Genomic DNA, 94,828 nt, shown 5'->3' on the forward strand with positions numbered 1-94,828 from the left:
CGGCTGCCCGCGGCCCGCCGGCCCACCCGGCCCAGCTCGGGGTCCGCTCCTTCCCACGCGGGTACGCCGACGCGGTCGGCGGGCGCCTCGGCGTAGGGGTAGCGGTCGAGTTCGCCCGGGCCGGCCAGGCCGGAGTCTGCGGAGCGGGCGGCGGTCATCATGGTGTGCGCAAGGGTACTCACGGATTCCTTTCTCGGCGCTGTCCCCAACTCCCTTGAGGGCTTTGGTGAAAAGCACACGAAAGGGTGATCGCTCACCGCGTCGCAATTGACGCCTTATCGGAAAGAAATGGGCTTCCCCCGAGGGAGTTGCGCACACCCCGCGCACGGACGCGCACACATGGTCGTCATCGCACCCGGCTGCGCAGGTTGGTGAGCAGATATGCGCAGAGCAGAGCCGTGAGGGACAACGTCAGCGCGCCTCCGACAGGTTGGACGATCATGCGCACGGCCGCGAGCAAATAGCGCTCTCCGCCGAAGGGCCACTGCATCAGGAACACCTCGCGCAGCCGCGCGGACAGCCCGGCCACCGCTCGCACTGACGCGCCCGCGACGGCCTGGTGTACGAGCGGTACGACCACGACCGGAACGGCGACCACGGCCGCCAGCCCGGCCGTCGTGGACCGGAACACACCGGCGGCCAGCACCCCCGCCCACGCACACCCCACGACGAGCCCGGTCCAACTAGCCGTCAGCACAAGCCAGTCCCCGGGAACTTTGGTCAGCTCCCGTCCGTAGAACAGGTACAGCACCTCGGCATCGCAGCCCACCGTGAGGAAGGCCAGCATCAGCGCCGTGGCCGCAGAGACGAGGAGCTTGGCCGTGAGCAGCCCCAGCCGGCGGGGCACGGTGCCGCGGTCCGCCGCCAGAGCGGGGTGGCGGAACTCGTCGCCGAAGGCGAGCGCGCCCAGCAACCCGGCACCGAGCGCCGCCGGCGGCAACGGCAGCTCCCGCGGCCACGCGGCGAGCAATCGCTGCTGCGGAGTGTGCCCGAGGCGAGCCAGCAGTACGGCGGTGAGAGCGGAGGTGATCAGTACGACGGCGCAGGTGACGAAACCTGTACTGATCCCCGCGGCGCGCCTCAGCTCGTAGCGCAGCGGACGCAGGGGGCTGGGGGCGGGGCGGACGGAGATGGGGGGCGGGAGGGAGGGGAGGGGGGCCCGAACCCCCGGGTCACCGTGGCGGTCACGGTTCCCGTTTTCCCCTTCGTCGCCGGCGTCGGGTCCGCCATCGCCGTTCCGATCGTCGGGAGCGTCTCGCCCGTCGCGTCCGTCGTGGCCGCTGCGGTCGTCGTGACCGTCGTGCGGGCTCGGCCCGTCCGGCACATCGGACTCGTCGTGGCTCTCGGGCTGGCCGGCGGGGTGGGGCTGCGTTTCGGTGACCGGGGCCAGCTCTCGCTCGTCCATGACTGTCACTGCCGTGACATATGCGGCCCGGGGTGCTTCGGTCAACTGCTGGGGTTCGTGAGACGCCTGCGAAGGAACTTCACCCAGAATCGCCTCGCCGACCTCATCCCAGGGCTTCTCCCCCGCGCCCGGCCCCATGTCGCCGATCTCGTCGGCGAGTTGGTGGACGAGGATGCCGTGCCGGAAGGCGATCTCCCCGACCTCGGCGCAGGTGCTGCCGTACACGGAGAGCCGGTTGCCCGCCTCGGGGACGACCTCGACCGAGCGCCGGGTGGTGCGGGCCTCTTTGGCGAGCAGGGCCGCGAAGCGCGGGGCGTGGGGACTGCGGACGGCCACACGGGGCCGCAGCCGGGTGCGGGCGAACACCGAGGCGTCCTGGTCGGCCACGACCTTGCCCTGTTCCAGGGTGACGACCCGGTCGGCGGTGCGTGCGGCTTCCTTGGGGTCGGTGGTGGTGAGCAGGACCGTGCCGCCCTGGGCGGTGTGCGCCCGGAGCATGCCGTGCAGCCAGCGGCTCTCCCGTGCGGAGAGTCCGTCGGTGGGGTCGTCGAGAATGAGGGTGTGCGGGTCGGCGAGCAGAAGGCAGGCCAGGCCGAGGCGGCGGTCCATGCCGCGGGAGAGGGTGCCGAGGCGTTCGTCCCGCAGGCTGACGATGCCGACGGCTTCGAGGACTTCGTCGGCCCGGCGCACCGGCACGCCCGCCGCGGCGCACAGCATGCGCAGGTGGCCGCGGACCGTGCGGGAGGGGTGCCCGGGTACGTCGCCCAGCAGCACGCCGACCTCGCGGGAGGGATGGGCGATGCGGTGCAGGGGCCGACCCCTGAAGTAGGTGATGCCGCGGCCCTGTTGGAGCTCGAGCATCAGTCTCAGCACCGTGGTCTTGCCCGCGCCGGCTGTCCCCAGCAGCGTGGTGACGCGGCCCGCGTGGGCTTCGAAGGACACGTCGTCGACGGCGGGAGGAAGGTCCTTGCGCGGATTGCTGGTCAGTCCGAAGGCCTGGATCACCCGCAGCAAGATAGCGCGCCATTTCGGATTTTTCGGGCATCATGGGGCGAGTTCGGACAGCTCTCACCACCACTCGGCGCCCGCCGAATGGCCGTGGAGGGATCCACCCGGGGGGTCGGGCGGGGCCGGTCAGACCTCGGGGCGCAGCATCGGCGGGTTGAGCAGCGTGGCACCGCCGGCACGGAAGAGCTGGGCCGGACGGCCGCCCTGCCGGGTGGTGGTACCGCCGGTGGGCACGAGGAAGCCGGGGGTGCCCGTCACCTTGCGGTGGAAGTTGCGCGGGTCCAGCGCCACGCCCCATACCGCCTCGTAGACCCGGCGCAGCTCGCCGACGGTGAACTCGGGCGGGCAGAACGCCGTGGCCAGGGACGAGTACTCGATCTTCGAGCGGGCCCGTTCGACGCCGTCCGCGAGGATCTGGGCGTGGTCGAAGGCGAGGGGGGCCACCGTCTCGCCGTCCCGGCCGTATCCGCCCTGCTGCAGCAGTTCCTCCACCGGGGCCCAGCGCGCGTTGCTGGCGTCGCCGCCCGCCCGGGGCGCCGGCAGGTCGGGCGCGAGCGCGAGGTGCGCGACGCTGACGACGCGCATCCGCGGGTCGCGCTTGGGGTCGCCGTAGGTGGCGAGCTGTTCGAGGTGGGCACCGTTGTCCTGGGCCGGGACCGAGGGGTCGTGGACGCGCAGGCCCGTCTCCTCGGCCAGTTCCCGTGCGGCGGCCTGCGACAGGTCCTCGTCGGCCCGTACGAAACCGCCGGGGAGCGCCCAGCGTCCCTGGAACGGCGCCTCGCCCCTGCGTACCGCCAGCGCGCACAGCGAATGGCGGCGCACGGTCAGCACGACCAGGTCCACGGTGACAGCGAAGGGCGGAAAGGCTGACGGGTCGTAGGGCATGCCGCGATCATAGTCGTCTGCCTGACGATAAACACGCCCTCCGTCGGCCGCTTCCCTGGCTGATCCACTTCGCTGAGCCGTGCGGTGCACCGTGCGTCGGTCTCCCTTCCGTCCCGAGTCCCTGCGGGCGCGGGTTCTGTCACGTATGCCAAGGTCAGGGTGTCAGAGCGGGGAGGCAGGCAGTACCCCCTGGCGGCCGTCGGCGACGCCTGCGGCCGGAGGTCCAGCAGCGGCCCGGCGGATTCCGGATCACGCTCCGACGCGCGCGCCCTGCTCACACAACAGGGTGATCACGAGCGCAGCTGCAGCCCGTCGGCCGCCTCCTCGACCATGGCGAGGCCGAGGCGGCTCACTCGTACGGAGAAGGGTGCGCCGGCGACTCTGAGCCCCCGCAGTACGAGCTCGCCCAGCGGCGCGCTGGACATCGGGCGGAGGGTCACCGTGCCGGCCGCGGCGTCGGGCCGGATGCCGGCGAGCGTGGTCAGCAGGAACACCCCGGCGGCAGCAGCCGTCGCGGCCGGGCGGCAGGCGGCCGGGTGCGGGATCGGAAGCCGCCCTTCGGCGCGCTGTTCGCCGCCGTACATCTCGGGCAACCGGTGCCCGAAGGCCTCCGACGCCGCGAGCGTGCCGCGCAGCAGGGAGGACGCCTCCTTCTCGTAACCGGCTGCGGTCAGTCCGGCGACGGCCACCGCCGTCTCGTGGACCCGCACGGCGCCACTGCGGTGGCCGAACGGGTTGTGGCCGGCCTCCTTCGCGGACAGTGCGCGCAGGCCCCAGCCCGAGTCGAGTGCGGGGCTGCCGAGCAGGCGGGCGAGCTGTTCGGTACGGACGCGGTCCAGGAGTCCGGGCGCCTGCTCTCCCCCGCCGAGCAGGCCGGTGTCGAGGAGGTGGGCCGCGCCCGCCCCCAGGTGCGTCAGGAGACGTCCGTCGGGTGCGCGGGCGGCCGCCGGACGTCCGCCGCTCGGATCGTCCGCCCAGAACTCGTCCCGGAACGCGCCGCGCAGCTCCGCCGCCCACTGCCGCAGTTCGTGCGCGCCGGGTCTGCCGTGGGCGTCGAGCAGGTCGGCACCCAGCAGCGCGGCACGGTGGGCGTGAGCCTGCGTCTCGCAGCGGGCCGGTCCTCCCGGCTGGGGATCACGCAGGTAGACGCCGTCGCCGACCGCGGCTCGCAGCCAGGCCAGGCAGCGTTCGGCTGCCGGCAGCAGCTCCCGCGTGTGCTGGTCCGGCAACCCCCAGCGGCGGGCCTCCGCCAGGACGACAGGGAAGAGCAGCGTGGCTTCGGTGGCCGTGCAGCTCGGTGGGAGATGGGGACCCGCGTCCCGCAGCGGGCCCGGGATCATCCCGTACCGCGGTCCCGGTGCGGTGATCTGGGTACGGGCGAGGACGCGCAGGGTGCCCGCGGCGAGCCGGGTCCCCAGCGGCAGGGCCAACCGCGCCGCGGCGAGCGCGTCGGCCGGGGCGAGACCGCAGCGCCAGGGAACGCCGGCCGCGAGGTAGGTGTCGCCCGGGTGCTCCGGATCGCGCAGCAACAGCGCCTGAAGATCGTCGACGCTGGTGCGCAGGAGCGCCTGCACCCGTGCGTCGTCGCCGTCGGCGTCGGCTGGCGCGAACGGACTGGCCGCGGTCCGCCCCGCGGCTCGGACCGGTCCGGCGCCGTCCGGCCGGACCCGTAGTTCCACCGTCGTGGTGGCGCCGGGGTGGAGTTCGAGGTCCCACCGCAGGAGCCCGGCCGAGGCGAGCGCGTCGGAGGGCGGTGGTTCGGCCGTGACGGAGCACGTGCCGGAGGGTGAGGTCCAGCGCAGGCCGGAATCCCGGACGGTGGCGGGCAGTTCGGGACCGGCGTCGCCGGAGGCGATGGCCGCGAGATCCGCCAGATCCGTGCCGAGGGCCACCTCGAGAGGCAACCGCAGCGGACGCGGGGCGGTGCTGTGCAGGGTGATCCGTTCGGTGCCGTCCGCGCGGCGGGTCCGTTCCACGACGATGTCGGGGTCGGGGCCGCTGTGCGGGGAGGCGCGCAGGGTCGCCACGAAGCGGGCACTGTCGGCGGAGGTCATCTGGGCCTGCACGGTGAGCGGCTCCCGGCCGGCGACGCGGATCCGGCAGCGGGACAGGAGCCGTCGGCCGGCGCGGTAGATGCCGTCCAGCCCTCGGCCGGTGAGCTGGGCGTCCTGGGAGATCGCCAGACCGGGAAGGGCCACGCAGATCAGGCTGGTGTGAGCGGCCGGGAGATCGGTCGGCCGCCGGGGACCGGCCGGGGGCCGGGCGGGTGGCGACCCGCCGACCGACCACCGCGCTCCGGCGCCGGGGGTCGCGTCGGACTGGCGAGAGGAGGGTGGCGCTGTGGGGTCTGTGGCGGAGCTGGTTGTGCCGGGGTCGGTGGCGAGTCGGGTGAGGATTCGGCCGGCCGCGGGCGGGGTGGTCGGCTCGCCCTTGGGCCGGGTGAGCGACGGGCTCTCGGGCCGGGTGAGGGGCGGGCTCTCGGGTGCGGGGGCGGTCGTCGGGTCAGCTGGGCCGCCGGGTGCCCTGAGCGGTGGGGCCGCGGGCTTGGGCGGCGATGACGAGGTGGGCTGCTGCATGCGGTGGCTCTTCTGCGCGCGGTGCGCCTCGGGCGTGGTCGGCGCCGGACGGAGGGCTGCGGCGGGACGGGCTCGGTGCGGTCGCGCACCTGGCCCTGCCTTTCCGCCACTCAGGTGAACGGAGCGGGGATCGCCGGGGTCACGCCCGCAACGGGGTGGCGCCGGCGCGTGGCGGAGGTGATCCGTCGTATCCGCTGCCCTGCGCAGGCCACGTAACGCCGTGCGCCATCCCGCCGTCGTCCTGCTCGCCCCGGCTCCGGCCCCCGTCCGGCAGCGTCCATGGCGGCCCGGGTATCCCCTGCGGACGTCCAGGAGCCGGCTCACGCCTCCTCCTCGGCCTCAGCGCCGGTGGGCAGGATGCCGTCCGAGCCGGTGCTCCGTCGCCGGCTGGGCAGCTTGCCCGCGGTGCGCGGGCGTGCGCCGGCCGGGCGTGAGGGACGGGGGCCGGTTCCGGCGCGCCCGTGCCCCGGGCCGGTACGGCGTCGCCGCTCGGTGGTGCGGAGGCCCGAGGCGAGGACCGGTGCGGCATCGGCGAGCGGCCGATCCGCGTCGGCCGCCGCAGATCCGCCGGAGCGCTCTACCACGGAGGGGTCGTCGGCGCCCTGGACGTCCAAGCCGTTCCGGTGCTCTTGCCCCACGGTGGCGCGCTGGGCGTCGGCGCCCTGCCGGCGACCTTCGCCCGCATCGGCGTGCTGGGTGCTCATGTCCCCCTGCCGCAGTCCACCCGCGTCGGCCCGCTCGACGTCCATGCCCACCTGACACCCTCCAGCCGTGGCGAAGCACTCGGCGTCCACTTGGCGTTCTCCATCCGGATCGGCGTGCTGGATGTCGCTGCCGTCCCGCCGCCCTTCGCCCGCGTCGGTGCGCCCGCCCTGCGTCGTGGCACGCGTGCGTCCCTCTCGCTCCGCGCGCAGGCAGCGCCGGACCGACTCGGGGTCGAGCCCTTCGTTGATGGCCTGATGCAGGAGACGGGCGAAGAGGTATCCGGGGTCGGCGCCGAGTGCCATGGCGAGCGCTTCGCGGGCTTCGACCTCGTCGCCGATCGACCAGGCGACCCAGCCGACGAGAGTGAGGGGCGCTGCGGCATGCTCGCCGTAGGGGCCGACGCAGCGGCGGGCGAGTGCCCGCCACAGGCGGAGCGCGGGCTCGGCTTCGTCGCCCTCCGTCCACTCGGCCAGCCGGTCGCGGGTGGTGCGGTCCTGCAGCCCGAGGATGAGGGCCGCGGCCTCTTCGTGGCTGAGCAGTTCGTCGTCGCGCCGGTCGGCGTCGAGCATGCCGGACACCGCGGGGGCTTCGGCGAAACGCCGCACGACCTGCCCGGCCAGCCCGACCGTCTCCTCGGCGACCTGCACGCGGCCGGTGCCGTCGACGATCCTGGGGACCAGCGCCATGCTCGTGGTGTCCAGTGCCACCTCCTGCTGGAGGGCGGCGGACGTCTCCCAGGGCAGCAGGCGCGCCCGCAGTTCGCGCAGCGTGCCGCGGATCCGCACGCCCGCATAGGCGGCCGCGGCGGCGAGGACGGACGTGCCGGGCAGCCCCATCGGGGCACCCTCGGAGGGGCAGCAGGCCTCGCGCTCGCAGATGTACGACCAGTAGCGGCCGTCCGAGATGCACAGCGCCTCGACGACGGGCACGTCGAGCTCACCGCTTCGGAGCCGCAGAGCGTGCGCGAGGGGCTGCAGCCGCTCCATGACCTGTCGTCCTGTCTGGCCCGGCGCGGGCTCCTGGCAGAGGTAGGCGACCATCTGCTCCGGTGGTGCGCCCCGCCGGCGGCTGCCGATGATCAGCCCGTCGACCATCTGACGGGCCACCGAGGACCAGTCCTCGGGGTTGCGCGGAATGCCGATCCGGGCCCGTCCGCCGAAGCGGCCGCGTCCGCCGTGGTCGTACAGGGCGACCAGGACGATGCTGTCCTCGGGGCGGTAGCCGAGCAGGTACGGCAGGGCGTCGGCCAGTTCGGCGGGCGTGCGGAGCGTCACCTGGTGTGCGGGGCGGTCGTCCGGTCCGAAGGGACCGAAAAGGTGCGGGTAGGAGTCGTTTTCGAAGGATCCGGTGGTTTCGCTGTGGTTCGTCATGCCCAGACGATCTCGCGGATTTCGATGTTCCGGTTGGGGCTGTGGATAACTTCGACCAGGGACACGCCAAAGCTGCCTGGCGCCCGGTGGCGTCAGGGCCCAGATGCCGGGCCGAACGCCCACCGACGTCCCCGCAAGCCGTCGCCGCAAGCCACCACCGAAAGCTGTCGCAACGGCGTCGACATCACGCCGCCCGTCCCCACCGTGCCCGGATTGTCAGTGGCGTCCTGTTGGATGGACCCATGGAGCACACGAGCAACGCGGATCTGCGGACGGCCGCCGACGCGGTCCTCGCCCGCCTGGTCGGGGACCCGACCGGCGCGGCCCGGCTGCGCGAGGACCAGTGGCGGGCGATCGAGGCGCTCGTCGCGGACAGACGCCGGGCGCTCGTCGTGCAGCGCACGGGATGGGGCAAGTCCGCGGTCTACTTCGTGGCGACGTCCCTGCTGCGGGCCCGGGGCAGCGGGCCCACTGTCATCGTCTCCCCCTTGCTCGCGCTGATGCGCAACCAGGTGGAGGCGGCGGCCCGGGCCGGCATCCACGCCCGGACGATCAATTCCGCCAACACCGAGGAGTGGGAGACCGTCCAGGCCGAGATCGCCGCGGGGAAGGTCGACGTTCTGCTGGTCAGCCCCGAGCGGCTGAACAACCCGGACTTCCGTGACAGCGTGCTGCCCGAGCTGGCGGCGGCCACCGGGCTCCTCGTCGTGGACGAGGCCCACTGCATCTCCGACTGGGGGCATGATTTCCGGCCGGACTACCGGCGTCTGCGGACCATGCTCGCGGACCTGCCGGCCGGTGTGCCGGTCCTCGCGACCACGGCCACCGCCAACGCCCGGGTGACCGCCGACGTCGCGGAACAGCTCGGCACGGGTGACGCCTCCGACGCCCTGGTGCTGCGCGGTCCGCTGGACCGGGAGAGCCTGACGCTGGGCGTGCTGCGCCTGCCGGACGCCGCGCACCGCATGGCCTGGCTGGCCGACCACCTGGACGAGCTGCCGGGTTCCGGCATCATCTACACGCTCACCGTGGCCGCCGCGGAGGAGGTCACCGCGTTCCTGCGGCAACGCGGCCACACCGTCGCCTCGTACACGGGACGGACCGAGAACGCCGAACGTCAGCAGGCCGAGGACGACCTGCTCGGCAACAAGGTGAAGGCCCTGGTCGCGACGTCCGCGCTCGGCATGGGGTTCGACAAGCCGGATCTGGGTTTCGTCGTCCACCTCGGTTCCCCCTCCTCCCCCATCGCCTACTACCAGCAGGTCGGCCGCGCCGGGCGCGGTGTGGAGCACGCCGAGGTGCTGCTCCTGCCGGGGAAGGAGGACGAGGCGATCTGGGAGTACTTCGCCTCGCTCGCCTTCCCGTCGGAGGACCTGGTGCGCCGCACGCTCGACGTCCTCGCGCGCGCGGACGGCCCGATGTCCCTGCCCGCGCTGGAGCCGCTGGTCGAGCTGCGACGGTCACGACTGGAGACCATGCTCAAGGTCCTCGACGTGGACGGGGCGGTGAAGCGGGTCAAGGGCGGCTGGATCGCGACCGGCCGGCCGTGGACCTACGACGCCGAGCGCTACGCCTGGGTTGCGCGGCAGCGCGCGGCGGAACAGCAGGCGATGCGGGCCTACGCGTCGACGACAGGCTGCCGCATGGAGTTCCTGCAGCGGCAACTGGACGACGAGGGGGCCAAGCCGTGCGGCCGCTGCGACAACTGCGCGGGTCCGCGCTTCACGCCCGACACCTCGGTGACCGCGGTGGACGCGGCCCGTGTCGACCTCGGCCGGGCCGGAATCGAGGTCGAACCGCGGCGCATGTGGCCGACCGGCCTGCCGGCGATCGGCATCGACCTCAAGGGGCGCATCCCGGCCGGGGAGCAGGCCTCGCCCGGGCGGGCGTTGGGGCGGCTTTCGGACATCGGCTGGGGCAACCGGCTGCGCCCGCTGCTGGCGCCGCAGACGCCCGACGGACCGGTCCCGGACGACGTCGCGCAAGCCGTGATCGGCGTGCTGGCCGACTGGGCCAAGGGGCCCGGCGGGTGGGCCACCGGGGCGCCGGACGCGCCGGCCCGCCCGGTCGGCGTGGTCACGCTCGCCTCCCGCACCCGGCCGCAGCTGATCGGTTCCCTCGGCGCGCGGATCGCGGAGGTCGGGCGGCTGCCGCTGCTCGGGTCGGTCGAGTACGCGCCCGACACCGCCCCGGTCGCCCGCAGCAACAGCGCCCAGCGGCTCAAGGCCCTCACCGGCACGCTCACCGTCCCGGCGGAGCTGGCCGCCGTTCTCGGTCAGGCCGAGGGTCCGGTGCTCCTCGTCGACGACTTCACGGAGACAGGCTGGACGCTGGCGGTCGCCGCGCGCTTGCTGCGCCGGGCGGGCGCACCCGGGGTGCTGCCGCTCGTCCTGGCGGTGCAGGGCTGATCCCGCCCACGAGCCGCGCCCCACGAGCCTCGCCCCGCGGCCGCGACCTCGTACGGCTGCGGCGGCCGCGCGGGCGTGAGACCACGACGGACGCGTGGGCCGCGTCGGCGTGAGATCACAACAGCCGCGTCGGCCGCGTCGGCGTGAGGCCACGACGGCGCGGTCACGTCGGTGCGCGACCGCGCCCCCGTCCGGCCGTCCGGGACCGCCTTCCGGCCCCCGAACCGGGAATTCGGCCTGGGGAAGGGACGACGCCGGTCAGCGGCCGGCGGCCCGGTCCCGCCCGCGGCCGTGGCCTGCGGCGCCGTCCGTGTCGGTGCATCAGCGGGCGGTGACGGGGAAAGAAATAGAGCGTCGAGATATAAGCCTCAGACCAGCGCATACCGGCCGGTGGCCCCAATTGCTCGTTGCCGCAATCCAGTTCGACAGGAAGAATTGAAGTCCGCTCCCCGCACGGCTCGCCCGTGGTCCGGCAGGACTCTGCCGCGGTGTGGGCTCCCCCGAATCCGACTCGCCCGCAGTGTGGGCGCGTAGCCGAAGGGAGGAACGTGACCTTCGGATTCGCTCCGTCCTCGGCGGCGTCCTTGTCGACGTCCGCGTCCGCCGCGTCCGCCAGCCGCATGCTCGAACCCGCCGAGTGGGCCGCCGCGGGCATCCCTCTGCTGCGCAACCCGCGTGAGGTCGTCAGCGGGCTGCACGCCCGGCACCGGCCCGGGCCGTCGACCGCGATCGTGGCCGTACTCGACCCCGACGAGCGGCTGCGGGCCAGCGCGTCGTTCATCCGCCGCCCGGCACCCGCGGACGGCTGGCAGTTCCGCAACGCCCTGCTGTCCCAGCTGCGCCGGGTCATCCCGCACGACCTGCGGCGCCGCACACCGGTGCGGACCGCCGTCCTGCTGTACTGCCGTGAGGGCGACGCGCGTTGGACGGAGGAGGACGGCGCGTGGATGTGGGGTCTGCGCGACGCCTGCACCCTGCACGGACTGCGCTGCGGGGCCTACATCACCCTGACGCGCGACGGCTGGCAGGTGCTTGGTGAAGGACGCGGCGGCCGCCGCCCTCACGCCGGTTCGGCGCCGGAGCCCTTCGCCACGGCCGAGGCGCCGCCTCCCCTACCCCGCACCGGCGGTGTCGCCTCGGAGATCCTGCGCCGGGCAGCGGCCCGCTGACCCCGTCCCGAGCCGGGCTCCTGCGCCGAGTCCGGCTTCGACGGAGGCAGTCGGCCTCAGCGAATCCGGTCGTCTTCAACGGACGGGGCCGCCCCTCGGCAGAACAGGCCAACTCACGCCGATGCAGGCGCACACCAGTCCCATGCCGTACGACACCCAGCGCACCGAGCGTGCCTGAACGCGGCCGTGTCGCCCCAGACGTGCCGAGCCGTGGCCCATGAGGATCCCGCCCCGGCAGCCAGAGACCGCCGGTCCGGCCGCGGAGGCAGAGCACGCTCCCCCACCTGCACCGCGACCGCACCCCGAGGTGCGACCGCGATCGGCGACGCGACCGAAACGGTCAGACTCCCACGCCCAGCACCGAGTTGATCTTCTGCGGGTCGCCGCAGACGATCAGCAGGGCGCCGGCCTTGCCGTGGGCGACGGAGAGGGCGGTCGCGGCAGCGGCGTCGGTCCCACCGTTGAGGGCGACGACGACCACGGGCCGGGAGGCGGCTCGGCCGATCACGGCGGCGTCGGCGTAGAACACGTCGTCGCGGGCGTCGTGCTGGGCCCAGTAGGAGGTCTCGCCGAAGGACAGCTCGTGGGTGGCCCACGGGTGCGGCTCGCCGGTGGTGACCACCAGGACGTCGCCGGGGGCGCGGCCGGAGTCCAGCAGCAGGTCCACGGCCTCCTCGGCGGCGTCGAGGGCTCCCTCGACCGACGCCGGGATCAGCTGGATCTGCGGGGCCGCCGGGCCGGAAGCGGCCGGTCCGGGCTGGGCCGGCACCCCCTCGCGGGGCGTGCGCTGCGCCGCGGGCGTCGGCCGCAGGGGGCCGGGACGACCGGGCCGGGCCGGAGCCACGGGACGGGGACCGGGTACGGGGCGGGGGGTCGGCGCGGTACGGCCACTGGCCGGAGTGGCGCGGGGACCCTGGGCACTCTCGTGAATCTGAGGCTCCTCGGGAATGAGAGGCATGAGCTGATATTTATCAAACGTTGGTGCGGCTCACGTGAACGGGTGGCACATGAGTGCGACCGGAGGCTCAGAAATCGAAGCCGAGCTGGCCCTCGATCTCCGGAACGCTTCCGTCCGCCCAGCTGCGGGCCTTCTTGAGATGCCGCCACTGGGGCAGCGCATCAAGATACGCCCACGACAACCGGTGGTGGGGGGTGGGTCCCCACTCCGCCAGTGCGGCCTTGTGCACGGGAGAGGGATACCCGGCGTTGTCCGCAAAACCGAAGTGTGCATGCTCGATACCCAGTTCGGCCATCATTTTGTCGCGCTGGACCTTGGCGATCACCGACGCCGCGGCGACCGCCACGCACGACCGGTCCCCCTTGATCACCGTGCGAACCTGCCACGGAGTGCCGAGGTAGTCGTGCTTCCCGTCGAGGATCACGGCCTCGGGACGCACGGGCAGGGCCTCCAGGGCCCGCCCCGCGGCCAGCCGCAGCGCGGCCGTCATCCCCAGGTCGTCGATCTCCTCCGGGGTGGCGTGCCCCAGGGCGTACGCCGTCACCCACTTCTCCAGTGTCTCCGCGAGCTGCGTGCGTCGTTTGACGGTGAGCAGCTTGGAGTCGGTGAGGCCCTCGGGGGGCCGGCGCAGTCCGGTGACCGCCGCGCAGACGGTGACGGGACCGGCCCAGGCGCCGCGCCCCACCTCGTCGACACCGGCGATGACCTTCGCTCCGGTCGTGGCGCGCAGGGAGCGCTCGACGGTGTGAGTAGGTGCTTCGTACGGCATGGCGCCCTTAGCGTACGCCGCCGTGATCCCCGGGCGACACCCCGGCCCCCCTCTGACCGGAACACTCGTGCGGGTACCCGTCAGACGTTGTCCGGGCGCAGCAGGGGAAGCATCAACTGGTCGATCATCTCCTCGAGGTCCTGGTCGTTCCATTCGCTGGCGCACATCTTGGAGCGGTACATCATCATGGCCGGAATGGCGTCCAGGACATAGCCGTTGACCGCGTCGGCACGTACCTCGCCGCGCTCGATTCCCCGCTCGACGATCTCGCGGAGCAGTTCCAGCATGGGCTGGACGACCCCCTCGACGATGACGGCGTGGAAGCGCTCGGCCTGCATCGGGTCGCATTCGTGAATCACCGAGCGCAGCGCGAAACCGGGGCGGGAGAACATCGCGTCACGGGAGCGCCGGCACAGCGCCAGCAGGTCCTCACGCACGCCGCCGAGATCAGGGGCGGCGTCGAGCCGGGGCAGGCCGGCCTGCAGGGCGTCGGCGACCAGGTCCTCCTTGGACGGCCAGCGGCGGTAGACCGCGGCCTTGCCGGTCTGGGCGCCGGCGGCGACGCCCTCCATCGTCAGACCCTTCCAGCCGACCGTGCTGAGCTGTTCCAGCGTGGCGTCGAGGATCGCGCGTTCGAGTACGGCGCCGCGCCGTCGGGAAGCGGCCGTCCGGGCGGGGGCGGCCGTCCAGCGCGAGGTAACCATCGGAGTGTCTCCAGCGGGCAGAGAGAGCGGGTGCAGCGGGGAATCGGGGCTCGCGGCACGGCAGGGGCGGGGGACACGCCGATTCGTATCCCGTTAAGTGAACGCTTGCGTTCTCTACAGGGAGCTGACTACCGTGGACGCGGCAGTGAACGACATCGTTCACTAAGGCTCTTGTGGGGGACCCATGGCCACTACCTCTCAGCTCGTCAAAGACCAGAAACCAGGTGCGGCTCGCCGGGAGGGACATCCCGGCATCGCACTCACCGTCATCGCGGCCTGCCAACTCATGGTGGTACTCGACGCGACGATTGTGAACATCGCCCTTCCGCACATTCAAGACGCGCTCAAGTTCAGCACCACCGACCTCACCTGGGTCGTCAGCGCGTACACGCTCACCTTCGGCGGCCTTCTCCTGCTCGGCGCCCGCGCCGGAGACATCCTCGGCCGCCGCCGGGTCTTCATGACCGGCATCCTGCTGTTCACCTTCGCCTCGCTGCTGGGCGGGCTCGCCCAGGAGCCCTGGCAGCTGCTGGCGGCCCGGGCCCTGCAGGGCATGGGTGGCGCGATCGCCTCGCCGACCTCGCTGGCACTGATCACCACGACGTTCCCCGAGGGTCCGGAACGCAACCGGGCCTTCGGTGTCTTCGCCGCAGTCTCCGCGGGCGGCGGTGCGATCGGCCTGCTGGCGGGCGGCATGCTCACCGAATGGCTGGACTGGCGGTGGGTGCTCTTCGTCAACGTCCCGATCGGTGTCCTGATCGCTTCGCTCGCGCCGCTGTACATCAACGAGTCCGAGCGGCACCCGGGCCGCTTCGACATCGCCGGGGCGCTGACCTCCACGGCCGGCATGGCATCGCTGGTCTACGGCTTCATCCGGGCCGCCGAGGAGGGCTGGCGGGACAGTCTGACTCTCGGCTCGTTCGCCGCCGCGTTTGTGCTGCTGGTGGCGTTCGTGCTGATCGAGCGGCGGGCGAAGGAGCCGATCACCCCGCTGAAGATGTTCGCCGACCGCAACCGCTCGGGCACGTACGTGATCATGCTGAGCCTGGCCGCGGCGATGTTCGGGATGTTCTTCTACATCGTGCTGTTCGTGCAGAACGTACTCGGTTACAGCCCGATCCAGGCAGGCATCGCCTTCCTGCCCGTGACCGTCGCGATCGCCGTCGGCGCGGGTCTGTCCCAGCGCTTCCTGCCCGTGCTCGGCCCGAAGCCGTTCCTGCTCACGGGCTCCGCGCTGGTGACCGTGGGACTGATCTGGCAGGCGACGATCAGCCCGGACAGCACCTACGTCGGGGGCGTGCTCGGCCCCATGCTGGTCTTCGGCTTCGGCATGGGCCTGAACTTCGTCACGGTGACGGTCACCGCCGTCTCCGGTGTCGCCCCGCAGGAGGCGGGCGCCGCGTCGGGCCTGCTGAACGCGACGCAGCAGGTCGGCGGTTCCCTGGGACTGTCGATCCTGACCACGGTGTTCGGCTCGGCCAGCAGGGACGAGGCGCAGAAGCAGCTGCCGCAGTTCCTCGCCGACGCCACCCCGGAGCAGAAGGCGCAGTTCGCCACGACCCACCAGCTCCCGGCCCCGTGGGGCCACGAGGTGCTCGCCGAGGGCATCTCCTCGGCGTTCGTCCCCGCCGCGGCCATGGCCGTCCTCGCCCTGATCACCGCGTGGACCGTGATCCGGGTCCGCAAGAGCGATCTGGACGCCCTGGCGGGCACGGCCGGCCCGATGGCCTGATCCGGGAGGGTCCGCACAAGACCGCGGATGGCCGCACCGCGCCCAGGGGACCGACGGGGACGCCGGTCCGGCCATCCGCACCCCGCCTCCCGCTCGCACAACGACCGGCTTCCTCATGACCACCCCCGCTCCCCTGCCCGTCCGGCCGCGTCACGCCTCTCGCAACGCCGCGCATCACCGGGCGCCTACAGGGGAAACGGCCGACGGTCACGCAGAGTTCCCGGCCTGCACGGAGAGTTTCCACGGAGGCAGGCACGGCAAGTGCCCCAGAGGAGCGGCCGAAGACGGGGAAGGGGCTCAGACGGCCGTCGGCACCCAGTCCGGCAGGGCTTCCGTGCGCTCCGCCCAGTCGGCGGGCGGTCCGCCCGCCTTCCCGGCGGCCAGCACGCCACCCACGATGGCGCAGGTCGTGTCCACGTCGCCGCCCACCTGAGCGGTCGTCCAGAAGGCCTCCTCGAAGTCACCGAGGGAGCGCGCGGCCGACCACAGTGCGAAGGGCACGGTGTCGTGGGCGCTCGTGCGCCGGCCGCACCCGAGCACCGCCGCCACGGTGGCGGCGTCGCCGTAGTCGAGCATGTCCCGGGCGCGTCGCAGGCCCTGGCCGACGGCGCTCTTGGGGACGAGGGCGACCACCTCGTCCAGGAGCGCCTCGGGGCTCGGCGGGCCACCGGGAGCGGCGGCCAGTGCGGTGGCCGCGGCCACGGCCATGGCGCCGACGACGGCCTCGCGGTGCTGGTGCGTGGGGTAGGCGGAGATCTCGGCCTGGTGGGTCGCCTGCTCGGGATCGTCGGCGTACCAGGCGCCCAGCGGAGCGATGCGCATCGCGGCGCCATTGCCCCAGGAGCCCTGCCCCTTGAAGAGCGCGGCGGACAGCTCGCGCCAGTCGCCGCCCTCACGGATGAGCCGCAGCAGCCGGTTGACGGCGGGGCCGTACCCGCGGTCGAAGTCGTGGTGCTCGGCGAAGGAGCGGGCCAGGGCGTCCTGGTCGATGCGCTCGTGGGCGGCGAGCACGGCGACCACGGAGCAGGCCATCTCGGTGTCGTCGGTCCACTGCCACGGGCCCGGCGGCAGTTCGCGGCGCTTGAGGAGCGGATAGTTCGCGGGCACGAAGAACTGGGAGCCCAGCGCGTCCCCGACGGCCAGTCCGCGCAGGCTGGCCAGGGCGCGGACCAGGCGCCCGTCGCATGAGGATTCAGCGGTCATCGCCCTGCCACTCTATCCGGTGATCCCGTACGGTTCCGGTTCTCGCCAACGGTCGAACGGCCGGTCCAGCGTGTACTTGCCGTCGTCCCCGAGAACGAGCATCCGGGTCTCGCCGTTCCCCGGGTTGGACAGCGACTCGAACTCGGCGACGGTCCAGTGGAACCAGCGCATGCAGAACAGGCGCATGGCCAGTCCATGGGTCACCAGCAGGACGTTCGGCGGGTGGTCCGGGGCCTCGAAGCTGCGGAACAGGCTCTCCAGGAAGCCACCCACCCGGTCGTACACGTCGGCCCCGCTCTCCCCCTGGGCGAAGCGGTAGAAGAAGTGGCCGTAGGCGTCGCGGTAGGCCTTCTGCAGGCGGACGTCGTCGCGGTCCTGCCAGTTGCCCCAGTCCTGCTCGCGCAGGCGCGGCTCCTCGCGCACCCGTATGAGGTCCGGGTCGAGGTGGAAGGCGCGCAGCGTCTCGTGGGTGCGGCGGTAGGGGGAGACGTACACGCTGATCCGCTCGCGGCCGAACAGCTCGCGCAGTCGCTTGCCCGTCTCCTCGGCCTGCTGCCAGCCCCGCTCGGTGAGGGCGAGGGCATGGTCGGGCTCGCGTTCGTACACGGTGTCATCAACATTGCCGGTTGACTCACCGTGCCGGACAAGGACGATGCGCCGTGGTCGTGCCATGCCGAAACCCTAGATCGGGTGGCGCCCGACCGAGTAATCGAACGGGGTCCATACGGCGTAGGTCACACGTGCGCCGGCTCCGGGGACGCGGGGCGTCACACGGTCCAGGTCGGCTCCAGATCGACGATCTCGCCCGACAGGGAGGCGACGTCGGCCTCGAGCTGGGCGCGCAGAGCGAGGCGTTCCACCCGCTCGGCGCGGTATTTTCCGTGCTCGGCGGCCGAGCGCCACATCGACATCACCAGGAACTCATGCCCCGGGGCCTCGGCGAACAGCCCGCGGATCATGCCGGGAGATCCGGCCATCGCGGGGTTCCACACCTTCTCCTGCATCAGCGTGAAGTGCTCGACGCGCTCCTCGTGGACCCGGCACAGGGCGGCGCGGATCAGGTCTGCATCCGTGAAGCGCGGCTCGAAGCCCGTCTTCACGTCGAAGCGGTAGTCGAACAACCGGACCTGGCAGTCCTTGAAGGTGCCGGCCTGGGCGGCCGCCAGCCGGTCGTGGGAGCGGGCCATGAAGGAGTCGTAGAAGGCGCGGCTCTCCCAGAAGGCGAAGAGGTTCGCCACATCGGGTCGCTTCCGGCTCCAGCCACCGCCCTGCCCCCTGAAGCCCGGCTCCCCCAGAAGCCCCGCCCACTTCCGCTGCCCCCGCTCGAACCCGCGGCGGTCCACCACGGTGCAGCGAATCCACTTGACCAGCACCGCGCCATCGTAAGGCCAGGAAACGTGGCAGGGGTCACTGTCCGGCCGACTGTGCTCGTACGAGGGTGCACGCGCGCGTGGCAGGATGGACAACCGGCCCTGCCCGGCGGGCAGTTCGGGACGGGGCGGTCGCAGTCGGGAAGGGGGAGTCCGTGAACGGCCTCAGCAAGGGGATCCGCAAGGTCGAGGTCGCGCTCAGGTGGGATCCGAGTCCGGCGGGGCAGCCGCCGGCCGACCTGGACCTGATCGCCGCCACCTACACGGGGGACGAGCCGTACGGCGATCCGGCCTATGTCGTCCACTTCGACAGCCGCTCCCCCGACGGCACGATCTACCTCAACCGCGACAGCCGGGACGGCCGGGGCTTCGGCTGGGACGAGGTCATGACGCTGGAACTGGACCGGCTCGACGGCCGGTACACGCGCGTGGTCGTCGGCGCGGTCATCCAGCAGCGGTCCGGGCACCGGACGTTCATCGGCGTGCTCAATCCCGGTCTGCGGATCCGCGAGGGATACACGGACCTCTTCCAGAGCGACTTCGGCGAGGTGCTGGGGGCCACGGCGGCGACGATCGCGGAGTTCGTCCGCGACACCTCCGGCGAGTGGGAGTTCCGGCCGGGCGTCCACGGCTTCGAGGAGGACCCGGCGGACTTCCCGCGGGTCATGGGCCGGACCCGGCCGTCCTGAACGACACGCCACGCGGCAAGCGGGGCGGTGGAACCGGAAACCCGGTTCCACCGCCCCGCTCAGCTCTCGGCCGATGCGCGCCCTGCGGGCGCTCTGCTCAGCTGCAGCCGCTGGTCGAGCCGCAGCCCTCGCAGATGTAGCAGGAGCCGGCGCGCTGCATCTTCGTGCCGCAGGAGAAGCACAGCGGGGCGTCGGCCTGGATGCCCAGCTGCATCTCCACCAGTTCCGCGTTGGTGTGGGCCTGCTGCGGAGCGGGCTTGGTCGCGCCGGTGTCCGACTTCGGCGTGGCCACGGCCTTCAGCTCCTGGGCGCGCGGCGCGGACTGGGCCAGGCCCTCGACGTCGACCTCGTCCTCGGCCGGCTCGTAGGAACCGGTCTCCAGGTGGCGCTGACGCTCCTCGGCGGAGTGGATGCCGAGGGCGGAGCGGGTCTCGAAGGGCAGGAAGTCCAGCGCCAGGCGGCGGAAGATGTAGTCGACGATCGACTGCGCCATCCGCACGTCCGGGTCGTCCGTCATGCCGGCCGGCTCGAAGCGCATGTTGGTGAACTTCGAGACGTACGTCTCCAGCGGCACGCCGTACTGCAGACCGACGGAGACGGCGATGGAGAAGGCGTCCATCATGCCCGCGAGGGTCGAGCCCTGCTTGGACATCTTCAGGAACACCTCACCGAGACCGTCGTCCGGGTAGGAGTTGGCGGTCATGTAGCCCTCGGCACCGCCGACCGTGAAGGACGTGGTGATCCCGGGGCGGCCCTTGGGCAGGCGCTTGCGGACGGGACGGTACTCGATGACCTTCTCGACCGTCTCGCGGATGGTCGCCTCGGCCTTCTCCGTGACCTCGGCCTTCTCCTTCTCCTTGGTCTTGGCGGAGAGGGGCTGGCCGACCTTGCAGTTGTCGCGGTAGATCGCGAGGGCCTTGACACCGAGCTTCCAGGCCTCGAAGTAGATCTCCTCGACCTCCTCGACGGTCGCCGTCTCCGGCATGTTGACCGTCTTGGAGATGGCGCCGGAGATCCACGGCTGGATCGCGGCCATCATGCGGACGTGGCCCATCGGGGAGATGGCCCGCTCGCCCATGGCGCAGTCGAAGACCTCGTAGTGCTCGTGCTTGAGGCCGGGGGCGTCGATCACGTTGCCGTGCTCGGCGATGTGGGCGACGATCGCCTCGATCTGCTCCTCCTGGTAGCCCAGGCGGCGCAGGGCCTGCGGGACGGTGCCGTTGACGATCTGCATCGAGCCGCCGCCGACCAGCTTCTTGAACTTCACCAGCGCCAGGTCCGGCTCGACACCGGTGGTGTCGCAGGACATGGCCAGGCCGATGGTGCCGGTCGGGGCGAGGACGGACGCCTGGGCGTTACGGAAACCGTTCTTCTCGCCGAGGCGGACGACGTCCTGCCAGGCCTCCGTGGCGGCGGCCCACACCGGGGTGTCCAGGTCGTCCATGCGGACGGCCTTGCCGTTGGCGTCGGCGTGCTGCTTCATGACGCGCTTGTGGGCGTCGGCGTTGCGGGCGTAGCCGTCGTAGGGGCCGACGACCGCGGCGAGCTCGGCGGAGCGGCGGTAGGCCGTGCCGGTCATCAGGGAGGTGATGGCGCCGGCGAGGGCGCGGCCGCCGTCGGAGTCGTAGGCGTGGCCGGTGGCCATCAGCAGGGCGCCGAGGTTGGCGTAGCCGATGCCGAGCTGGCGGAACGCGCGCGTGTTCTCGCCGATCTTCTGGGTCGGGAAGTCCGCGAAGCAGATCGAGATGTCCATCGCGGTGATGACCAGCTCGACGACCTTCTGGAAGCGCTCGGTCTCGAAGGACTGGTTGCCCTTGCCGTCGTCCTTCAGGAACTTCATCAGGTTCAGCGAGGCGAGGTTGCAGGACGTGTTGTCCAGGTGCATGTACTCACTGCACGGGTTCGACGCGGTGATCCGGCCGGACTCGGGGCAGGTGTGCCAGGTGTTGATGGTGTCGTCGTACTGGATGCCCGGGTCGGCGCAGGCCCAGGCGGCCTCGGCGATCTTGCGGAAGAGCGCCTTGGCGTCGACCTCCTCGATGACCTCGCCGGTCATGCGGGCGCGCAGGCCGAACTTGCCGCCCTTCTCGACGGCCGTCATGAACTCGTCGTTCACGCGGACGGAGTTGTTGGCGTTCTGGTACTGGACGGACGTGATGTCGTCGCCGCCCAGGTCCATGTCGAAGCCCGCGTCGCGCAGGACGCGGATCTTCTCCTCTTCCTTGACCTTGGTCTCGATGAAGTCCTCGATGTCGGGGTGGTCGACGTCGAGCACGACCATCTTGGCGGCGCGGCGGGTGGCGCCACCGGACTTGATGGTGCCGGCGGAGGCGTCGGCGCCGCGCATGAAGGAGACCGGGCCGGAGGCGTTGCCGCCGGAGGACAGCAGCTCCTTGGAGGAGCGGATGCGGGAGAGGTTCAGGCCGGCGCCGGAGCCGCCCTTGAAGATCATGCCCTCTTCCTTGTACCAGTCGAGGATCGACTCCATGGAGTCGTCGACGGACAGGATGAAGCAGGCGGAGACCTGCTGGGGCTGCTTGGTGCCGACGTTGAACCAGACGGGGCTGTTGAAGCTGAAGATCTGGTGCAGGAGGGCGTAGGCCAGCTCGTGCTCGAAGATCTCGGCGTCGGCGGGCGAGGCGAAGTACTGGTGGTCCTCGCCGGCCTTCCGGTAGGTCTTCACGATGCGGTCGATCAGCTGCTTGAGGCTGGTCTCGCGCTGCGGGGTGCCGACGGCACCGCGGAAGTACTTGCTGGTGACGATGTTGACCGCGTTCACCGACCAGAAGTCGGGGAACTCGACGCCACGCTGCTCGAAGTTGACCGAGCCGTCGCGCCAGTTGGTCATGACGACGTCACGGCGCTCCCACGACACCTCGTCGTACGGGTGCACGCCGGGAGTGGTGTGGATGCGCTCGATACGCAGCCCCTTGCTGGCCTTGGCGCCCTTTGCTCGGGAACCTCGTGCCGGACCGCTCGCCGTCTCTGTCATGCCGCCTCCCTGTACGGGCAAAAACGCCCTGAAGTGCCCCGATGTTCCCGTGGCACGGTGTTCTGTCTGGTGTTGCGGGCACCCTCTCGCTGCCGCCCGCAACAGGTCTTCGCATCGCCGCCGCCGACCGGATCCCGAACGTCTCCTCCCGGATCCGGCCCGTCGGTCAGTCGGCGGCGCCCGCGGGTTCGGGGACCTGGACCGTCCCCGTGGACCCGTCGTCGTCTTCTTGGCTCCCCGCACCGGCGCCCTGGCCGCCTTCGCGGTCCTCGTCGACCGCGGCGGGGCGTCCCGTCTGTTCCCTCAGTTCCGCGATGGCGGCCTCGAAGTCCTCGAGCGAGTCGAACGCCCGGTAGACCGAGGCGAACCGCAAGTAGGCGACGAGGTCGAGCTCCTGCAGCGGACCGAGTATGGCCAGCCCCACGTCGTGGGTGGTCAGCTCGGCGCTGCCGGTGGCCCGCACGGCCTCCTCGACCCGCTGGCCGAGCTGGGCGAGCGCGTCCTCGGTGACAGGCCGTCCCTGGCATGCCTTGCGCACACCGTTGATGACCTTCGTACGGCTGAAGGGCTCGGTGACTCCGGACCGCTTGACCACCATCAGTGAGCACGTCTCCACCGTCGTGAAACGACGGGAGCAGTCAGGGCACTGACGGCGCCTGCGGATCGACGTGCCGTCGTCGGTCGTACGGCTGTCGACCACACGGCTGTCGGGGTGCCTGCAGAAGGGGCAGTGCATGGACTCCAACCCTCCTCACAGCAGACTCAATAGCCTCGCTGGGCCTCATGAGCCCCGCGAAGCAGCCCCAAGCATAGGCGATCGCGGAGCGGTCGGAGACCAGGGGGACCACAACTTGTGGGCTGCTGTAGCCATCCAACCACTAGATGTGGGGATTGGCGCATACATCCACGCCACGCGCGCGTGTCGCGCGGGAAAGTCCGGACGCCGGGCGGGGAGAGCGTCTCACGGCGACACGCGTGGCGACCTGCGAGACGGTGCCGCACGGCCGTATCGTTCCGGCACATCACGGAGATAGCGTGGGCGCCGCACGGATATGGGGTGGGACTCCCATGCAGAGCGGGGGCCGGTTCCCGGCCGGCGGGAGACCGGGTGGCAGACTGAGGCGACACACCACGAGGTCGGGACCCCGGCGGTGAAGAGTACAGCAATGGGCGCTTTTGCCCGTCAGGGGCCGCGCCAGCCATACACCCGGATACGTGATCGCGTCAGACGAATCGCGGTTTTTCACTCGAACGTGTGTTTGGCGCAACCTTTCGAAAGCCACTACCGTTGTGCTGGCAGGGAGACCACCGAGAGGGGCCGACGTGACCACCACCGCAGACACTGCCACCATCACCGCCCAGGACCGCTCCCAGGGCCGACTCGAGCCGGTGCACGCGATGAACGAAGCCACGAATCCCGAGGGGCCCAAGCGCTCCCTGCCGGGCCGACCTCCAGGCATCCGGGCCGACAGCTCGGGACTCACCGACCGCCAGCGCCGGGTGATCGAGGTCATCCGGGACTCCGTGCAGCGGCGCGGCTACCCGCCGTCGATGCGGGAGATCGGCCAGGCCGTCGGGCTGTCCAGCACCTCCTCCGTCGCCCACCAGCTGATGGCCCTGGAGCGGAAGGGCTTCCTGCGCCGCGACCCGCACCGCCCCCGCGCCTATGAGGTCCGCGGCTCCGACCAGGCCGCCCCGATCCAGCCGACGGACACCGCGGGCAAGCCCGCCGCGTCATACGTCCCGCTGGTGGGCCGGATCGCCGCCGGTGGCCCGATCCTCGCCGAGGAGTCCGTCGAAGACGTCTTCCCCCTGCCGCGGCAGCTCGTCGGTGACGGTGAGCTGTTCGTGCTGAAGGTCGTCGGCGACTCCATGATCGAGGCGGCGATCTGCGACGGTGACTGGGTGACCGTGCGCCGCCAGCCCGTCGCCGAGAACGGCGACATCGTGGCCGCGATGCTGGACGGCGAGGCCACCGTCAAGCGCTTCAAGCGCGAGGACGGCCACGTGTGGCTCCTCCCCCACAACTCCGCCTACGAGCCCATCCCCGGCGACGACGCGACGATCCTCGGCAAGGTGGTGGCCGTACTGCGCCGCGTCTGAGCGCTGCGGCGAGCACGCCGTCCGTCTGGGCGCGCCGACGCCGCACCGCAGCCAGGCGGGGCTGCGCCGACCCGCCACTCCCTGACTGGGCCCCGGGACCCCTGCGCCGGTTCCGGGGCCCTGTGCTGTCCGGCGGACGGCGGAAGAGCCGGGAGCCTGCTCGGCGGTGCGCGCCAGGACGCGGTCGAGCCGGGTGGGGCCTGGGCTTTTCCGGCGGTGTGCGTCGTGACGCTGCCGAGCGATGCGCGCCGTGAGCTGTCCGGCGGCGGGGGCCGTGCGTGGCTCGCCACCGGGCGAGCCACGCGGGATCAGGCTTCGGCCGTCTCCTTCTCCGTCTGGCGCGCGACCGCGTCGATCGCCGCCAGCGACCTGCGGACCTGGTTGCGGTCGGTGGTGTACCAGAAGTCGGGCATGGACGCCTTCAGATAGCTGCCGTAGCGGGCCGTGGCCAGGCGCTGATCCAGTACGGCGACGACGCCCCGGTCGCCCGAGGCGCGGACGAGACGGCCGGCGCCCTGGGCCATCAGCAGCGCCGCGTGCGTGGCCGCGACCGCCATGAAGCCGTTGCCGCCGGCGTCCTCCACGGCCTTCTGGCGGGCGCTCATCAGCGGGTCGTCCGGCCGCGGGAACGGGATCTTGTCCATGACGACCAGCTGACAGCTGGGCCCGGGCACGTCGACGCCCTGCCACAGCGACAGCGTGCCGAAGAGGCAGGTCTTCGGGTCGGCCGCGAAGTTCTTGATCAGCTCGCCGAGCGTCTCCTCGCCCTGCAGCAGGATCGGGTACTCCGGGATGCGGCCGCGCAGCTCCTCCGCGGCGAGCTGGGCGGCCCGCATGGACGAGAACAGGCCCAGCGTGCGGCCGCCGGCGGCCTGGATCAGCTCGGTCAGCTCGTCCAGCATGTCGGCGCGGTCGCCGTCACGCGCGGGCCGGGCCAGGTGCTTGGCGACGTAGAGGATGCCCTGCTTGCGGTAGTCGAACGGCGAGCCGACGTCGACGCCCTTCCACTGCGGCACGTCGTCGCCCTCGACGCCTTCCGGGGCGAGGCCCAGGGAGGCGCCCACCCCGTTGAAATCGCCGCCGAGCTTCAGCGTCGCGGAGGTGAGGATCACCGAACGGTCGGCGAACAGCTTCTCCCTCAGCAGACCGGACACCGACATCGGAGCCACACGCAAGGAGGCGCCGAAGCGGTCGTGGCGTTCGTACCAGACGACGTCCCACTCGGAGCCGTTGACGATCCGCTCCGCCACGTCGTGCACGTTCTCCACGGAGGCCAGCGCCTGCTTGCGGACCGCGTCCTCGTCCTGGACGGACTTGTCGCGCGTGGCACCGATCGCGGAGATCACCGTGCGCGCCGCGTCGCGCAGCGCCATCAGCGCATAGCCGAGGTCCTCCGGGATCTCCTCCAGACGGCCCGGAAGCGCCAGCTCCATCAACCGCTCGAAGCCCTCCGCCGCGGTCTGCAGCTGATCCGCGGCCTTCTCGTTGACGAGCTTGGCGGCGCGGCGCACCGCGCGGTTGACCTGCCCGGGAGTGAGCTCACCGGTGGCGACGCCGGTGACCCGGGAAACGAGCTCGTGCGCCTCGTCGACGATCAGCACCTCGTGCTGGGGCAGGACCGGCGCGCCCTCGATGGCGTCGATCGCGAGCAGCGCGTGGTTGGTGACGACGACCTCGGCGAGCTTCGCCCGCTCGCGGGCCATCTCGGCGAAGCACTCGGCACCGTAGGCGCACTTGGTAGCGCCCAGGCACTCACGGGAGGACACGGACACCTGGGCCCACGCCCGGTCCGAGACACCGGGGGTGAGATCGTCCCGGTCGCCGCTCTCCGTCTCGTCCGACCAGTCCCGCAGGCGCAGCAGGTCCTGACCCAGCTTGCTGGTGGGCGCCGCGGCCTCGAACTGGTCGAACAGGCCGTCCTCCTCGTCCTGCGGAACGCCCTCGTGCAGACGGTGCAGACACAGATAGTTCGACCGGCCCTTGAGCATCGCGAACTCCGGGCGGCGGCGCAGCAGCGGGTGCAGCGCGTCCACCGTGCGGGGAAGGTCCCGCTCCACGAGCTGACGCTGCAGGGCCAGGGTGGCGGTCGCCACCACGACCCGCTCGCCGTGCGCGAGCGCGGGAACGAGATAGCCCAGCGACTTTCCCGTACCGGTGCCGGCCTGGACCAGCAGATGCGAGCCGTCGTCGATCGCGTCGGCGACGGCTTGGGCCATGGCCACCTGGCCGGGACGCTCCGTACCGCCGACGGCGGCGACGGCGGCGTGCAGGAGTTCGGGAAGTGAGGGCTTCGTCATAGCGCGACCACCCTACGGCTCGGCACTGACAAACGACGGATCGCGGTGAGGACCTGGGACGGGATCACGGGCGCGGACGTCTCCGGAGGTAGTCGAGGGATGCGGACAAGTCGAAGGGACGAGGAAGAAAGGACGAGGAAAGAGACGGGGAAAAAATCGAGGGGCGGCGTGGGAACTCGACGACCGGGCGGGCCGTTCTCCCTGTGACAGATCCGATACGGAGCGTTACATCAGGTGTCGCAGGGACCGGTCCCGGACCATGAGGGCAGCCCGCTTGCCGGGCAGGTCGACCTCGGCGGAGTACCGGAAACCCGCGGCCAGGAAAGCGGCCAGGGAGGGGACATTGCGTACATCGGGTTCCGCCACGACACGGGTACAGGCCGGGCGGCGGTCGAGGACGAGGTCGGCCACGGCCCTCAGCAGAGTGCCGCCGAGTCCGCGCCCCCGGTCGGCGACGCCGCCGAGAAGAAGGTGGATACCCGTGTCGTGCGGACGGGCGGGATAGTGCCGGGCCAGCGGATCGAGGTCGGCCCGGTAGAGCTCCCAGTAACTCATCGGCGTTCCGTCCAGCACGCCGAGACACGGCACGCTGCGCCCGTCGCCCCATAGCTGGGCGGCCAGGTGGGCCTCGGTCACCCCGGCCGGACCGGCAAGTTCCCAGAAGGCCGCGACGGCCGGGTCGTTCATCCAGCGGCTGATGAGCGGCAGGTCACGGTCGAGGCGGACGGGGAGCAGCCGGAACTCGCCCGCGGCGGTGGCGGCCGGGCCCCAGTCCGCGAGGTGGTCGAGCAGGTCGCCGCCGGTGAGCCGGTCGCGCAGGTCGCCGTCCGTGACTCCGTCACGCCGGTCGCCGTCCGTGACTGGGTCGCGCAGGTCGCCGTGAGCGAGGGGGCCAGCGGTGTCCGCCGCATCCTCCATGGCGCGCAGGGCGAGGAATTCCGGGGGGAGGTGGAGGTCGAGTGTGTCCTCCGGGTCCTCGCCGTCGGCGTCCACGCCGTCGGTATCCGCGTCGTCGGTGTCCGCGTCGCTCGGGCGGGTGCCGGAGACGACGGTGGCGGAACCGGGGGCTGCGGAGACGACGGTGCCAGTACTGGAGTCGGTGGCGGCGGTCGTGGGGCTGTCGCCGGCGGCGAAGTGAGGGGCCGCGGAATCGGCGGCACCGGGTGGGGCCGAGTCGGTGGGAGGCACGACGGCTCTCCTCTCGGGAGGTCAGGAGATGTCAGGCGATGCGAGTGTCAGAGGTGAAGGGGGTTGGCGATGGTGACGTAGACGGACTGGGTGTCCACCGGTCCGACGAGCTCGTCGAGGCCGTGCAGCCGGGTGAGCAGGTTGGCCTTGCACCGCAGGGTGGGTGAGTCGAGCAGCCGGCCCGGCAGCGTGCTGCGCAGTGGTGCGGGGCCGGACGCGGCGGCGCCGAGGAAACGGCGGAACGCGGCGAGCAATAGCCGTTCGTCCGCCAGACGTTGCGAGCCGAAGGCACCGATCAGGCCGAACACGTTGTTGATCGCGAGGTAGTACGTGAAGCGCTCGTCGGTCACGTCGTCGGCCACGAAGGTGTCGCTGTGCGCGCCGATGCCGGGGAGCCGTCGGTCGAGTGCGGCGCGGTGGGACTCACGGAAGTAGTAGCCCTGGTTGTCGCGGTAGCGGCCGCCGGCCGGCCAGCCGTCCGGGTCCAGCAGGAGCAGAGTGTTCTGCTGGTGGGCCTCCAGCGCGATGCCGGCCTCGCCGTCGAGCCACAGCACGGGGCGGACGACGTGCTCCAGGTAGCGCAGGAACCACTCGGCGGCCACGGCTCCGCGCGGGCGACCGGTGCGGTGCGCCAGCCGTGTGACCACGTCGGCCAGGCGGGAGCCGGGCGTGGAAGCCACGGCCGGCCGCGGGGCGACGAGCCCGGCGACGCACGAGACGTCGTCGGCGGGGGTGAACGGGTTGTGCCGGATCACCACGTCGAGCCCGGTCACCGGGTGGCCGGACGGGTTGTCGACGGCGAGCCAGGCGGGGTCCCGGACGACGTCGAACGTCGGGTGCGCGGCCTGCCACTGCCGGGCCAGTCCGGTACGCAGCAGCCGGTGGACCTCGACGCCACGGTGGAGTTCCTTGCGGAGGTTCTCCCGGCGGGAGTTGGTGATGCGCAGGCCCAGGGACAGCTTGAGCATGGCCGGGGCGCCGGATCGGTACAAGGTGCGGACGGAGGAGGTGGGGTGCCACGCGAGGCCATGGGGGCCGAGGTCCCGCAGCAGGCCGGAGTCGAACAGGGCGGCAGCTTCGGGCCGGTGGCGGACTTCACGGAGCTGCCAGGGATGCACCGGCAGGGCCGCATAACCGTCGGGCAGCGGCAAAGCGGTGCCGGCGAGTCGGGCGGTGAGTTGGTCGGCGGGGACGACACGGCCGCGCTCGGTCCAGGCCGAGTCGGTGGCACGTGCGGAAGGGGCTACGGCGATCCAGTGGAGGGGGAAGGAACCGTGCGACTCGGGTGAGTAGAGCGGAGCCTCGGCCTCGGACAGACCCTCACGGCTCTTGGGGGCCGGGTGCAAGGGGTGTCCGAGCGTGAGCGCCTGCTCGGCCGAGAGGAAGCCATCCAACGCGTCGGAGGGAGGGGCGGGAAGTTCCCGGCAGTCTTCGGCACGCCAGGTACCGCGGGCTTCGGCACGCCAAGCCCCGCGGACTTCACCGCGCAGGCCGCCGCGGAATTCACCGCTGGCTTCGTCGCGCCCGTCGTCGTGGGCCTCGCCCCGTAGCTCGCTGATGAAGGAGGCGGTGCGGCGCACGGAGTCCGCGACGCGGGCGACCAGGTCCACAAGGTCGGTGCCGTTCTCGGCCGCCGGGGCGGATTCCCGTGCGAGCAGGGCGGCCACGGTGACAGCATCGGCCGGAGGGGAGGTGTCCGGGGCGTCGGCCAGGCGGGCCGGGCCGAAACGGTGCCAGCCGGTCGGGGACCAGTGGAGGACGGGGACGAGCAGGGCGGTTCCGGTGGCCGGCAGCGGAATGCGCAGGAACGCACCGGTGGGGGCCGGGATGCCTGTCTCCCGTACCCAGCAGCGGAGCAGGTTCTCGACGGCGGCAGCCTGCGCGGCGACGTGCGGATCGGGGTGGGTGAGGGGGTCCGGGTCGGCGGGGGGCGTCTTCGGCCCAACGGCGTCCTGCTTGCCGTACGGCGGCCGTTGAGGTTGCCGCTCCGGTCCGCCTTGCCGAGGGACACAGGTGTCGGACGTGGGCGCGGAGGTGGGATCGACCGGGCAAGTCGGCGTGGCCTGCGCGTGCGGGCCGGGGCCGGAATCGGGGGTGGAGACGGTGTTCAAGGGGGTTCCTCGTGATGTGGTGCGCTGAAGGGCTGCGCGGGGTGGGAGAGCGGATCGGCCGGTGGCTGAGCCGGAGGTGGCGGTGCCGGTCAGGAGTCGGCCGGTGCCGTACGGGCGGCCGCCGCCACGGCGTCGGCGAGCCGGTCGAGGACGGCGGTGGCCTGTTCGTCGGTGATCGTCAAGGGTGGGAGCAGCCGGACGACGGCGGAGTGCCGGCCGCCGAGTTCGACGATCAGCCCGCGGCGCAGGCACTCGCGCTGGACGGCGGCGGCAAGCCGGGGGGATGCGGGGCGGGGGCCGCCCCCGTCCCGATCCCCCTCCCCTTCCGCCTCGGCCTCGGCCTCGACCATCTCCACCCCGATCATCAGGCCCCGCCCGCGCACGTCCCCCACGCACGGGAAGTCGTCGGAAAGCTGTTGGAGTTGGGTCAGCATGAAGGAGCCCAGGGTGGCCGCGCGTGCGGCGAGGTCGTGGCGGCGGACGTAGGCGAGGGTGGCGGTGCCCGCGGCCATGGCGAGCTGGTTGCCGCGGAAGGTGCCGGCGTGCGCGCCGGGGTGCCAGACGTCGAGGTCGTCGCGGTAGACCACGACGGCCAGCGGGAGGCTGCCGCCGATGGCCTTGGACAGGACCATGACGTCCGGGGTGATGCCGCTGTGCTCCACGGCCCAGAAGGCGCCGGTGCGGCCGACCCCGGTCTGGATCTCGTCGGCGATGAGCGGGATGGACCGGGCGGAGGTGAGCTCCCGGACGCGCCGCAGCCAGGCGTCGGGCGCGGGGATGACGCCGCCCTCGCCCTGCACGGGTTCGACGATGAGTCCGGCGGGGTGCGGGACGCCCGACTTGGGGTCGTCGAGGACGGACTCGGTCCAGCGGGCGGCCAGTTCGGTCCCCGCCTCGCCGCCGACGCCGAAGGGGCAGCGGTAGTCGTACGGGTACGGCAGGTGGGTCACTCGTGCGTCGCAGGCCTGGTGCCCGGGCAGGTCGGAGGCGTGGCCGGAGGCTTCCTGGGCTCCGCGGGTCATGCCGTGGTAGGCGCCGGTGAAGGCGAGGACGCCGGTGCGTCCGGTCGCGGTGCGGACGAGTTTGAGCGCGGCCTCGACGGCGTCGGTACCGGCCGGGCCGCAGAACTGGACGCGGGCACGGTCGGCGAGTCCGGGCGGCAGGGTGCCGAGCAGTTCGGTGACGAACGCGTCCTTGACGGGCGTGGCGAGGTCCAGGGCGTGCAGCGGGGCGCCGGAGTCGAGGACGGCCCGGATCGCCTCCAGGACGACGGGGTGGTTGTGGCCGAGGGCGAGGGTGCCGGCGCCGGAGAGGCAGTCGAGGTAGCGGTGTCCGTCGGCGCCCTCGATGGTCAGGCCCCGGGCCCGCACCGGCACGATCGGCAGGGCACGCGCGTAGGTGCGTGCCGCCGACTCGCGCGCCGCCTGTCGTCGCAGGATCCCCTCGGTCAAGGCCACGGCTCCCTCTCCTCCCGCTGTCCGGAGGCGAGTTGTCGCTCGAGTCGTCGCTCGCAGGCTGTGTCCCGCCCCCTCACCCGGTGTGCCGGAGCCGGGCGGCCGAACAGGGCGGCCCGGGCCCCATCGCTACCAACAGCGCACCGCCCGGCGGGTTACGGGTCCCCGGTCACGAAGGTCCGGAGGCCACCGCCGATGCAGGCGGACCGCGCGCTCCTCGTGAGATCGGCCGGCCCCGGCGTCGCGGACGGCGTTCGCGACGTGGGAGTGCCCTTCGCCGCGCACCCGTTGACCGGCTGTAGCCGAACCGTTGCCGTACCGGCGGAAGTCCCCCACAGCGAGCGCATAGTGTGTGATCCCGTTCCGGACGCCGTGCGCACGCCCCGAGCAGGACGGGAGGGCGAAGGCACGGCGGCAGCACGTTCACCCCAGGGGGAGTCAGCAGCATGCGATCCATACGGCCGTCGTTCACCGCTCGCCGGGAGGGAGGCGCACGCCGCGGAGCAACCCCCAGGCTCGCCGCGCTCGCGCTCGTCTCGGCCCTCGCCCTCACCGCCACGGCCTGCGAGGGCGGCGACGACAACGCCGACGGCCGGCCCACCGCGACCGCCTCCGCGGGCGGCGACACGCAGATCAAGATCCCGGACGATCTGAAGAACCGGCTCAGGGAGCACGGGATCGATCTGGACAAGTGGAAGAACGGCGCCTGGAAGAACTGGAACAGGGACCAGTGGCTTCGTGAGGCGCAGGACTTCGTCAACCCGATCATCAAGGGGCTGTGGGACCCGGACCGGATGCGGGACGCCCAGGACCCGGACAAGAGCGTCGACGACAACGACCTCTCCGGTGACCAGGGTGTCACCGACCCGACCCCGGCTCCGGTGCAGGCGACGTCCGTGGCGCCGAAGTACCACGCCAACGTGCCCGAGGCGGGCAAGGTGTTCTTCGACTCCCCCGAGGGCACGATGGTGTGCTCGGCGACGGTGGTGAAGGACCCGGCCCACCCCGGGAAGTCCAACCTGGTGTGGACGGCCGGGCACTGCGTCCACGCGGGCAAGAAGGGCGGCTGGTACCGCAACATCGCGTTCGTGCCGTCGTACAACGACGCCGGCAGGTCCGTCGCGCAGTTGCAGAACGCCACGCGGGAGCAGGTCGCTCCGTACGGCGTGTGGTGGGGTGACTGGGCGCAGACCTCGGACCAGTGGATCGAGCAGGGCGGCGAGACCGGCGGTGACGGGGCGCCCTACGACTACGCGGTGATCCATGTGACGCCGGAGGAGGGCAGCGGCGGCAAGTCGCTGGAGGAGACGGTCGGTTCGGCGCTGCCGGTCGACTTCAACGCTCCGGCGGTGCCGAAGATCGAGAGCCTGACGGCGACCGGCTACCCGGCCGCGAAGCCGTACGACGGGCAGAAGCTGTACCAGTGCCAGGACAAGCCCGGGCGGCTGTCGCTGAACGGGACCGATCCGACGATGTACCGCATCGGCTGCACGATGACCGGTGGTTCCTCGGGCGGCGGCTGGGTCGCGCAGGGCCCGGACGGCAAGCCGGCGCTGGTGTCCAACACCTCGATCGGCCCGGCGACGTCCGGCTGGCTGGCCGGTCCGCGGCTGGGCAAGGTCGCCAAGGGCGTGTACGACGCGGTGAGCAAGAAGTTCGCCGGTCAGTAGAGGCCGCCGAGGGGCGAGCGGCGGTGGGGGCGGGGGCGTCAAGCGGGAACTTTCACGATCTCGCCGCAGTTCGCCCGCATCCGCCCGTGCATGATGAATCGCTCCATTCGCACAGTCAGACGACAGCACGTATCAACGGGGGTACACGCAGCATGCGTTCCACGTCCGCACGCACCACGGCGCCACGCGGTCGGCGTCGCCGTACGGCGCTCGCCGCCGCCGGCGTCGTCGCGGCTCTGGCGCTCACCGCCACGGCCTGCAACGGCTCCGACGACGACGCGGCGAGCGGCAAGGCCGGCGCCGACGCTTCCCAGTCCGCCGACCCGGGCCAGGTGAAGATCCCGGCCGCTCTCGCCGACAAGCTCAAAGAGCACGGCATCGACGTCGACCAGTGGAAGAACGGCGGCTGGAAGAACTGGGACCGGGACAAGTGGCTCAGTGAGGCCAAGGACTTCGTCAACCCGGTGATCGAGGGCCTGTGGAAGCCGGAGCGGATGAAGTCCGCGAAGGAGGCCGACAAGACGGTCACGTCGAAGGACGCGATCGCCGACCAGGGCGTCAGCGATCCGGAGCCGGCACCGGTCCAGGCGGAGGCGGAGAAGACGCCGTACCACCGCAACGCGGCACCGGTCGGCAAGGTCTTCTTCGACTCGCCCGAGGGCTCCATGGTCTGCTCGGGCACGGTCGTCAAGGACGTCAACCACCCCGGCAAGTCCAACCTGGTGTGGACGGCCGGCCACTGTGTGCACGCCGGCGGCAACGGCGGCTGGTACCGCAACATCGCCTTCGTGCCGGCCTACAACGACCTCGGCAGGTCCGAGGCGCAGCTGGCGAACGCGCCCGCGCAGGAGATCGCGCCGTACGGCGCCTGGTGGGCGGACTGGGCGTCCACGTCCAACGAGTGGATCCAGGGCGGTTCGGAGACGGGCGGCGCGGGTGCCGCGTACGACTACGCGGTGCTGCACGTGAAGCCGGAGCAGGGCGCGAAGTCGCTGGAGGAGACGGTCGGTGCCGCGCTGGACGTGGACTTCTCCGCGCCATCCGCGCAGCAGGCGGGCACGATGGGCGCCTGGGGTTACCCGGCGGCGCCCCCGTACAACGGGCTGAAGATGTTCAAGTGCCTGGACCGGCCGGGCCGGTTCTCGCTGTCCCCGTCGCTGCCGACCATGTACCGCATCGGCTGCACGATGACCGGTGGCAGCTCCGGCGGCGGCTGGTTCCGGGTGGTGGACGGCCAGACCAAGCTGGTGTCGAACACCTCCATCGGCCCGTCCGACAACACCTGGCTGGCGGGCCCGCAGCTCGGTCCGGAGGCCGAGGGGCTGTACCAGAACATGAGCAGGACGTACGGCGGCCGGTGAGCCGCGGACGCCGTCATGACGAAGGCCCGCTCCCCTCACGGGGGGCGGGCCTTCGCCGGTTGAGCCGGGAGGGTCAGGCGGCCGGCGCCGGTACGTACGGCGCGAGGTCGGCGGCCAGTTCCTCGTGCACGCGCACCTTGAGCAGGGTGCCCTCCGGGGTGTGCTCCTCGGAGATCACCTCGCCCTCGTCGTGGGCGCGGGCGACCAGCTTGCCGTGCGTGTAGGGCACGAGCGCCTCGATCTCCACGGACGGCCGGGGCAGCTCCGCGTCGATCATGGCGAGCAGCTGGGCGATGTTCTGCCCGGTGCGGGCCGAGACGGCGATGGAGTGCTTCTCCACCCGCATCAGCCGCTGGAGCACCAGCGGGTCCGCCGCGTCCGCCTTGTTGACCACGACGATCTCGGGCACGTCGGTGGCGCCGACGTCCCGGATCACCTCGCGGACCGCGGCCAGCTGCTCCTCCGGGTTCGGGTGCGAGCCGTCCACGACGTGCAGGATCAGGTCGGACTCGCCGACCTCCTCCATGGTGGAGCGGAACGCCTCGACCAGGTGGTGGGGCAGGTGGCGCACGAAGCCCACGGTGTCGGCCAGCGTGTAGAGCCGGCCGCTCGGGGTCTGGGCCCGGCGCACGGTCGGGTCCAGGGTCGCGAACAGGGCGTTCTCGACCAGGACGCCCGCGCCGGTGAGGCGGTTGAGCAGCGAGGACTTGCCGGCGTTGGTGTAGCCCGCGATGGCCACGGACGGCACCTTGTGGCGCTTGCGCTCCTGGCGCTTGATCTCGCGGCCGGTCTTCATCTCCGCGATCTCCCGGCGCATCTTCGCCATCTTCTCGCGGATCCGACGCCGGTCCGTCTCGATCTTGGTCTCACCGGGACCACGGGTGGCGAGGCCGCCGCCCTTGCCGCCGCCCATCTGCCGGGACAGCGACTGACCCCAACCGCGCAGTCGCGGCAGCATGTACTGCATCTGCGCGAGCGCGACCTGCGCCTTGCCCTCGCGGGACTTGGCGTGCTGGGCGAAGATGTCGAGGATCAGCGCCGTACGGTCGATGACCTTGACCTTGACGACGTCCTCGAGGTGGATCAGCTGGCCGGGGCTGAGCTCACCGTCACAGATGACGGTGTCCGCGCCCGTCTCCAGGACGATGTCGCGCAGCTCGTCGGCCTTGCCGGAACCGATGTAGGTCGCCGCGTCGGGCTTGTCGCGGCGCTGGATGACGCCGTCGAGCACGAGCGCGCCCGCGGTCTCCGCGAGGGCGGCGAGCTCGGCCAGCGAGTTCTCCGCGTCCTCGACGGTCCCCGAGGTCCAGACACCGACGAGCACGACCCGCTCCAGGCGGAGCTGGCGGTACTCGACCTCGGTGACGTCCTCGAGCTCGGTGGAGAGGCCCGCGACACGGCGCAGGGCCGCGCGCTCGGAGCGGTCGAACTGGTCGCCGTCCCGCTCTCCGTCGATCTCGTGGCTCCAGGCGACGTCCTCTTCCATCAGGGCATCGGCCCGAAGTCCTTCGGGGTAGGTGTGCGCGAGGCGCTTGGTGGCCTGGGAAGAGGAAGAAGAGGAGGTCATTGGGTCCTTACGTCGATGGGGATTCCGTCACTGGTCACAACGCGCGAGCGCCCCGGGAGATTCCCCCGTCCCCGGGGAGATTCCCGCGTCCCGCGTCGCGGCGACCCGATGATGGTCGCACGGAACGGCCCGTCTCGTCACCGCCTTATTTCCCGGCCTTCCCCGGCCCCACCGGGGCGGCCGCGGGTGCCTTGCGCGGGGCGGCGGGCTTCCAGTCCGGGTGCCCGGGCATCGGCGGGGTCTTCGCGCCGTACAGCCAGCCGTCGAAGAATCCGCGCAGGTCACGGCCGGAGATCCCGGAGGCCAGCGTGATGAAGTCGGCCGTGCCGGCAGTGGCGTCGCGGTGGTTGCTCACCCACACGCGTTCCAGGCGCTCGAAGGCCGGCCGTCCGATCTCCTGCCGCAGGGCGTAGAGGACCAGCGCGGCGCCGTCGTAGACGTTCGCGCGGAAGATGCCGATCTTCTGGCCGGGCTGCGGGGGCTTGGGCGCGGCGGGCGGTCCGCCGGCCGCGCGCCAGCGGTCGGAGGCGGCGTAGGCGGCCTTCATGCGCGCCTCCATCGGCTTGTGCGCCTTCTCCTCCGCGTAGAGCGCCTCGTACCAGGTGGCGTGTCCTTCGTTGAGCCACAGGTCGGACCAGGTCCGCGGGCTGACGCTGTTCCCGAACCACTGGTGGGACAGCTCGTGCACCATGATCGACTCGACGTACCAGGCCGGGTAGGCGGGCTCGGTGAACAGGTTCCTTTCGAACAGCGAGAGGGTCTGCGTCTCCAGCTCGAAACCGGTGTCGGCCTCGGCCATGAGCAGCCCGTACGTCTCGAACGGGTAGCGCCCGACCTTGCTCTCCATCCAGGCGATCTGGTCAGGCGTCTTCTTCAGCCACGGCTCCAGGACCGTACGGTCCTTGGCCGGGACGACGTCCCGCAGGGGCAGCCCGTGCGGCCCGGTGCGGTGCAGCACGGCGGAGCGGCCGATGGAGACCTGCGCCAGCTCGGTCGCCATGGGGTGCTGCGTGCGGTACGTCCAGGTGGTGGCCCCGCCCACCCGGTCGGCGCCGGTGGGCAGGCCGTTGGCGACGGCCGTGTACCCGGTGGGCGCGGTCACCCGGAAGGTGAACATCGCCTTGTCGGAGGGGTGGTCGTTGCAGGGGAACACCAGGTGGGCGACGTCGGCCTGGTTGGCCATGGCGAGGCCGTCCGCGGTGCGCACCCAGCCGCCGTCGCGGCCCTCGACCGGCCGCGGGTCGCTGGTGTGCCGGACGGTGATCCGCGTCCAGCTGCCCGGCGGGAGCCGCTTCGCCGGGGTGACGACCAGGTCCTCCCCGGCCTTGGCGAAGGAGGCGGGCCGGCCGTCGACCTCCACGGAGGACACCGTGCCGTGCGCGAAGTCGAGGTTCAGGCGGTCCAGCGCGGTGGTGGTCCAGGCGTCGATGGTGGTGACCGCCTTGAGCGGCTTGTCGTTGCTGCCGGGATAGGTCAGCGCGATGTCGTACGACGCGACGTCGTATCCCGGGTTGCCGAGGTACGGGAAGAGGCGGTCGCCGATGCCGAGCGGGGCGGCGGGGGCGCTCGCGGCGACGAGGCAGACCGAAACGGCGGAGCCGAGCAGCGCCGCGGTCACGCGCCGGGCCCGGGCGGTCTTCCTGCGGGGCGCCTTCGGGCCGGGAGGGGTCGTGTGCGGAGCCTTGGGGCTCGGGGCCGTCGTGCGGTGGGCCCGCGGGGAGGCGGCCTGCGGGCCGCGGACCGCCGGGCTGGTCTGCGGGTGGGGGAGGTTCGCGCGAGGGGTGTGCGGCATGGACCACGGCTACCAGCGCACGCGCGCGTGGCGGCGACGGCGCGCGCCCGGCCCACCCGAAAGAGGGGCACGTCGGACGGCCGCCGGGACGCGCGGGCGGGTCACCAGGGCTCGGGGCCGGGTGTCCCGGTTGCCCGGAGGCGGACGTCCCGGTTGCCCAGGGCGGGAGAGTCCGGGCGGCTCAGGGCGGAGCAGGACTGCCCCAGGGGCCATCCGGACGCCTGAGGGCGGGGCGTTGCGGCCTGCTCACAGGGCGGGGGGCGCCTGGTGCTGGGCGCGGTCGACGTCGTACACGCCGGGGACGTTCCGCATCGCCCGCATCAGGGCGGGCAGGCGGGCGGCGTCCGGGAGTTCGAGGGTGTACGTATGGCGGACTCGCTGCTGGGTGGGGGGCTCGACGGTCGCGGAGACGATCTCGGCGCCTTCGAGGGCGATCGCCTCGGTGAGGTCGGCGAGGAGATGAGGGCGGCCGAACGATTCAGCGACCAGCGTCACGCGGCACGCCGTGGTCTCCCCCCAGCGCACGTCGATCGCCGCACGCCCCCCTTCGCGCATACGTGTCACGGCGGCGCACTGCGCGCGGTGCACCGTGACGACCCCGCCGCGCACCGCGAAGCCGGTGATCTCGTCGGGCGGGACAGGGGTGCAGCAGCGGGCGAGCCGCGCGGCGGCGCCCTCACGGCCGAGGATCACGACGTCGGCGGCGCCGGGGCGCACGGCTCGGGCGCGTGATGTGCGGCGTGCGCCGGGCGCGCGAGGGGGCGCCTGATCGCCGGTGGCGGCATCCGCTGCGGTCGCCGTCGCGACGGTGTCCGCGCCGGGAGACACCGGTGCGGCCACGCCCTCGGTCGAGGTGTCGTGCGCCGCGCCCATGCCCGTGGAAGCGGCGACAGGGCGGCCTGGGCCCGTGAGATCGGCAGCGTCCGCGCCGGGCGCGTCACCAGGGGCGCCCGTCGTACGCCCCGGAGCGCGCAGATCAGAACGCGCGCCCCCGCCTCGCACTCCAGCCCTGTAAGCGCCCCCGGCGCGCCCCTCCGCGCCTGGCGCACTCCCCTGCTCCAGGCGTGCGCCGGGCGCGTCGGCACCTGCCTCCGGCTCCGGATGTGTGGCCAGCCATCGCTGGATGGCGATCCGTGCCGCCGGCGTGTGGGCGTGGTCCAGCCACTCGCGGGAGGGCTCGGAGGCCGGGTCCTGGCCCATGAGCGGTTCCACGGTGTCGCCGTCGCGCAGCACCGTCCCCAGCGGCGCCAGATGGCCGTTGACGCGGGCGCCGATACAGGCGTGCGCGTCCTCCCCGTACTGCGCGTACGCGGCGTCGACGCAGGTCGCGCCCTCGGGCAGCCCCAGCGGGCCGCCGTCGGGGCGGAAGACGGTGATCTCGCGGTCCTGGGCGAGGTCCTCGCGCAGCGTCGTCCAGAAGGTGTCGGGGTCGGGTGCGGCGCGCTGCCAGTCCAGGAGCCGGGAGAGCCAGCCGGGGCGGGTGGGGTCGGCGCGCTCGCCGTCGGCCGGGGACTGCTCGTCCGACGGCTGCGCGTACGGGTTGCCGAGGGCGACGACGCCGGCCTCGGCGACCCGGTGCATCTGGTGGGTGCGGATGAGCACCTCGGCGACCTGGCCGTCCTCGCGGGCGACGGCGGTGTGCAGCGACTGGTACAGGTTGAACTTGGGTACCGCGATGAAGTCCTTGAACTCCGAGACGACCGGCGTCATACAGGTGTGCAGTTCACCGAGCACGGCGTAGCAGTCGGCGTCCTCGTTCACCAGGACGAGCAGCCGCCCGAAGTCGGCGCCGCGCAGCCGGCCGCGCTTGCGGGAGATGCGGTGGACCGAGACGAAGTGGCGTGGCCGGATGAGGACTTCGGCCGGGATGTCGGCCTCCCGCAGGACCCGCCGGGTCTCTTCCGCGATCTCGGCGAGCGGGTCGTCGGTGCGGGCGGCGTTCTCGACGATCAGCTCGCGGGTGTGTTCGTACTCCTCGGGATGGAGGATCGCGAAGACCAGGTCTTCCAGTTCGGTCTTGAGGGCCTGGACGCCGAGGCGTTCTGCGAGCGGGATCAGAACGTCACGCGTCACGCGCGCGATGCGGGCCTGTTTCTCCGGGCGCATCACCCCGAGGGTGCGCATGTTGTGCAGCCGGTCGGCGAGTTTGATCGACATCACGCGGACGTCGTTGCCGGTGGCAACGAGCATCTTGCGGAAGGTCTCCGGCTCGGCGGCGGCGCCGTAGTCGACCTTCTCCAGCTTGGTGACGCCGTCGACGAGATAGCGCACCTCCTCGCCGAACTGCTCACCGACCTGATCGAGCGTCACATCCGTGTCCTCGACGGTGTCGTGCAGCAGCGAGGCGGTCAACGTGGTCGTCTCGGCGCCCAGTTCGGCGAGGATGAGGGTGACCGCGAGGGGGTGCGTGATGTACGGCTCGCCGCTCTTGCGCATCTGGCCGCGGTGCGAGGACTCGGCCAGCAGGTAGGCGCGGCGCAGGGGTTCGAGGTCGGCGTCGGGGTGGTGGGCGCGGTGGGCGTCGACGACGTGACCGATGGCGTCGGGCAGCCGGTCGCGGGCGGCGGGGCCGAGCAGCGCCGCCCGGCCCAGGCGGCGCAGGTCGATGCGGGGGCGGGCCTTGCGCCGCGGGGAAGGCGGCGCGCCCTGTTCGAGCGCCGCGGTGGAAGCGGGTGCGACCTGGCCTGTCACCGGACCCGGGGTCGCTGGATTCGTGGCCTCCGCATGCATGGGCACCTCCGGCTGCGTGGACCGGCGGACGGGGTGCCCCAGGGCGGACACGGCTCAGGGGAGCGCGACTCCCCCGTCCGAGCCGGTGCTTGATGCTACCGAGCCCACCACGCGCGTTTGACCGCCTCTCGGCGAGCGTGAAACGGATCACCCATTCGAGCGACGCTCGATGGGTTTGCGGCGTGGCGTCAACCGCCGTCCGAGCGGTACCGGGGTACGGGCGGCGGCGGCCGGTGTCAGCCGATCGCCGCGCGTAGCCACTCCGCGTCGATCTCGCCCTCGGCGACGATCACCGCGGGGCCGGTCATCTCGATCTCCCCGTCGGGACGCTCGGTGATGACGAGCCGGCCGCCGAGGACGTCCACGGTGTACGTCACCGGGGCGCCGGTCGTGGCCGGGTCGGCGCCGTCGCGGCGGGCCGCGGCGACGGCGACCGCGCACGCGCCCGTGCCGCAGGAGCGGGTCTCGCCGGAGCCGCGCTCGTGCACGCGCATGGCGACGTGCCGCTCGCCGCGGTCGACGACGAACTCGACGTTCACGCCGTCCGGGTAGGCGGAGGCCGGGCTGAACGGCGGCGGGGTGAACAGGGTGCCCGCGTCCGCGAGGTCGTCGACGAACGCGACGGCGTGCGGGTTGCCCATGTTGACGTTGCGGGCCGGCCAGCTGCGTTCGCCGACGCTCACCGTGACGTCGCCCTCCGGCAGGACCGCCCGGCCCATGCCGACGGTGATGTCGCCGTCCTTGGCGATGTGCACGGTCTTCAGGCCCCCGCGCGTGGCGACGGTCAGGTCGCCCTCCTCGACGTGCCCGGCGTGCTGGAGGTAGCGCGCGAACACGCGCACGCCGTTGCCGCACATCTCGGCGATCGAGCCGTCGCCGTTGCGGTAGTCCATGAACCACTCGGCCTCGCCGGCCATCGCCTTCGCCTCGGGGTGCGCGGCGGATCGCACGACGTGCAGCACCCCGTCGCCGCCGATGCCCGCGCGGCGGTCGCACAGGGCGGCGACGGCGGCCGGGGACAGGTCGATGGCGTTCTCCGGGTCCGGGACGATCACGAAGTCGTTCTCGGTGCCGTGACCCTTGAGGAAGGCGATCCGCGTGCTCATACCCCCGATCGTACGGGGTGGGTACGACAACCTCGCCCACGCCCGGGACGGCCGCCGCCCGGGGGGGGGATGCACGGCCGCCCGCCCTTGTGGGCGCATCGCCGCACGCGCGCGTGGCACACATCGGCCAGACGGCCTGGGCGCGTGGCACGCCCCGCGTGTGCGCACCCCCGCACGGTCACCCGCCCCCGTGGGCGCCGGTCACCGCAGTCGGGCCACCCGCCACACGGCGAGCACGACCACCGCGGCGACCAAGACGACGTAGCCGAGGACGACCCGCCAGTCCGGGCGTCGGCCGGATCCGCGGGCGGGCAGACCGGGCCAGGTGTAGCCGACGCGCCGGGCCGCCGTCATCCCCCAGCCCGCCGCGCAGGAGCAGATCAGCAGTCCCAGCATGGCGATCACCGCGCCGCTGTCGCCGAAGTCGAAGGCGAGCGGGAAGGCGAACATCAGGGAACCGCTGGCGGCCAGGGCGACGATCGGCGCGAGCTGCCACAGGCGCAGCCGGCGCTGCGGGCGCAGCTCGACCTCGACCTCGGGCCCGCTCGCGAACATCTCCTCGGGCTCGGGACCGTCCGCGGTCACGCCGCCCTGGGTGTCGTCGAGCGGGTCGTCGGGGCTCAGACGGTCGCCGTCGCGCGGCTCGTCGCCGCCACCGGTGGTGACGGGCTCACCCCGGTCGGCGGTGAGGGGCTCGGTGTCTTGTGCGGTGTCGCGAGGGCCGGCCTCCATCGCCACGCGCCCTCCCAACTCGGACTCCACTTGGTCGATCGAAGCTCGATGATGGCACGGCGCCGGAGGCCCGGATGACGGCCTGGGCGTCCCGATGCCATGACGTGATCAGGCTGTAACCGGTCGTTCGATCAACGCCAGAGCGAGCCGCGGAAGTTCCCGCAGATCCGCAGCCGCCCCACTGAGCCAGTGCACCCGCGGATCGCGCCGGAACCACGAATCCTGGCGGCGCGCGAAGCGTTTGGTGGCACGGACGGTCTCAGCGCGCGCCTCGTCGAGCGTGCACTCCCCCGCGAGGGCCGCGAGTACCTGCTGATAGCCGAGCGCGCGCGACGCCGTGCGCCCCTCGCGCAGCCCCTGCGCCTCCAGTGCGCGCACCTCCTCCACGAGTCCGGCCTCCCACATCCGGTCCACCCGGCGCGCGATGCGCTCGTCGAGCTCGGGGCGCGCCACGTCGACGCCGATCTGCACGGTGTCGTAGACGGAGTCGTGGCCGGGGAGGTTCGCCGTGAAGGGCTTGCCGGTGATCTCGATCACCTCCAGCGCCCGGACGACCCGGCGCCCGTTGCTCGGCAGGATCGCGCGGGCGGCCTCGGGGTCGGCGGCGGCCAGCCGGGCGTGCAGCGCGCCGGAGCCGCGCAGCGCCAGTTCGTCCTCCAGTCGGGCCCGCACCACGGGGTCGGTGCCGGGGAACTCCAGGTTGTCGACGGCACCGCGGACGTAGAGGCCCGAGCCGCCCACCAGGATCGGCCAGCGACCCTCGGCGAGCAGCGCGTCGATCCGCTCGCGGGCGAGGCGCTGGTACTCGGCGACGGAGGCGGTGACCGTCACGTCCCAGATGTCGAGGAGGTGGTGCGGCACCCCCGAGCGCTCCTCCAGCGTCAGTTTGGCGGTGCCGATGTCCATCCCCCGGTAGAGCTGCATGGAGTCGGCGTTGACGACCTCGCCGCCGAGCTTCTGGGCGAGAAAGACACCGAGGTCGGACTTGCCGGCTGCGGTGGGGCCGACGACGGCGATGACGCGGGGGGCGAGGGGTGCGCTGCTCACCGCACCAGTCTCCCAAACCCCGGGCCGTGCCCTCGAACGAGTTACGTGACGCCGTACCGCCGGGGTCGTTGCCCCCCTTGCGGGATCCCGTCACCGGCTTGCGGGACGCGGTGACCCCGGCGAGGCAATCGGACGCACCGGGGCACGCGGGATTTCGCCCGCACGAGTACCGTATGGAGTTGATATGGGCGTTTTTGCGAAACTTTTTCGGAGGTCGGAGACCCCGGCGCAGGCCGAGCAGACGACGGACGAGCCGAACGAGCGCACGGCCACCGAGGCGGAGACCACGGAAACCACTCAGGGCCCGGAGTCCGCGCAGGCCGCGGAGGACGGGGCCGGCGAGAAGGGCGAGGGAGGCGCGGAGGCCGCGGGGATCCCCCAGCAGCAGTCCGCCGAGGCGGCCGCCGACAGCGAGGCCGGTGAGGGCGCCCACACGTAACTGTCCCGCCAGGGAAGGTGGACCATGGGTCTGATGGACAATCTGAAAGCCAAGCTCGGCCCGGCCAAGGACAAGGTGTCGGACCTCGCCCAGCAGCACGGGGGCAAGATCCAGCACGGCATCGACCGGGCCGCGAAGGTCGTCGACGAGAAGACCAAGGGCAAGTACAGCGACCGGATCCAGACCGGCTCGGGCAAGGCGAAGGACGCCATGGACCGGCTCGCGCACAAGGGCGGCGCCGCGGCCGACGGCGGCGCGGCCACCGGGTCGGCCACCCCGCCGACCCCTCCGCCGGCCTCCCCGCCGCAGGGCCCGCCGCCCGCGTCCTGACCCTGACCCCCCGCCGCGACGGCTCGCCGCCACGGCTCGAGGCTCGGGAAACGGAAGCTCGCCCGGCGCGACCGGGCAGCCGTACGCACGGCACGGCAGTACGCACAGCAGAACAGCACGGCAGTACGCACGGCACGGCAAGACGGACGGCCGCCCAGCCACACGGCTGGCGGCCGTCCGGCCTGTACGGCCGCCGTCGCCGACGCGACACCGCCTGGGGCCTGTCACCATCGCCGACGCGACACCGCCTCGGGCCCGTCACCGTGGCGAACGCGACACCGCCTCCGGCCCGTCACCGCCTCAGGCGGCAACGACCGGCCGCCGCGCCCTCGGACGCTACGACCAGGTCGCGACGAGGTACCCCACCCCGTACGGCGCGTCCTCGTACAGCAGTGACCCGGTGAGGTCCGTGCCCGCGGCCGCACCCGCCAGGACCTGCCAGGGCGCCCGGCCGGAGGCCTTCAGCTCGTCAGCGAGCCCCGCGTCCAGCGCCTGGAGTGCCGCCACGTCCGCATCGCCGAGCGCACGCGCCACCTCCGCGTCGAAGGGGGCCGCGCGTTCGTCGAGGTAGCCCGGCGCCTTCACGGTGCGGCAGGCGCTGCCGTCCCCCATCACCAGCAGTGCGACCCGCTCGGCGCGCGCCGCCAGCTCCGCGCCCGTCTGCGCGCACCGCTCCGGGGCAAGGGTCCGCGCCACGGCCAGGCCCTCGATCGGGGCGTCCGACCATCCGGTGCGGCCCAGCAGCCAGCCGGCCACCGCGAGCGAGGGCGGCAGCACGGGCTCGGCGGGCGCGTCCTCGCCCTGGCCCAGCGTGACGTCGACGTCCACGCCGAAGCCGCGGAACGAGCCGCGCGCTCCCTGGGCGTACGTCCCCGCTTCCTCGGCGGCCCCGACGACGACGAGCCGGTCGGGGCGGGCGGCGGCGAGGACGCCCAGCGCGTCGGTGCACGCGGCACGGGCGGCGTCCAGCTCGGGGGCGGCACCCGCGGCGACCTCGGGCACGAGGAGCGGCGGGCAGGGGCAGACGGCGGCGGCGACAAGCATGATCGGCAGGGTAACCCGGCGCGCGCCCGGCCCCGGAAGCGGACGGGGACACGTCCGCCGGCCGGCGGACGTGTCCCCGTGAGTGCGCGGAGGCGGCAGGAGCCGCTAGTCGCAGCCGCAGCCGCTGCCCGTGGCGACCGGCAGCGGGGCGGGGGCGCCGATCTTCGGCAGGCCCAGCATCACGCCGGCCGGCTTGGCCTTCTCCGCCTCCTGGCGCTTCTGCCAGGCGTCGCCCGCGCGCGTGCGGCGCACGGCCAGCACCGGGCCCTCGGCCAGGAGGTGGTGCGGCGCGGCGTAGGTGACCTCGACGGTGACGACGTCACCGGGGCGCACCTCCTGCTCGGGCTTGGTGAAGTGGACCAGCCGGTTGTCGGGGGCGCGGCCGGACAGGCGGCGCGTGGCGTCGTCCTTGCGGCCCTCGCCCTCGGCGACCATCAGCTCCAGCGTGCGGCCGACCTGCTTCTTGTTCTCCGCCCAGGAGATCTCCTCCTGGAGGGCGACCAGCCGCTCGTAGCGGGTCTGGACGACCTCCTTCGGGATCTGGTTCTCCATGGTCGCGGCCGGGGTGCCGGGACGCTTGGAGTACTGGAAGGTGAAGGCCTGCGCGAACCGGGCCTCGCGCACCACGTGCAGCGTCTGCTCGAAGTCCTCCTCGGTCTCGCCGGGGAAGCCGACGATGATGTCGGTGGTGATCGCGGCGTCGGGGATGGCGGCGCGGACCTTCTCGATGATCCCGAGGTAGCGCTCCTGGCGGTAGGAGCGGCGCATCGCCTTCAGGACGGTGTCGGAACCGGACTGCAGCGGCATGTGCAGCTGCGGCATCACGTTCGGCGTCTCGGCCATGGCGGCGATGACGTCGTCGGTGAAGTCGCGGGGGTGCGGGGAGGTGAAGCGCACGCGCTCCAGTCCCTCGATCTTCCCGCAGGCGCGCAGCAGCTTGCTGAAGGCCTCCCGGTCGCCGATGTCGGAACCGTAGGCGTTGACGTTCTGCCCGAGCAGGGTGATCTCGCTGACGCCCTCGGCGACCAGGGCCTCGACCTCGGCGAGGATGTCGCCGGGGCGGCGGTCCTTCTCCTTGCCGCGCAGCGCGGGCACGATGCAGAAGGTGCAGGTGTTGTTGCAGCCCACGGAGATCGACACCCAGGCCGCGTAGGCGCTCTCGCGGCGGGTGGGCAGCGTGGACGGGAACGCCTCCAGCGACTCGGCGATCTCGACCTGCGCCTCCTCCTGCACGCGGGCGCGCTCCAGCAGGACCGGCAGCTTGCCGATGTTGTGCGTGCCGAAGACGACGTCCACCCAGGGCGCCTTCTTCACGATGGTGTCGCGGTCCTTCTGCGCGAGGCAGCCGCCGACCGCGATCTGCATGCCCGGCCGCTGCGCTTTCTTGGGCGCCAGCCGGCCCAGGTTGCCGTAGAGCCGGTTGTCGGCGTTCTCGCGGACGGCGCACGTGTTGAACACCACGACGTCGGCGTCGCCGTCGGAACCCTCGGGCGCGCGCACGTACCCGGCGTCTTCGAGCAGGCCGGCGAGCCGCTCGGAATCGTGGACGTTCATCTGGCACCCGTAGGTGCGTACTTCGTAGGTCTTGACGTCCACTGCTGGGCTCCGGTCGCTGCTGGTCATGCCTTACAGGGTAGGCGGTTCCGGGACCACCCCGGTCCGGGCTGTGGACAACGCCCGCCGCCCCCTGGGGACAACCGGTTCCCGCACCCGCGGACGGCGGCCTCACCCATCTGCGAGCCGGCCGCGCTCGACGGCCTCACGGGTCCACGAGCCTCGCCGCTCTGGACGGCTTCACGCGTCCACGAGCCTCGCCGCTCAGGACGGCCTCACGGGTCCACGAGCCCCGCGCGGATCGCGTAGCGGGTCAGTTCCAGGCGGTCGCGCAGGCCGAGTTTCTGCAGGATGTTCGCGCGGTGCCGTTCGACGGTCTTGACGCTGATGAACAGCAGTTCGCCGATCTCCTTGGACGTGTGGCCCTCGGCGACCAGCTTGAGGATCTCCTCCTCCCGCTCGGTGACGGCCCGCTCGGGCAGCCCGTCGCCGCGGTGCAGCCGGTCGAGGTACGAGCGCACCAGGGCTCGCTCGGCGCCCGGGTAGATGAACGGCTCGTCCCGCATGGCCGCCCGGCACGCCTCGACGAGGTCGCGGTCGGCGACGGACTTCAGGACGTAGCCGCTCGCGCCCGCCTTGAGGGCCTCGAAGAAGTACTGCTCGTTGTCGTACATGGTGAGGATCAGCAGGCGCAGGTCCGGCAGTCGCCGTGACAGCTCGCGGGCCGCCTGCAGGCCGGTCATGCGGGGCATGGCGATGTCCAGGACCGCGAGGTCCGGCGCACACGCGCGTGCCAGCTCGACCGCCTCGGCTCCGTCGCCGGCCTCGGCGACGACGGTGAGGTCGGGCTCCGACTCCAGGATGAGGCGCACCCCCCGCCGTACCAGGGTGTGGTCGTCGGCGAGCAGGACACGGACGGGACGGCCGGTCATCGCGTGCCTCCCTCGTCGCCGGGGTGCGGGCGCTGCGGTATGCACAACCGTACGTCCGTGCCGCCGCCCGGTGCCGGGGCGACGGTGAGGTCGGCGCCGACCAGCAGGGCGCGCTCGCGCATGCCGCTGATGCCGGCGCCCTCGACGGCCCCGGCCGCCCCGGTGCCGTTGTCCCGCACCAGCAGTTCGACACCCGCCGTGCCGGCGCTCAGCCGCAGTTCGGCGCGGTCGGCGCCGGAGTGGCGGGCGGTGTTGGTGAGGGCCTCCTGCGCGACCCGGTACAGCACGAGTTCGGTCTCCGAGGGCAGCGGCGCCAGGTCGGCGGCCAGGTCGTGCCGGACGGTCAGCCCGTGCCCGGAGAACTCGGCGGCGAGCGAGCGCAGCGCGCTCAGCAGCCCGAGTTCCTCCAGTACGGCGGGCCGCAGCCGGCGGGCGATGCGCCGGATCTCGTCCAGTCCCGCGCGGGTGGCCTCCTGGGCCTGGCCCACCTCCTCGCGCAGCTCCGCAGGGACCCGGTCGGCGACGCTCCGGAGCTGGAGCAGCACGGCGGTCAGGGTCTGCCCGACCTCGTCGTGCAGTTCGCGCGCGACGCGGTGGCGTTCCCGCTCCTGCGCGGAGAGCACGCGCGCCGCGCCCGCGGCCCGCTCGGCGGCGAGCCGGTCGAGCATCGCGTTGTACGTCGTGATCAGCCCCGCCGTCTCCGTCGGACCGGCGACCTGCGGCCGCGCCCCCGGGCGGAGCAGATCGGCGGTGGCCATGGCCCCGGCCAGCCGGGTGAGCGGGGCGAGCCCCACCCTCAGGACGGCGGCGTTGACGACGAGCAGCGCGGCCAGGCCGCCGACCACCACGAGCGCCTCGCCGGGCAGGATGGGCGTGGAGACGGTGACCGGGCCGAGCAGCAGCGCGGTGGCGATCACCAGGCCGGTCGCGTTGAGGGAGAAGATCCTCCAGAACAGCGACACCCGCCCGGTACCTCCTCTTCCGCTTCCACTTCCGCTGCGCGCCCACGGCGCTGCCGTCACCAGCTTCCGCGCCGCGCGCGCACCGCGTCCATCCGTGCTGACACCCATGTCGCCACCGTACGGAAGGGTGGCAGCATGGCGGCTCGGCGCCGGCCGTGAACGATCACCGGCGGTGCCCGCACGACCGGCGAGGGAAAGGGAAGAAACGTGTCTGCGCCACGCCTGAGGGCGACACCGCTGCCGGGTATCGGAGTCCAGTACGACCTGGTGACACGGGAGCAACGGCATCTGTCGGTGGTGGCGCACCGGGACGGCACCCGCACCCTGAGCGTGTACCGGGCCGACGACCCCGACTCCTGCGCGCACTCACTCCGGTTGACCGGCTCGGAGGCGGACACGCTGGTCGACGCGCTGATGCCCGCCCACCACAGCGCGAACCTGCTGCACACCACGGACCTGGGGCTGGTGGCCGAGCGGATCGAGATCGCGGCGACCTCGCACTGGAACGGCCGGCTGCTCGGCGAGACCCGGATGCGGACGGAGACGGGCGCGTCGATCGTCGCGGTGCTGCGCCGCGCCGAAGCCGTCCCCTCTCCCACGCCGGACTTCCGGCTGGCGGGCGGGGACACGCTGATCGTGATCGGCACCCGCGAGGGTGTGGACGCCGCCGCCGCGATCCTCGGGCGGGAGTGAGCCGCCGGTGCACTCCTCCGCGGTTCTGCTCATCGAGTTCGGTTCCATCATCCTCGGCCTCGGGCTGCTCGGCCGGATGGCCGCCCGGTTCAGCTTCTCGCCGATCCCCCTGTATCTGCTGGCCGGGCTCGCGTTCGGCGAGGGCGGGCTGCTGCCGCTGGGCGCGAGCGAGGAGTTCGTCGCCACCGGTGCCGAGATCGGCGTCATCCTGCTGCTGCTCATGCTGGGCCTGGAGTACACGGCCAGCGACCTCGTCTCCAACCTCCGTACGCACTATCCGGCAGGCCTGGTCGACGGCGCGCTGAACGCCCTGCCGGGCGCCGCCGCCGCGCTGCTGCTCGGCTGGGGGCCGGTCGCGGCCGTGGTCCTCGCCGGTGTCACCTGGATCTCGTCCTCCGGCGTGATCGCCAAGGTGCTCGGCGACCTGGGCCGGGTCGGCAACCGGGAGACACCGGTCATCCTCAGCGTGCTGGTCCTGGAGGACCTGGCCATGGCGGTCTACCTGCCGATCGTCACCGCTTTGGTGGCGGGCGCCGGGTTCGCCGCGGGCAGCGTGACGCTGGCGATCGCGCTGGGCGTCGCGGGGGTCGTCCTGTTCGTCGCGGTGCGCTACGGCCGGCTCATCTCCCGTTTCGTCTCCAGCGACGACCCGGAGAAGCTGCTGCTGGTGGTGCTGGGCCTGACGATCCTGGTCGCCGGTGTCGCGCAGCAGCTGCAGGTGTCCGCGGCGGTGGGCGCGTTCCTGGTCGGCATCGCGCTGTCCGGGGAGGTGGCGGAGGGCGCGCACGCGCTGCTGAGCCCGCTGCGGGACCTGTTCGCCGCGGTGTTCTTCGTCTTCTTCGGCCTGCACACCGATCCGGCGAGCATCCCGCCGGTGCTGCTGCCGGCGCTCGCGCTCGCCGCGGTCACCGCGCTGACGAAGATCGCCACGGGGTACTGGGCGGCCCGGCGCGCGGGGATCTCGCCCAAGGGACGCTGGCGTGCGGGCGGTGCGCTGGTGGCGCGCGGCGAGTTCTCGATCGTCATCGCGGGCCTCGCGGTGACGGCGGGCATCGAACCGTCGCTGGGCCCGCTGGCCACGGCGTACGTCCTGATCCTGGTCGTCGTCGGCCCGCTCACCGCGCGATACACCGAGCCCCTGGCGATGCTCTGGTCCCGGCGCCGGGGCGGGGCGGTGGCCGCCGCGCCCTCAGGGGAGGCCGTGGTGGGGGCGACGGCCCCGGGCACCACGGACGCCCTGGAGGACGAAGCACGGGCGCGGACGGCGGTCCCCCGGGACTGAGCCGGCGGTTCGCGCGCTCAGGCGGCGCTCTCACCTCCCGTCTCGGCACGCACGGGCTGGCCTGCCCTCTCGGCAGGGCCCGACCGGTCTCCCGTTCCGTCACCGCCCGCCTGGGCAGCCTCCGCGCGGACAGCCCCCGCCGGGCCGGGCTGCCACCCCTGCCGGCGCAGTACGGCGGCGACGTCCGGCGCCTCGTAGTGGTCGCCCTTGAGCACCTTGCCGTCGGCGCGGCGGGCGACGGTGCCGTCGGGGCCGAGCTTGGTCATGTTCGACCGGTGGACCTCGGCGATCACCTGGTCGAGGTCGATGCCGTGCACCAGCGCGGTGCCGTACGCGACGTACACCACGTCGGCCAGTTCGTGGGCGAGCTTGTCGAGCGGGCCGGACACCGACACCTCGGCCACCTCCGCCGCCTCCTCGGCGAGCAGCTCACCCCGGTGGGCGGCGAGGTCGGGCGGCACCTCGGTGGGCGTGCTGCGGACGTCGAGGCCGAAGGCGAGGTGGAACGCGCGGACGAGGTCGGCGGGCGAGGAACTCATGCACCCGACTGTAGGGGCCGCCACTGACAACGCCGCCACTCACCGTCACCACCGCCGCACAGGCGCCGTGACACTCACCGCGCAGAGGCGCCGTGACACGCACCGCCGCAGAGGCGCCGTGACACTCACGACGCCACCACCACGCTCCGTGACAGTTGCGGCACCGCCGCGCCGGGGCTCCCCTGCCTCCCGCCCCGCCCCGGCCGCCGTGACTCCCTCGTGACCGCCGGCGCTGGTCAGCGCGCGGCAGCGCCTGGCAGGATCGCGCCCATGTCCAAGCTCCTCCCCCGTATCGGCAGGCGCCGGGCCCTGACCGGCGCGGCCGCCGGCGTCGTGGCGCTCGGCCTGCTGCTGTGGTGGCTGCTGCCGCTGGGCGAGGAGCCGCCGCGCGGCACGATCACGATCAGCACCGGCACGCCGAGCGGGGTCTACCAGGACTACGCCCAGCGGCTGCGCACCGCGCTCGCCAAGGACATGCCGCAGCTGAAGGTCCGCCTGCTGACCAGCGACGGCTCGCAGGAGAACGTCACGCGCGTGGCGACCGGCGAGTCCGACTTCGCGATCGCCGCGGCCGACGCGGTGGAGACCTACGCGCTCAAGGGCGGCCGGGGCGCGGACCGGCTGCGCGGCGTGGCCCGGCTGTACGACGACTACGTCCAGCTCGTCGTCGCGCGGGACTCGGGCATCCGCTCGATCGCGGACCTGCGCGGCAAACGCGTGGCCATAGGGCCGCCGGAGTCGGGGGTGCGACTGATCGCCGACCGGGTGCTGCGGGTGTCCGGCATCGACGCGGAGCGTGACATCACGCCGGAGGCCGACGGCATCGGCAGCGCGCCGCGGCGGCTGCGGGAGGGGGCGATCGACGCGTTCTTCTGGTCGGGCGGCGTGCCCACCGACGGGGTGCGGCAGCTCGTCGGCTCCTTCCCGATCCGGTTCGTGCCGATCGGGCCGGACCTGGTCGGCCGGCTGCACCGCGAGGGCGACGCCACGCGCTACTACCGAGCCACGAACATGCCGGAGTCGGCCTATCCGACCGTGCAGAACGGCGCAGCCGTCCCGAGCATGGCGGTGTCCAACCTGCTGATCACCCGCGCGGACATCGATCCGCGGCTGACCGAGTGGATCACCCGCACCGTGATCAAGAGCCGGGACGGCATCGGCGCGCACGTGCACTCCGCGCAGCTCGTGGACCTGCGCACGGCGATCTACACCGACCCGCTCCAGCTTCACGAGGGCGCGCGCAGCTACTACCGCTCGGTGAAGCCGTAAAAGCCCCCTCAGTGGAGCCGTAAGCCCCCTCGGTGTGAAGCCGTAAGCCCCCCGCTGAGGCCGTGTGCCCCTCGCGCCCCGAGGCCGGTCACGCCGTGAGGCCCGTCAGCCCGCCCTCCCGGTGCCGGTCACGCCGTGAGACCGGTCAGCCCGCCCTCCCCCGGCGCCTCCTGCTGCGGTGGGTGCCGGGGCACGGTCACCGTGACCACCAGGCCGTGCGGCTCGTGATGGCCGTACGACAGGGAGCCGCCGCCCGCCGCGAGCAGCGCGCGCGTGATGGACAGCCCGAGGCCGGACCCCTTGACGTTCTGGTGCCGGCCGCTGCGCCAGAAGCGGTCGCCGATGCGGGTCAGCTCCTCGTCGGTGAGGCCGGGACCGTTGTCGGTGACGACGACGGTCGCCGTGTCGCCGCCCGCCGCGACCGCCACCTCGACGCGCTCCCCGGCGGGCGTGAACTTCACCGCGTTGTCGATCACCGCGTCCAGCGCCGAGGACAGGGTCACCGGGTCGGCCCAGGCGGTCGTGGGCGGGCAGTCGCCGACCAGGCGTACCCCCTTGGCCTCGGCCGTGGGCGCCCACGCCGCGACGCGTTCCTCGGCCAGCGCCCCGATGTCGGTGATCGTCAGGTCCGCCTCGGCGTGCTCGGCGAGGGCGAGGTCGAGCAGGTCGTCCAGGACCTGCGCGAGCCGCTTGCCCTCAGCCTGCACCGAGGCGATCTCCGCGTTGCCCTCCGGGAGTTCGAGTGCCAGCAGTTCGATGCGCAGCAGCAGCGCGGCGAGGGGGTTGCGCAGCTGGTGCGAGGCGTCGGCGACGAAGGCGCGCTGCTGCTCCAGCACGTCCTCGACGTGGTCCGCCATCTCGTTGAACGACTTGGCCAGCCGCCTGAGTTCCGGTGGCCCGCCGGCCGCCGCCACCCGGGACTTCAGGCGCCCGGTGGCGATGTCGTGCGTGGTGGCGTCCAGGATGCGCACCGGTCTGAGGACCCAGCCGGTCAGCCGCAGCGCGGCGCCGACCGCGAGCAGCATGGCGGCGAGCAGACCCGAGCCGATGACCAGCCAGCCGCGCAGGATCCGCGAGCGCATCTCGCCGGTGGGCGAGTCGGTGACGACGACGGCGACCACGTCCCCGTCGCGGATCACCGGTGAGGCGACGACGAGACGGCCGCGCTGCCAGGGCCAGACCTGCTCCGGGTCGTGGCTGCGCCGGCTGAGCAGCGCCTCCTCGTACGCGCGCCGCACCTCGCCCGTGCGGGGGAGGAAGAAGTCGGCGGGGGCGTGCGCCATGGGGGTGTCGGTGCGGTAGAAGACGCCCGACCGGATGCCGTACACCTCGTAGTAGCTGGCGAGCTCGCGGCTGAGCGTCTCCAGCCGCTCGTCGCCGGGGTTGCGGTCGGCGGTGGCCGCGGTGTCGACGTACTGGGCGAGGGCCGCGAAGCGGGCGGTGTCGTCGATCCGGTCGACGACCACCTTCTGCTGCTGGGCGGCGGCCACGCTGACGGCCAGCGGGATGCCGAGGGCGAGCAGCACCGCCGCCATCAGGACGATGAGCAGCGGCAGCAGGCGCGTGCGCACCCCGCCCCCGCTAGGCGGCCGGGGCGACGAGCCGGTAGCCGACGCCGCGTACGGTCTCGATGAGGGCCGGCATGCGCAGCTTGGCGCGCAGGGAGGCGACGTGCACCTCCAGGGTGCGGCCCGTTCCCTCCCAGCTCGTGCGCCAGACCTCGCTGATGATCTGCTCGCGGCGGAAGACCACGCCGGGCCGCTGGGCGAGCAGCGCGAGCAGGTCGAACTCCTTGCGGGTGAGCTGGACGACGCAGCCGTCCACGGTGACCTGACGGGTGGGCAGCTCGATGCGCACGGGGCCGAGGCGGACGGCGGTGTCGATGCTGCCGGTGGTCTCCTCGGGGGCGGGGCGTCTGCGGCTGACGGCGTGGATGCGGGCGAGGAGCTCCCCCGTGTCGTACGGCTTGACCACGTAGTCGTCGGCGCCGAGGTTCAGGCCGTGGATGCGGGAGCGCACGTCGGAGCGCGCGGTGACCATGATCACCGGGGTGGTGGTGCGCTTGCGGATCTTGCTGCAGACCTCGTAGCCGTCCTGGTCCGGCAGGCCCAGGTCGAGCAGGACGACACCGAAGCCGGGGCCCTCCGGGACGAGCGCCTGCAGGGCCTCCTCGCCGTTGCGCGCGTGCGTGACCTCGAAACCGTGCCGGGCCAGGACCGCGGACAGCGCTGCGGCGACGTGGTTGTCGTCCTCGACCAGCAGCAGTCTCATCCCGGCCTCCTCCGATTCATCGGGCGTACGGTTTGCCTGAGTAACAACGTGTGCACGCGCGCGTGCACCATGGCAGTCACGCCGATGGACTAGGACGGCGTCAAGAGCGTTCCGGTTGCCCGGGACTTTAGTTATCCGGCCGATACGTCCCAAGGTCCTCCCCAGGTCACAAGTGCTACGACACGTGTCCGATTGCTATCGGATCGTGATGCTCAGATTCCCCTCAGATGTAATGACGCTGGTCGAGGCTGGTTACTACATTCCACCGAAACCGAGGAGGACGGAGCCTGAGAGCGATGACCGAAGTATCGGTGGCCAAGCAAGACGTGGCCTCCAGCGACGAACTCGTCGTCCTGAAGAGCGTCAACAAGCACTTCGGCGCGTTGCACGTGCTCCAGGACATCGATCTGACGATCGCGCGCGGCGAGGTGGTCGTGGTCATCGGACCTTCCGGGTCCGGTAAGTCCACCCTGTGCCGCACCATCAACCGCCTGGAGACCATCGACTCCGGCTCGATCACCATCGACGGCAAGCCACTGCCGGCCGAGGGCAAGGCCCTGGCCCGGCTGCGGGCCGACGTCGGGATGGTCTTCCAGTCCTTCAACCTCTTCGCGCACAAGACCGTGCTCGAGAACGTGATGCTGGGCCAGATCAAGGTGCGCAAGGCCGACAAGAAGCAGGCCGAGGAGAAGGCGCGCGCCCTGCTGGACCGGGTCGGCGTGGGCACGCAGGCCGACAAGTACCCCGCGCAGCTCTCCGGTGGTCAGCAGCAGCGCGTCGCGATCGCGCGGGCGCTGGCCATGGACCCGAAGGTGATGCTCTTCGACGAGCCCACCTCGGCGCTCGACCCGGAGATGATCAACGAGGTGCTGGAGGTCATGCAGCAGCTCGCCCGTGAGGGCATGACCATGGTCGTCGTCACCCACGAGATGGGCTTCGCACGTTCGGCTGCAAACCGCGTGGTGTTCATGGCGGACGGCCGGATCGTCGAACAGGCTGCGCCCGACCAGTTCTTCAGCGCCCCGCGCAGCGACCGGGCCAAGGACTTCCTGTCGAAGATCCTGCACCACTGACCGTCTGTGCGTCGCCGCACACCGAGAGCCCCGCATCTTTCTTCACGCAAAGGATGTCCACCATGAAGCTCCGCAAGGTCACCGCCGCCTCGGCCGTCGTCCTCGGCATCGCCCTGACCGCCACCGCCTGCGGCGGCGGCAACAAGGACAACTCGTCGTCCTCCAGCGGCGGCGGCAACAAGATCAAGATCGGCATCAAGTACGACCAGCCCGGTCTCGGCCTGAAGGAGCCGAACGGCGACTTCTCCGGCTTCGACGTGGACGTGGCCACGTACATCGCGGGCCAGCTCGGCTACAAGCCGGACCAGATCCAGTTCGTGGAGACCAAGAGCGCCGACCGCGAGAACGCGCTCGCGCGCGGTGACGTGAAGTTCATCGTGGCCACGTACTCGATCACGCCGAAGCGCCAGGCGAAGGTCGACTTCGCCGGTCCCTACCTGCTGGCCCACCAGGACCTGCTGATCAAGAAGGACTCGGACATCAGCAAGGGCACGGACCTCAACGGCAAGAAGCTGTGTTCCGTGACCGGCTCCACCTCGGCGCAGAACGTCCAGCAGAAGATCGCCCCGAAGGCCCAGCTGAAGGAGTACAGCGGCTACTCCGAGTGCATCGCCGGCCTGCAGAGCGGCGCCGTGGACGCCGTGACCACCGACGACTCGATCCTCGCGGGCTTCGCCGCGCAGGACAAGTACAAGGGCCAGTTCAAGCTCGCCGGCCTGAAGCTGAGCAACGAGAACTACGGCGTCGGCGTGAAGAAGGGCGACACCGAGCTCGTCAACAAGATCAACAAGGCGATCGAGCAGATGGAGAGCAGCGGCGCCTGGGAGGCCGCCGTGAAGAAGAACTTCGGCCCGGCCAACTACCAGAACGAGCCGGCCCCGAAGATCGGCCAGATCGTCCAGTAAGGCGACCGCCCAGTAAGGCGACCCACCGCAACCAGCTCGGGGTCCCCCTGGTGCGCGCCGCCGCCGGCCGCCCTGCCGGCGGCGGCGCGCCCCGCCCTCCACGTACGTCATCCACCCGGAAGCGCGGGAGATCGTGTTCGACTTTCTTGAAGGCTACGACGTCCTAGGGGCGTTCTGGATGACGGTGAAACTCACCGTCTTCTCGGCCGTGGGCTCCCTGATCTGGGGCACCCTGCTGGCCGGGATGCGGGTCAGCCCGGTCCCGCTGATGCGCGGCTTCGGCACCGCCTACGTGAACATCGTGCGGAACATCCCGCTGACGGTGATCATCGTGTTCTCCTCGCTCGGCCTCGCCGACATCTTCGGCGTGACCCTGGGTGCCCCCGACGACTTCAAGCTCCAGGGCTTCCGGCTCGCGATCCTCGGCCTGGTCGCCTACACCGCGGCCTTCGTCTGCGAGGCGATCCGCTCCGGCATCAACACGGTTCCCCTCGGCCAGGCCGAGGCGGCCCGCGCGATCGGGCTGAACTTCAGCCAGACCCTGCGGCTGATCGTCCTCCCGCAGGCCTTCCGGGCGGTCATCGGCCCGCTGGCCAACGTGCTGATCGCCCTGACCAAGAACACCACGGTGGCCGCTGCCATCGGTGTGGCCGAAGCGGCCTCCCTGATGAAGTCGATGATCGAGAACGAGGCGCAGACGCTCGCCATCGGTGCGGTCTTCGCCTTCGGCTTCGTGGTCCTGACCCTGCCCACGGGCCTCATCCTCGGCTGGCTCGGCAAGCGACTGGCGGTGAAGCGATGAGTTCCGTCCTCTACGACACACCCGGGCCCCGGGCCAAGCGGCGCAACGTCCTGATCTCGGTCGTCTTCTTCGTCCTCCTCGCCCTGCTGGTGTGGTGGATCTGGCAGACGCTGGACGACCACGGGCAGCTCACGAGCGCGATGTGGAAGCCGTTCGTCCAGGCCGACGCGTGGACGACGTACCTGATCCCCGGCCTGGGCAACACGCTCAAGGCGGCCGCGCTCGCCATGGTCATCGCCCTTCCGCTGGGCGCGGTCTTCGGCATCGCACGCCTGTCCGACCACCGGTGGGTCCGGGTGCCGTCCGCCGTGGTGGTGGAGTTCTTCCGGGCCATCCCGGTGCTGCTGCTGATGCTGTTCGCGAACGAGCTGTACTCCCGCTACACGAACGTCACCAGCGAGGACCGGCCCCTCTACGCGGTCGTCACCGGCCTGGTCCTCTACAACGCCTCGGTGCTCGCCGAGGTCGTCCGGGCGGGCATCCTGGCCCTGCCCAAGGGCCAGACCGAGGCGGCGTACGCGATCGGCCTGCGCAAGACCCAGACGATGACCAGCATCCTGCTGCCGCAGGCGGTCACGGCCATGCTGCCGGCGATCGTCAGCCAGCTCGTCGTCATCGTGAAGGACACCGCGCTGGGCGGTGTGATGATCGGCTTCAACGAGCTGCTGAACGCGCGCAGCACCCTCGCGGCCAACTACGCCAACGTCATTCCGAGCTTCATCGTCGTGGCGGCCATCTACATCGTGCTGAACTTCCTCCTGACCTCGTTCGCGAGCTGGCTGGAGGGCTACCTGCGGCGCAGCAAGCGCAGCACGGGCGCGGTCCTCGGCGCGGAGGACATGGAGGAGCTGAACCCGGCGGCGACCGGCGGCACCTACGGAACCGGGGCCGGCGGCGCCGTCTGATCCCTCGTCAAGCAGCTTGACCCACACGGAGGCAGTGGCATGATCGCCACTGCCTCCGTCACTTGACGCAAGCTTCGGCAATGGGTTGCATACGTTCTGTGATCGTGCACCCTGCTCCAACCTGTTGTTCACATACGTCCCCGAGGACACCGCTGCGAGCAGGGGGCGCCGCGCCGTGGACCCGGTGATCATCGTCGGAGCGGGGCCCGTGGGGCTCACGCTCGCCCTGGCGCTGGCCCGCCAGGAGGTGCCGTCGGTCGTGCTCGACGAGGGCCCCGGCAAGGACGAACCCCGGCTCGCCCGCACGGTCGTGCTGCGCGAGGACACCGTCGCCCTGCTGGAGCGGCTGACCGGAATGCCGCTGGGCGAGGCGGGCCTGCGTTGGGCCGGATGGCGGTCGATGCGGCGCAAGCAGGTGATGCGCGAGATCTCCTTCGAGGAAGCCGAGTCCGCGCCCCTGCATGTCGCGCAGCACGTCCTGACCGGCGCCCTGCGCGCCGCCCTGGCCGCCGAACCCCTGGTCGACATCGCCGCCGACAGCCGTCTGGACAGCCTCGAACAGGAGCCGTCCGGCGTCACGGCCCACACCCGCGGCCCCAACGGCACCTGGTGGCGGGGCAGTTATCTCGTCGGCTGCGACGGCCCCCGCTCCACCGTGCGCAAACTCGCCGACATCCGCTTCCCGGGCCGTACGGCCGTGGAGCGGTACGCCGTCGCCGCCCTGCGCACCCGGCTGCCCTGGGACGGCGAGGCCGTACTGCACCGCCTGCCGCCGTGGCGCACCTCCGGCCCGACCGCCGGTGAGGTCGTCGCCCGGCCGCTGCCGGACGGTGTGTGGCGGCTGGACTGGCTGCTGCCGCCCGGCAAGGACCTGGTCACCCCCGAGGTGCTGCTGACGCGGATCCGCGAGACGCTGGCCGGCTGGCACGACGGCACGACCCCGCCGTACGACCTGCTGGACACCGGTGTGCACACCGTCCACCACCGCCTGGCCCGACGCTGGCGCTCCGGGCGGCTGTTCCTGGCCGGAGACGCCGCCCATCTGCTGGGCACCCTCGGCACCCAGGGCCTGGACGAGGGACTGCGCGACGCCGACAACCTCGCCTGGAAGCTGGCGCTGGCCTGGCACCACGGCCCGCGCGAGGCGCTGCTCGACAGCTACCAGGCGGAGCGGCGCGCCCTCGTCGCCGCCCGGCTGCGCGCCGCCGACCAGGTCCTGCCGCTGCTGCGCGGCGGTGGCGGACTGCGGTCGTACGTCCCCGGCGCGACCCGCGGACACGACGCCCTGCTCACCGAGGGCCACCTGGGCCGTGGCCCGCTCGGCGAGACCGGGACCTACGCGGACTCGCCGCTCGCGCCCCGGCACCTGGAGGCGGAGGTGCCCGTCGCCACCCCGCCCGGCGCGCAGGTCGAGGACGTCCGGGTCACCGCGGAGGATGGTTCCTTCGTCCAGCTGCGCGAACGGCTCGGCCGTGGCGCCCTGCTCGTCGTCCTGGTCGCGCCCGGCACCGGCGTGTGGGAGCGCAAGCACTGGGTCACGGCCGGGATCATGCCGCGGCTGGCCGCCGCGGTGACCGCCCTGCCGCATCCGGCGGAGCTGCTCGTCGCCGAGGAGTACCCGGGCGCCGCCGCCCACACGGTGCTGCTGGTGCGCCCCGACGGCCACCTGGTGACCGCGCTGAGCGGGGTACGCCCGGCCGACCTGTACGCCGCCGCCGAGGCCACCGTGGGCGGCCCGGCACGGGCGGAGGCGACGGCCGGCTCCGCCGCGAAGTGACCCCCGCTCGCCGTCACATGGCACGCGTCGTCTCGCACTACGTCACCGCCGGTACCTCGTCACGGCCGGACCCGGCTCGCCGTCACTGTGCGTCCGCATAGTGACGGTGAGTTGACCGTCCCGGACCGTCGTGGTGTACTCCGAGCGTGACCGACACCGATGTGCGCCTGTGGCGGAGGGTCCATATGGACCTGCTCCGGTACGCGGGCTGCGTGTGTCGTCCGTCCTGCTGAATTCGCATCCCCCCTTTTCCTGCCGCGCGCGTCGTGCCGTCGGTCCTGCCCGCAGGTCCTGCCCGTCGTGCCGTCGCGCGCCGGCGACGCGAACGCTCAACAGGACGGTGCCCGTGTCTGTCTCCCCCTCGCTGTCTGCCTCCCCTGCGCTCCCCTCTGCCCTGAACAACGTCCCGGCCGGCGCTGTGGTGCCCACTCAGGCGGATCTTCTGGACTTCGCCCGGCGCACGGCCGCCGACGCCACACTGATCGACTCGCTCCCGCTCGACCCCGAAGGCCGCACCTGGGTGCGCCTGGACGGTCCCGGCGGCAGCGAGGCCTGGCTGATCGGCTGGCCGCCCGGCACCGGAACCGGCTGGCACGACCACGCCGACTCCGTCGGCGCCTTCGTCACCGCGCGCGGTGAGCTCCGCGAGAACGCGCTGGCGGCGCGGCTGCCCACCGACGGCTGGAAGACGCTGGAACTGACCGACGGGGTGGACCGGACACGGCTGCTGCCGGCAGGCCGCGGCCGCTCCTTCGGCCACCACCACGTCCACGAGGTGCTCAACGAGTCCACGGCCGAGCACGCCGTCTCCGTGCACGCCTACTACCCGCCGCTCCCGCGCATCCGCCGTTACAGCCGGGCGGGTCAGATCCTGCGCCTGGAGCAGGTCGAACGCCCGGAGGACTGGCAGTGAGCGGCGAAGGTCCCGTCGGTGTCGACGAGTTGCTGGAGCGGGTGCGCGCGGGGTACGCGCGCGTGACGGCCGACGAGGCGTACGCAGCCGCCGGCGCGGGCGAGGCCCTGCTGGTGGACATCCGGTACGCGGCGCTGCGGGAGCGGGACGGTCTGATCCCGGGCGCGGTCGTGGTGGAGCGCAACGAACTGGAATGGCGCCTCGATCCGCAGGGCAGTCATCGCCTCCCCGAGGCCACGAGCCACGATCTGCGCATCGTGGTGATCTGCAACGAGGGCTACGCCTCCAGCCTGGCGGCCGCCTCGCTGCACCAGCTGGGCCTGCACCGCGCCACGGACCTCGTCGGCGGCTTCCAGGCCTGGCGCGCGGCGGGGCTGCCGGTGACGGTGGCGCACTGAGACGGGGCGGGCGGGCGGCCTGGTCGCCGCCCGCGTGCCGGACTCACAGCTCCCCGTCGTCGAGGAACTCCGTGTCCTCGCCCTCTTCTTCGAGCGCCTGCCGGACGACGCGCAGGGCCATGCCCTCCGGGTAGCCCTTGCGGGCGAGCATGCCGGCGAGGCGGCGCAGGCGCTTGTCGCGGTCGAGGCCGCGGGTGGCGCGGAGCTTGCGGGCGACGAGGTCGCGGGCGGTCGCTTCCTCCTGCTCGCTGTCGAGCTGCGCCACGGCCTCGTCGATCAGGGCGGAGTCGACGCCCTTGGTGCGCAGCTCGCGGGCGAGGGCCCGCCGGGCCAGGCCCCGGCCGTGGTGCCGGGATTCCACCCAGGCGTCCGCGAAGGCGCTGTCATTGATCAGCCCGACCTCCTCGAACCGCGACAGCACCTCCTCGGCGGCCTCCTCCGGGATGTCCCGCTTGCGCAGGGCGTCCGCGAGCTGTTTGCGGGTGCGCGGGGTCCCGGTGAGCAGGCGCAGGCAGATCGCCCGCGCCCGCTCCACCGGGTCCCCCGGAGGCTCCCCCTGCTCGGCCCTCGACGAGGAAGAGGCACCCCCGTCCTCGGCGGACGGCTCCCCGGGCGGGTCCCCGAAGCCGCGTCGCCGACGGCCACGGCCGCCGCGCGTCCCCCCGGCACGCGCGCCGTCCCGTGCGCCGCCCGAGCGACGCGGCTCACCGTCGTCGTACCCGCCGTCGTCCGTGGTGCGGGCCGGGCCCACGTCCTGCCCCTCGGCCCGCTCGGTGAGGGCGTCGAGGTGGGCGTACTCGGCCCAGTCGGTTCGTCGCGTCACGGATCAGCTCTTGGCTGCGGCGGCCTTGGGCTTGGTGGCCTTGGCGGCCGCCGGGGCGGGCACCGTCTTCGCCGCGTCGTCGGCCGCGGCGGTGGAGGCCGCGTCCGCGCCCGGCTCTGCCGCCGGCTCCTCGGCACGCACGCCGACGCCCAGCTTCTCCTTGATCTTCTTCTCGATCTCGTTGGCCAGGTCGGGGTTGTCCTTGAGGAAGTTGCGCGCGTTCTCCTTGCCCTGGCCGAGCTGGTCGCCCTCGTAGGTGTACCAGGCGCCGGCCTTGCGCACGAAGCCGTGCTCCACACCCATGTCGATCAGGCCGCCCTCGCGGCTGATGCCCTGGCCGTAGAGGATGTCGAACTCGGCCTGCTTGAAGGGCGGGGCCACCTTGTTCTTGACCACCTTGCAGCGGGTGCGGTTGCCGACCGCCTCCGTGCCGTCCTTCAGGGTCTCGATGCGGCGGATGTCGATACGCACCGAGGCGTAGAACTTCAGCGCGCGGCCACCGGTCGTGGTCTCCGGGGAGCCGAACATCACGCCGATCTTCTCGCGGAGCTGGTTGATGAAGATCGCGGTGGTCTTGGACTGGTTGAGCGCGCTGGTGATCTTCCGCAGCGCCTGGCTCATCAGACGGGCCTGGAGGCCGACGTGGCTGTCGCCCATCTCGCCCTCGATCTCCGCGCGCGGGACGAGCGCGGCGACGGAGTCGATGACGATGAGGTCGAGCGCGCCGGAGCGGACCAGCATGTCCACGATCTCCAGCGCCTGCTCGCCGTTGTCCGGCTGGGAGAGGATCAGGTTGTCGATGTCGACGCCGAGCTTGCGCGCGTACTCGGGGTCGAGGGCGTGCTCCGCGTCCACGAAGGCGACCTGGCCGCCGGCCTTCTGCGCGTTGGCCACGGCGTGCAGGGTCAGCGTGGTCTTACCGGAGGACTCCGGTCCGTAGATCTCCACGACACGGCCGCGCGGCAGGCCGCCGACGCCGAGGGCCACGTCGAGGGCGGTCGAGCCGGTCGGGATGACCTCGATGGGCTCCTTCGACCTCTCGCCCATGCGCATGACCGCGCCCTTGCCGAATTGCCGTTCAATCTGTGCGAGCGCGGCGTCGAGGGCCTTCTCGCGGTCGGTTCCTGCCATGGGTTCCACCCGATTTGCTTGAGTCGATCGCTTCACGTCAAAGACGCTAACGCCTGCCACTGACAACGCGCCCCGACGCCGGTCCGGCCTGTGGATAACTCCGGGACATACCCCTGCAAAATGGGGCGAAATCCCTTCCGTTGAGCCTTGCCGGAGCCTCCATATGAATGGATGTTCGATTTTTGTGTCAAGCGCGCCACGCGGCACCTCCGAGCGTACGCCCGCGCTCCCGAGCCACCCCGGATCCCGGCCCGGACCGCTGCTTCCGGTGGCGTAGAGGAGGTGCCTCCGGCGGTACGACGACGGCCGGCGCCGCAGCCGCGAAGCTCGGACGCATGGACACGCCCCCGCCGGCCGCCCCGCACGGCACGCCCCCGCCGGCCGCCCCGCACGGCGCACCCGCGCAGCACAGCCCCGGCGGCGCGCCCGCGGCCGCCTCTCCCGCCCCCATTGCCCTCCGCACGCTTCCCCTCCGCCCGGTCGACCGGCTCTGCCGGGCCACGGCGGCCGTCCTGATCGTCTCCGGGCTGGCGCACCTGCTGGTCTTCGCCGTCGACGGCGGCCCCTGGTACGGGCCCGTCTCCTGGCGCAAGCCGGTGACCTTCGGGCTGTCGTTCGGCGTGACGTTGCTCGCGACCGCCTGGGTCACCTCGTACGTGAGCGTCGGCGCGCGGCTGCGGGCGGTGCTGCTGACCGTGTTCGCCGCGGACTGTGTCGTGGAGGTCGGCGGCATCACCCTGCAGGCCTGGCGCCGGGTGCCCTCGCACCTGGACATGGAGACGCCCTTCGACACGGCGGTCTCGATGACGCTCGCGGTGGGCGGCGGCGTGCTGGTGGCGGTGCTGGCCGTCTTCGCCGTCGCGTCCTTCCGGCGCCGGCCGTCCGGCCCCGCCGGCATGCCGCTCGCCGTGCGCTCCGGCTTCGCGATCCTGCTGGTCGGCCTCGCCTCGGGCGCCGCGATGATCGCACGCGGTGTCGTGCTCACCCGCACCGGCCACCAGGAGGCGGCGTACCGCTCGACGGCCCCGCTCAAGCCGCTGCACGCCGTCGGCCTGCACGCCGTGCTCGTGCTGCCCGCGCTGGCCTGGCTGCTGGCGCGCACACCGTGGGACGCGGCGGTGCGGCAGCGGATCGTGGCGGTGGCGCTCGCGTGCTACGTCGCCGCGGTAGCGGGCACGGGCGTGTGGGCGGTGCTCACGTACTAGGCCTCCCGGGTGCCGGACGTCCCTCCGTCGCTCCCGTCGCTCCCGCCGTTCCCGTCGTCGTCGGCTCCGCCCGGCCGTGTCCGGCCCCACAGGCCGCGCGCGCGGGTCAGCGCGCCCGCTCCCGCGCCGCGCGTGCGGTGGCCGTGGACGCGCGGGTCGTCCGTGACGGCGTACCGCTTCACGTACGCCCCGAGGAAGGCCTGCAGCGTGGCGACCGCGGGGATGGCGATGAGCGCGCCGACCGCTCCGAGCAGGGCGGTGCCGGCGATGACCGAGCCGAAGGCGACAGCGGGGTGGATGTCGACGGTCTTCGAGGTCAGCTTCGGCTGCAGCATGTAGTTCTCGAACTGCTGGTAGACCACGACGAAGATCAGCACCCACACCGCGTACAGCGGGTTGACGGTGAACGCGATCAGCATCGGCAGGGCGCCGGCGAGATAGGTGCCGATGGTGGGGATGAACTGCGACACCACACCGACCCACATGCCGAGCACGGGCGCGTACGGGATGCCGAGGGCCTGCAGCATCACGTAGTGCGCGACGGCCGAGATCAGCGCCATCAGCCCGCGCGAGTACAGGTAGCCGCCGGTCTTGTCGACGGCGATCTCCCACGCGCGCAGCACCTCGGCCTGCCGGGCGGGCGGCAGTACCGAGCAGATGCCGCGCCGCAGCCGGGGGCCGTCGGCGGCGAAGTAGAAGGAGAAGAGACCGATCGTCAGCAGTTGGAAGAGCCCACCGAGGACCTGTGCGGACACGTCGAGCACCCCGGCCGCGCTGTTCTGCGCGTACTTCTTCAGCCAGTCGGAGTGGAGCAGTCCCTGCTGGATGTCCAGGCGTTTCAGGTCGGTGTGGAAGGTGCTGTTGATCCAGTGGATGACCGAGTCCAGATAACTGGGGAAGCTCTCGATCATCTTGGTGATCTGCCCGGCCAGCATCGAGCCGAGCAGGGTGACGAACCCGGCGGAGACGATCAGCAGGCCGAGGAAGACCAGGAAGGTGGCCAGCCCGCGGCGCATCCCGCGGGCGGACATCCAGCTCACCGCGGGTTCGACGGCCAGGGCCAGGAAGAACGCGATGAGGATGTTGATCAGCAGCCCGGTGAGCTGGTGGAACGCCCAGCTGCCCAGCTGGAAGGCGGCTATGAGGGCGAGCGCGAGCACCATGGCCCGCGGAAGCCAGCGCGGCATGCGGGCGGCCGGCCCGGCGTCCCCTCCGGCCGGGGGCCGGGTGGGCGGCGTCGTGCCGTTCGCGGTTGCCTGCTGGGCCGGCTGCCCGGTCTCGTCAGTGGGTGCCACGGATCAAGTCTCGCCCACGCCACTGACAACCGGACGACCGCCTGCGATCTTCACCGAGGCTTCCCCTCCCGGACCGGAGCGCGCCGCGCTCACGGCCCCCGCTCAGCGCTTCTCCTGCGGAACGTTCATGACGGTGCAGACCACCCGCCACACGTCCTTGGCCTCCCAGCCGGCCGCCAGCGCCTCGTGCACCGTGCGCCCGCCCAGCTCGGACATCACGTGGTCGCGCGCGAAGGTGTCGGCGTAGCCCGCACCGAAGTGCTCCGCCATCCGCTCCCAGAAGACCGTCAACCGCATGCCCCCAGTATCCCGCCCCTGAGAGTGGGCTCCGGCCGGGGACCACTCGCCGAGACCGCTTTCCGGCCTACGGTCTGCTCCATGGCCGAAACCGGAGCATCCCCACTCCCTTCCACGCCCCCGGCGCGCTCCCCGCTCGCGCGCGCCGAGCGCTTCGTCTGGCTCACCGCGCGCGTGCTGGAGCAGCGCCTGTTCGCTTACCACTTCCTGCAGGGCGGCGCCGACCCGGTGGACACCGCGCTGGACGCCTACCGCAACGACGACGGCGGCTACGGCCACGCGCTGGAACCGGACCTGCGCGGACCGGTCAGCCAGCCGCTGCACACCGCGCACGCGCTGCGGGTGCTCGACGCCCTCGGGCGCTGCGCCGGGCAGCGCGTGGAACGCGTGTGCCGCTATCTGACCTCGGTCTCCACGGCGGACGGCGCGCTGCCCGCGGTCCACCCCAGCCAGCGCGGATACCCGGCGGCGCCGTTCGTGCCGATCGTCGACGACCCGCCGAGCGACCTGCTCGCCACCGGGCCGGTGGTGGGGCTGCTGCACCGCAACGAGGTGTGGCACGCCTGGCTCTTCCGGGCGACCGACTTCTGCTGGCACCGCATCGAGACGCTGGAGAAGTCCCACCCCTACGAGATCGAGGCCGCGGTCGCCTTCCTGGACTTCGCGCCGGACCGCGCGCGTGCCGAGGCGGCGGCCGACCGTCTGGGCCGGCTGGTGCGCGAGCAGCGGCTCGCCGCCCTGGACCCGGACGATCTCGACGCCTACCCGGTGGCGCCGGGCTACGGCCCCGGCGAGCACCACTTCCCGTGCGACTTCGCGCGTACGCCCCACTCACTCGCGCGCGCGTGGTTCACCGACGCCGAGATGGCGCGCTCCCTGGACCATCTGATGAGCGAGCAGCGCGAGGACGGCGGCTGGCCGGTCCGCTGGCGCCAGTGGGCTCCGGGTTCGGCCCTGGAGGCACGCCCGATGGTGACCATCGAGGCGCTGCGCACCCTGAGGGCGTACGGCCGCGCCATCGGCTGACCGGTGTCGCTGCCCCACGGGCGCGGTGGACCGTGCGGCGGACCGACCCTGTCTCCTGACGGGCGGGTCAGCCGCCCAGCGCCCGTACGCCCGCCGTGACGACGACGGCCGCCGCGACCACCAGCAGGAAGGGAGCCCGCAGCACGAGCGCCACGCCGGCCGCGGCCAGGCCCGCGGCCCGGGCGTCCAGCACGAGCGCGTGCCCGTCGGCGAAGGTCTGCTGGGCGGTGAGGGCGGCCAGCAGCGCCACTGGCAGCAGGGCGGCGAGCCGCCTGACCAGGGGGCGTTCCAGCGCGCCCGCCGGGACGAGCAGTCCGGCGAGCTTCAGGGCGTAGCAGCCGAGCGCGGTCGCGGCGATGGCGATCCAGGTGGTCAACGGTCTTCCTCGGGAACGTCGTGGTGCGCGCCGGACGTGCGGCGCCCTTGTACGTAGAGCACGGCCGGGGCCGCGAGCGCGGCGAGCAGGACGGGCACGCCGGCGGGCAGGACGGGCAGCAGGCCGAGCCCCAGCACCACCGCGAGGGCGGCGACGGCCCGCTCGACGCCGGTCTTGAGCATGGGGGCCAGCAGCGCCAGGAACACCGCGGGTCCGGCCGCGTCGAGGCCCCAGGCGTCGGTGTCGCCGATCGCCTCCGCGCCCAGCGCGCCGAGCAGCGTGGTGAGGTTCCACAGCACGTACAGGCTGACGCCGGTCACCACGAAGCCCACGCGCGCGTGGCGCCGCGTGTGCTGGGCCAGGGCGACCGCGGAGGTCTCGTCGATGACCCACTGCGCTGCGAACGGGCGCAGCGCGCGCGGAAGGACGAGCAACTGCGACAGCCGCAGGCCGTAGAAGGCGTTGCGGGCCCCGAGGAAGAAGGCGCCGGCGGCCGCGGTGAGCGGGTTGCCGCCCGCGGCGAGCGCGCCCACCAGCGCGAACTGGGACGCGCCGGTGAACACGAGCAGGCTCAGCGCGCACGTCTGGAGCAGTGAGAGCCCGCTGCCCGCCGAGGTCACCCCGAAGGCGAACCCGGACAGGCCGACGGCGACCCCGACGCCGAGGGCGTCACGGACGACGGCGCGCTCCGGCCGGTCCGCGCCCGTGGCACTCATGTCCTGGACTGCTGACTGTTCTGACACGTCTCGGACAGTAGGAGGCCCGGCCGCTCCGCGTCTTGTACGTTCTTGCGCTCACGCTGGTAGGCGCCCGGGGGGACGCCCACGATGCGGGCGAAGTGGCGGTTGAGGTGCGGCTGGTCGGTGAAGCCGACGGCGACGGCGGCCTCGGCGGGCGAGATCCCGGCGTCCAGCAGCCGCCGGGCGTGCCGGACGCGGGCGTCGGTCAGCCAGCTGTGCGGCGGCATCCCGTACACCTCCCGGAAGGCGCGCAGCAGGGCGAACGGGCTGGTGCCCAGGTCCTGGGCGAGCCGCTCCAGCGTCGGCGGGTCCGCCATCCGCTCCTCCAGCACGCCACGCGCGTGTACGGCGAGGCGGGCGCCCGCCGTCCGCACCCGCCGCGTGGGCAGGTTGCCGCCGTTCAGCCGCAGCAGCCGCGTGACGGCGACCCGCAGCAGGGTGTCGGCGGCGAGCGCGTTGCCCTCGTCGGCGGCGCGCAGCACGTGGTGCACCAGGCCGACCGTGTACGGGTCGTCGAGGACGGGGCTGACGAAGCCGGGAGTGCCGCGCAGGGTGGTCGTCTCGGCGGCGATCTCCGCGACGACGTCCGGGGACGGGTACACGGCGCCGTACCGCCATCCCTCCGGCACGCCCGCCCGGCCCGTGTGCGCGGTGTCCGGGTTGATCAGGGCGAGCGTGCCCGCGCCCGCGTACTGCTCGCTGCCGTGGTGGTGGAAGACCTCCGCGCCCTCGCTGATGGCGGCGATCACGAAGTGCTCGTGCGTGTGGCGGACGAACGTCTTGCGCACGTAGCGGGCCCGGAGCAGATCGACGCCGGGCAGTTCCGCGTACTGCCAGTGCCGCGCCTGCTCACCCGAACCCGCCATGTCCCCCATTGTCCGTCGGCCCCGCCCGGGACGGCCGGGGCAGGGCCGGGGACATCCCCCGCCTCCGCTCCCGGCACCCAGCACCCGATACCTGGCGCCGGCCCCCGGCAACCGACACTCGGCACCCGGCACCCGGCACCCGGCACCCGGCACCCGGCACCCGGCACCCGAGCGAATCCACCCCGGGCACCGCCTGCGGCCCGGCGTCCTCGCTGGTCAGGCCGTTTGTCAGTGGGTGGGTGCAGGATGGACGCATGGTCAGCTCCGCCCACCCGGCCCTCGACGGCTTCTCCCCCGCGACCCGCGGCTGGTTCACGGGGGCCTTCTCCGCGCCCACCGCCGCCCAGGCGGGCGCGTGGCAGGCCATCGGTGCCGGGTCGGACGTGCTGGTGGTCGCCCCGACCGGCTCCGGCAAGACCCTGGCCGCGTTCCTCGCCGCCCTCGACCAGCTCGCCTCGACGCCGCCCCCGGCCGACCCCAAGAAGCGCTGCCGCGTGCTGTACGTCTCCCCGCTGAAGGCCCTGGCGGTCGACGTGGAGCGCAATCTGCGCAGCCCCCTGACCGGCATCCGGCAGGAGTCGGTGCGCCTGGGCCTGCCCGAGCCGGAGGTGAAGGTCGGCATCCGCTCCGGCGACACCCCGCCCGCCGAGCGCCGCGCGCTGTCCACGCGCCCGCCGGACATCCTGATCACCACCCCGGAGTCGCTGTTCCTGATGCTGACGTCGGCCACGCGCGACGCGCTGGCCGGCGTGGAGACGGTGATCCTCGACGAGGTGCACGCGGTGGCGGGCACCAAGCGCGGCGCGCATCTCGCGCTGTCCCTGGAGCGCCTGGACGAGCTGCTGCCCAAGCCGGCCCGCCGTATCGGCCTGTCGGCGACGGTGCGCCCGGTCGACGAGGTCGCGCGCTATCTCTCGCCGCGCCGCAAGGTGGAGATCGTCCAGCCGGAGTCCGGCAAGGAGTTCGACCTGTCGGTCGTCGTGCCGGTCGAGGACATGGGCGAGCTGGGCGGCGCCCCCGCGGCCGACGCCTCGGAGGGCGCGGAGCGGCCCTCGATCTGGCCGCACGTGGAGGAGCGCATCGCCGACCTGGTGCAGTCGCACCGGTCCACGATCGTCTTCGCCAACTCGCGCCGTCTCGCGGAGCGCCTGTGCAACCGGCTCAACGAGATCGCCTACGAGCGGGCCACCGGCGAGCCCCTGGACGAGCACCACGCGCCGGCCGAGCTGATGGGCGGCTCGGGCGCGGCCCAGGGTGCCCCGCCGGTCATCGCCCGCGCCCATCACGGCTCGGTGTCGAAGGAGCAGCGCGCGCTCGTCGAGGAGGACCTGAAGGCGGGCCGGCTGCCGGCGGTGGTGGCCACCTCCAGCCTGGAGCTCGGCATCGACATGGGAGCCGTCGACCTCGTCGTCCAGGTGGAGTCGCCGCCCTCGGTGGCCTCCGGCCTGCAGCGTGTCGGCCGCGCGGGGCATCAGGTCGGCGCGGTCTCCACGGGTGTGGTGTTCCCCAAGTACCGGGGCGATCTGGTGCAGTCGGCCGTGGTCACCGAGCGGATGCGCACCGGTGCCATCGAGTCGCTGAGGATCCCCGCCAACCCACTCGACGTGCTCGCCCAGCAGCTCGTCGCCATGACCGCGCTGGACACCTGGCAGGTCGACGACCTGCTCACGGTGGTGCGCCGGGCGGCGCCCTTCGCTTCCCTGCCGGAGTCGGCGTTCACCGCCGTACTCGACATGCTGGCGGGCCGCTATCCCTCCGACGCGTTCGCCGAGCTGCGCCCGCGCGTGGTGTGGGACCGGGTGGCCGGCACGGTCACCGGCCGCCCCGGCGCCCAGCGCCTGGCGGTGACCTCCGGCGGCACGATCCCCGACCGCGGCCTGTTCGGGGTGTTCCTCGCCGGGTCCGACCCGAAGAAGGGCGGCGGCCGGGTCGGCGAGCTGGACGAGGAGATGGTCTACGAATCGCGGGTCGGCGACGTCTTCACGCTGGGCACCAGCTCGTGGCGCATCGAGGACATCACCCGCGACCGCGTTCTGGTCTCCCCGGCGCCGGGCGTGCCGGGCCGACTGCCCTTCTGGAAGGGCGACCAGCTGGGCCGCCCGCTGGAACTGGGCCGCGCGGTGGGCGCGTTCCTGCGCGAGGTCGGCTCCCTGACCAAGGAGGACGCCCGGCTGCGGCTGCTGACCGCCGGCCTGGACGCCTGGGCGGCCGACAACGTGCTGGCGTATCTGGACGAACAGCGCGAGGCCTGCGGTCACGTCCCCGACGACCGCACCATCGTCGTGGAGCGCTTCCGGGACGAGCTCGGCGACTGGCGGGTCGTGGTGCACTCCCCGTTCGGCGCCCAGGTGCACGCGCCGTGGGCGCTGGCGCTCGGCGCCCGCCTCGCCGAGCGGTACGGCATGGACGCGCAGGTCATGCATGCCGACGACGGCATCGTGCTGCGCCTGCCGGACGCCGACCTCATGGGTCTCGACCTGCTCGACCAGGCACCGGCGAAGGCGGGCACGGAGTACGACGCCGACCAGGCCCCCGTCGGCGCCGCGGACGTCGTCTTCGACAAGGGCGAGGTCGACCAGATCGTCACCCACCAGGTCGGCGGCTCCGCGCTGTTCGCGTCCCGGTTCCGCGAGTGTGCCGCGCGCGCCCTGCTGCTGCCGCGCCGCAACCCCGGCCGGCGCACACCGCTGTGGCAGCAGCGCCAGCGCGCCGCGCAACTGCTGGAGGTGGCCAGCGAGTACGGCTCGTTCCCGATCGTCCTGGAAGCGGTGCGCGAGTGCCTCCAGGACGTCTTCGACGTCCCCGGCCTCGTCGAGCTCATGGGCGACCTGGAGGCGCGCAAGGTGCGCCTGGTCGAGGTGACCACCCCGGAGCCGTCCCCCTTCGCCCGCTCTCTCCTGTTCGGCTACGTCGCGCAGTTCCTCTACGAGGGCGACTCCCCGCTCGCCGAGCGCCGCGCCGCCGCGCTGTCGCTGGACTCGCGCCTGCTGGCGGAGCTGCTCGGCCAGGCGGAGCTGCGCGAACTGCTCGACGCGGAGGTGCTCACCGAGCTGGAGCGGGAGCTGCAGTGGCTCACCGAGGACCGCCGCGTGAAGGACGTCGAGGGTGTCGCGGACGTCCTGCGCCTGCTCGGCCCGCTCACCGAGGCGGAGCTGGTCGAGCGCGGCGCCGACCCGTCCTGGGCGCACGAGCTGGCCGCCGCCCGCCGGGCCATCCGGGTCCGCATCGGCGGTGCCGAGCACTGGGCGGCGATCGAGGACGCGGGCCGGCTGCGGGACGCACTCGGCACCGCCCTGCCGGTCGGCGTCCCGGAGGCGTTCACGGAGCCGGTCAAGGATCCGCTCGGCGATCTCCTCGCCCGTTACGCCCGCACCCACGGCCCCTTCACGTCGGCGACCGCGGCCGCGCGCTTCGGGCTGGGCGTCGCGGTCACCGAGGGCGCCCTGCAGCGGCTGGCCGCGGCGGGACGGGTCGTCCAGGGCGAGTTCCATCCCGCCGGCATCGGCCAGGAGTGGTGCGACGCGGCCGTACTGCGCCGGTTGCGCCGCCGTTCCCTGGCCGCGCTGCGGCACGAGCTGGAGCCGGTGCCGCCGCCCGCCCTGGCGCAGTTCCTGCCGCAGTGGCAGCACATCGGCAAGGGCCACGCGCTGCGCGGCATCGACGGGCTGGTGCGCGCCGTCGAGCAGCTCCAGGGCGCGTCCGTGCCCGCGTCCGCCCTGGAGAAGCTGGTCCTGCCCTCCCGCGTCACCGGCTACACCCCGGCGATGCTCGACGAACTCACCGCCGCCGGAGAGATCGTCTGGGCCGGAGCGGGGGCGCTGCCCGGCAAGGACGGCTGGGTCTCGCTGTATCTGGCCGACGCGGCCCCGCTGCTGCTGCCCCCGCCGCACCCGCTGGAGCTGACGGCCCTGCACCAGTCCGTGCTGGACGCGCTGTCCGGCGGCTACGGCCTGTTCTTCCGTCAGATCGCCGACCAGGTCCGCGCCACCACCCACCCCGAGGCGACCGACCCCCAACTGGCCGACGCGCTGTGGGACCTGGCCTGGTCCGGCCGGCTGACCAACGACACCCTCACGCCGATGCGCTCCCTGCTGGGCTCGGGGCGCACCGCCGGCTCCACCGCCCACCGCGCCAAACGCTCGGTGCCGCGCGGCCGCTACGGCTCCCTGACCGCCGCGGCCCGGCCCGCCTCCCGCAGCGGTCCGCCGACCGTCGCCGGCCGCTGGTCGCTGCTCCCGGCGCTGGAGCCGGACCCCACGGTCCGCGCCCACGCCCTGGCCCGCACGCTGCTCGACCGGCACGGCGTGGTGACCCGGGGCGCGGTCGCCGCGGAGGGCGTCGAGGGCGGTTTCTCGGCGGTGTACCGCATCCTGTCCGCGTTCGAGGACAGCGGACAGGCCCGGCGCGGGTACGTGGTGGAGGGGCTCGGCGCGGCCCAGTTCGCCATGGACGGGGCGGTCGACCGGCTCCGGGCGGTGGCCAACGCCCGCGAGCGCGGCGAGGCCGCCCGGGACACGGGTCCGGCGGGCTTCGGCGGCCCCGACGGCCACGGCACGCTCCCCGCCGGCCCGTCCGACGGCTTCCCGGCCGCCGACGCCGACTGGACGAAGGGCTTCGACTCCCCCGACGGCACGGACTTCTCCGGCGGCGCGGACGTCTCCGGCGGCGCCGGCTTCCCCGGTGGCACGGCCTACCCCGACTTCCCGCTCTCCCCCGGCGACTACGTCTCCCCGCGCGACTTCGACTCCCCGGGCGCCGGCGGCCCGCGAGGCGGCGGCCCCGCCCACGGGACCGGAGCGGGCCCCGGCAACGGATCGTCGTACGACGGCTACGGCGGCGGATGGGACAACGGGACGGCCGCCTCGTACCCCCGCCGTTTCGGCAGCCGCCGCAACGACACCGCCGCCACCCGTGCCGTCGTCCTGGCCGCCGCCGACCCGGCCAACGCCTACGGTGCCGCTCTGCCCTGGCCGGAGCCGCCGACCGGCGCCGGGCACAAGCCGGGCCGCAAGGCGGGCTCGCTGGTCGTCCTGGTCGACGGGGAGCTGGCGCTGTACATGGAGCGCGGCGGCAAGACCCTGCTGGCCTGGCCCGCGGAACCGGACGCCGACGCCACGGAGGACCCGCGTCTGCGCGCGGCCGCGGAAGCCCTCGCAGCGGCGGCCCGCGCCGGCTCGCTGGGCACGGTCACGGTGGAGCGCGTGAACGGCACCTCCGCCCTGACCTCCCCCTTCGGCACCCTTCTGGAAGGAGCGGGCTTCATCGCGACCCCCCGTGGCCTGCGGCTGCGGGCCTGACCCGACGGGCACCCGGCATGTCACCCTTGACCCATGCCCGAAGGTGACACGGTCTGGCAGGCCGCGAGGCGGTTGCACGACGCCCTCGCGGGCAAGGTGCTGACCCGCAGCGACCTGCGGGTCCCCCGGTACGCCACGGTGGACCTCACCGGCCGCACCGTCCTGGACGTCACCCCGCGCGGCAAGCATCTGCTGACCCGTGTCGAGGGCGGCCTGACGCTGCACTCGCATCTGAGGATGGACGGCTCCTGGAAGGTGTTCGCCCCGGGTCAGCGCTGGAGCGGCGGTCCCGCGCACCAGATCCGCGCGATCCTCGGCAACCCCGACCGCACCGCCGTCGGCTACCGCCTGCCGGTGCTCGATCTGCTGCGGACCACGGACGAGGAGCGCGTGGTCGGCCACCTCGGTCCCGACCTGCTCGGCCCGGACTGGGACGGCGACCGGGCCCTGGCCAACCTGCTGCGGGAACCGGACCGCGCCCTCGGCGAGGCACTGCTGGACCAGCGCAATCTCGCCGGCATCGGCAACGTCTACAAGTGCGAGCTGTGCTTCCTGCTCGGTGTCACGCCCTGGCTCCCCGTCGGCGCCCTGCCCGCCGAGCGGGCCGCGCAGCTGCCGGCGCTGGCCAAGAAGCTGCTGGAGGTCAACCGCGACCGCCTGGTCCGCGCCACCACGGGCGTGCGCGGCCAGGACCTGTTCGTCTACGGCCGCGCGCCCCGCCCCTGTCTGCGCTGCGGTACCTCGATCCGGGTGGCCGACCAGGGCGACGGCTCCCGTGACCGCCCGACGTACTGGTGCCCGAGGTGCCAGGCGGGCCCGACACCGAGTGCCGCCGCCGTACAGCGCGGAAAGCGGTACCGCACCACCAGCTGACGAACCGTCAGCACAGCAGGAGAGGCGCTCGCCGCGCGCCGGCCCTCACGACAAGCCGGACCCTCCACCCGTCCGCCGGCCGGACCCTCCACCCGCCCCCGGGCTCCGCGGTGCCGTGCCGTCCCCCACCGGCCCCACACCCGGGCCCTCCGCCGCCCCCGCCGCCCTCACCCCCGCCTGCCAGGCCTGCCGCCACCGCCCCGCAGGCACCGCCCCCGTCGCCCGCGCCTTGGGCACACAGTGCACCGGCAGCAGACTCAGCCCCCAGCCGCCGGCCGCCACCGCGCCCTCCAGTGGGCCCGCGGCGGGCGTGAAGGCGAGCCGGAGGACCGCCCACCACCACACCACGGCGAAGCCGCCGGCGACCCCCCAGCGCGCTATGCGCCCCGCCATGCCCTCACCTCCAGCCGGACGCTAGAAGGACGCCCAGGCCGCCGCCAGGGCGCACGGAGGGCACATCGGAGCACCCGCCGGCCCCGCGCCGCCCCGCCACACGCCAGCCTCGGACCGGCGAACGAGACGGACGAGACTGGCGAGGCCGATGAGAAAGGCGTGGCCGACAAGACCGGCGTGGCCAACAAGACCGGCGAGGGCGGTAAGGGCGCAGCAGCCCAGGCCCGCCCCACCCGTCAGCTGTTCTCCGCCTGGAACATCCAGTGATGCTTCTCCAGGTCCTGCGTGATCTGGATGAAGATGTCCTGGCTGACGGGGTCGGGCTCGGCCGTCGACGCCACCCGTTCCCGCATCCGGGTGATCGCCGCACCGAGCGCGTCCACGAGGGTCCGCACCGCGTCGGTGTCCTTGATCCACCCGTCGGGGACCTGGCCGAGGCCGCTTCCGGCGGCCACGGTGGCCGCGCGGCCGTCCGGCGACACACCCAGCGCGGAGGCGCGTTCCGCCACCGTGTCCATGTGCGTCCGCGCACTGTCGACGACCTCGTCGAGCTGCAGGTGGATGGAGCGGAACCTGGGCCCCACCACGTTCCAGTGCACCTGCTTGGCGACCAGCGACAGGTCCACCAGGTCGACGAGCGCGCTCTGCAGTGCCTCGCCCACGGTCTTCAGGTCGGTCTCGGACAGGGGGCTCTTCACGACGTTCATCCACGCCTCCGTTGGGTCACCGGTCGTGCCCCTCCACCATGACCGCCCCATCCGATACCGGCAAACGGACCAAAACGCCTACAAACGCCATGCACCACAAGGGCCACACGCCGCACAGCGGACACGATGACGTCCCGGAGGCCCGGCGCCACGCCGGCCGGACGCCCCCACCCCCGGATACGCAGAAACCCCGACCGCGCTTCTCCGATCCACTCCGGAGAAGCCCCGGCCGGGGCCACGGACAGGTGTGTCAGGCGGCGACGACGTCCACCGCTTCGCTGGGCGCCTTGATGGTCACCCGTTCCGGTGGCACGCCGGTCACCGACACAGAGCCCAGCATCGGACGAACCGCTGTGGGCACAGGCTCGCTGGGGGTGGCCGCAGCAGACTGGGCCAGCTCGGCGAGGGCGAGTTCGTCGCTCACTTCCCGCATGAGCTCGGACATCCGTACGTCCAGCGCGTCGCAGATGGCGGCGAGCAGCTCGGAGGAAGCCTCCTTCTGCCCCCGCTCCACCTCGGAGAGATAGCCGAGCGAGACTCGGGCGGACGAGGAGACTTCGCGCAGAGTACGGCCCTGGCGTTGGCGCTGCCGACGCAGCACGTCACCCAGCAGGCGACGGAGCAGAATCATCGGTGGCTCCCTCCTCGGACCGCGTAGCCGCATCCTTCTCGCCCCACCGTACCGCCTCGCGCCGCGGCCGTGCGGGGAGCGATGTCGTGTTCACTCAGGGCTGCAAACATCAAAACCCCCCGTTCTGTTCCGTATCCTGTGCCCGCTCATTCCCGGTCTGTTCGCCCGCAAGCTCTTTCAGAAGCAGTACGAGCACGCTCCGTACACTCTCTCTACGAATTTCCGCGCGGTCGCCGTTCAACCGCAGAGGCTCCACTTTTCCGCCAGCGGCGGAACCGGAATCGGCACCGACGGGACCGTCCACCGCCACGAAGACCGTGCCGACGGGCTGCCCGTCCTGCGGTTCGGGGCCGGCCACACCGGTGGTCGCGATGCCCCAGTCGGCGCCCAGCGCCTTGCGCACACCGGCCGCCATCTGGGCCGCGACCTGCGCATCCACCGCTCCCCGCTCGGCCAGCAGGGTGGCGTCCACGCCGAGCAGCTCCTGCTTGAGCGCGGTGGCGTAGGCCGTCACCGAGCCGCGGAACGCCTTGGACGCCCCGGGCACCGCGGTGATCTCCGCCGCCACCAGCCCGCCGGTCAGCGACTCCGCGACAGCCAGGGTCTCGCCCCTCACGGTCAGTAGTCGCACCACGTCGGCGGCCGGAAAAGTCACGCTTCCTTCTCCTCCAACGCGGCAGTGCGCTCGGCGATTCCCTGCCGGCGCAGCACAATGGCCTGTCTGATGTAGTCCAGACCCGTCACAACGGTCAGAACGACCGCCACGGCCATCACCCAGAATCTCAGGGTGGCCAGCCACCCCGTGAGCGCCAGCACGTACATGCCGACGGCCACGCCCTGGGTAAGCGTCTTCAGCTTTCCGCCCCGGCTGGCCGGAATGACGCCGTAGCGAATGACCAGAAAACGCAGCAGGGTGATGCCGAGTTCCCGGCCGAGGATGACGGCCGTCACCCACCAGGGCAGATCACCGAGGCCGGAGAGACAGATCAGCGCCGCCCCCATGATCGCCTTGTCGGCGATGGGGTCGGCGATCTTCCCGAAGTCGGTGACGAGGTTGTAGGTGCGCGCCAGATGCCCGTCGAACAGGTCGGTGATCATGGCGATGGCGAACGCGGCCCAGGCCAGCGACCGCCACGCCGGGTCGTACCCGCCGTCGGCCAGCATCAGCGCGACGAAGCCCGGCACCAGCAGGAGCCGGAGCATGGTCAGCAGATTGGCGACGTTCCACACGCTCGCCTGGTTGACGGCGGCAGCGGCGATCTTGCCGCCGCGCGGCGACCGGCTGCCCCCGGAGGCGCCGGACGTGCCCGCACCGGCACCCGCCGGTGCGCCGGAGGCGTCCGAGCCGGACGGCGCCGACGCCCCCTTGGCCTGGGAGGAGCCGCCCGCGGCGGACGACGCCGGAACACCCGTCATCTGCCCGCCTCCTCAGGACACGCCAGCGGCTCGGCCACCAGGTCGACACCTTCCGTACCGACCACCTTCGCCTCGACCATACGACCGACGCTCAGACCTTCGCCGCTCGTGAGCAGCACCTGGCCGTCCGTCTCGGGCGCCTGGTGCGCGGCCCGGCCGTACACGCCCTCCTCCTCGTCGACGGACTCGACCAGGACGTGCACGGTCTCGCCGACGCGCTCCTCAGCGCGCTGCGAGACCAGCTCCTCGGCCAGCCGGGACACCCGCGCGAGCCGCTCGGCGACGACGTCCTCGTCCAGCTTGTTGTCGTACGTCGCCGCTTCGGTGCCGTCCTCGTCGGAGTAGCCGAAGACGCCGATCGCGTCGAGGCGCGCACCGTTCAGGAAACGCTCCAGCTCGGCGAGGTCGGCCTCCGACTCGCCGGGGAAGCCGACGATGAAGTTGGAGCGCACGCCCGCCTCGGGCGCCTTGCTCCGGATGGTGTCGAGCAGCTCCAGGAACCGGTCGGTGTCGCCGAAGCGGCGCATCGCGCGCAGCACGTCGGGCGCGGAGTGCTGGAAGGACAGGTCGAAGTAGGGCGCGACCTTCGGGGTGGAGGTCAGCACGTCGATCAGGCCGGGCCGCATCTCGGCCGGCTGGAGGTAGCTGACGCGCACCCGCTCGATGCCGTCGACCTCGGCCAGCTCGGGCAGCAGCGACTCCAGCAGCCGGATGTCGCCGAGGTCCTTGCCGTAGGAGGTGTTGTTCTCGGAGACCAGCATGATCTCCTTCACGCCCTGCTCGGCCAGCCAGCGGGTCTCGTTCAGCACGTCGCTGGGGCGGCGGGAGATGAAGGAGCCGCGGAAGGAGGGGATGGCGCAGAACGAGCAGCGCCGGTCGCAGCCGGAGGCGAGCTTGACGGAGGCCACCGGCGAGCCGTCCAGGCGGCGGCGCAGGGGCGCGCGCGGGCCGGAGGCCGGGGCGACCCCCTCGGGCAGGTCGGCCGGACCGTGTCCGGGCAGGGCGACGGCGGCGGCCGACTCCTGGCGCTCGGCCGGGCTGATCGGCAGCAGCTTGCGCCGGTCGCGCGGGGTGTGGGCGGCGTGGATGCCGCCGTTCAGGATGGTCTGGAGCCGGTCCGAGATGTTGGCGTAGTCGTCGAAGCCGAGCACGCCGTCGGCCTCGGGCAGGGCCTCGGCGAGTTCCTTGCCGTAGCGCTCGGCCATGCAGCCCACGGCCACGACGGCCTGGGTTCTGCCATGACCCTTGAGGTCGTTGGCCTCCAGCAGCGCGTCGACGGAGTCCTTCTTGGCGGCGTCGACGAAGCCGCAGGTGTTGACGACGGCGACATCGGCGTCCTGGGCGTCCTCCACGAGCTGCCAGCCGTCCGCCTCCAAACGGCCTGCGAGCTCCTCCGAGTCCACCTCGTTACGGGCGCAGCCAAGGGTGACGAGTGCGACGGTACGGCGTTCAGGCATGGGCTCAAGACTACTTCGTCCCACCGACACCCCATGTCGAAGGGGTTGGCCGATCTTGGCCAACCCCTTCGAGCACCGGCGATGACCGGGCGGCGCCTAGCCGACCTGCGGGTCGCCCTTGGTGTAGGTCAGGCGCTCCACCGCGCCCGGCTGGAAGTCGTCCTCGATCTTCTTGCCGTTGACGTACAGCTGGATCGCTCCGGCGTCGCCGAGGACCAGGTTGATCTTGTTGTTGTCCTGGAAGGTCTTGGACTCGCCTTCCTTGAGCAGCCCGTCGAACAGCAGCCGGCCGTTGTGGTCCTTGGCCGAGATCCAGCTGCGGCCGTCGGTGGCGCTGACCTGGACGGTCACCTTGTCCTGCGGGGCGGCCGCGATGGCGCTGTCGGAGGGCTCGGGCTTCTGGTCGGCGGGCTTGGTCCTGGTGGGCTTCGGCGTGGCGGGCGCGCTGGTCGCGGCCTCGGATCCGTCGGCGACCTGCTGCCCCGCGCCGCTGTCGCCGCCGCCCTTGAGGAAGGTGAAGCCGACGAAACCGATCACGACGACGATGGCGGCGACCATCGCCGCGGTCCAGTTCGGGCCGCGGCGCTCGGGGCGGATACGTTCCGCCTCGAAGAGGGGCGCCGCGGGGGTGGGCGCGGGACGGCCGCCGTGGTCGGCGTCGTACCGGGCGATCAGCGGTTCGGGATCGAGGTGGACGGCCCTGGCCAGGGTCCGGATGTGACCGCGGGCGTAGACGTCCCCGCCACAGGGGGCGAAGTTGTCCGCCTCGATCGCGTGCACGATGGCGATGCGGACCCGGGTGGCGTTGCTGACGTCGTCGACGGTGAGTCCGGCGGCGATACGGGCCTGCTGCAGGGCACGACCGACGGAGAGGCGGGCTTCCTCGCGATCGTCTTCGAACGGACGCTCGTCTTCAGGGGAGTTGCCGATGGACACGGGGGCGCCTTTCGAGCGTGTAGCCACCTGCTGGAGGTTCAGTCTAGGGGGGGTACGAAAGGGTGGGGCAACCGGGCGGTCTGACTTTGTACGCCATCGGTATGGCCGGACACACGCCGATGACGGGCCGGGCGCGGGGCCCATGATGAAACCCCTACCCGTCCTTTCGCTCAACTTGACGTGTGCCAAAGGGAAACGGTTGCCCGGAGTTCTCTAACGGGTGAGTCACGGACCGTCCCCACGGCCGATCGGGCGTGATCACTGCGCCGACCGGCCGTGACCGCTGGGCCGATCGGCCGTCATCCACCACGCCGACCGGCCCACCGCCGATCGGACTACCCCTCCGACTCCCCGCGGATGATCGCCAGCACCCCGTCCAGCTCGTCCGGCTTGACCAGGACGTCGCGTGCCTTGGACCCCTCGCTCGGCCCGACGATGTTGCGCGACTCCATCAGGTCCATCAGGCGGCCCGCCTTGGCGAAGCCGACCCGCAGCTTGCGCTGCAGCATCGACGTCGAGCCGAACTGGGTGGAGACCACCAGCTCGGCCGCCTGGCACAGCAGGTCCAGGTCGTCGCCGATGTCCTCGTCGATCTCCTTCTTCTGCTTGGTCCCGACGACGACGTCCTCGCGGAAGACCGGCGCCATCTGGTCCTTGCAGTGCTGGACGACGGCCGCGACCTCCTCCTCGGTCACGAAGGCGCCCTGCATACGGGTCGGCTTGTTCGCGCCCATCGGCAGGAACAGCCCGTCGCCCTTGCCGATGAGCTTCTCCGCGCCCGGCTGGTCCAGGATGACGCGGCTGTCGGCGAGGGAGGAGGTGGCGAACGCCAGCCGCGAGGGCACGTTCGCCTTGATCAGGCCGGTGACGACGTCGACGGACGGACGCTGGGTGGCGAGCACCAGGTGGATGCCGGCCGCGCGGGCGAGCTGCGTGATGCGCACGATCGCGTCCTCGACGTCACGCGGCGCGACCATCATCAGGTCGGCCAGCTCGTCGACGATCACCAGCAGGTACGGGTAGGGCTGCAGCTCCCGCTCGCTGCCCTCGGGCGCCTTGACCTTGCCCTCGCGCACGGCCCGGTTGAAGTCGTCGATGTGCCGGTAGCCGTACGCCGCGAGGTCGTCGTAGCGCATGTCCATCTCGCGTACGACCCACTGCAGCGCCTCGGCGGCCCGCTTGGGGTTGGTGATGATCGGCGTGATCAGGTGCGGGATGCCCTCGTAGGCGGTCAGCTCGACCCGCTTGGGGTCGACCAGGATCATCCGCACGTCCTCCGGGGTCGCCCGCATCATCACCGAGGTGATCAGGCAGTTGATGCAGGACGACTTGCCGGAGCCGGTGGCACCGGCGACCAGCATGTGCGGCATCTTCGCCAGCGAGTGCATGACGTACCCGCCCTCGACGTCCTTGCCGAAGGCGACCAGCATCGGGTCGTCGTCCTCCGCGGACTCCGCGAGGCGCAGCACGTCGCCGAGGTTGACCATCTCCCGGTCGGTGTTCGGGATCTCGATGCCGACCGCGGACTTGCCCGGGATCGGGCTGATGATCCGCACGTCCGGGCTGGCCACGGCGTACGCGATGTTCTTGGTGAGCGCGGTGATCCGCTCGACCTTGACCGCCGGGCCCAGCTCGACCTCGTAGCGCGTGACCGTCGGGCCGCGGGTGAAGCCGGTGACCCGGGCGTCGACCTTGAACTCGGTGAAGACGGTGGTCAGCGACTCGACGACGGCGTCGTTGGCCGCGCTGCGCGCCTTGCCGGGGCCACCCCTTATGAGCAGGTCGAGCGAGGGCAGCGCGTAGGTGATGTCGCCGGACAGCTGGAGCTGCTCGGCGCGCGGCGGCAGGTCGCGCGGTTCGGTGGGCGGCGCCTTGGTGAGGTCGGGGACCGCGGACGTGACCTCGGCCGGCTCCGGCTCGGGCTGGGGCTTCGGGGTGCGCTTGCCGGGCTGGGGCCGCGCGGCCGGGACCGGTGTGGGGGTCGGCGTGGTGTCCTCGCGGTCGCCGATGCGCACGCCCTGGGTGAGGTCGGCGACGATCGGCGAGGGCGGCATGCCGTGCAGGACCGCACCGTCCAGGTCGGCGGCGGCAGCGGCGGCGATGTCCACGGCGTCCAGCTGCCGGTCGGGGGCGGGCTGCGGCACGGCGGAGCGGCGCGGGCGGCCCCGGCGCTTGTCCAGCGCCTCCTGTTCGGCGCTCTCGGGGTCGTATGCCTGGGGGGCGCTCGCACGCCGGCGGGGGCGCGCGGGCAGCGCCTCGCGCCACTGTTCGTCGTAGCGCTCGTCGTCCTCGGAGTACTCGGCGTACTCGTCGGCCACCGGGTCGTGCAGGATGCCCAGCCGCACGCCGAGCTGGCGCAGCCGCTGCGGGATCGCGTTGACCGGCGTGGCCGTCACCACCAGCAGCCCGAAGACGGTCAGCAGCACCAGCAGGGGTACGGCGAGCACCTCGGTCATGGTGTACGTCAGCGGGGTGGCCGCCGCCCAGCCGATGAGGCCGCCGGCGTCCCTTATGGCCTGCATGCCGGCGCTGCGGGCGGGCGAGCCGCAGGCGATGTGGACCTGCCCGAGCACGCCGATGACCAGCGCGGACAGCCCGATCACGATGCGGCCGTTGGCGTCCTGCTGCTCGGGGTGCCGGATGAAGCGCACGGCGATCGCGCCGAGCAGGATCGGCACCAGCAGGTCGAGCCGGCCGAACGCGCCGGTCACCAGGATCTCCACCAGATCGCCGACCGGGCCCTTGAGGTCGGCCCAGGTGCCGGCGGCGACGATCAGCGCGATGCCGAGCAGCAGCAGCGCGATGCCGTCCTTGCGGTGGGCGGGGTCGAGGTTCTTCGCGCCCTGCCCTATGCCGCGGAAGACGGCGCCGACGGCGTGCGCCACGCCGAGCCACAGGGCGCGCACGAGCCGGTAGAGGCCCCCGGTGGGGTTCGGCGCGGGCGGGGGCGCGGGCCTTTTGGCCGCGGCCTTCCGGGCGGGCGCCTTCTTGGCCGGGGCCTTCTTCGCGACGGCCTTCCTCGCCGGAGCCTTCGCGGGAGCGGCCGTCTTCTTCGCGGGCGGCTTCTTGGCTGCGGAGGGACGTGAGGCCATAGGTGTGAGGTTACCGGTGGAGACGACAGCGGACACGTGTGCCCAGTGCTTCACCCGTTCGTGTCGTCCTTGAGCGGGTGGGAAACTGACGCGCGCTCACACGCAACCGCGTGCGCCGCACGCGCCGTTCCGCGCCCGCGATGGGGCAGCGCCCAGCGTGGCGGGTCAACGCCTCGTGCGCCGGGTCAGCGTCCCGTGCGCGGGTCGGCGTCTCGTGCGGTGCGTCAGCTCTGCGGCGGCAGCGGTGAGGTCCCGCTGCCCGTGCCCGGCTCCAGGGCGTCCAGCGCGCGGCGCAGGCCGGTGAGTTTGCGCTCCAGGTGGGCCGCCGTGGCGACCGCGGCCGCGTCCGCCGACTCCTCGTCCAGCTGCTTGGACAGCGCCTCGGCCTGCTCCTCGACGGCGGCGAGCCGCGCGGACAGCTCGGCGAGCAGCCCGGCCGACTCCTTGCCGGCCACCCCGTCCTTGCCACCGCCCTCCAACTGCAGCCGCAGCAGCGCCGCCTGCTCCCGCAGCTGGCAGTTCTTCATGTACAGCTCTACGAAGACGGAGACCTTCGCGCGCAGCACCCACGGGTCGAACGGCTTGGAGATGTAGTCCACCGCGCCCGCCGCGTAGCCGCGGAAGGTGTGGTGGGGTCCGTGGTTGATCGCGGTGAGGAAGATGATCGGGATGTCCCGGGTCCGCTCCCGCCGCTTGATGTGCGCGGCCGTCTCGAAGCCGTCCATGCCCGGCATCTGGACGTCGAGCAGGATGACCGCGAAGTCGTCCGTGAGCAGTGCCTTGAGCGCTTCCTCCCCGGACGATGCACGCACCAGCGTCTGATCGAGCGCCGAGAGGATCGCCTCCAGCGCCAGCAGATTCTCCGGCCGGTCATCGACCAGGAGGATCTTGGCCTTCTGCACCATGGCCCGCCCTCCTCGCCCCGGCATGGGGCATCCCCTGTCCGCAGGACTTGGGGAAGCACCGGGCGCCGCCCCTTGGGCCGACTCCCTTGCGCCGCCCGTCCTCGTGCCGGTCATGGTAGCTGCACCCTGCCTGTCGCCACACCCTGTCACCGCGATGTCACCGTGCACGTAGCAGAAACGTAGCGGGAGACCAGAAGGTTCCCCGGATGCGGCACTTCTACACGGCTCCGGGGACCCTCCGTCGGCAACTCCCGGTGAACGTCACCGATCATTCCCCGCGCATCCACTGGTCCATCACCGTCAGAAGATGATCAGGGTCGACCGGCTTCGTGACGTAGTCGGACGCACCCGACTCGATCGCCTTCTCCCGGTCGCCCTTCATCGCCTTCGCGGTGAGCGCGATGATCGGCAGCCCGGAGAACTGCGGCATCCGGCGGATCGCCGTCGTCGTCGCGTACCCGTCCATCTCCGGCATCATGATGTCCATCAGCACGACCGCCACGTCCTCGTGCTGCTCCAGCACCTCGATGCCCTCACGGCCGTTCTCCGCGTACAGCACCGACAGGCCGTGCTGCTCCAGCACGCTGGTCAGCGCGAACACGTTGCGGATGTCGTCGTCGACGATGAGCACCTTCTGGCCGCCGAAGCGGATCCCGCGGTGCGGCTGCGGCGCCGCCTCCTGCTCCCCGCCGGACGTCCCCGGCCACTGCTCGGGCTGGGCCGGGCGCTGCTCCAGCGCGGCCGACGAGCCCCGCCGGCGGCGCCGGAAGAGCGCGGCGGCACCGTTCTGCGTCTCCTGGTACGACTTCACCTCGGCCGGCGTCTCGACCTGCACGCCCGACAGCTCCGAGGCGCCGTTCTCGGACGCCCGCACCAGCTCCCCGACGCCCAGCGAAGGCGCCGCCTGCTGGTAGCCCTGCGGCGGCAGCTCGCTCATGTGCAGCGGCAGGTACAGCGTGAACGTCGAACCGCGCCCCGGCTCGCTCTGCGCGTGGATCTCACCGCCGAGCAGCTGCGCGATCTCCCGCGAGATCGACAGCCCGAGGCCCGTACCGCCGTACTTGCGGCTGGTGGTGCCGTCGGCCTGCTTGAACGCCTCGAAGATCACCCGCATCTTGCTCGCCGCGATGCCGATGCCGGTGTCCGTCACCGAGAACGCGATCAGCGGCTCGTCCGGGCTGGTCAGCGAGCCGACCTCGAGCAGCTGCTCCCGGATGGACTGCGGCACGTCCGCGCCCGCCGGACGGATCACCAGCTCCACCGAACCGGAGTCGGTGAACTTCACCGCGTTGGAGAGCAGGTTGCGCAGCACTTGCAGCAGCCGCTGCTCGTCGGTGTGCAGCGTCGCCGGCAGCTCCGGCGAGACCCGCACCGACAGATCCAGGCCCTTCTCCGCGGTCAGTGGCCGGAAGGTGGCCTCCACGTAGTCCACGAGCTGCACGAGCGCGATCCGCGTCGGCGAGACGTCCATCTTGCCCGCCTCGACCTTCGACAGGTCCAGGATGTCGTTGATCAGCTGCAGCAGATCGGAGCCCGCGCCGTGAATCGTCTCGGCGAACTCCACCTGCTTCGGCGACAGATTGCCCTCGGCGTTGTCCGCGAGCAGCTTGGCGAGGATCAGCAGCGAGTTCAGCGGCGTGCGCAGCTCGTGCGACATGTTGGCGAGGAACTCGCTCTTGTACCGCATCGACACGGCGAGCTGCTCGGCGCGCTCCTCCAGGACCTGCCGCGCCTCCTCGATCTCGGTGTTCTTCACCTCGATGTCGCGGTTCTGCCGCGCCAGCAGCTCGGCCTTCTCCTCCAGTTCGGCGTTGGAGGCCTGCAGCGCCTTCTGCCGCTGCTCCAACTCCGCCGAACGCTCCCGGAGTTGCTCGGTCAGCTCCTGCGACTGCTTCAGCAGCTGCTCGGTCTTGGTGTTGACGGAGATGGTGTTGACGCTGGTCGCGATCATCTCCGCGATCTGGTTGAGGAAGTCCTTCTGGATCTGCGTGAACGGCGTGAACGACGCCAGCTCGATCACGCCGAGCACCTTGCCCTCGAACAGCACCGGCAACACGATCACCTGCGCGGGCGGCGCCTCGCCGAGCCCGGAGGAGATCTTCAGATAGCCGCTCGGCGCGTTCTCCACCAGGATCGTGCGCTTCTCCAGGGCGGCCGTGCCCACCAGCGCCTCACCGGGCCGGAACGACGTCGGCATCGACCCCATCGAGTAGCCGTACGACCCGAGCATGCGCAGCTCGTAGTCGTCCTCGCCGTCGGGCACGTCCTTGCCCTCCATCAGCGGCATGGCGAGGAAGAACGCGCCGTGCTGCGCGGACACCACCGGGGTCAGCTCGCTCATGATCAGCGAGGCCACGTCCTCCAGGTCGCGCCGGCCCTGCATCAGCGCCGAGATGCGCGCCAGGTTGCCCTTGAGCCAGTCCTGCTCCTTGTTGGCGATCGTGGTGTCGCGCAGGTTGGCGATCATCTTGTTGATGTAGTCCTGCAACTCCTGGATCTCGCCGGCCGCGTCGACGTCGATCTTCAGGTTCAGGTCGCCGCGGGTCACCGCGGTCGCCACGCGCGCGATGGCCCGCACCTGCCGGGTCAGGTTCCCGGCCATCTCGTTCACGGACTCGGTGAGGTCGCGCCAGGTGCCGTCCACGTCACGCACGCGTGCCTGCCCGCCGAGCTGGCCCTCGGTGCCCACCTCACGGGCCACCCGGGTGACCTCCTCGGCGAAGCTGGACAGCTGGTCGACCATCGTGTTGATCGTCGTCTTCAGCTCGAGGATCTCGCCGCGGGCGTCGATGTCGATCTTCTTGCTCAGGTCGCCCTTGGCGATCGCGGTGGTGACCAGGGCGATGTTGCGCACCTGACCGGTCAGGTTGGACGCCATCTGGTTCACCGACTCGGTGAGGTCCTTCCAGGTGCCGGCCACTCCCGGCACATGCGCCTGGCCGCCCAGGATGCCGTCCGTGCCCACCTCACGGGCCACCTTGGTGACCTGCTCGGCGAACGAACTCAGCGTCTTCACCATCGTGTTGATGGTGTCGGCGAGCTGCGCGACCTCACCGCGCGCCTCGATGGTCACCTGACGCGTCAGGTCGCCGTTGGCGACCGCCGCCGACACCTGGGAGATGTTGCGCACCTGGGTGGTCAGGTTCTTGGCCATCAGGTTGACGTTGTCGCTGAGGTCCTTCCAGATGCCCGTGACACCCGGCACGTGCGCCTGGCCGCCCAGGATGCCCTCGGTGCCCACCTCACGGGCCACCCGGGTCACCTGCTCGGCGAACGACGACAGCTGGTCGACCATGGTGTTGACGGTCGTGACCAGTTCGAGGATCTCGCCCTTGGCGTCGACGGTGATCTTCTTCGACAGGTCGCCCTTGGCGACCGCGGTGGTGACCTCGGCGATGGACCGCACCTGAAGGGTCAGGTTGTTGGCCATGCCGTTCACGGACTGCGTGAGGTCCTTCCAGGTGCCGGAGACGCCCTGCACCTCGGCCTGGCCGCCCAGGATGCCCTCGGTGCCCACCTCGCGGGCCACGCGCGTGACCTCCTGGGCGAACGACGACAGCTGGTCGACCATCGTGTTCAGGGTGTTCTTCAGCTCCAGGATCTCCCCGCGCGCGTCCACGGTGATCTTCTGGGAGAGGTCGCCGCGCGCCACCGCCGTGGCCACCTGCGCGATGTTGCGCACCTGGGCGGTGAGGTTTCCTGCCATTCCGTTCACGGAATCGGTCAGGTCCCGCCACACGCCCGCCACGCCCGGCACCTGGGCCTGACCGCCCAGACGCCCGTCGGTGCCCACCTCACGGGCCACCCGGGTCACCTGGTCGGCGAACGCGGAGAGCTGGTCGACCATCGTGTTGATGGTGTTCTTCAGCTCCAGGATCTCCCCGCGCGCGTCGACGTCGATCTTCTGCGACAGATCACCGCGCGCCACCGCCGTCGTCACCTGGGCGATGTTGCGCACCTGCGAGGTGAGGTTGCCCGCCATCGAGTTGACGGAGTCCGTCAGCTCCTTCCAGGTGCCGGACACGCCGTCCACCCGGGCCTGACCGCCCAGGCGCCCCTCGGTGCCCACGTCCCGCGCCATCCGCGTCACCTGGTCGGCGAACGACGACAGCTGGTCCACCATCGTGTTCACGGTGTTCTTCAGCTGGAGCATCTCGCCGGAGACGTCGACGGTCACCTTCTGCGACAGATCACCGTTGGCCACCGCCGTCGTCACCTGGGCGATGTTGCGCACCTGCCCGGTGAGGTTGCGGAAGGCGGTGTTCACCGAGTCCGTCAGGTCCTTCCAGGTGCCCGCCGCCCCCGGCACCTGCGCCTGACCGCCCAGCTCGCCCTCGACGCCGATCTCCCGCGCCACCCGCGTGACCTCGGCACCGAACGCCTGCAGCTGGTCCACCATCCCGTTGACGGTGTTCTTCAGCTCCAGCATCTCGCCGGCCACGTCGACGGTGACCTTCTGCGACAGATCGCCGTTGGCCACCGCCGTCGTCACCGCGGCGATGTCCCGCACCTGCGTGGTCAGGTTCCGGAAGACGGTGTTGACGGAGTCCGTCAGGTCCTTCCAGGTGCCCGCGGCACCCGGCACGTTCGCCTGCCCGCCGAGCCGCCCCTCGGCACCCACCTCGTTGGCCACGCGCGTGACCTCGTCGGCGAAGATCCGCAGCGTCTCGGTCATCTGGTTGATCGTCTCGGCGAGCTGCGCGACCTCGCCGCGCGCCGGGACCGTCACCTTCTGCGACAGGTCACCGCTCGCGACGGCCGTCGTCACCTGGGAGATTCCGCGCACCTGGGCAGTGAGGTTTCCCGCCATCGTGTTGACGGAGTCGGTCAGCTCCTTCCACACCCCGTCCACGCCGGGCACCTGCGCCTGACCGCCCAGGATGCCCTCGGTGCCCACCTCGCGCGCGACCCGCGTCACCTCCGAGGAGAACGCGGAGAGCTGGTCGACCATCGTGTTGACGGTGTTCTTCAGCTCCAGCATCTCGCCGGCGACGTGCACGGTCACCTTGCGCGACAGATCACCCTTGGCGACCGCCGTGGTCACCAGCGCGATGTCGCGCACCTGCGCCGTCAGCCGGGACGCCATCGTGTTGACGGAGTCCGTCAGGTCCTTCCAGGAGCCCGACAGGCCACGCACGCGTGCCTGCCCGCCGAGCTTGCCCTCGGTGCCCACCTCGCTGGCCACCCGCGTGACCTCGTCGGTGAACGTCGACAGCTGATCGACCAGGTTGTTGACCGTCCGCGCGACCTTCAGGAACTCCCCGCGCAGCGGATGCCCGGGACCCTCCGCCGCCTGCGTGCGCAGCTCCATCCGCGGCGACAGATCGCCCTCCGCGACCGCCGACAGCACCCGGCTGACCTCGGACACCGGCCGCACCAGATCGTCGACCAGGTCGTTGGAGGCGTCGATGGCGGCCGCCCAGGAGCCCTCACAGGCCCCCGTCTCCAGCCGTTCCGTGAGCTTTCCCTCACGCCCCACCATGCGCCGCACCCGCGACAGCTCACCCGTCAGATGCAGATTGCGGTCGGCCACCTCGTTGAACACGGCGGCGATCTCCGACATCACGCCGTCCCCGGACACCGTGAGGCGCTTGCGGAAGTTCCCGTCCCGCATGGAGACCAGAGCCGCCAGGAGCCGGTTCAGGGCAGCCGTGTCCACCACGGTGGTCCCGTTGCGCTGGTTCTTCAGGGACGGTCCGCCTTTCGCGCGCGTCTTCGTGCCCCGCGTCGCTGCGCCAGACTCCACTGTGTCCCTCCCGCAGGGATCGACCATTACTGCCGTGCTCTCGGTGCCCTGGTCCCGCTGAACCGGCCTACCAGGTGTCACCACGTGTGTCAGCCTGCTGCCGGCAGGCCACTCGAACGGGCTGCTGCCCGCCCTGGACGGACGACACTCGGCCTGCCCGGACCTTCTCCAGAAGCTTGCCCAGTGTTTCACCCTCACCGAACCAGGCCATAACAGTTCGGCAGCTTCGCACATCGTCCGCACACCCTGGGGACGGAAACACTGGCGACCGGCATCCGCTCGGACGGGGAAGGTAAGTAACCTTGCATGCGGCTGTCCAGCCGCGCCGGTCCGTCCGGCCTGGGCGGTGGCACGAGTACGAGCGGGCATCGGAGGGGCGGCCGCACACATGACCACCGGACTGATCCCGGGGGGACAGCCCCCGGAACCCCGGCCGACGAGCGCGCGCCCGCCGCACCAGCGGCGCGGGCCCGAGGACGGGGCAGCCCAGCACGTCGACGACCGGCCGAGGAGTTTCGTGATCACCGCGCGCGCGGCTGCCAGCTTCGAGCCCGTAGGGCGATCGGTCGCGACCGCCCGCTCCTTCGTCCGCGACACCCTCCAGGGCTGGGGCTTCGCGGACATCGTGGACGACGCCGTCGTCCTCACCAGCGAACTGGTGACCAACGCCGTGGTCCACGCCGGCACCCACGCGGACGTGCTCTGCCTGCGCACCGAGGACGGCGTCCGCATCGAGGTCTCCGACCGCTATCCCGAGCGCGAGGTGCCCGTCCAGAGCGCCGCCGTCAGCATGGGCAGCCCCGACCGCGAGGGCGGCCGCGGCCTCCAGCTGTGCGCGGCCCTCGCCGGCCGCTGGGGCGTGGAGTACACCCCCACCCACAAGAACGTCTGGTTCCAGCTCGACCTGCCCGAGCGCCCCGTCGGCACCCGCACCGCAGGCCCCGCCCTGCCGGCCGAGCTGCTGCCCCTGGCCGACGGCCGCATCCGCGTCGCCGTAGTCCAGATCGACCGCGGCGGCACCATCAGCTCCTGGAACGAGGACGCCGAGGACCTCTTCGGGTACGCCGCCGACCAGGTCACCGGCAAGCCCCTCACCGACCTCGCCGCCTGGCCGCAGACCCCCGGCACCGGCACCGGCATCGCCGAGGCCCTCCAGCTCTCCCGCTGGGAGGGCAGCTACGGCATCCGCGCGGCCGACGGCCGCGTCACCCCCGTCTACGCCTCCCACCTCCGCGTCCGCGACACCTCCGGCGAGCCCTCCACGGTCTGCCTCCTCGTGCGCGACCACGAGCGCGCCGTTCTGCAGACACCGCTGCGCGCACCCGCCTCCGACACGGCCTCCTCGGCCGACGGGCAGAACAACGACCCGTTCGACGCGTTCATCGGCTCCCCCGCCCCCGACGACCTCGACGGCCTCCTCCAGCGCACCGTCGAACGCGCCCGCGACATGCTCGACGGCGACTCCGCCTTCCTGCTGCTCGCCACCGACGACGAGACCGAGCTGGAGGTCCGCGCCTCCACCGGCCTGCCCTCCGCCCGTCAGCGCTTCGCGCGCGTGCCCGTCGAGGCCGGCCCCGGCCGCTACGGCTCCGCCCGCATGCCGGCCGTCCACGAGGACCTCACGGCCGTCCCCGGCGCCGTCCCCCTGCTGAACGGCACGGGCATGCGCTCCGTCGTCACCGTCCCCCTCAAGGTGGAGGGCCGCCTCACCGGCTCCCTCGGCGTCGCCGCCGAAGCCCCGGGCCGCTACTCCAACGAGGAGGCGCTGCGCCTGCAGTTCGCCGCCGACCGCATCGCCCTGGCCGTCGAGTCGGCCCGCCTCGGCGAGCTGGAACGCCTGCGCCGCGGCTCCCTCAGCTTCCTCGTCGAGGCCTCCGACCTCCTCGCCGGCACCCTCGACCGCGACCAGACCCTCGCCCTCATGGCCCAGATGACGGTCCCCACGCTCGCCACCTGGTGCGCCGTCTACACGATCGCCGACCAGGCATCCGAGCCGTATCTGTCGTACGTCCTGCACGAGGACGAGGAACTCATCGACGGCATCAAGTCGCTGCTGTCGAAGATCTCCCCGCCGGACCCGGTCCCCACCCCCGGCGCCCGCGTCTGGACCACCCCCGGCGAGACCGCCCACCAGGCCGCCCTTCGCAGCTCCATGCGCAGCCTCGGACTGACCGGCGGCCCCATCCACCAGATGGCCTCCGGCATGGGCCCCACCCTCGCCGTGGCCTCCGCGCTGGGCGGCGAGACGGTCGTCCTGCCCCTGGTGGCCCGCAACCGCGTCATCGGCATGCTCACCCTGGGCAAGCCCACCGACGAGCACTTCCGCCAGGAAATCCTGGAACTGGCCGAGGACCTGAGCCGCCGGGCCGCCCTCGCCCTGGACAACGCCCGCCTGTACTCGGAGCGCACGGCCATCAGCCAGTCCCTCCAGCGCAGCCTGCTCCCGCCGGAGCTGCCGAACATCGACGGCGTCGAGGTCGAGGTCATCTACCGCGCCGCCGGCGAGGGCAACGAGGTCGGCGGCGACTTCTACGACCTGTTCCCGATCAGCGACGGCGCCTACGGCTTCGCCATCGGCGACGTCTGCGGCACCGGCCCGAACGCGGCCGCCGTGACCGGCCTCGCCCGGCACGCCCTGCGCCTGCTGGCCCGCGAGGGCCTCAGCGGTCCCGCCGTTCTCGAGCGCCTGAACTCCGCGATCCTCGACGAGGGCGCCCGCAGCCGCTTCCTGACCCTCCTGTACGGCGAGATGCGCCCCCAGGAGGACGGCAGCGCCGAACTGAAGGTGGTCTGCGCCGGCCACCCGCTCCCGCTGCGCCTGCGCCAGGACGGCACGGTGGAGGCGGCCGCCGAGCCCCAGCCGCTGCTCGGCGTCATGGAGGACCTGGAGCTCTACGAGCAGACGGTCACGCTGGATCCCGGCGATGTCCTGCTCTGCGTCACGGACGGCGTGACGGAACGCCGTGAGGGCACGCGCATGCTCGGCGACGACGGCCTCGCGGACGTCCTCACCACGTGCACCGGGCTGACCGCGGGCGCGGTCGCCGCCCGCATCATGCGCGCGGTGGAGCGTTTCGCCTCGGACGCCCCGTCCGACGACATGGCCATTCTGGCCATGCGCGTCCCGGAGCCCCACAAGGACTGAATACGGGGGGCCGCCCCCGGCCCTCCGTCCGCACACGAAAAAGGCCTCCGCCCGATGGGCGAAGGCCTTTTCTATGGAGCCCCCAAACGGAATCGAACCGTTGACCTTCTCCTTACCATGGAGACGCTCTGCCGACTGAGCTATAGGGGCTTGTCGCTTTTTCGAGGTTTCCCTCGCGGCAACGAAATGAAGCATACCCCGAGCGGACCCGAATTCCCAAACTCGTTCAGAAGGCCGGCGCGAGCAGTCCACCGAGGGCATTGCAGGCACCCACAATGCGCTGCATGTCCCGTTTCGTCAGCGCCGCGTCCACGGGCAAAGCGAGCGTCTCGTCGGCGGCCCGCTCGGTCTGCGGCAGCGACACACACCGCCGGAACTCCGGCAGCCGGTGCACGGGCGTCTTCACCGGCACCCGGCAGTCGACTCCCTTGGCTCGCACGGCCCGGGCGAAGGCGTCCCGGTCGGGCCGCCCGTTGCCCGGCACTCGCACGACGTACTGCTGGTAGGTGTGCCCGTCCCCGCCGTCGGGGACCACCACCCCCCGTAGCCTGGCGTCCAGATACGCCGCCCGTTCCCGCCGCTGCGCGACCTCGTCGTACGGCGCCTCGGACTCCCCCTGCTCCAGAACCAGCAGGCCGTGCCGCTGCCCGAGCGCCCGCAGCGCCGCCACATCGGCCACCCGCCCGAAGCGGTGTACGACCACGACGGCCGCCGTCCGCGCGGTCAGCACCGCCTCGACGGCGGCGGTGTCCAGGCAGTACGTGACGGGGTCTATGTCGGCGAACACCGGCAGCGCGCCGGCCAGCGCCACCGCACCGGCCACCTCCGCGTTCCCGAAGGCCGGCACGACGACCTCGTCGCCGACCCCGACGCCCGCGGCCCTGAGCATTGCAGCAGCACCCATGCCGGCGATCCTCGATGCGGAAGCTGAACCTCACGTTACGGAGAACAAAAAAGGGTTGGACCCCGAACCGAAGTTCAGGATCCAACCCTTTGAAGAATTGTTCGGCGGCGTCCTACTCTCCCACAGGGTCCCCCCTGCAGTACCATCGGCGCTGTAAGGCTTAGCTTCCGGGTTCGGAATGTAACCGGGCGTTTCCCCTACGCTATGACCACCGAAACACTATGAAACTGTCGAACAATGCCGCACCGCTGAAAACAGCGGGGCCGTTCGTGGTTTCAGAACCAACACAGTGGACGCGAGCAACTGAGGACAAGCCCTCGGCCTATTAGTACCGGTCAACTCCACACGTTACCGTGCTTCCATATCCGGCCTATCAAC

The 94,828-nt window shown here is 72.2% G+C and carries 71 protein-coding genes, 1 tRNA gene, 2 rRNA genes and 1 pseudogene (1 of these 75 running past the window's edge); 25 read left to right on the forward strand and 50 right to left on the reverse strand.

Going from position 1 to position 94,828, the window contains the following annotated elements; all coding sequences use genetic code 11:
- The 5 genes from ACF1AL_RS17135 to ACF1AL_RS17155 all read right to left on the reverse strand — a co-directional run.
- Positions 1-182: the start of a FadR/GntR family transcriptional regulator gene (locus ACF1AL_RS17135; RefSeq protein ID WP_391700882.1), read on the reverse strand. The gene continues 703 nt to the left of window position 1, outside the view; the window shows 182 of its 885 coding nt (coding positions 1-182); the start codon lies at positions 180-182; its stop codon lies off the left edge, out of view.
- Between the two features lie 164 nt (positions 183-346).
- The gene (locus ACF1AL_RS17140) at positions 347-2,410 is read right to left on the reverse strand and encodes an ATP-binding cassette domain-containing protein (RefSeq protein WP_391826357.1); all 2,064 of its coding nucleotides are present in this window, start codon (positions 2,408-2,410) and stop codon (positions 347-349) included.
- Between the two features lie 129 nt (positions 2,411-2,539).
- On the reverse strand, positions 2,540-3,298 hold the full coding sequence (locus tag ACF1AL_RS17145; RefSeq protein WP_366836545.1) for an NUDIX hydrolase: 759 nt from the start codon (positions 3,296-3,298) through the stop codon (positions 2,540-2,542).
- A 290-nt stretch (positions 3,299-3,588) separates the two neighbouring features.
- Complete coding sequence (locus ACF1AL_RS17150; protein WP_391826359.1) at positions 3,589-5,496, reverse strand: glycogen debranching N-terminal domain-containing protein; 1,908 nt, start codon at positions 5,494-5,496, stop codon at positions 3,589-3,591.
- 698 nt (positions 5,497-6,194) lie between these two features.
- Entirely contained in the window at positions 6,195-7,949 is a 1,755-nt protein-coding gene (locus ACF1AL_RS17155) for a DUF4192 domain-containing protein (protein WP_391826361.1), read from the reverse strand.
- 242 nt (positions 7,950-8,191) lie between these two features.
- On the opposite strand from ACF1AL_RS17155, the gene ACF1AL_RS17160 reads away from it, so the two are divergent.
- Positions 8,192-10,357, forward strand: a complete 2,166-nt coding sequence (locus ACF1AL_RS17160) for a RecQ family ATP-dependent DNA helicase (protein WP_391826363.1) — start codon at positions 8,192-8,194, stop codon at positions 10,355-10,357.
- A 548-nt stretch (positions 10,358-10,905) separates the two neighbouring features.
- Entirely contained in the window at positions 10,906-11,526 is a 621-nt protein-coding gene (locus ACF1AL_RS17165) for a hypothetical protein (protein WP_391826365.1), read from the forward strand.
- Between the two features lie 340 nt (positions 11,527-11,866).
- On the opposite strand, the gene ACF1AL_RS17170 is transcribed toward ACF1AL_RS17165, so the two are convergent.
- From ACF1AL_RS17170 to ACF1AL_RS17180, 3 genes are all read right to left on the reverse strand, one after another.
- A complete protein-coding gene (locus tag ACF1AL_RS17170) occupies positions 11,867-12,484 on the reverse strand; it encodes a hypothetical protein (RefSeq protein WP_391826367.1) in 618 nt (205 codons plus the stop codon).
- 67 nt (positions 12,485-12,551) lie between these two features.
- Positions 12,552-13,253, reverse strand: a complete 702-nt coding sequence (locus ACF1AL_RS17175) for a ribonuclease HII (protein WP_366836539.1) — start codon at positions 13,251-13,253, stop codon at positions 12,552-12,554.
- Between the two features lie 80 nt (positions 13,254-13,333).
- Positions 13,334-13,957 carry a TetR/AcrR family transcriptional regulator gene (locus tag ACF1AL_RS17180; RefSeq protein ID WP_391660427.1) on the reverse strand — a complete coding sequence of 208 codons (624 nt, stop codon included), beginning with the start codon at positions 13,955-13,957 and terminating at the stop codon, positions 13,334-13,336.
- Between the two features lie 184 nt (positions 13,958-14,141).
- Here ACF1AL_RS17180 and ACF1AL_RS17185 point away from each other — a divergent pair, with 184 nt between their 5' ends.
- Positions 14,142-15,689, forward strand: a complete 1,548-nt coding sequence (locus ACF1AL_RS17185; RefSeq protein WP_391779676.1) for an MFS transporter — start codon at positions 14,142-14,144, stop codon at positions 15,687-15,689.
- A gap of 297 nt (positions 15,690-15,986) precedes the next feature.
- On the opposite strand, the gene ACF1AL_RS17190 is transcribed toward ACF1AL_RS17185, so the two are convergent.
- The 3 genes from ACF1AL_RS17190 to ACF1AL_RS17200 all read right to left on the reverse strand — a co-directional run bounded on the left by ACF1AL_RS17190 (position 15,987) and on the right by ACF1AL_RS17200 (position 18,265).
- Entirely contained in the window at positions 15,987-16,892 is a 906-nt protein-coding gene (locus ACF1AL_RS17190; protein WP_366836535.1) for an ADP-ribosylglycohydrolase family protein, read from the reverse strand.
- Positions 16,893-16,904: 12 nt separating this feature from the next.
- On the reverse strand, positions 16,905-17,564 hold the full coding sequence (locus tag ACF1AL_RS17195; RefSeq protein ID WP_384212524.1) for a histidine phosphatase family protein: 660 nt from the start codon (positions 17,562-17,564) through the stop codon (positions 16,905-16,907).
- Between the two features lie 95 nt (positions 17,565-17,659).
- A complete protein-coding gene (locus ACF1AL_RS17200; protein WP_366836532.1) occupies positions 17,660-18,265 on the reverse strand; it encodes a YdbC family protein in 606 nt (201 codons plus the stop codon).
- 152 nt (positions 18,266-18,417) lie between these two features.
- On the opposite strand from ACF1AL_RS17200, the gene ACF1AL_RS17205 reads away from it, so the two are divergent.
- Positions 18,418-18,951, forward strand: coding sequence for a TerD family protein (locus ACF1AL_RS17205; RefSeq protein WP_384212529.1), 534 nt, complete (start codon positions 18,418-18,420; stop codon positions 18,949-18,951).
- Between the two features lie 97 nt (positions 18,952-19,048).
- On the opposite strand, the gene ACF1AL_RS17210 is transcribed toward ACF1AL_RS17205, so the two are convergent.
- Together ACF1AL_RS17210 and nrdR are read right to left on the reverse strand one after the other, a co-directional pair.
- Positions 19,049-21,943, reverse strand: a complete 2,895-nt coding sequence (locus ACF1AL_RS17210; protein ID WP_391826369.1) for a vitamin B12-dependent ribonucleotide reductase — start codon at positions 21,941-21,943, stop codon at positions 19,049-19,051.
- A gap of 166 nt (positions 21,944-22,109) precedes the next feature.
- Complete coding sequence (gene nrdR, locus ACF1AL_RS17215; RefSeq protein WP_366836529.1) at positions 22,110-22,679, reverse strand: transcriptional regulator NrdR; 570 nt, start codon at positions 22,677-22,679, stop codon at positions 22,110-22,112.
- A 587-nt stretch (positions 22,680-23,266) separates the two neighbouring features.
- Between nrdR and lexA the strand changes: the two genes are divergently transcribed.
- On the forward strand, positions 23,267-24,046 hold the full coding sequence (gene lexA, locus ACF1AL_RS17220; RefSeq protein WP_366836528.1) for a transcriptional repressor LexA: 780 nt from the start codon (positions 23,267-23,269) through the stop codon (positions 24,044-24,046).
- Between the two features lie 308 nt (positions 24,047-24,354).
- Here lexA and ACF1AL_RS17225 read toward each other — a convergent pair whose 3' ends face one another.
- From ACF1AL_RS17225 to ACF1AL_RS17240, 4 genes are all read right to left on the reverse strand, one after another.
- Positions 24,355-26,343 (reverse strand): ATP-dependent DNA helicase, encoded by a 1,989-nt coding sequence (locus ACF1AL_RS17225; protein WP_391700902.1) that lies wholly within the window; start codon positions 26,341-26,343, stop codon positions 24,355-24,357.
- A 225-nt stretch (positions 26,344-26,568) separates the two neighbouring features.
- Complete coding sequence (locus tag ACF1AL_RS17230; protein ID WP_391700905.1) at positions 26,569-27,531, reverse strand: GNAT family N-acetyltransferase; 963 nt, start codon at positions 27,529-27,531, stop codon at positions 26,569-26,571.
- Between the two features lie 47 nt (positions 27,532-27,578).
- Positions 27,579-29,642 carry an IucA/IucC family protein gene (locus ACF1AL_RS17235; protein WP_391700908.1) on the reverse strand — a complete coding sequence of 688 codons (2,064 nt, stop codon included), beginning with the start codon at positions 29,640-29,642 and terminating at the stop codon, positions 27,579-27,581.
- A gap of 89 nt (positions 29,643-29,731) precedes the next feature.
- Positions 29,732-31,156, reverse strand: coding sequence for a diaminobutyrate--2-oxoglutarate transaminase family protein (locus ACF1AL_RS17240; protein ID WP_391701007.1), 1,425 nt, complete (start codon positions 31,154-31,156; stop codon positions 29,732-29,734).
- Between the two features lie 386 nt (positions 31,157-31,542).
- Between ACF1AL_RS17240 and ACF1AL_RS17245 the strand changes: the two genes are divergently transcribed.
- A complete protein-coding gene (locus tag ACF1AL_RS17245; RefSeq protein ID WP_366836524.1) occupies positions 31,543-32,766 on the forward strand; it encodes a hypothetical protein in 1,224 nt (407 codons plus the stop codon).
- Between the two features lie 152 nt (positions 32,767-32,918).
- Entirely contained in the window at positions 32,919-34,127 is a 1,209-nt protein-coding gene (locus ACF1AL_RS17250) for a trypsin-like serine peptidase (RefSeq protein ID WP_384212540.1), read from the forward strand.
- Positions 34,128-34,200: 73 nt separating this feature from the next.
- Here the strand turns inward: ACF1AL_RS17250 and hflX are convergent, their stop codons facing one another.
- From hflX to miaA, 6 genes are all read right to left on the reverse strand, one after another.
- A complete protein-coding gene (gene hflX / locus ACF1AL_RS17255) occupies positions 34,201-35,694 on the reverse strand; it encodes a GTPase HflX (RefSeq protein WP_366836522.1) in 1,494 nt (497 codons plus the stop codon).
- A 145-nt stretch (positions 35,695-35,839) separates the two neighbouring features.
- Positions 35,840-37,486, reverse strand: a complete 1,647-nt coding sequence (locus tag ACF1AL_RS17260) for a M1 family metallopeptidase (RefSeq protein WP_391826371.1) — start codon at positions 37,484-37,486, stop codon at positions 35,840-35,842.
- A 246-nt stretch (positions 37,487-37,732) separates the two neighbouring features.
- Positions 37,733-40,216 carry a RelA/SpoT family protein gene (locus ACF1AL_RS17265; protein ID WP_391826373.1) on the reverse strand — a complete coding sequence of 828 codons (2,484 nt, stop codon included), beginning with the start codon at positions 40,214-40,216 and terminating at the stop codon, positions 37,733-37,735.
- Positions 40,217-40,452: 236 nt separating this feature from the next.
- Positions 40,453-41,322, reverse strand: coding sequence for a diaminopimelate epimerase (dapF, locus tag ACF1AL_RS17270; protein WP_391826374.1), 870 nt, complete (start codon positions 41,320-41,322; stop codon positions 40,453-40,455).
- 201 nt (positions 41,323-41,523) lie between these two features.
- Positions 41,524-42,054, reverse strand: a complete 531-nt coding sequence (locus tag ACF1AL_RS17275) for a hypothetical protein (RefSeq protein WP_391826410.1) — start codon at positions 42,052-42,054, stop codon at positions 41,524-41,526.
- Positions 42,055-42,162: 108 nt separating this feature from the next.
- The gene (gene miaA / locus ACF1AL_RS17280) at positions 42,163-43,101 is read right to left on the reverse strand and encodes a tRNA (adenosine(37)-N6)-dimethylallyltransferase MiaA (RefSeq protein WP_366836518.1); all 939 of its coding nucleotides are present in this window, start codon (positions 43,099-43,101) and stop codon (positions 42,163-42,165) included.
- A 184-nt stretch (positions 43,102-43,285) separates the two neighbouring features.
- Here miaA and ACF1AL_RS17285 point away from each other — a divergent pair, with 184 nt between their 5' ends.
- Positions 43,286-43,540, forward strand: a complete 255-nt coding sequence (locus tag ACF1AL_RS17285; RefSeq protein WP_391660440.1) for a hypothetical protein — start codon at positions 43,286-43,288, stop codon at positions 43,538-43,540.
- 24 nt (positions 43,541-43,564) lie between these two features.
- Positions 43,565-43,870: an antitoxin gene (locus ACF1AL_RS17290; RefSeq protein WP_391826376.1), complete on the forward strand. Its 306-nt coding sequence runs from the start codon at positions 43,565-43,567 to the stop codon at positions 43,868-43,870.
- A gap of 336 nt (positions 43,871-44,206) precedes the next feature.
- On the opposite strand, the gene ACF1AL_RS17295 is transcribed toward ACF1AL_RS17290, so the two are convergent.
- From ACF1AL_RS17295 to ACF1AL_RS17310, 4 genes are all read right to left on the reverse strand, one after another.
- Positions 44,207-44,914 (reverse strand): class III extradiol dioxygenase subunit B-like domain-containing protein, encoded by a 708-nt coding sequence (locus ACF1AL_RS17295; RefSeq protein ID WP_391660442.1) that lies wholly within the window; start codon positions 44,912-44,914, stop codon positions 44,207-44,209.
- Between the two features lie 105 nt (positions 44,915-45,019).
- Entirely contained in the window at positions 45,020-46,537 is a 1,518-nt protein-coding gene (miaB, locus tag ACF1AL_RS17300) for a tRNA (N6-isopentenyl adenosine(37)-C2)-methylthiotransferase MiaB (protein ID WP_391821399.1), read from the reverse strand.
- Between the two features lie 206 nt (positions 46,538-46,743).
- Positions 46,744-47,400 carry a response regulator transcription factor gene (locus tag ACF1AL_RS17305; RefSeq protein ID WP_366836513.1) on the reverse strand — a complete coding sequence of 219 codons (657 nt, stop codon included), beginning with the start codon at positions 47,398-47,400 and terminating at the stop codon, positions 46,744-46,746.
- Positions 47,397-48,362 (reverse strand): sensor histidine kinase, encoded by a 966-nt coding sequence (locus ACF1AL_RS17310; RefSeq protein ID WP_391826378.1) that lies wholly within the window; start codon positions 48,360-48,362, stop codon positions 47,397-47,399. The genes ACF1AL_RS17305 and ACF1AL_RS17310 overlap by 4 nt, the downstream gene beginning before the upstream one ends.
- 207 nt (positions 48,363-48,569) lie before the next feature.
- On the opposite strand from ACF1AL_RS17310, the gene ACF1AL_RS17315 reads away from it, so the two are divergent.
- On the forward strand, positions 48,570-49,055 hold the full coding sequence (locus ACF1AL_RS17315; RefSeq protein WP_391779689.1) for a cation:proton antiporter regulatory subunit: 486 nt from the start codon (positions 48,570-48,572) through the stop codon (positions 49,053-49,055).
- 7 nt (positions 49,056-49,062) lie between these two features.
- Positions 49,063-50,337, forward strand: coding sequence for a cation:proton antiporter (locus tag ACF1AL_RS17320; RefSeq protein ID WP_366836510.1), 1,275 nt, complete (start codon positions 49,063-49,065; stop codon positions 50,335-50,337).
- Positions 50,338-50,474: 137 nt separating this feature from the next.
- Here the strand turns inward: ACF1AL_RS17320 and ACF1AL_RS17325 are convergent.
- Positions 50,475-50,876 (reverse strand): annotated as a pseudogene (locus tag ACF1AL_RS17325) (MazG nucleotide pyrophosphohydrolase domain-containing protein); the annotation flags it as partial.
- A gap of 270 nt (positions 50,877-51,146) precedes the next feature.
- Between ACF1AL_RS17325 and ACF1AL_RS17330 the strand changes: the two are divergent.
- Positions 51,147-52,145, forward strand: a complete 999-nt coding sequence (locus ACF1AL_RS17330; protein WP_391826380.1) for a TAXI family TRAP transporter solute-binding subunit — start codon at positions 51,147-51,149, stop codon at positions 52,143-52,145.
- A 128-nt stretch (positions 52,146-52,273) separates the two neighbouring features.
- Here the strand turns inward: ACF1AL_RS17330 and ACF1AL_RS17335 are convergent, their stop codons facing one another.
- Together ACF1AL_RS17335 and ACF1AL_RS17340 are read right to left on the reverse strand one after the other, a co-directional pair.
- Positions 52,274-53,716, reverse strand: a complete 1,443-nt coding sequence (locus tag ACF1AL_RS17335) for an ATP-binding protein (RefSeq protein ID WP_386418339.1) — start codon at positions 53,714-53,716, stop codon at positions 52,274-52,276.
- A gap of 10 nt (positions 53,717-53,726) precedes the next feature.
- Entirely contained in the window at positions 53,727-54,416 is a 690-nt protein-coding gene (locus ACF1AL_RS17340) for a response regulator transcription factor (protein WP_391826382.1), read from the reverse strand.
- 296 nt (positions 54,417-54,712) lie between these two features.
- Between ACF1AL_RS17340 and ACF1AL_RS17345 the strand changes: the two genes are divergently transcribed.
- The 8 genes from ACF1AL_RS17345 (at position 54,713) to ACF1AL_RS17380 (ending at position 61,189) form a co-directional block, all read left to right on the forward strand.
- Positions 54,713-55,489 carry an amino acid ABC transporter ATP-binding protein gene (locus ACF1AL_RS17345; protein ID WP_366836506.1) on the forward strand — a complete coding sequence of 259 codons (777 nt, stop codon included), beginning with the start codon at positions 54,713-54,715 and terminating at the stop codon, positions 55,487-55,489.
- A 62-nt stretch (positions 55,490-55,551) separates the two neighbouring features.
- Positions 55,552-56,394, forward strand: coding sequence for a glutamate ABC transporter substrate-binding protein (locus tag ACF1AL_RS17350; RefSeq protein WP_386418343.1), 843 nt, complete (start codon positions 55,552-55,554; stop codon positions 56,392-56,394).
- Between the two features lie 133 nt (positions 56,395-56,527).
- Positions 56,528-57,196, forward strand: a complete 669-nt coding sequence (locus tag ACF1AL_RS17355) for an amino acid ABC transporter permease (RefSeq protein ID WP_366836504.1) — start codon at positions 56,528-56,530, stop codon at positions 57,194-57,196.
- A complete protein-coding gene (locus tag ACF1AL_RS17360; RefSeq protein WP_386916036.1) occupies positions 57,193-58,101 on the forward strand; it encodes an amino acid ABC transporter permease in 909 nt (302 codons plus the stop codon). Before ACF1AL_RS17355 ends, ACF1AL_RS17360 begins: the two co-directional genes overlap by 4 nt.
- Positions 58,102-58,276: 175 nt before the next feature.
- Complete coding sequence (locus ACF1AL_RS17365) at positions 58,277-59,878, forward strand: FAD-dependent monooxygenase (RefSeq protein WP_391826412.1); 1,602 nt, start codon at positions 58,277-58,279, stop codon at positions 59,876-59,878.
- Between the two features lie 185 nt (positions 59,879-60,063).
- Positions 60,064-60,111, forward strand: a complete 48-nt coding sequence (locus ACF1AL_RS17370) for a hypothetical protein (RefSeq protein ID WP_311314449.1) — start codon at positions 60,064-60,066, stop codon at positions 60,109-60,111.
- Positions 60,112-60,242: 131 nt separating this feature from the next.
- Positions 60,243-60,791: a cysteine dioxygenase gene (locus tag ACF1AL_RS17375; protein WP_384214409.1), complete on the forward strand. Its 549-nt coding sequence runs from the start codon at positions 60,243-60,245 to the stop codon at positions 60,789-60,791.
- The gene (locus ACF1AL_RS17380; RefSeq protein ID WP_391701019.1) at positions 60,782-61,189 is read left to right on the forward strand and encodes a rhodanese-like domain-containing protein; all 408 of its coding nucleotides are present in this window, start codon (positions 60,782-60,784) and stop codon (positions 61,187-61,189) included. The genes ACF1AL_RS17375 and ACF1AL_RS17380 overlap by 10 nt, the downstream gene beginning before the upstream one ends.
- Before the next feature lie 43 nt (positions 61,190-61,232).
- Here the strand turns inward: ACF1AL_RS17380 and recX are convergent, their stop codons facing one another.
- Positions 61,233-62,012 carry a recombination regulator RecX gene (gene recX / locus ACF1AL_RS17385; protein WP_391700929.1) on the reverse strand — a complete coding sequence of 260 codons (780 nt, stop codon included), beginning with the start codon at positions 62,010-62,012 and terminating at the stop codon, positions 61,233-61,235.
- 3 nt (positions 62,013-62,015) lie between these two features.
- Complete coding sequence (recA, locus tag ACF1AL_RS17390; RefSeq protein WP_366836501.1) at positions 62,016-63,143, reverse strand: recombinase RecA; 1,128 nt, start codon at positions 63,141-63,143, stop codon at positions 62,016-62,018.
- 335 nt (positions 63,144-63,478) lie between these two features.
- Between recA and ACF1AL_RS17395 the strand changes: the two genes are divergently transcribed.
- Positions 63,479-64,348, forward strand: coding sequence for a hypothetical protein (locus ACF1AL_RS17395; protein WP_391826384.1), 870 nt, complete (start codon positions 63,479-63,481; stop codon positions 64,346-64,348).
- Here ACF1AL_RS17395 and ACF1AL_RS17400 read toward each other — a convergent pair.
- Together ACF1AL_RS17400 and ACF1AL_RS17405 are read right to left on the reverse strand one after the other, a co-directional pair.
- Complete coding sequence (locus tag ACF1AL_RS17400; protein WP_391779694.1) at positions 64,345-65,643, reverse strand: AI-2E family transporter; 1,299 nt, start codon at positions 65,641-65,643, stop codon at positions 64,345-64,347. The genes ACF1AL_RS17395 and ACF1AL_RS17400 overlap by 4 nt on opposite strands.
- A gap of 102 nt (positions 65,644-65,745) precedes the next feature.
- On the reverse strand, positions 65,746-65,940 hold the full coding sequence (locus tag ACF1AL_RS17405; protein ID WP_366836498.1) for a DUF3046 domain-containing protein: 195 nt from the start codon (positions 65,938-65,940) through the stop codon (positions 65,746-65,748).
- Between the two features lie 81 nt (positions 65,941-66,021).
- Here ACF1AL_RS17405 and ACF1AL_RS17410 point away from each other — a divergent pair, with 81 nt between their 5' ends.
- On the forward strand, positions 66,022-66,966 hold the full coding sequence (locus ACF1AL_RS17410) for a hypothetical protein (RefSeq protein ID WP_391826386.1): 945 nt from the start codon (positions 66,022-66,024) through the stop codon (positions 66,964-66,966).
- Positions 66,967-67,033: 67 nt separating this feature from the next.
- On the opposite strand, the gene ACF1AL_RS17415 is transcribed toward ACF1AL_RS17410, so the two are convergent.
- From ACF1AL_RS17415 to ACF1AL_RS17425, 3 genes are read right to left on the reverse strand one after another with little or no spacing between them, the layout of a single operon-like run.
- Positions 67,034-67,342, reverse strand: coding sequence for an AzlD domain-containing protein (locus tag ACF1AL_RS17415; protein WP_391660453.1), 309 nt, complete (start codon positions 67,340-67,342; stop codon positions 67,034-67,036).
- Positions 67,339-68,058: an AzlC family ABC transporter permease gene (locus ACF1AL_RS17420; protein ID WP_391826388.1), complete on the reverse strand. Its 720-nt coding sequence runs from the start codon at positions 68,056-68,058 to the stop codon at positions 67,339-67,341. The genes ACF1AL_RS17415 and ACF1AL_RS17420 overlap by 4 nt, the downstream gene beginning before the upstream one ends.
- The gene (locus ACF1AL_RS17425) at positions 68,055-68,948 is read right to left on the reverse strand and encodes an AraC family transcriptional regulator (RefSeq protein ID WP_391700943.1); all 894 of its coding nucleotides are present in this window, start codon (positions 68,946-68,948) and stop codon (positions 68,055-68,057) included. Before ACF1AL_RS17425 ends, ACF1AL_RS17420 begins: the two co-directional genes overlap by 4 nt.
- Before the next feature lie 254 nt (positions 68,949-69,202).
- Between ACF1AL_RS17425 and ACF1AL_RS17430 the strand changes: the two genes are divergently transcribed.
- Positions 69,203-74,245, forward strand: a complete 5,043-nt coding sequence (locus ACF1AL_RS17430; protein ID WP_391826390.1) for an ATP-dependent helicase — start codon at positions 69,203-69,205, stop codon at positions 74,243-74,245.
- A 33-nt stretch (positions 74,246-74,278) separates the two neighbouring features.
- Positions 74,279-75,118 (forward strand): DNA-formamidopyrimidine glycosylase family protein, encoded by an 840-nt coding sequence (locus ACF1AL_RS17435; protein ID WP_366836489.1) that lies wholly within the window; start codon positions 74,279-74,281, stop codon positions 75,116-75,118.
- 629 nt (positions 75,119-75,747) lie between these two features.
- On the opposite strand, the gene ACF1AL_RS17440 is transcribed toward ACF1AL_RS17435, so the two are convergent.
- From ACF1AL_RS17440 to ACF1AL_RS17480, 9 genes are all read right to left on the reverse strand, one after another.
- Positions 75,748-76,218: a DNA starvation/stationary phase protection protein gene (locus tag ACF1AL_RS17440; RefSeq protein ID WP_366836487.1), complete on the reverse strand. Its 471-nt coding sequence runs from the start codon at positions 76,216-76,218 to the stop codon at positions 75,748-75,750.
- Between the two features lie 250 nt (positions 76,219-76,468).
- Entirely contained in the window at positions 76,469-76,849 is a 381-nt protein-coding gene (locus tag ACF1AL_RS17445) for a helix-turn-helix transcriptional regulator (protein ID WP_366836486.1), read from the reverse strand.
- Positions 76,850-76,958: 109 nt separating this feature from the next.
- On the reverse strand, positions 76,959-77,504 hold the full coding sequence (locus ACF1AL_RS17450) for a CinA family protein (protein ID WP_384214398.1): 546 nt from the start codon (positions 77,502-77,504) through the stop codon (positions 76,959-76,961).
- Entirely contained in the window at positions 77,501-78,265 is a 765-nt protein-coding gene (gene pgsA, locus ACF1AL_RS17455) for a CDP-diacylglycerol--glycerol-3-phosphate 3-phosphatidyltransferase (protein WP_391826392.1), read from the reverse strand. The genes ACF1AL_RS17450 and pgsA overlap by 4 nt, the downstream gene beginning before the upstream one ends.
- A complete protein-coding gene (rimO, locus tag ACF1AL_RS17460; protein ID WP_386418367.1) occupies positions 78,262-79,722 on the reverse strand; it encodes a 30S ribosomal protein S12 methylthiotransferase RimO in 1,461 nt (486 codons plus the stop codon). The genes pgsA and rimO overlap by 4 nt, the downstream gene beginning before the upstream one ends.
- 96 nt (positions 79,723-79,818) lie before the next feature.
- Entirely contained in the window at positions 79,819-80,658 is an 840-nt protein-coding gene (locus ACF1AL_RS17465) for a helix-turn-helix domain-containing protein (RefSeq protein WP_391700961.1), read from the reverse strand.
- Between the two features lie 335 nt (positions 80,659-80,993).
- A complete protein-coding gene (locus ACF1AL_RS17470) occupies positions 80,994-83,750 on the reverse strand; it encodes a DNA translocase FtsK (RefSeq protein WP_391660461.1) in 2,757 nt (918 codons plus the stop codon).
- 224 nt (positions 83,751-83,974) lie between these two features.
- The gene (locus ACF1AL_RS17475; protein WP_366836480.1) at positions 83,975-84,655 is read right to left on the reverse strand and encodes a response regulator; all 681 of its coding nucleotides are present in this window, start codon (positions 84,653-84,655) and stop codon (positions 83,975-83,977) included.
- Between the two features lie 268 nt (positions 84,656-84,923).
- Positions 84,924-90,401, reverse strand: a complete 5,478-nt coding sequence (locus ACF1AL_RS17480; RefSeq protein WP_391700966.1) for a HAMP domain-containing protein — start codon at positions 90,399-90,401, stop codon at positions 84,924-84,926.
- A 388-nt stretch (positions 90,402-90,789) separates the two neighbouring features.
- Between ACF1AL_RS17480 and ACF1AL_RS17485 the strand changes: the two genes are divergently transcribed.
- Positions 90,790-93,546, forward strand: coding sequence for a SpoIIE family protein phosphatase (locus ACF1AL_RS17485; RefSeq protein WP_391826394.1), 2,757 nt, complete (start codon positions 90,790-90,792; stop codon positions 93,544-93,546).
- 74 nt (positions 93,547-93,620) lie between these two features.
- Here ACF1AL_RS17485 and ACF1AL_RS17490 read toward each other — a convergent pair.
- The 4 genes from ACF1AL_RS17490 to ACF1AL_RS17505 all read right to left on the reverse strand — a co-directional run.
- A tRNA-Thr gene (locus tag ACF1AL_RS17490) sits at positions 93,621-93,696 on the reverse strand.
- 76 nt (positions 93,697-93,772) lie between these two features.
- A complete protein-coding gene (locus ACF1AL_RS17495; protein WP_366836665.1) occupies positions 93,773-94,435 on the reverse strand; it encodes a DegT/DnrJ/EryC1/StrS family aminotransferase in 663 nt (220 codons plus the stop codon).
- Between the two features lie 114 nt (positions 94,436-94,549).
- A 5S ribosomal RNA gene (gene rrf / locus ACF1AL_RS17500) occupies positions 94,550-94,666 on the reverse strand.
- Positions 94,667-94,755: 89 nt separating this feature from the next.
- A 23S ribosomal RNA gene (locus ACF1AL_RS17505) occupies positions 94,756-94,828 on the reverse strand; the annotation flags it as partial.

This window comes from Streptomyces sp. NPDC014801 (genome assembly GCF_043082085.1).
Taxonomy (GTDB): Bacteria; Actinomycetota; Actinomycetes; order Streptomycetales; family Streptomycetaceae; genus Streptomyces.

Bases quoted from the DNA above. Each gene is read 5' to 3' on its own strand.
- ACF1AL_RS17485 (WP_391826394.1), top strand. From the start codon at position 90,790: ATGACCACCGGACTGATCCCGGGGGGACAGCCCCCGGAACCCCGGCCG.
- ACF1AL_RS17445 (WP_366836486.1), bottom strand. From the start codon at position 76,849: ATGATTCTGCTCCGTCGCCTGCTGGGTGACGTGCTGCGTCGGCAGCGC.
- miaB (WP_391821399.1), bottom strand. From the start codon at position 46,537: ATGACCAGCAGCGACCGGAGCCCAGCAGTGGACGTCAAGACCTACGAA.
- ACF1AL_RS17250 (WP_384212540.1), top strand. From the start codon at position 32,919: ATGCGTTCCACGTCCGCACGCACCACGGCGCCACGCGGTCGGCGTCGC.
- ACF1AL_RS17180 (WP_391660427.1), bottom strand. From the start codon at position 13,957: ATGGTTACCTCGCGCTGGACGGCCGCCCCCGCCCGGACGGCCGCTTCC.
- ACF1AL_RS17145 (WP_366836545.1), bottom strand. From the start codon at position 3,298: ATGCCCTACGACCCGTCAGCCTTTCCGCCCTTCGCTGTCACCGTGGAC.
- ACF1AL_RS17395 (WP_391826384.1), top strand. From the start codon at position 63,479: ATGGACACGCCCCCGCCGGCCGCCCCGCACGGCACGCCCCCGCCGGCC.
- ACF1AL_RS17290 (WP_391826376.1), top strand. From the start codon at position 43,565: ATGGGTCTGATGGACAATCTGAAAGCCAAGCTCGGCCCGGCCAAGGAC.
- ACF1AL_RS17440 (WP_366836487.1), bottom strand. From the start codon at position 76,218: ATGAACGTCGTGAAGAGCCCCCTGTCCGAGACCGACCTGAAGACCGTG.
- ACF1AL_RS17475 (WP_366836480.1), bottom strand. From the start codon at position 84,655: ATGGTGCAGAAGGCCAAGATCCTCCTGGTCGATGACCGGCCGGAGAAT.
- ACF1AL_RS17345 (WP_366836506.1), top strand. From the start codon at position 54,713: ATGACCGAAGTATCGGTGGCCAAGCAAGACGTGGCCTCCAGCGACGAA.
- ACF1AL_RS17305 (WP_366836513.1), bottom strand. From the start codon at position 47,400: ATGACCGGCCGTCCCGTCCGTGTCCTGCTCGCCGACGACCACACCCTG.
- ACF1AL_RS17260 (WP_391826371.1), bottom strand. From the start codon at position 37,486: ATGCCGCACACCCCTCGCGCGAACCTCCCCCACCCGCAGACCAGCCCG.
- ACF1AL_RS17330 (WP_391826380.1), top strand. From the start codon at position 51,147: ATGTCCAAGCTCCTCCCCCGTATCGGCAGGCGCCGGGCCCTGACCGGC.
- ACF1AL_RS17340 (WP_391826382.1), bottom strand. From the start codon at position 54,416: ATGAGACTGCTGCTGGTCGAGGACGACAACCACGTCGCCGCAGCGCTG.
- ACF1AL_RS17470 (WP_391660461.1), bottom strand. From the start codon at position 83,750: ATGGCCTCACGTCCCTCCGCAGCCAAGAAGCCGCCCGCGAAGAAGACG.
- ACF1AL_RS17265 (WP_391826373.1), bottom strand. From the start codon at position 40,216: ATGCATGCGGAGGCCACGAATCCAGCGACCCCGGGTCCGGTGACAGGC.
- pgsA (WP_391826392.1), bottom strand. From the start codon at position 78,265: ATGACGGGTGTTCCGGCGTCGTCCGCCGCGGGCGGCTCCTCCCAGGCC.
- ACF1AL_RS17275 (WP_391826410.1), bottom strand. From the start codon at position 42,054: ATGGAGGCCGGCCCTCGCGACACCGCACAAGACACCGAGCCCCTCACC.
- ACF1AL_RS17495 (WP_366836665.1), bottom strand. From the start codon at position 94,435: ATGCTCAGGGCCGCGGGCGTCGGGGTCGGCGACGAGGTCGTCGTGCCG.
- hflX (WP_366836522.1), bottom strand. From the start codon at position 35,694: ATGACCTCCTCTTCTTCCTCTTCCCAGGCCACCAAGCGCCTCGCGCAC.
- rimO (WP_386418367.1), bottom strand. From the start codon at position 79,722: ATGCCTGAACGCCGTACCGTCGCACTCGTCACCCTTGGCTGCGCCCGT.
- ACF1AL_RS17160 (WP_391826363.1), top strand. From the start codon at position 8,192: ATGGAGCACACGAGCAACGCGGATCTGCGGACGGCCGCCGACGCGGTC.
- ACF1AL_RS17360 (WP_386916036.1), top strand. From the start codon at position 57,193: ATGAGTTCCGTCCTCTACGACACACCCGGGCCCCGGGCCAAGCGGCGC.
- ACF1AL_RS17190 (WP_366836535.1), bottom strand. From the start codon at position 16,892: ATGACCGCTGAATCCTCATGCGACGGGCGCCTGGTCCGCGCCCTGGCC.
- ACF1AL_RS17225 (WP_391700902.1), bottom strand. From the start codon at position 26,343: ATGACGAAGCCCTCACTTCCCGAACTCCTGCACGCCGCCGTCGCCGCC.
- ACF1AL_RS17210 (WP_391826369.1), bottom strand. From the start codon at position 21,943: ATGACAGAGACGGCGAGCGGTCCGGCACGAGGTTCCCGAGCAAAGGGC.
- ACF1AL_RS17245 (WP_366836524.1), top strand. From the start codon at position 31,543: ATGCGATCCATACGGCCGTCGTTCACCGCTCGCCGGGAGGGAGGCGCA.
- ACF1AL_RS17185 (WP_391779676.1), top strand. From the start codon at position 14,142: ATGGCCACTACCTCTCAGCTCGTCAAAGACCAGAAACCAGGTGCGGCT.
- ACF1AL_RS17175 (WP_366836539.1), bottom strand. From the start codon at position 13,253: ATGCCGTACGAAGCACCTACTCACACCGTCGAGCGCTCCCTGCGCGCC.
- ACF1AL_RS17425 (WP_391700943.1), bottom strand. From the start codon at position 68,948: ATGGCGGGTTCGGGTGAGCAGGCGCGGCACTGGCAGTACGCGGAACTG.
- dapF (WP_391826374.1), bottom strand. From the start codon at position 41,322: ATGAGCACGCGGATCGCCTTCCTCAAGGGTCACGGCACCGAGAACGAC.
- ACF1AL_RS17295 (WP_391660442.1), bottom strand. From the start codon at position 44,914: ATGCTTGTCGCCGCCGCCGTCTGCCCCTGCCCGCCGCTCCTCGTGCCC.
- ACF1AL_RS17350 (WP_386418343.1), top strand. From the start codon at position 55,552: ATGAAGCTCCGCAAGGTCACCGCCGCCTCGGCCGTCGTCCTCGGCATC.
- ACF1AL_RS17155 (WP_391826361.1), bottom strand. From the start codon at position 7,949: ATGACGAACCACAGCGAAACCACCGGATCCTTCGAAAACGACTCCTAC.
- ACF1AL_RS17195 (WP_384212524.1), bottom strand. From the start codon at position 17,564: ATGGCACGACCACGGCGCATCGTCCTTGTCCGGCACGGTGAGTCAACC.
- ACF1AL_RS17170 (WP_391826367.1), bottom strand. From the start codon at position 12,484: ATGCCTCTCATTCCCGAGGAGCCTCAGATTCACGAGAGTGCCCAGGGT.
- ACF1AL_RS17420 (WP_391826388.1), bottom strand. From the start codon at position 68,058: ATGAGTGCCACGGGCGCGGACCGGCCGGAGCGCGCCGTCGTCCGTGAC.
- ACF1AL_RS17405 (WP_366836498.1), bottom strand. From the start codon at position 65,940: ATGCGGTTGACGGTCTTCTGGGAGCGGATGGCGGAGCACTTCGGTGCG.
- ACF1AL_RS17410 (WP_391826386.1), top strand. From the start codon at position 66,022: ATGGCCGAAACCGGAGCATCCCCACTCCCTTCCACGCCCCCGGCGCGC.
- ACF1AL_RS17435 (WP_366836489.1), top strand. From the start codon at position 74,279: ATGCCCGAAGGTGACACGGTCTGGCAGGCCGCGAGGCGGTTGCACGAC.
- ACF1AL_RS17430 (WP_391826390.1), top strand. From the start codon at position 69,203: ATGGTCAGCTCCGCCCACCCGGCCCTCGACGGCTTCTCCCCCGCGACC.
- nrdR (WP_366836529.1), bottom strand. From the start codon at position 22,679: ATGCACTGCCCCTTCTGCAGGCACCCCGACAGCCGTGTGGTCGACAGC.
- ACF1AL_RS17285 (WP_391660440.1), top strand. From the start codon at position 43,286: ATGGGCGTTTTTGCGAAACTTTTTCGGAGGTCGGAGACCCCGGCGCAG.
- recA (WP_366836501.1), bottom strand. From the start codon at position 63,143: ATGGCAGGAACCGACCGCGAGAAGGCCCTCGACGCCGCGCTCGCACAG.